The 85,314-nt window shown below is 32.0% G+C and carries 86 protein-coding genes (1 of these 86 cut by a window edge); 47 read left to right on the forward strand and 39 right to left on the reverse strand.

All coding sequences use genetic code 11. The annotated features are described in order from the left end of the window. On the forward strand, positions 1 to 223 hold the final stretch of the coding sequence (locus tag ACP15M_RS04440; protein ID WP_425075967.1) for a nuclear transport factor 2 family protein. The gene continues 227 nt to the left of window position 1, outside the view; 223 of the gene's 450 nt are visible here — the last part of the coding sequence; its start codon lies off the left edge, out of view; it ends in the stop codon at positions 221 to 223. A gap of 80 nt (positions 224 to 303) precedes the next feature. After that, positions 304 to 684 carry a hypothetical protein gene (locus ACP15M_RS04445; protein ID WP_425075968.1) on the forward strand — a complete coding sequence of 127 codons (381 nt, stop codon included), beginning with the start codon at positions 304 to 306 and terminating at the stop codon, positions 682 to 684. 105 nt (positions 685 to 789) lie between these two features. Here ACP15M_RS04445 and ACP15M_RS04450 read toward each other — a convergent pair whose 3' ends face one another. From ACP15M_RS04450 to ACP15M_RS04500, 11 genes are all read right to left on the reverse strand, one after another. Beyond that, positions 790 to 1,539: a GNAT family N-acetyltransferase gene (locus ACP15M_RS04450; RefSeq protein WP_425075969.1), complete on the reverse strand. Its 750-nt coding sequence runs from the start codon at positions 1,537 to 1,539 to the stop codon at positions 790 to 792. A gap of 2 nt (positions 1,540 to 1,541) precedes the next feature. Further along, a complete protein-coding gene (locus ACP15M_RS04455) occupies positions 1,542 to 2,498 on the reverse strand; it encodes an NAD(P)H-dependent oxidoreductase (RefSeq protein ID WP_425075970.1) in 957 nt (318 codons plus the stop codon). A 291-nt stretch (positions 2,499 to 2,789) separates the two neighbouring features. After that, entirely contained in the window at positions 2,790 to 3,191 is a 402-nt protein-coding gene (locus tag ACP15M_RS04460) for a DoxX family protein (protein ID WP_425075971.1), read from the reverse strand. An 11-nt stretch (positions 3,192 to 3,202) separates the two neighbouring features. Next, positions 3,203 to 3,823 (reverse strand): hypothetical protein, encoded by a 621-nt coding sequence (locus tag ACP15M_RS04465; RefSeq protein WP_425075972.1) that lies wholly within the window; start codon positions 3,821 to 3,823, stop codon positions 3,203 to 3,205. A gap of 75 nt (positions 3,824 to 3,898) precedes the next feature. Continuing rightward, complete coding sequence (locus tag ACP15M_RS04470; RefSeq protein ID WP_425075973.1) at positions 3,899 to 4,486, reverse strand: Crp/Fnr family transcriptional regulator; 588 nt, start codon at positions 4,484 to 4,486, stop codon at positions 3,899 to 3,901. A gap of 291 nt (positions 4,487 to 4,777) precedes the next feature. Next, positions 4,778 to 5,260 carry a hypothetical protein gene (locus tag ACP15M_RS04475; RefSeq protein ID WP_425075974.1) on the reverse strand — a complete coding sequence of 161 codons (483 nt, stop codon included), beginning with the start codon at positions 5,258 to 5,260 and terminating at the stop codon, positions 4,778 to 4,780. 372 nt (positions 5,261 to 5,632) lie between these two features. Next, a complete protein-coding gene (locus ACP15M_RS04480; RefSeq protein ID WP_425075975.1) occupies positions 5,633 to 6,127 on the reverse strand; it encodes a VOC family protein in 495 nt (164 codons plus the stop codon). 20 nt (positions 6,128 to 6,147) lie between these two features. Further along, positions 6,148 to 6,330 carry a hypothetical protein gene (locus ACP15M_RS04485; protein WP_425075976.1) on the reverse strand — a complete coding sequence of 61 codons (183 nt, stop codon included), beginning with the start codon at positions 6,328 to 6,330 and terminating at the stop codon, positions 6,148 to 6,150. 66 nt (positions 6,331 to 6,396) lie between these two features. Further along, positions 6,397 to 7,305: an NAD(P)/FAD-dependent oxidoreductase gene (locus ACP15M_RS04490; protein WP_425076062.1), complete on the reverse strand. Its 909-nt coding sequence runs from the start codon at positions 7,303 to 7,305 to the stop codon at positions 6,397 to 6,399. Positions 7,306 to 7,492: 187 nt separating this feature from the next. Then, the gene (locus tag ACP15M_RS04495; protein WP_425075977.1) at positions 7,493 to 8,401 is read right to left on the reverse strand and encodes a helix-turn-helix domain-containing protein; all 909 of its coding nucleotides are present in this window, start codon (positions 8,399 to 8,401) and stop codon (positions 7,493 to 7,495) included. A 194-nt stretch (positions 8,402 to 8,595) separates the two neighbouring features. Continuing rightward, positions 8,596 to 8,763: a hypothetical protein gene (locus ACP15M_RS04500; protein ID WP_425075978.1), complete on the reverse strand. Its 168-nt coding sequence runs from the start codon at positions 8,761 to 8,763 to the stop codon at positions 8,596 to 8,598. Between the two features lie 494 nt (positions 8,764 to 9,257). On the opposite strand from ACP15M_RS04500, the gene ACP15M_RS04505 reads away from it, so the two are divergent. From ACP15M_RS04505 to ACP15M_RS04555, 11 genes are all read left to right on the forward strand, one after another. Continuing rightward, the gene (locus ACP15M_RS04505) at positions 9,258 to 10,106 is read left to right on the forward strand and encodes an alpha/beta fold hydrolase (RefSeq protein ID WP_425075979.1); all 849 of its coding nucleotides are present in this window, start codon (positions 9,258 to 9,260) and stop codon (positions 10,104 to 10,106) included. After that, positions 10,106 to 10,597 carry an RNA polymerase sigma factor gene (locus ACP15M_RS04510; RefSeq protein WP_425075980.1) on the forward strand — a complete coding sequence of 164 codons (492 nt, stop codon included), beginning with the start codon at positions 10,106 to 10,108 and terminating at the stop codon, positions 10,595 to 10,597. The genes ACP15M_RS04505 and ACP15M_RS04510 overlap by 1 nt, the downstream gene beginning before the upstream one ends. Next, entirely contained in the window at positions 10,587 to 11,135 is a 549-nt protein-coding gene (locus tag ACP15M_RS04515) for a hypothetical protein (RefSeq protein WP_425075981.1), read from the forward strand. The genes ACP15M_RS04510 and ACP15M_RS04515 overlap by 11 nt, the downstream gene beginning before the upstream one ends. Before the next feature lie 194 nt (positions 11,136 to 11,329). Further along, a complete protein-coding gene (locus tag ACP15M_RS04520) occupies positions 11,330 to 12,181 on the forward strand; it encodes a helix-turn-helix domain-containing protein (protein WP_425075982.1) in 852 nt (283 codons plus the stop codon). Between the two features lie 91 nt (positions 12,182 to 12,272). After that, positions 12,273 to 12,668 carry a DUF5367 family protein gene (locus ACP15M_RS04525; RefSeq protein WP_425075983.1) on the forward strand — a complete coding sequence of 132 codons (396 nt, stop codon included), beginning with the start codon at positions 12,273 to 12,275 and terminating at the stop codon, positions 12,666 to 12,668. Continuing rightward, positions 12,665 to 13,150, forward strand: a complete 486-nt coding sequence (locus ACP15M_RS04530) for a DUF1772 domain-containing protein (protein WP_425075984.1) — start codon at positions 12,665 to 12,667, stop codon at positions 13,148 to 13,150. The genes ACP15M_RS04525 and ACP15M_RS04530 overlap by 4 nt, the downstream gene beginning before the upstream one ends. 11 nt (positions 13,151 to 13,161) lie before the next feature. Then, positions 13,162 to 13,998, forward strand: a complete 837-nt coding sequence (locus ACP15M_RS04535) for an SDR family oxidoreductase (RefSeq protein WP_425075985.1) — start codon at positions 13,162 to 13,164, stop codon at positions 13,996 to 13,998. Positions 13,999 to 14,272: 274 nt separating this feature from the next. Beyond that, the gene (locus tag ACP15M_RS04540; protein ID WP_425075986.1) at positions 14,273 to 14,743 is read left to right on the forward strand and encodes a RidA family protein; all 471 of its coding nucleotides are present in this window, start codon (positions 14,273 to 14,275) and stop codon (positions 14,741 to 14,743) included. A 163-nt stretch (positions 14,744 to 14,906) separates the two neighbouring features. Continuing rightward, on the forward strand, positions 14,907 to 15,362 hold the full coding sequence (locus tag ACP15M_RS04545; protein WP_425075987.1) for a DinB family protein: 456 nt from the start codon (positions 14,907 to 14,909) through the stop codon (positions 15,360 to 15,362). Between the two features lie 760 nt (positions 15,363 to 16,122). Next, the gene (locus ACP15M_RS04550) at positions 16,123 to 16,653 is read left to right on the forward strand and encodes an RNA polymerase sigma factor (protein ID WP_425075988.1); all 531 of its coding nucleotides are present in this window, start codon (positions 16,123 to 16,125) and stop codon (positions 16,651 to 16,653) included. A 1-nt stretch (position 16,654) separates the two neighbouring features. Beyond that, entirely contained in the window at positions 16,655 to 17,455 is an 801-nt protein-coding gene (locus tag ACP15M_RS04555) for an anti-sigma factor (RefSeq protein ID WP_425075989.1), read from the forward strand. A gap of 173 nt (positions 17,456 to 17,628) precedes the next feature. Here the strand turns inward: ACP15M_RS04555 and ACP15M_RS04560 are convergent, their stop codons facing one another. The 4 genes from ACP15M_RS04560 to ACP15M_RS04575 form a co-directional block, all read right to left on the reverse strand. Next, a complete protein-coding gene (locus ACP15M_RS04560; RefSeq protein ID WP_425075990.1) occupies positions 17,629 to 19,860 on the reverse strand; it encodes a TonB-dependent receptor in 2,232 nt (743 codons plus the stop codon). Between the two features lie 10 nt (positions 19,861 to 19,870). Beyond that, positions 19,871 to 21,169, reverse strand: a complete 1,299-nt coding sequence (locus ACP15M_RS04565) for a tetratricopeptide repeat protein (protein WP_425075991.1) — start codon at positions 21,167 to 21,169, stop codon at positions 19,871 to 19,873. Between the two features lie 74 nt (positions 21,170 to 21,243). Continuing rightward, complete coding sequence (locus ACP15M_RS04570; RefSeq protein ID WP_425075992.1) at positions 21,244 to 21,813, reverse strand: DUF4331 family protein; 570 nt, start codon at positions 21,811 to 21,813, stop codon at positions 21,244 to 21,246. Between the two features lie 25 nt (positions 21,814 to 21,838). Continuing rightward, positions 21,839 to 22,489, reverse strand: a complete 651-nt coding sequence (locus tag ACP15M_RS04575) for a DUF4331 family protein (protein ID WP_425075993.1) — start codon at positions 22,487 to 22,489, stop codon at positions 21,839 to 21,841. Positions 22,490 to 22,641: 152 nt separating this feature from the next. Here ACP15M_RS04575 and ACP15M_RS04580 point away from each other — a divergent pair, with 152 nt between their 5' ends. Further along, positions 22,642 to 23,826: an LETM1-related biofilm-associated protein gene (locus tag ACP15M_RS04580; protein WP_425075994.1), complete on the forward strand. Its 1,185-nt coding sequence runs from the start codon at positions 22,642 to 22,644 to the stop codon at positions 23,824 to 23,826. 14 nt (positions 23,827 to 23,840) lie between these two features. On the opposite strand, the gene ACP15M_RS04585 is transcribed toward ACP15M_RS04580, so the two are convergent. From ACP15M_RS04585 to ACP15M_RS04615, 7 genes are all read right to left on the reverse strand, one after another. Then, positions 23,841 to 24,596, reverse strand: a complete 756-nt coding sequence (locus tag ACP15M_RS04585) for a LytR/AlgR family response regulator transcription factor (protein ID WP_425075995.1) — start codon at positions 24,594 to 24,596, stop codon at positions 23,841 to 23,843. Between the two features lie 27 nt (positions 24,597 to 24,623). Continuing rightward, positions 24,624 to 24,947, reverse strand: a complete 324-nt coding sequence (locus tag ACP15M_RS04590) for a 2TM domain-containing protein (protein ID WP_425075996.1) — start codon at positions 24,945 to 24,947, stop codon at positions 24,624 to 24,626. Positions 24,948 to 24,968: 21 nt separating this feature from the next. Continuing rightward, the gene (locus tag ACP15M_RS04595) at positions 24,969 to 25,307 is read right to left on the reverse strand and encodes a 2TM domain-containing protein (RefSeq protein WP_425075997.1); all 339 of its coding nucleotides are present in this window, start codon (positions 25,305 to 25,307) and stop codon (positions 24,969 to 24,971) included. Positions 25,308 to 25,314: 7 nt separating this feature from the next. Beyond that, complete coding sequence (locus ACP15M_RS04600; protein WP_425075998.1) at positions 25,315 to 25,644, reverse strand: 2TM domain-containing protein; 330 nt, start codon at positions 25,642 to 25,644, stop codon at positions 25,315 to 25,317. Positions 25,645 to 25,646: 2 nt separating this feature from the next. Then, positions 25,647 to 26,996, reverse strand: coding sequence for a histidine kinase (locus tag ACP15M_RS04605; RefSeq protein ID WP_425075999.1), 1,350 nt, complete (start codon positions 26,994 to 26,996; stop codon positions 25,647 to 25,649). Between the two features lie 6 nt (positions 26,997 to 27,002). Beyond that, positions 27,003 to 27,626, reverse strand: coding sequence for a hypothetical protein (locus tag ACP15M_RS04610; protein ID WP_425076000.1), 624 nt, complete (start codon positions 27,624 to 27,626; stop codon positions 27,003 to 27,005). Positions 27,627 to 27,824: 198 nt separating this feature from the next. After that, complete coding sequence (locus ACP15M_RS04615) at positions 27,825 to 28,244, reverse strand: nucleoside-diphosphate kinase (RefSeq protein ID WP_425076001.1); 420 nt, start codon at positions 28,242 to 28,244, stop codon at positions 27,825 to 27,827. Positions 28,245 to 28,359: 115 nt separating this feature from the next. On the opposite strand from ACP15M_RS04615, the gene ACP15M_RS04620 reads away from it, so the two are divergent. From ACP15M_RS04620 to ACP15M_RS04630, 3 genes are read left to right on the forward strand one after another with little or no spacing between them, the layout of a single operon-like run. After that, positions 28,360 to 29,376, forward strand: a complete 1,017-nt coding sequence (locus ACP15M_RS04620) for a DHH family phosphoesterase (protein WP_425076002.1) — start codon at positions 28,360 to 28,362, stop codon at positions 29,374 to 29,376. Further along, positions 29,376 to 29,912 (forward strand): gliding motility-associated peptidyl-prolyl isomerase GldI, encoded by a 537-nt coding sequence (gldI, locus tag ACP15M_RS04625; protein ID WP_425076003.1) that lies wholly within the window; start codon positions 29,376 to 29,378, stop codon positions 29,910 to 29,912. The genes ACP15M_RS04620 and gldI overlap by 1 nt, the downstream gene beginning before the upstream one ends. An 8-nt stretch (positions 29,913 to 29,920) precedes the next feature. Continuing rightward, positions 29,921 to 31,144: a peptidylprolyl isomerase gene (locus ACP15M_RS04630; RefSeq protein WP_425076004.1), complete on the forward strand. Its 1,224-nt coding sequence runs from the start codon at positions 29,921 to 29,923 to the stop codon at positions 31,142 to 31,144. Positions 31,145 to 31,336: 192 nt separating this feature from the next. On the opposite strand, the gene ACP15M_RS04635 is transcribed toward ACP15M_RS04630, so the two are convergent. Next, complete coding sequence (locus ACP15M_RS04635) at positions 31,337 to 32,800, reverse strand: aminoacyl-histidine dipeptidase (RefSeq protein ID WP_425076005.1); 1,464 nt, start codon at positions 32,798 to 32,800, stop codon at positions 31,337 to 31,339. A gap of 52 nt (positions 32,801 to 32,852) precedes the next feature. Between ACP15M_RS04635 and ACP15M_RS04640 the strand changes: the two genes are divergently transcribed. From ACP15M_RS04640 to ACP15M_RS04650, 3 genes are all read left to right on the forward strand, one after another. Further along, a complete protein-coding gene (locus ACP15M_RS04640) occupies positions 32,853 to 33,917 on the forward strand; it encodes a DUF3810 domain-containing protein (RefSeq protein ID WP_425076006.1) in 1,065 nt (354 codons plus the stop codon). An 84-nt stretch (positions 33,918 to 34,001) separates the two neighbouring features. Further along, positions 34,002 to 36,977: an amidohydrolase family protein gene (locus ACP15M_RS04645; RefSeq protein WP_425076007.1), complete on the forward strand. Its 2,976-nt coding sequence runs from the start codon at positions 34,002 to 34,004 to the stop codon at positions 36,975 to 36,977. Between the two features lie 10 nt (positions 36,978 to 36,987). Continuing rightward, positions 36,988 to 38,295, forward strand: a complete 1,308-nt coding sequence (locus ACP15M_RS04650) for an amidohydrolase family protein (RefSeq protein ID WP_425076008.1) — start codon at positions 36,988 to 36,990, stop codon at positions 38,293 to 38,295. A 155-nt stretch (positions 38,296 to 38,450) separates the two neighbouring features. Here the strand turns inward: ACP15M_RS04650 and ACP15M_RS04655 are convergent, their stop codons facing one another. From ACP15M_RS04655 to ACP15M_RS04665, 3 genes are all read right to left on the reverse strand, one after another. Then, complete coding sequence (locus ACP15M_RS04655; RefSeq protein ID WP_425076009.1) at positions 38,451 to 39,254, reverse strand: DUF6503 family protein; 804 nt, start codon at positions 39,252 to 39,254, stop codon at positions 38,451 to 38,453. A gap of 102 nt (positions 39,255 to 39,356) precedes the next feature. Continuing rightward, entirely contained in the window at positions 39,357 to 40,832 is a 1,476-nt protein-coding gene (locus tag ACP15M_RS04660) for a T9SS type A sorting domain-containing protein (RefSeq protein ID WP_425076010.1), read from the reverse strand. Positions 40,833 to 40,997: 165 nt separating this feature from the next. Beyond that, positions 40,998 to 45,113, reverse strand: coding sequence for a T9SS type A sorting domain-containing protein (locus tag ACP15M_RS04665; protein ID WP_425076011.1), 4,116 nt, complete (start codon positions 45,111 to 45,113; stop codon positions 40,998 to 41,000). Between the two features lie 196 nt (positions 45,114 to 45,309). Between ACP15M_RS04665 and ACP15M_RS04670 the strand changes: the two genes are divergently transcribed. The 13 genes from ACP15M_RS04670 (at position 45,310) to ACP15M_RS04730 (ending at position 62,275) form a co-directional block, all read left to right on the forward strand. Further along, complete coding sequence (locus tag ACP15M_RS04670) at positions 45,310 to 46,110, forward strand: TrmH family RNA methyltransferase (protein ID WP_425076012.1); 801 nt, start codon at positions 45,310 to 45,312, stop codon at positions 46,108 to 46,110. A gap of 6 nt (positions 46,111 to 46,116) precedes the next feature. Further along, positions 46,117 to 47,349 carry a M48 family metallopeptidase gene (locus tag ACP15M_RS04675; RefSeq protein WP_425076013.1) on the forward strand — a complete coding sequence of 411 codons (1,233 nt, stop codon included), beginning with the start codon at positions 46,117 to 46,119 and terminating at the stop codon, positions 47,347 to 47,349. 72 nt (positions 47,350 to 47,421) lie between these two features. Beyond that, positions 47,422 to 49,626, forward strand: coding sequence for a RelA/SpoT family protein (locus ACP15M_RS04680; RefSeq protein ID WP_425076014.1), 2,205 nt, complete (start codon positions 47,422 to 47,424; stop codon positions 49,624 to 49,626). Positions 49,627 to 49,650: 24 nt separating this feature from the next. Continuing rightward, positions 49,651 to 50,106, forward strand: a complete 456-nt coding sequence (locus ACP15M_RS04685; protein ID WP_425076015.1) for a Fur family transcriptional regulator — start codon at positions 49,651 to 49,653, stop codon at positions 50,104 to 50,106. 7 nt (positions 50,107 to 50,113) lie between these two features. Continuing rightward, positions 50,114 to 51,385 (forward strand): adenylosuccinate synthase, encoded by a 1,272-nt coding sequence (locus ACP15M_RS04690; RefSeq protein ID WP_425076016.1) that lies wholly within the window; start codon positions 50,114 to 50,116, stop codon positions 51,383 to 51,385. Positions 51,386 to 51,468: 83 nt separating this feature from the next. After that, complete coding sequence (locus ACP15M_RS04695; protein WP_425076017.1) at positions 51,469 to 53,271, forward strand: OstA-like protein; 1,803 nt, start codon at positions 51,469 to 51,471, stop codon at positions 53,269 to 53,271. Then, on the forward strand, positions 53,271 to 54,467 hold the full coding sequence (locus ACP15M_RS04700; protein WP_425076018.1) for an aspartate aminotransferase family protein: 1,197 nt from the start codon (positions 53,271 to 53,273) through the stop codon (positions 54,465 to 54,467). The genes ACP15M_RS04695 and ACP15M_RS04700 overlap by 1 nt, the downstream gene beginning before the upstream one ends. 153 nt (positions 54,468 to 54,620) lie before the next feature. Continuing rightward, positions 54,621 to 56,024 carry a tetratricopeptide repeat protein gene (locus tag ACP15M_RS04705; protein ID WP_425076019.1) on the forward strand — a complete coding sequence of 468 codons (1,404 nt, stop codon included), beginning with the start codon at positions 54,621 to 54,623 and terminating at the stop codon, positions 56,022 to 56,024. A 93-nt stretch (positions 56,025 to 56,117) separates the two neighbouring features. Next, positions 56,118 to 57,086, forward strand: coding sequence for a DUF368 domain-containing protein (locus ACP15M_RS04710; protein ID WP_425076020.1), 969 nt, complete (start codon positions 56,118 to 56,120; stop codon positions 57,084 to 57,086). After that, positions 57,086 to 58,105, forward strand: a complete 1,020-nt coding sequence (locus ACP15M_RS04715; protein WP_425076021.1) for a DUF368 domain-containing protein — start codon at positions 57,086 to 57,088, stop codon at positions 58,103 to 58,105. Before ACP15M_RS04710 ends, ACP15M_RS04715 begins: the two co-directional genes overlap by 1 nt. Beyond that, a complete protein-coding gene (locus ACP15M_RS04720; protein WP_425076022.1) occupies positions 58,098 to 58,838 on the forward strand; it encodes a shikimate dehydrogenase family protein in 741 nt (246 codons plus the stop codon). The genes ACP15M_RS04715 and ACP15M_RS04720 overlap by 8 nt, the downstream gene beginning before the upstream one ends. Before the next feature lie 83 nt (positions 58,839 to 58,921). Next, positions 58,922 to 61,006 (forward strand): DUF349 domain-containing protein, encoded by a 2,085-nt coding sequence (locus ACP15M_RS04725; RefSeq protein WP_425076023.1) that lies wholly within the window; start codon positions 58,922 to 58,924, stop codon positions 61,004 to 61,006. A 30-nt stretch (positions 61,007 to 61,036) separates the two neighbouring features. Then, positions 61,037 to 62,275, forward strand: a complete 1,239-nt coding sequence (locus tag ACP15M_RS04730) for a DEAD/DEAH box helicase (protein ID WP_425076024.1) — start codon at positions 61,037 to 61,039, stop codon at positions 62,273 to 62,275. 6 nt (positions 62,276 to 62,281) lie between these two features. Here ACP15M_RS04730 and ACP15M_RS04735 read toward each other — a convergent pair whose 3' ends face one another. The 3 genes from ACP15M_RS04735 to ACP15M_RS04745 are packed head-to-tail and all read right to left on the reverse strand — an operon-like array spanning position 62,282 to position 64,464. Then, positions 62,282 to 63,439: a hypothetical protein gene (locus ACP15M_RS04735; protein WP_425076025.1), complete on the reverse strand. Its 1,158-nt coding sequence runs from the start codon at positions 63,437 to 63,439 to the stop codon at positions 62,282 to 62,284. Beyond that, positions 63,423 to 63,935 carry a hypothetical protein gene (locus ACP15M_RS04740; protein ID WP_425076026.1) on the reverse strand — a complete coding sequence of 171 codons (513 nt, stop codon included), beginning with the start codon at positions 63,933 to 63,935 and terminating at the stop codon, positions 63,423 to 63,425. The genes ACP15M_RS04735 and ACP15M_RS04740 overlap by 17 nt, the downstream gene beginning before the upstream one ends. After that, the gene (locus tag ACP15M_RS04745) at positions 63,919 to 64,464 is read right to left on the reverse strand and encodes an RNA polymerase sigma factor (RefSeq protein ID WP_425076027.1); all 546 of its coding nucleotides are present in this window, start codon (positions 64,462 to 64,464) and stop codon (positions 63,919 to 63,921) included. Before ACP15M_RS04745 ends, ACP15M_RS04740 begins: the two co-directional genes overlap by 17 nt. A 110-nt stretch (positions 64,465 to 64,574) precedes the next feature. Here ACP15M_RS04745 and ACP15M_RS04750 point away from each other — a divergent pair, with 110 nt between their 5' ends. Continuing rightward, positions 64,575 to 65,894 carry a hypothetical protein gene (locus ACP15M_RS04750; protein WP_425076028.1) on the forward strand — a complete coding sequence of 440 codons (1,320 nt, stop codon included), beginning with the start codon at positions 64,575 to 64,577 and terminating at the stop codon, positions 65,892 to 65,894. A gap of 2 nt (positions 65,895 to 65,896) precedes the next feature. Here ACP15M_RS04750 and ACP15M_RS04755 read toward each other — a convergent pair whose 3' ends face one another. Next, positions 65,897 to 66,298: a hypothetical protein gene (locus ACP15M_RS04755; RefSeq protein ID WP_425076029.1), complete on the reverse strand. Its 402-nt coding sequence runs from the start codon at positions 66,296 to 66,298 to the stop codon at positions 65,897 to 65,899. Beyond that, positions 66,279 to 66,866 carry an RNA polymerase sigma factor gene (locus ACP15M_RS04760; protein WP_425076030.1) on the reverse strand — a complete coding sequence of 196 codons (588 nt, stop codon included), beginning with the start codon at positions 66,864 to 66,866 and terminating at the stop codon, positions 66,279 to 66,281. The genes ACP15M_RS04755 and ACP15M_RS04760 overlap by 20 nt, the downstream gene beginning before the upstream one ends. Positions 66,867 to 67,006: 140 nt before the next feature. On the opposite strand from ACP15M_RS04760, the gene ACP15M_RS04765 reads away from it, so the two are divergent. The 4 genes from ACP15M_RS04765 to ACP15M_RS04780 all read left to right on the forward strand — a co-directional run bounded on the left by ACP15M_RS04765 (position 67,007) and on the right by ACP15M_RS04780 (position 70,672). Further along, a complete protein-coding gene (locus tag ACP15M_RS04765) occupies positions 67,007 to 67,348 on the forward strand; it encodes a DUF6249 domain-containing protein (RefSeq protein ID WP_425076031.1) in 342 nt (113 codons plus the stop codon). A 217-nt stretch (positions 67,349 to 67,565) separates the two neighbouring features. Further along, on the forward strand, positions 67,566 to 69,356 hold the full coding sequence (locus tag ACP15M_RS04770; protein WP_425076032.1) for a DUF885 domain-containing protein: 1,791 nt from the start codon (positions 67,566 to 67,568) through the stop codon (positions 69,354 to 69,356). Continuing rightward, the gene (locus tag ACP15M_RS04775) at positions 69,340 to 70,326 is read left to right on the forward strand and encodes a hypothetical protein (protein WP_425076033.1); all 987 of its coding nucleotides are present in this window, start codon (positions 69,340 to 69,342) and stop codon (positions 70,324 to 70,326) included. The genes ACP15M_RS04770 and ACP15M_RS04775 overlap by 17 nt, the downstream gene beginning before the upstream one ends. Further along, on the forward strand, positions 70,319 to 70,672 hold the full coding sequence (locus ACP15M_RS04780) for a DoxX family protein (protein ID WP_425076034.1): 354 nt from the start codon (positions 70,319 to 70,321) through the stop codon (positions 70,670 to 70,672). Before ACP15M_RS04775 ends, ACP15M_RS04780 begins: the two co-directional genes overlap by 8 nt. Before the next feature lie 75 nt (positions 70,673 to 70,747). Here ACP15M_RS04780 and ACP15M_RS04785 read toward each other — a convergent pair whose 3' ends face one another. Beyond that, entirely contained in the window at positions 70,748 to 71,428 is a 681-nt protein-coding gene (locus ACP15M_RS04785; RefSeq protein WP_425076035.1) for a M15 family metallopeptidase, read from the reverse strand. A gap of 33 nt (positions 71,429 to 71,461) precedes the next feature. On the opposite strand from ACP15M_RS04785, the gene ACP15M_RS04790 reads away from it, so the two are divergent. The 9 genes from ACP15M_RS04790 (at position 71,462) to ACP15M_RS04830 (ending at position 78,392) form a co-directional block, all read left to right on the forward strand. After that, on the forward strand, positions 71,462 to 72,067 hold the full coding sequence (locus ACP15M_RS04790; protein ID WP_425076063.1) for an alpha-ketoglutarate-dependent dioxygenase AlkB family protein: 606 nt from the start codon (positions 71,462 to 71,464) through the stop codon (positions 72,065 to 72,067). Between the two features lie 378 nt (positions 72,068 to 72,445). Further along, positions 72,446 to 73,372, forward strand: coding sequence for an alpha/beta hydrolase (locus tag ACP15M_RS04795; RefSeq protein ID WP_425076036.1), 927 nt, complete (start codon positions 72,446 to 72,448; stop codon positions 73,370 to 73,372). 255 nt (positions 73,373 to 73,627) lie between these two features. Beyond that, the gene (locus ACP15M_RS04800; RefSeq protein WP_425076037.1) at positions 73,628 to 74,488 is read left to right on the forward strand and encodes an SPFH domain-containing protein; all 861 of its coding nucleotides are present in this window, start codon (positions 73,628 to 73,630) and stop codon (positions 74,486 to 74,488) included. Between the two features lie 2 nt (positions 74,489 to 74,490). Further along, complete coding sequence (locus ACP15M_RS04805; protein ID WP_425076038.1) at positions 74,491 to 74,658, forward strand: DUF4177 domain-containing protein; 168 nt, start codon at positions 74,491 to 74,493, stop codon at positions 74,656 to 74,658. Continuing rightward, complete coding sequence (locus ACP15M_RS04810) at positions 74,658 to 75,164, forward strand: DUF1648 domain-containing protein (RefSeq protein ID WP_425076039.1); 507 nt, start codon at positions 74,658 to 74,660, stop codon at positions 75,162 to 75,164. The genes ACP15M_RS04805 and ACP15M_RS04810 overlap by 1 nt, the downstream gene beginning before the upstream one ends. Then, entirely contained in the window at positions 75,161 to 76,102 is a 942-nt protein-coding gene (locus tag ACP15M_RS04815; RefSeq protein ID WP_425076040.1) for an alpha/beta hydrolase family protein, read from the forward strand. Before ACP15M_RS04810 ends, ACP15M_RS04815 begins: the two co-directional genes overlap by 4 nt. Position 76,103: 1 nt before the next feature. Continuing rightward, on the forward strand, positions 76,104 to 76,283 hold the full coding sequence (locus ACP15M_RS04820; RefSeq protein ID WP_425076041.1) for an Arc family DNA binding domain-containing protein: 180 nt from the start codon (positions 76,104 to 76,106) through the stop codon (positions 76,281 to 76,283). A 57-nt stretch (positions 76,284 to 76,340) separates the two neighbouring features. Continuing rightward, positions 76,341 to 77,672, forward strand: coding sequence for a DUF819 domain-containing protein (locus tag ACP15M_RS04825; RefSeq protein WP_425076042.1), 1,332 nt, complete (start codon positions 76,341 to 76,343; stop codon positions 77,670 to 77,672). A 21-nt stretch (positions 77,673 to 77,693) separates the two neighbouring features. After that, complete coding sequence (locus ACP15M_RS04830; protein WP_425076043.1) at positions 77,694 to 78,392, forward strand: DUF4369 domain-containing protein; 699 nt, start codon at positions 77,694 to 77,696, stop codon at positions 78,390 to 78,392. 53 nt (positions 78,393 to 78,445) lie between these two features. On the opposite strand, the gene ACP15M_RS04835 is transcribed toward ACP15M_RS04830, so the two are convergent. From ACP15M_RS04835 to ACP15M_RS04865, 7 genes are all read right to left on the reverse strand, one after another. Beyond that, positions 78,446 to 78,712, reverse strand: a complete 267-nt coding sequence (locus ACP15M_RS04835) for a hypothetical protein (RefSeq protein ID WP_425076044.1) — start codon at positions 78,710 to 78,712, stop codon at positions 78,446 to 78,448. Positions 78,713 to 78,738: 26 nt separating this feature from the next. After that, a complete protein-coding gene (locus tag ACP15M_RS04840) occupies positions 78,739 to 79,710 on the reverse strand; it encodes a type I phosphomannose isomerase catalytic subunit (RefSeq protein ID WP_425076045.1) in 972 nt (323 codons plus the stop codon). Then, complete coding sequence (locus tag ACP15M_RS04845) at positions 79,710 to 80,117, reverse strand: 6-pyruvoyl trahydropterin synthase family protein (protein ID WP_425076046.1); 408 nt, start codon at positions 80,115 to 80,117, stop codon at positions 79,710 to 79,712. Before ACP15M_RS04845 ends, ACP15M_RS04840 begins: the two co-directional genes overlap by 1 nt. Then, positions 80,117 to 80,641, reverse strand: coding sequence for an isopentenyl-diphosphate Delta-isomerase (idi, locus tag ACP15M_RS04850; protein WP_425076047.1), 525 nt, complete (start codon positions 80,639 to 80,641; stop codon positions 80,117 to 80,119). The genes ACP15M_RS04845 and idi overlap by 1 nt, the downstream gene beginning before the upstream one ends. 96 nt (positions 80,642 to 80,737) lie before the next feature. Next, complete coding sequence (locus ACP15M_RS04855; protein WP_425076048.1) at positions 80,738 to 82,681, reverse strand: OmpA family protein; 1,944 nt, start codon at positions 82,679 to 82,681, stop codon at positions 80,738 to 80,740. Positions 82,682 to 82,691: 10 nt separating this feature from the next. Continuing rightward, on the reverse strand, positions 82,692 to 83,621 hold the full coding sequence (locus ACP15M_RS04860; protein WP_425076049.1) for a PorP/SprF family type IX secretion system membrane protein: 930 nt from the start codon (positions 83,619 to 83,621) through the stop codon (positions 82,692 to 82,694). Positions 83,622 to 83,650: 29 nt separating this feature from the next. Continuing rightward, the coding region (locus tag ACP15M_RS04865) for a gliding motility-associated C-terminal domain-containing protein (RefSeq protein ID WP_425076050.1) at positions 83,651 to 85,314 on the reverse strand (1,664 nt) is incomplete at its 5' end.

The raw sequence follows: 85,314 nt of genomic DNA on the forward strand, positions 1-85,314 counted from the left end.
AGCCAAAGAATTAGCGAAAGTACTTACTGGTGTTGAAATTAAGAAATTAGCTGTAAGTGGTAACTGGGTTGCTGTTAATTATGTATTTAAATCTTCTATAAAAGGCTTAGAAAAAACTTCTGGCACAGAATGGTTTAGGGTAAATAATGGAAAAATTCAAGAATCACACTTAAACTATGATGCTTCAGAGTGGAGAAAGGTTTTCGCTAAAATGAAAGAGTAAAAATTATTAATCAATAGCGGTTTAAGTGTAAAGTTTAAATCGCTATTGATAGTTAATAATTATCATTTGTTAAAAAACACATGAATAAATTACAAAATGCTTTAAAATTCAATGCTTTATTTTCAAGCACATCTGGCATACTAATGATTTTATTAAACCAGCAAATTGCAAAATTATTTGGAACTAATAATAATTCTGTTTTTTGGATTGTTGGATTAGCATTGATATTCTTTGCAATAACTATATGGCATGAAGTTAAAAAACAAAGAAAAATAGTAGTTATATGGATCATTATTCAAGATTTTATTTGGGTCTTAGGTAGTATAGTACTTATTATATTTAACCCTTTTCAACTGACAGAAGTTGGAAATTTAATAATAGGAATAATAGCTTTAGTTGTTTTATACATGGGAATAAATCAAATAATGGGATTGAAAAAGACTATTACCAATACCGTATAAAATTAATTACTTGTTATAGCTTACTCATAAAACCCTACGAACTTCTATTCGGTTTGTATTTGCTATTCGTAACAAAATCATACACAAACACGATGGCAGCACATTTTATTTTCTATCAGTCTTTTTCATATCTATTTCAAAATCTTCTAATGTATAAGTATTTAAATAACCTTTATTTAAAAACCCATACTTTCGGTAAATTGGTGCTCCAAATTTAGAAGCAACTAAATGAATATTACTACTCTTGTTTTCTATTGCTTTAAATAGCAAGTGCTGTGTCATTTCTTTACCAAGACCTAAACCTCTAAACTGTTTATTAGCACCAATCATGTGTAAGCCTGAATGTTTGCTTTTATCTAAAAATAGAATTCCGCAACTTACAAATTGGTCTTTGTACTTTCCTATGAATAATTGTGTGTTCACATCTTTTAGTAAACCCATTAAAGATATAGAATGTATATTATAACCAAAAGCTTCGGATGCAATATTTGAAAATATTCTAATACCTTGTTCATCTTCCACTTTGACTATATTAGAACTTTGTTCAAAAACCATATTTGATGATACTTTAAGAGACATACCTTCTACAACAGATGTTTTTTTGAATCCGTTTTTAATTAATAGTTGATTTAGTTCATTACTTGAGTCCAAAGCTATAGCATTAGGTAAATTATGTTTTAAAATATTATGCTTTAAATTAGAGGTGTTAGTGTTGTGAAGGTTAAAGATTTTTGAGGGCCAAGTGCCTTTGCTTGATAAGAGTGTGTTATATCCATCAACTTGATGAATATAACGACCTGCCTTACCTAAGTTAGTCCAAAATTCAAATTGATGTTCAATAGGTCTCGTTCTCATAGTTATGCATGTTCTATAGATAACGCTTCAATTAATGCAGCAGAATCTTCATAAAACCTATATTCTTTTATCATCTCATCTTCAATTATACATAGCTGAACCCAATTGCTATTGAACAATTTACCTGAACTTTTTACAAGATGCGAAAACTTACCCTTGGCAATGACCAAATTTCCATTAGCCTCTACAACTGTATCTACCGTAAAATCTTTAGTTTCAAAAAGGGATATAATATTATTTAAAAATTGTTTTGCCTCCTCACGAGTACGATATATCCCATGAAGCTGTTCGGTTGAACGTTCTTCTTCTTTAACACTAACTATATAACAGTTTGGATGGAAAACATGCAGTACTTCATCTAAGTTTCCATTTGTAAATGCTTCAAAATAAGATTCTACGACTTCTTTATTGCTTTTAACAGCTTTTGTATCGTTGTTAATAAAAGCATTAAATGCTTTATCGAGCTTTTCTATCTCTAAATCGTTTTTAATTCTTTTAATATTGACATCAAAATTGCTTTCGAAACTACCTAAAGAATAAGTTGATTTTAATTTACCACCCCATAGATGAACCAGATTAGCCAAGAGACCTAAATGTGTTTTTGCTCCTGTAGCTCCTGGTGATGTACTTAACAATAATACAGGCTTGTTATCGAAGAATTTTTGATTTATTATTGATAACCAGTCTATTGTGTTTTTTAAAAAAGCTGATGGCAAACCATTATGCTCTGGTGAAGCAACAATAAACCCTTCACTTTCTTGAAAAATTTTATATAATTCTAAAATGGTTTGAGGTATACCTCTAGATTGAATGTCTTGTGAATACATTGGTGCGTCAAACTTCTTTAAGTCAATAAACCGAATATCACAATTTGAATATCTCTCGATTACAGACTGTACTAATTTTTCGTTAATTGAATCTGGATTATTACTTCCAGAAAATGCTAAAATATTTTTCATGATGTTTATATGTTAATTATTCTATGCTGATAAATACTTTGGTGAGCACTTACCTTTACTTTAGTCCTAAATATTATGGTGTGATGCTGATATTTTTCTGAATTATACATTGCAATTTTCTCATTAAATAAATCCATATTATTCTAGGCACTCACATGTTAAGTGATGAATAAGGATGTTTATCATTGATATTCATGTGATTATCTCCAAGTCGAAAACTGATTCATAAAGTTATTTACACATTATGAATACAATGACTGCTTCGACAATATCAAGGACATAACTTATGATTTAATCCCACTTAGAATTAGTTGATAAAGCATACTTACCAGCTCCTGTAAAGCACATCACAATTCCAAACATGAAGTAAATGAAAATTAGCCCCAATGACCAACCGCCATACTCATTGATACTGAAAAAATAAGGCAGTTGAACCATCAAAATTGCTACTAAACAATTTATGGCAAATACCAACCCTGCAAGTTTAGTTCTAAAACCAATGATGATTAATAATGGCGCTACAATTTCACCAATATATACACCATAACTTAAAAATGTTGGAAAACCATAACTGTCTAACATGGTTTCAATTTGAGAAACACCGCTTATTATTTTCGAGATACCATAGACAAGCATTGTAGCTGATAATGTTATTCTTAATAAAAAAAGTCCTAAATCTTGTTTTGTTTTCATAATATGTATGTTTAAAAATTATACTTAAATGCAATTCCATAATTTTCCAGAGTCTTTTCAGCTTTTTTAAATTGATCAAAATTAAAAGCCATACTCAATTGAAAAGCCTCTTTTTTAAGTCCTATTCTAATTTGTTGAATTCCTCTGTCTAAATATTTCAAATTGGTATTAAATACTGTAAAAAGACTAGAGAATATTTCGATTGATTCTGTTATGGGTTTTGAGTAATAGAGACTTAATGATTGCTCTAACGTAAACCCATCTTGATAGGTACTACCTACTGCATATGCTGCTTTAAAATTAGAAAAGCTTAAAAGGTATTGGGTTGTTACAGATATAAAACTCCCTGGGTTTTTTACACCAAAAGCAACGTTAGTTTTGAAAGATTTATTAGGAGAATAAGACAACATATTTCTTATAAAAAAAATATTGTTGTCTTCGTTATTATATTCTGTATCAAAAAGCGTTACATTATTTATAGACCAACTTTCTGAAAAATTGTAATCTACAAAATGTTGGTATGAGACAGCTCTATTGCCTAAGGTTATTTCTGGAAAGAATTTAGTATTCTGTGCGTAAGAATAGAAAGTCCCTATTACTATAAGCTGTATTAACAAAATTGCTTTTTTCATGACCCTGTTTTGTTTTATGGGTCAAAGCTATAGATAGGACTAAAGAATAAACTTAAGGTATATTAAGAAAGTAAATCAAGAATGTTTTTTTCGTAAATAACTCAGAAATTCTGGTGTTATACCCAAATAAGAAGCAATGATATATTGAGGCACACGTTGTTCAATATTTCTATATGATTTAATAAATTCGGTATACCTTAAATAAGCATCATTGCTCATTCCATCAATAATGCGTTCTTGCGTGGTTATATAAGCATTTTGGATTTTTATTCGAAAAAAATGAGAGATTGCAGGAACATCAAAATAGAGTTTTTCTAATTTTAATCTAGGAAGTTGAACGAGAGTTGTTGTTTCTAATGCCTGAACATACATTCTGGACTTTTTTCTACTTAAATAGCTGTATAAATCATTTATCCACCATTGCTCAATTCCCAATTGCAACGTATGTTCTTGAGCATTTTCATCTAAATAATAGCTCCTCATACAGCCATTAACTATAAAATTCATTGAATTAGAAGTTTCTCCTGGTTGAATTAAAAACTCTTTTTTATTAAGCTCCTTAAATTCTATGATATTAGATATTTTTTTAATATCACTTTCACTTAAATCAACATCTTTATTTATATGGTCTATAAATAACTTTACATCCTTATTATTTGTCATTTATTCAGAATTGTTTAAACATTAAAACCTTTTCAAAGTAAATTACCTTTTTACAAATTTCTTCTGTAGTTAAAGTAAATTTAGATGTTATAGTTTAATAAGTTTCCATTTTGATTCTTTCTTTAAATAAAATGTCTTTATTTAGATGGAGTAAGCTTGCTCACAAGATGTTGTATATAATTAGTTGCGTTGGCTAGCACTAAGTTAATAAAAGAATGTGAGCCAGAGTAAAATACGTAAGATTTTCCGAGTAAGCTATAACTAGTAATTATATTGTTACCATAGTAGTTTTTAGTTATAATTCAGCCTAATAATTCTCTCTCCAATGACTAATTCATCTATTAACTCATCTTTATCAAATGAAGGTCTAAATTGAGCAACTATTTTTCTTTTCTTTTTAGCTTTTAACTTTTGCTGTAATTTATTTGTTCTAGCAGTTAATTTCATTGACATCACTACAAAGTCAATTTTATGAAGTTCTCCATTTGTGTCACGAATATAAATTTTATCAAAATCAATTTCTTGAGATTTAGAAGAATTGTTTCTAAATTCAAATACTATCGTTATAAATCGCCTCCCTTTTTTTGCAACAATATTATTTGCATAATAACCATTACCTCGGTCAATCATTCGTTGTTTTGTTAATCCGAATATTCTAAATTCTATATTTTCAGAATATTCATAAAATGCTTTTCTGTCGAGCTTTTGAGCAGTCACATTTAATGAGAACAGTAATAGAATCAGAAGTAATTTATTCAGTTTTAGTTTTTTCATATTTATTTGTCAAAATGACTTTTCGCTATTATTACCAACAAGGTCGTGTATGGCAGGTAGCTTATTTTTTTTAGAAATTTACACAAAACTTATTACTTTAAACAAAAGATTGGGATGAATTTAAGCCTTGTGTTGTACACATTGTTAATGCTAACTATAGCAATATTCATTTTTTCCTATTTTGCAACCTACAATCTAAGATTTTCATACCTACCTTGCTTCACCTACTTTTGAGTTTTTTGTTATGTCATAACTTAATTTTGAACTTAGTATATATTAAAGATAATAGATTTATGTATAATCTTTAGCTGGTTTAAGTGCAAACTTGAACCGTCATCATTTATAGACTTTATTTGTTATGCGTTTGCTTTTTTAATTTGGAGAATGAAGTCCGATTTTATTTCCTTCTGAATCGTGGAAAATAGCGAAAAATCCACTCTCGTCTGCATGTGGTGTTTTTGGAATAATAATTTTCCCACCATTATCTTCTACTTTATCAAGAATCGTTTGCAGGTTATCTCCACCATTCAAGTAAATTGTAACTCCGCTGGCGGAAGGTTCATAACCTTCACCTTTCATAATAACTCCTGTAACCACTTGGTCTTGGTATGGAAATAGACCCATTACCATTCCTGGAAATTCTAATTTTTCAATTTCAACTCCTAAAATTTCTTTGTAAAAATTAATGGCTCGTGAAATGTCTGTTGCCGGAATCTCAAATATTGAAATAAAACTGTTCATATTCTTATTATTTTTAATTGTTATCTCTTTAGTATTATTTGATTCGGAAGCAGAAACTCCTTTATTTTTACAGGATACAATGCCTAAAGTCAAGGCAAAAATTATAATAGGCATACTGACTTTCATTTTCTAACTGTAGTTTATGTTTATTCTTTCATTATTTCACAATTTAATTGTGATTTCTTCATCATTAATATTATCTGCTCCGTATCAAAATATTCTCCTTCTACTCGCAATACTGTATGTCCTTGCGGAAAAGGCAAACTTGTTTCGTCCATATCAAAATTGACTTTTAATTTGGGATATACCTGTTTAACAGATGTCACCATTTCCATAGCCTGACATTTTCTTTTAATATCTGTTATATACACTTCAACCATAACTGTCTTATTTCCTTAAAAATGTTCATTAGAAAGTTCCATATTTATAATAGCACCAACCATATTTCCTGAAGAAATTGCGTTGGCTACCGAACGTATTCTTGTACAGTTATCTCCACAGGCGAAAACATTTTCTATAGTTGTTTTGTTCATCATATCCACTTGAATATATCCTTGTTCATTAAGTTCGCATCCTAATGTTTCAGGTATGTCAGAGTGTTGTTCAAAAGGAATAGCAGCATAAGTTGCTTCAAAATGTGCCTTACTATTGTCCTTGAAAACTACATTTTTAATATGCCCATTATCATGTTCGATTTCAATAATCTCTTTTTCGATAATTGTTATATTATTTTTTCTAAGTTTTGATAATTGTTCAGGATTAAAGGTTGCTTTTCCATTTGTTAAGATTGTCAGATTTTCGGTAAGGTTTTTTGCCATTGGTGCCAGATGAAATGCTACATCACCATTAGCAATAATCCCAGTTTTTTTGTTCCTAATTTCATACCCATGACAATATGGACAATGAACTACAGAAATTCCCCAACAATCAGAAAAACCTTTAATTTTAGGCATTAAATCTTTAATTCCAGTTGCGAAAATTAATTTTGAAGCTTTGAAATTTTGATTTTTAGCGGTTTTTATTTCAAAACCATTCTTTGTCTTTATTCCAGATACAGCAAAATCATTCAGAAATTGTATGGTTTCATATCTCTCCACTTGTCGTTTTCCAATGGAGGCAATCTCATGAGGAGGAACTCCGTCCTGTGTTAAAAAATTGTGCGAATGTGGTGTTTGTCTGTTGCATGGTAATCCACTATCAATGATTAAAACACTACGCAACGAACGTCCAAGTGTCATTGCTGCAGATAAACCCGAATAGCTTCCACCAATAATAATTACGTCAAAATGTTGTGAGTCACTCATAGAATTGTATTGTAAGTTTTTTAAACTGAAAGGAAATGAAAATGCCGTTAAAGCCATACCACTTTGTTTAATAAATGTTCGTCTGTTGGTAGTATTCATTCCTTAGTTTATTCCGTTTTTCTGATAGCAAAATTAGAATGAATATTTTTTGATAGGTAGGACAACCCTAAAGTCGAATAGGATTTTTTTAAAATTGTTTAAATTCTTTCCGAAAAGCTTCTGGAGAATAACCTGTATGTTTTTTAAAAAAGCGAATAAAATAAGATGGATCATCATATCCTAGTGTAAAAGCAACCTCATTGATTTGGTTTGAGGTGGCCAATAAGCTTCTTTTCGCTTCCAAAATGATTTGTTCATTAATAAGCTTTGAGCAAGTTTCTCCCACCATTACTTTAGTTAATGCATTGAGTTGATAACTTGTTAAGTTCATCATCTTAGTATAATCTGTTACCTGTTTATGCGTGGTAAAATGTGTCTCTATTTGCTCCATAAGTTCCTCAAAACGTTCTTGATGGTACAAATTTTCAGAATCTATATTTGTTAAGTCATTATGACCATAGCGAATAATTTCAGCAAATAGAATATCTATATATGACTTAATAGAATGCTGATAATTAAATGCCTTTTCATTGTGTTCTAGAAGCATAGCATCGAGTATTTTTTCTAGTTTTTGAAAACGTTTCTTACTAAAAACATAATGATTGTTTCGTCCCAGTTTTCTAATTAGCATATTGCTTTGTTCTTTTGCCGAATTATAAAACTCGCGGTTGAACTGAATCAAGTAGCCTTGGGCTGGGGAAGTAAATTGTACTTGATGCACTTGACCTGGTTTTAAAAAGAAAAATGTATTTTCTGCAATCGGATATATATTAAAATCAATATTATGTGAACCTTTTCCTTTTTTGACAAACAATAGATAGTAGAAATTATGACGATGGGGTTTTGAGGGAGGCAAGTCCTGAAAATCTGCTATTGTAGATTTTCGGATAATAAATTTTTCTGAACGATCTTGGTCAATTTGAACTATTGGGATCTGTTTGTGCTTACTTTTCACTAGTATGCTTCTATTTGTTGTAATTACAGCCAACGTATTCATGTTATGACTAGTTGTGTTGGCTAGCACTAAGATAACAAACTATTACAAACCAGAGAAAATCCGTAGGATTTACAGAGTATACACAGACTAAGCAATTAGTTACCCACTGTGTTATAAAAACTTTTTTTATAAAAGTATGAAATACTTATAATAAATTCATGCTTTAACCTATATGCTATACTGTTAATTATAATTTAGTTGCAAGAACATCCGCAATAATATGTACCACCTTCAAACGATGTTGAACCATCATCCCAAACTACCATATAACGAATTGTCACAAATCCCCAAAAACATGTTTCTGTTTTAGGCCTTACAAATATGGCTTTTTTCTTCTCCTTCTTTATTAATGAAGAATTCAATTTAGTTGTTTGTAAATTTCCCTCATATTCTTTTACAATAGATTTTTCAGTTTTTAAATCAGTTATGGTAGAATTAATTGATAAATAATTTTGAGAAAATCCATAAATTCCAAATAAAATAGAAGTTAATAATTATTGTTATTAATGTTGCTAATGTGTTTGTATATGATTTATACAAATGAAAACGGCTAACTTTCAGTTGAAGCAAATTACTTTGTTAAAAGATAGTATTTTTTCCACAAAAAAAAAGTAATCATACAGGTATGTAACTAATTACGAGTTATAGCTTACACGTAAAATCCTACAAATTTTCAATTCGGTTTGTATTCGCTAAATTACACAACAAACCACGTAACTAAATTTAATCGAACATGTCGTGCAACATTTGAGAGCCATTATTGGAGAATAATTTGGCTTTGTTATATGTTAGTTTTAAAATAGAATGTAACATTTTTTAATTTCCCCATCTAAAGAGAAATCAAAACTTAAAAACAATGAAAAATGTTATTTTATTATTCGTCTCGTTTGTATTTTCTTTATCAATTTACGCAAAAAATGAAGGTCAGCCTGTCTATGTTGAAGTTACAGGAAAAGGTAAGCCTATTGTATTGATTCCAGGCTTTACAGTTCCTGGAGACATTTGGAATCCACTAGTAAGAGAACTGGAAAAGAATTATGAATGTCATATAGTAACTTTAGCTGGTTTTGGAGAAAAAGAACCGATAGAATTCCCTTGGCTACCTAAAATTAATGAGTCTCTAAAAAATTATATCTTAAAAAACGAATTACAAAATACTACCATAATTGGACACAGTTTGGGTGGAACAATTGCCACTTGGCTTGCAGCACAAAATGATTTAAAACTTTCAAAAATCATACTAATAGATTCGCTTCCTGCTTCAGGCGCATTGATAATTCCTAATTTCAACCCTGAAAACTTGATGTATGAAAGTCCATATAACAACCAACAACTAGCAATGGATGATGTAGCTTTTGAGCAAACTGCCATAGCAATGTCGAAAAGTATGAGTCTTAAAAAATCAGCTCAAGAAAAAATTAAAAACTGGATACTAGAATCTGACCGAAAAACATATGTTTATGGATATACAGATTACCTTAAATTGGATCTTAGAGAAAACCTAAAAAACATTTCGATTCCAGTTACTATAATTGCAGCATCAAAACCATATGGTGAAGAAATGGTTAAGCAAACTTATAAAAATCAATATGCAAATTTAAAAAATTACAATTTTATTATAGCAGAAGATAGTGCTCATTTTATAATGCTTGACAAACCTGATTGGTTTTTAAAACAAATACAAACGATATTATCATCTAAATAATGATTACAGAACAAGAATTTACTAACATCTATAATTTACAAGCTTCTAAAGTTCATAGGTTATGTTTAGGATATGCATCAGGAAATAATGAGCTGGCAAAAGAATGGCTTCAGGAGACTTTTATAAAGGTATGGAAGCATAGAAACTCATTTAAAGGGAAATCATCTATAGACACTTGGATTTATAGAATTGCAGTAAATGTTTGTTTAGGGGATTTACGTAAATCAAAAAAAAGCATCACTATTAATGAAGACTTGTTATCTAATAGCATCTATGATGCTAACAAAAACGATGATGAAAAAAATATCAAAAAAATGTATCAATGTATAGATCAACTAAACGAGCAAAACAAAGCATTGATATTATTAGAACTAGAAAGCATACCGCAAACTACTATTGCAGACACCGTTGGTTTAGCACACGGAACATTAAGAACACGTTTGAGTCGTATTCGAAAATCACTTTTAAAATGTATAACAAATGGAAAATGACAACTTAAATAAATTATGGGATAATCAAGCTAATGATATATCAAACCTTAATCCCAAAGACATAATCACAAAAGCAAAGAAACAACGCAACAGTCAATATATTAGTATTACTATTATGTCGTTAACAGTGGCTATACTCATAATCTATGCTTTTTATTATGCGTTCAATCAATGGAATACCTTTAATTTAGGTTTAATTTATATGATTTCGAGTCTTACACTACGAATTATATTGGAGTTTAATTCGTTATATCTCAAAGAAAAACGTCTCATTTCGATGACTCAAAAATCTTATCACGCCTATCTAAAAAAGTATTACAAAGCTCGACAAAAGTTAAATTATGTTATTACACCAATTTGCATTGCAGTTTACATCTTTGGATTTTATTTGCTACTACCTTACTTTAAGGAGTATTTTTCTAAAGGATTCTATAATTACATCTTAATTTCAGGTATTCTTTCTCTTATTTTTGTTATTGCTATTATTATTAACAGTATTATCAAAGAACAACGTTTTTTAAAACAATTGCATAAATGATAAAAATATTAAATTAAGTAAAAAAACATGTGATAACAACGTGTAAAGCTCATTGCTCTTTTTGTGATTACGAGGAAAACTCTAAGAGTTTTCCTCTGGCTCGCATTCTTTTATTAATTTAGTCCTTCACCAACGTAACTAACTATATACAACACATTAGTAATAATTACACTCGCTTGAGATAATTTATTAAAATGAATCGTGAAATAATAGATATAAATGATTATACAATTTTGTTGGAAGAGGCTTCTACCAATAATAATTTAATAGACTCATGTGTTTTTGACGAACCCGTAATAGCAATTGCCTTTTACGGTGCTGGTGATGTTAGACTTAAGGTAAAGTTTGACGGAAAAGTTAAAGAGTTTCATCACACCAAAGGTATGGTGCTTTCATTTTATGCAGATAATATGGTAGAGTTTGAACATCATGTTTCTAAACTAAAATCGTTACAATGTTTAGTAATTGCTACAACTATAAAAAACATAAACAAATTACCAAATGGTGAGGGGCAATTTTTAGAACAATTTTTATATCAATTAATTCACCCAAAAGATCATTATGTTGAAGGTCCTGTATTTAATATGAGCCCAGAGATGTTTCAATTAGTTGAACAATTCTTTAGTAATACTTACGAGGGTGAGATTAAAATGATGTTTTACAAAAGCCATATCACAGCGTTACTATCTCATTATTTTGGTCAATTGGCAAAACAGCAAAGCACAAAACTTAATACTTCGCAAATAGAAAAAATTAATCTTGCTCAAGAAATTTTATTATCCGATTTAGAAAATCCACCTTCCTTAACAGAATTAGCCAACAGAATTGGAATCAACACTAATAAACTTAAAATAGAATTTAAAGCACAGTTTGGCGTTCCTGTTTTTAAATACTTACAAAACGAACGCTTAAAAAAAGCCTACAGTTTAATTAAAAACGAACAAAAGTCAATTCAAGAAGCCGCTTGGGCTGTAGGCTACGATAGTTTAGGTTCTTTTTCTAATGCTTTTGAAAAAAAATTCGGATACAGACCTAGTCGAGTGTAAAATTCTTTTTGAATAAATCATAATTCCTTCGGAATAAGTCGCTAGAAGACAACTGCTATAGATTTGCATCATAATTAAAAAATCAAAGATTATGATTAGTAAAAATTTATTTAGCATTGTATGTGGCATGCTCATTTGGGTTTTAGGCGTTAGTTTTTACCTCTTATCATTTTATGTTTCTATTTTAGAAAATCTTGAACTACAATCTAATATTACTTTGGCTTTAGGTATCATACCTTGTGCATGTTTAGGAACATATTTGTTTTATACTAAAAGTTACATAAAACCATCTGCATTAGCATTTACATTCGTTATTGTAGCGACGCTTCTAGATGTAATAATCACAGTTCCAGTATTTATAATTCCAAATGGCGGAAGCTATTCTGGTTTTTTTGGAGACCCAATGTTTTACATCATTGTCATTGAGTTTTACTTCATTGTAAACTATTTCGGAAATCATTTAACCAATAAAAAAATCAAAGCATGAAAACTATTGTTTTTTTTATAACAGTTTTATTGAATGCGCTTTCCACAGGTTTCTTCTTCGCTTGGTCTGTTTCAGTCATATTGGGAACAAAAAAAGTAGGTCATTTAGCATATTTGGAAACAATGCAAAGCATTAATAGAGAAATTTTGAATTTGATGTTCCTTATTGTATTCTTTGGAAGTTTAATCACATTGGTGCTAACTACTTATTTACAGTCTAACAACAAAACTGTATTTGTGTTAGTGTTGGCATCAACAATCATATATCTAATAGGCACTTTTGGAGTTACAGTATTTGGAAATGTTCCCCTAAACAATGAACTAGAAGCACTTAATATTATCAATCTCAACTTAATAGAGCTAAAAGATTTTAGAACCTATTATGAAGATACTTGGAATCAGTTTCATGGTATAAGAACCATTTCAAGCATGGTTTCATTTAGTCTATTACTCATATCAATATTTATTCAAAAAACATTTTAAAACAATTCATTATGAAAACAAACATTTTAGTTATCGGAGGAACCGGAAAAACTGGTCGCCGAGTAGTCGAGCAATTACAAAACAAAGGAATTGAACCAAGGATTGGTTCTAGAAGTTCATCACCAAGCTTTGATTGGGATAATAAAGACACTTGGGTAGATGCCTTAAATGGTATTGAAAAAATGTATGTGACTTATTATCCAGACCTAGCAGTTCCAGGAGCTAAAGATGCTATAGAGAGTTTAACTCATTTAGCTATAGAATTAGGGGTAAAGAAAATGGTTTTACTTTCAGGAAAAGGTGAAACTGAAGCTGAAGCTTGTGAAAAAATTGTTATGGATTCTGGTATCAACTATACAATAGTTAGAGCTTCATGGTTTAACCAAAACTGGAGTGAAAGTTTCTTTTTAGAGCCAATTCTATCTGGAGAAGTTGCATTACCAATGTCTGATATTTTAATTCCATTTGTAGATGCAAATGATATTGCAGAAGTAGCGGCAACTGTATTACTAGATGACACTTATAATGGTGAAATTATTGAAGTAACTGGCCCAGAATTAATCACGTTTAAAGATATTGTGAATATCATTTCAAGGTCTAGCAACAGAAAATTAAACTTCTATGACATTACATTAGAACAGTATATTGATGGTATGAAACAAATGCAAATACCCAATGATGTTGTTTGGTTAATCGAGTATTTATTTAGTCATGTTTTAACCAACCCAAAAAATCAATTGGTAGTTAATGATATTGAACGAGTTCTAGACAGAAAAGCAAAAACATTTCTAGAATACGCACAAGAAACTGCTAAAACTGGCATTTGGAGTCAAGTTAAAGTTCAATAACCATTACTAACAACATGTATAAGTAATAGCTCATTATCTATTGTATCGAGAACGCCAATTACAAATAACTTTAGTATTTTTACTCAAAGCAACATAACATTAGGCTTAAGCTAGCGCCTAAAAGTTTAAGCCTAATAGAAAGGTGTTGTGATTAATTTGACACAAATGAATGGAATTTTGAGAGTCTCTCTTATTAATGCCTCGTAGACACTTAATATTAATTACAACAAAAACAATTAACTGAACTCAAATAAAATAACCTCATAAAACAGAAGTGAAAAATCTAAGCCCAAAAGAAAATTTAAAAAACCTCGGACTTGAGCTTCCTGAAATATCAACACCAGGTGGAAGTTATGTTTCGGTAAACATTAGAGAGAATATTGCTTACATCGCAATTCAATTTCCAATTTTAAATGAAGAATATCTCTATCAAGGTCGTTTAGGAAACGAAATATCGACTGAAGAAGGCTACCAAGCTATGCAATTATGTGCTTTAAATGTGTTGGCTCAAGTGGAAAATAAAATAGGATTTGATAGAGTTATCGGACTGAATCATATGGATGCTTATTTTCAATCTGGAACCGATTGGGACGACTCACCAATTGTCGTAAATGGAGCGTCAGATTTGTTTGTTAAAGTATTAGAGGAAAAAGGAAAACATTCAAGAGCCATCTTTGGAGTTGAAAAACTTCCGAGAAATTTTAGTGTTGGATTGACTGCTACATTTACAATTAAAAAAGAATAACAGCAGAACAAAAAAGGCTCACAACAATGTACAAAATTAATTACTAGCACTCGCCTACTTATGAAAATTATTACTGATTTTCTATTCGGTTTTTAGTTGCTGAATCACACAACAAAATCATACACAAACACGTTACCTCTCGTAAAAAACAATGCACAAATCGATGGAGTCAACATTTAAGACTTGGAAAACAAGTAGAAATCTATATTTGGAATATTTTAACAACTATACCTTGAAACAATTAAATAAAATCCCTGAAGGATTTAGTAATAATTTAATTTGGAATATTGGACATATAATAGTTGCTCAGCAAGCATTAATATACAAGTTATCGAACTTACAAGGGTATCTTTCAGAAGAATTATTTGAACTTTATAAACCAGGAACAAAACCAACCGAACAGACTTCTGAAAAAGAAGTTATCGAATTAAAAGGCCTTTTAATATCACTAATTGAAAAAACGGAAACTGATTTTTATAATGGTAAATTTACGACCTTTAATGAAAGAATGACGGGAACAGGATTTCACTTGAGTTCTCTAAAGGAAGCGTTCGAATTTAATAATTATCACGAAGGGTTGCATTTAGGCTTTATGACAAATATTCGAAAATTCATTTAAAAACATGTGTGGTAATAACATGTAAAGCTCATTGCTAATGCTCTATGGCATCAAAAAACAACTGTATATTACTAAGTGTTTAGGTTAACTAATTGAGATATGAGTATATTTATAAGTTATAATGGGAGTTGGCATTCATTGCATAATACACTAAAAACCATTCAAAATGAACAGATTAATAACTAATAGAAATTTGACAATTATAAATTTTGTAATTGTATTCTACTTTATTTTGATTTGGCTGATTAACTTTTATAAAATAGATTTTGTATTAATTGGAGTTTTTAGAGAAATATTGACAATACCATTTCTCATTGCACAAATTTTATTTTTAGTCATCGGAATAATTTTTTTAATAAAAAATCAAAGAAATATAATGACAATAATTAGTGTTTTATCATTAACTATTTCTGCGATTATTACAATAAAAAGTTTCTTTTAAATCGGATTGAGTAATTATAAAAAATAGAAATAAAAATTACAATCTAAAACAAACAACTAAATGGTAACAACGTATACAACTAATTGCTACTCGTCTACTCATGTTACATCTATACGATGGCTACTTATTTGCCAAATGAGCTTTCCTAAAATAGATTGATTAAAAATTAATCAAGTATCGTCAAACTAAAACATAGGAGTACAAACTCACAGATGAATATATATTGGCAAATTAAAATCATACCATAGTTACAAAAATCTACTGTTTAGTGTTCTTACGCTTTTATTTATATATTTACAAAACTTAATCATTTACTACATGCAACTAGAAACACTCATTTCTCAATTTCAAAAGAAAGACGAGAAAGCCTTTGAGCAATTATATAATATGTATAGTGATAGTATGCATGGAGTAATATATAATATCGTGAGAGATCGTGATATTGCTGAAGAGGTCATGCAAGATGTATTTGTAAAAGTTTGGCATAATGCAAGTCGTTATAATGCTAGCAAAGGTCGTTTTTTTACTTGGATACTTAACATTTCTAGAAATGCAGCTATAGATAAAACGCGTTCAAAATCTTTTAAAAACTCTGGTAAAAACCTCGACGCCCAATTTTTCGTAGATATTTTAGAAACTCATGAGAGTTTAAATGATAAAACTGATGCCATAGGTGTTAAAAACTTTGTAAGTAAACTTGCAAAAAAATGTATTGAAGTTATAGAGCTTCTTTACTTTAAAGGTTTTACACAAAAAGAGGCCTCTGAAACTTTAGAAATGCCTATCGGAACTATAAAAACACGAAACCGAAATTGTATTAAGGAATTGCGCCAAATGCTGCTGAAATAAAATGGATTTAAAAGCTTATATAGAATCAGGAATATTAGAACTGTATGTTACTGGACAGCTTTCTGAAAAAGAGAATCAAGAGGTTTATGAACTTATGCGTCAACATCCAGATATCTTACAAGAGGTTTTAGAAATTGAATCGGCTTTAATGAAACTTGGTGCTGCAATTTCTCCAGGTGTTAGTAATGCAACCATTACTATTATAAAGGAGCATTTAAATTTTAAAGACGAAAACCAAAAGGTGATTTCAATGCCTAAATCAAGAAACAAATGGTTTACATATACAGGTTGGGCTGCCGCATTAATTTTTGGAGCTGGATTGTTATGGACGATTAACCAAAACAATCAGTTAGAAGAACAATTAAGTGATGCCGATATTCAAAATAGATATTTGGAAACTCAAATTGAAGCCGCTCAAACCGATTTAGCTGCAAAAGAACAATTACTTACTGTATTGCGTGACCGAAACATTATTTCTGTGCCTCTAGGTGGTCAAGGCAACTTTACCGATGCCTATGCTAAAGTCTATTGGAATAAAGCAGACAACAACATTTATTTAGATGCTCAAGGACTTCCAGATGCTCCTAAAGGCAAAGTATGGCAAGTATGGTCCTTGACTTTAAACCCTTTAACTCCAACAAGTTTAGGTACTATTGATGATTTTAACAGCGATGATAATAAAATCTTTGAAATTGTCAATGCCAACCAAAGTGAAGCTTTTGGGATAACCTTAGAACCTGCTGGAGGTAGTGCATCACCAACAATGGAACAACTTTATACTCTAGGTGTAGTAACACCATAACATTAACAATACTCGTCTTATTTTAAGCTTTATATGGTCAGGTATTAGTAGGTTATAAAAAAAACACCTACTAAAAAAGTAGGTGTTTCCAACCAACAAAAAAACTCAAACATACCATGACCCTACATGGTAAACCCTTATCGTTTTGGTTTTTGTTAGCGCTTAACCATTTTTTAAAACTTATAACTTATACTACCTTTTATAAAAAACGGTACTCCTGGTGTAAAATGAATCTCTTCTACAGATTCTATTTCATTTTGCAATCTTGATTCTGTAGCAAATTGAGTTTCATTCCATGTAACGTCAAACAAATTTTCAATTGCTATCCCTAAGGTGATTTTATCAAATGTGTAATTTGCATTAAAATCTGTCACAAAATAACCTTCTGCTATAATACTATTATCTTCATTTGCTGGTCTATCATCAATGTATCTGTATCGCAATCCGCCAGAAAACCCATTTAAGTTAGATATAGACACTCCTCCAGCTAATGTGAAATCTGGAGCTAACGGAATAAAATCTGCACCATCTTCTGCTTCAAGACTTCTAGCTTTTGTATACGTTGCATCAGTATCTAGATAAAGCCAATCGTTAAGTTGATATCTTAATCCTAAATCTACACCCAAACGTTCTGTTTTTCCGCTAGGTTCAACAACACCAGCATCACCAACATATACAAACTCTTGCTCTAAAAACAAGTACCAAAACGCAGTATTAACCAACAGCTTTTTACTAGGTTTCCAAACATAACCAACATCTAATCCATAAGCCTTAGGCAAAATATCTTTACCATTATTATTTACAACAACTCTTGTATCATTAGAGTGAAATCCTATACCAGATTTGATATAGAGTTGTAAATTCTCTTTAGCATTGTAAAACATATTCAATTTTGGACTAGCAATTGTTTTTGTTTCAGATTGTGCTTGGTAAGTTGTTTGTAACTCATCTTCATATAAAAACTTGAAATAATCTACACGTATTGCTGGAGCAAGCGTAAACTTTCCAAATTCAAATTCGGCATTTATAAAAGCATCAATGTTTGTTTGATTAATGTTTCCTAATTGCATATTTTCAAGCGTGGTCTTTCTATTTAGAGTACGAGACAATTCAACATCATTGTTAATGTCGTGTCTAAACCCAATTCCAGTTTCTAAGCTCACAGGAATTTTTCCAAGATAAGTTGTTTTTAAAAATGAGGTTTGAGCTCCAAAAATGTGACGTTTTTCTTGTTGTTTGATTTGATCTCCATTAATAGGATCTTCAAGAAAAAAAGTAAAGTTTGAATACAATTCAAATTGGTAATTTGAGTAAAATGCATTTGCTTTTAATTGTAAGTCATCTGAAATATATTTACTAAACTCTACATTAAAATTAGTACGTTGGGTTTGTCCGCCTTCGGTGTCATCAATCGCACCAAATCTTGTGATATTTCCGTTGTCAACTTCACGTTGTGGAATTTGTCCTGAAGCATCCCATCGACTTACAAAATGAGATGCTGTAAGACTAAGTTTTTGATTGTTTTTTGAACGCACTGAATACTTCCCAAAAATGTTTAAGCGATTAAAATTTTGAGACGATTCAAAAGGACCATCTGTAGCAATATACTCGGTAGCGATATACGCATTTTGAAGGTCATTATGCTCCAAAAGATTAAACATACCAAGTGTTCGTAATGTATTAAAATCGCCTGCTTCAACACTAATTTTACTATCTTTTATATAATCTTTAGTAGAGAAATTTACATAAGCAGCTGTATTAAAATCACCTTCATTTGCATAATAAGTTCCTTTTCCGAAGTCTATATTGTCAATGGTTTCTGGAATCAAAAAATGCAAATCACTATATCCTTGTCCGTGAGCATGAGACACCATATTTACAGGCATACCATCTACAGAAATGGACACATCTGTACCATGATCGACATCAAACCCTCTCAAAAATAATTGTTCTGCCTTTCCACCTCCAGCATGCTGTCCAATAATTAAACCAGGCACTTTTCTTAATACCTCTTGTGATGAATTTACAGGACTCGTCTTTAAATCTAATTTACTAATTGTTTTTAACGGATTTAGAGTCTCCTCGATTACTAATTCTTCAAGCTGAAATGCTTTTTCTGAAAGCACAACCGTTACCGAAGATTTTATAGCTTTTGAATCTATTACTAGTACTTTAGTAGCAAAACCTAAAAGACCAACTTTAATTGAATCTCCAGCCTTAGAATTGTCTAAAACAAACACACCTGTTTCAGAAGAATGTGCATGTGTTTTAGAATTCAAATTATAAATATATGCTGCCTCTAAAGGCTGATTATTTAAATTGACAACCACACCTCTCAATGATTGACTAAAGGCATAAGAAGACAGCAATATTAAAAATATTGTTATGTATTTATATGTTATCATAATGCCTTTGTTACAGTTGGTTAATTTTAGTTTTCATTGTTGGTCCTAATTCATAAATACTGGCAAGCAATTCATCTTTTAAAGGTTTAACCTCGCTAGTTTTTCCAGCCGCTTTATAAATTTCAGCTATATGATATAAGGTGTCAGGCTCAAAGGTTTTATTAACCACATGAGTCTCAATAATACGTAGCGCTTCGGTTACGTTCCCGTTTTTAAAATAAGTCCAAGCCAAGAGGTCATAAGATTGAGGTGTAGGTCTATTATCTACTTCTTTTTGAGCTAGAGCAATCGCTTTATCTAAGTTGCTATGAGAGTCTATGTACAATAGCACGTTATGCGTATTGTACATATCTCCATAGGCTTTGTTTTGCATTGCAGTATCATACAATGAGAGTTGCTGCGTTGCGAATTCTTCTTTTTCAATGTATTGTGCGATTTCGGCTTTTAGCAAGTAGTAGTCTGGAGCAAAATAGGATGATGTAACTGAGTTTAAAATGCGTAATGCTTCTTCTGGATTATTTTCATGAGAATAAACAATCCAAGCAATTCCTTTTTTTGCATAAGCTTCATTAGGATTTAACTCTAAAGCTTTAAGGTAAAACTGGTATGATTTTTCAATCTCTCCTGCATGTCCATAAAAGTCAGCAATATTGGTATAAGACCATAGTTTTAAGGTGTTTAAATTTGAAGCTTCAGCAATATGCATGGCTTTTTCCATGTACTTGATTGCTGCAGATAAATTTCCTTTGTGATCGCTCCATTTTGATAATCGGATAAGATAATCGAAGTCTGAAAAATTTTCAAAGGTATTTAAATACACATGAGCTAAATCATCATTCCCTAATTCTAAATGCACATCAAAAAGCATTTTTCTAGTCTCTTGTAAGTCTTCACCTAATAATTCAGCCTTTGTTAATAATTTTAAAGCATCTTGAAAGCGATGTTGCGAAATAAAATTATAAGCCAAACGCTTTAAATAAGCGGGTTTATTATAATTGGTAACTGTGTTGAGTTGAACTAAGCAAGATTCTGCTTTTTTTAAATACTCAATAGTACCTGTAGTTGAAAAGAAATTGGTGTAAGTATTGGCTAATTGTGCTAGATAGGGATATTGATTTGTATTCTTTTCTAACTTTTTAGTCCAAAAAGCTTCATTTTTTTGGGCACGATCAAAAACATCGTTACTCGTAGTAAATAAATACACATTGTAATCATCTGCATGAGTTATTTGAGGTTTAGTTTTAGAATTACAGCTAACAACTAAAACCGCAAGAAGTAATAATTTTATTGGGTTGTATAGTGAGTTCATAATGGGTTTTTGTTTATGTTTGAGTAACTCTAAAATGGGATTAGTACGTCAATCCCATTTCAGAGGAAAAGCTTCTACCAGGGCGAAGCTAGGTATGGAAATGATGATAAAAACGGTTTGTCGTTAGCATCTACATTATCGTTTGTTAATCCAGGATTATCTGAACCTGCTGGACCACCAAAAATTAGCAAGAGCTCGGTAGAGATCACATCATCTGCTAAAGCACGACCTGTAAGTACGTTAGTACCATCAAAAAATGTGGTTGTACCTATTAAAGACACTGTAAGCACATCTGTAGCCAATGCAGTAGTAAATTGTTCTGCATTAAATCCGAGAGCATTAGTATACATAGGATCTGTATGTGCAGGATTTAAAGCTTCTAATTTGTTTTGAAACTTTGTTTGAAATGCAGCATTCTGCTCAGAAGGGATGGTCATATTAAATGTGCTCTTGTCAGCCATATCTACAAATACTGTATTAATAGCTGGTCGACCCATTTGGTCTTCTTGAACATAAGTTCCAGAAAAATCTGGAGGTGATGGCATCATATCATCTGATGAGCTATCATCGTCATTACTACAATTATAAGCTGCTAAAGACACTAGTATGGCAATAGCTGTTATTTTGATATTATTAAATTTCATAATTTGAGTGTTTTATGCGTTATACTTATTGTTTTCTTTTAGTTTCTACCCAAAGGTTGACACTATCTCCACTACCAACCATAGTTTTTGGTAGTTCTACTACTACAGACATGACATTGGTACCTTCAAACGTATCGGTTCCAGGGTTGTTAAAACTTGTAGCCATTCCGCCAATAATTTCACCATATCGAGCAAAATCCATAAAGAAAGGATCATCTCTCGGACCAGCAAAAAAGCGCATATCGTTATTAGTTTCAACAATCGCATTCGTTCCATACGATGTAATATCTACACTATTAGTCATTGCAGAAGTCACTATAGAACTATTTAAACCTGTTTGAGAAGGAGCTGTAGGTCCGAAGAAATACATTTTGCCATTTCTAGGGATCGCTTGAATAACGAGATCTTCAACAGCGTCGCCATTGTTATCAATATTGAATTCAAAAAGCACATTTTCATCAAATGCAGCTTGAGCTGTATTTGCAGGACTTATTAAGCCTTGTACATTAGCTACAAATACAATGTTATCTGTATCTTGTGCTTGAAATCCATAAATGTCTGTGATATCACTGGTACCACCTGCAATGGCTGGCGCATCAATATGATCTGCTGCAATTGCAAAAAAGCCTATAGTAGCAATCACTACGACTCCAATTAATAATTTTGTTTTTTTCATAATCTTGAGAAGTTTTGTTAATATTTTGTTTGTCTCTGCTAACACTTACGAAAAAATCAGAAATGCGGTTTTGTTAAAATTTTGTTAACAAAATAAAATTGTTAACAGAGCAGATAAAAAACTAACTTTGCATGTGATTTAAAAACTCAAGTATGAATCCGTCTACTGCTGGTTGGATAGAAAAATTTTGCTCGCAAATTTCAAAAAAAGGGATTCCTTTTAAAAACTACCACACCTTGTATAGTAGTTTAAAAGACTATGGATTTATATATGGTGTTAATGTTAACATTACCGAAAAAATAGATAGAACACTTAATTATTCTGAAGATGAATTAGCAAAACTAAATCTCATCACAGGACTGTATCATGTGTATCTTTTTCACAATGGAGAGGTTAATACAGATTCGTTTATTAAAACCTTACTCGATTTTTACAAATCGCTTGAAGTTTCAGATTTATCGTTATGGGATAAATTAGTTATAGGAAAAAGCCATACGTCTTTATTAGAACGCTTAATTCATGATCGAGTTCAAATTGACGACAATGTTATTACTCGAAATTTCAACAAATCTATAACCAATTCGTTATTATTTGTTGATGTGTTGACCTTTGATAGTTACTTAAAAAAACACATCGAACCAAAATCGTATGCAGCACATTTAGAAAGTATTATTGTCGGAACTTTATATCAATCGCTTAATTCTAAGACTAAGATTACAGATTATGACAAACAAATTATAGATGTTATTGAAGCTTCAACATCTTTATCAAATATAGATGTTGTTATTGAAGATCTCATTCATGATATTGATTACGATATTAATATTAACGAAAAAAAATACCTCATAGATTTGATGTGTTTGTCTATTTGGGATGATGAAATTCTAGAAACATCTGAATATCAATTTTTAATGCAATTGGCAAAACAATTAGAGATTGAAGCTAGTGATATTCAAGATGCTATTATAAGCGTTTTTAATTTTCATAAAGCACATCAAAAGGAAGTGCTTTTATTTCAGCAAAAAAATCCTATTTCTAACTTTTATGAAAACTCATCTCAATTAGTCACAAAGCTAATTAGACGCAATAGCAAACGTATTGTAAAAGAAGTACAACAGAGTAAAGAATTAATGCTTCTTATTACCAAATCTACACATTCTGATTTAAGTAAAGAAGAACAAAAAAAATTACAATCTCAATTGATAGATGTATTAAAAACCATACCAAGTTTGGCTATTTTTTTGTTGCCTGGAGGTGCTATTTTATTGCCAATATTTGCAAAACTTATTCCTAATTTATTGCCTTCGGCTTTTGACGATAATCGTATTGAAGAATAGTCTTAAAATACGCTTTAAACCAACCATTCTTTAAAGTCTTTTACACGCTCTCGTGCCACAATAATATCTTGTTCTTTAAAGGTGTTTAACTTGATTTGTAATCTTGAATTGGTATAGCTTACCATATCATCAATAGCGTTTATATTCACAACAAATTTGCGACTGATTCTAAAAAACTTATAAGGTTCAAGCTCATCTTCAAGTTGTTCTAAAGTGGTATCGAGCAAATAATTTCTTCCTTCAGAAGTAAACGCATAAGTACCTTTGTTTTCGCTATAAAAGCATTCAATATCATCAATATTAATTAGTTTTAAATGCTGACCAACTTTTACCGAAAAACGTTTCTTATACTCACGTTCAATAGGATTTACCAATAGTTTTTTTATATCGTTAAAATCTAAGGTAACCGATTGTTGTTGAGGAGTACGCTCTTTGTATTTTGAAACTGCTTTTTTTAAATCATCTTCATCAATAGGCTTTAATAAATAGTCAATACTATTTAATTTGAAGGCTTGTAAGGCATATTCGTCATAAGCTGTTGTAAAAATAACTGCAGATTTAATCTCTATAGCTTCAAAAATTTCGAACGATAAACCATCACTTAATTGAATATCTAAAAAGATAAGTTCTGGATGTTCATGATGTTGAAACCAATCGATAGATTCTTCAACAGAATGTAGCATTACTTCTGCTTCAATTTGCACTTCATTCAACATACGTTGCAGTCGTCTAGCTGAAGGTTTTTCGTCTTCTATTATGATTACTCTCATTGAATATAATTTGATTTTTTGATGATTTTATTCCCAAAATGCAGTTTCTGATTCTTCATTTTCCTCAAGAAATTGCTTTGTTTTTCTATCTTCCCAACTTTTATTAAAAAGAGAACTCCCTTTAAAAACACGCCAAGCATGAATGCAAATAAACGCGGTCCATAAAACTAAAATAGTTATATTTAAAGCTGTAATATTATCTGCGTAAGGACCAGCAACGATATATAAATTATACACCAAAAGGATCACAACAACACTATATAATGCTAAGTGCAGATAGAATACTTTAAGTTTCTGAACTTTCTCTTTAGCCTTTTCTCGTAGCACGTCTTCATCTTTATTTAATTTCATAACCTAACATTTTTAAAGAGATTATTCCCAACGCTGACGTTCTTTTTCCATGAACTTTTTTATTTTTCGCTCTTCCCAATTCTTGCCAAATAAAAAGTCTGCACCAAACACACCTAAAAAATGAAAAAAGAGTCCGATTCCCCAAAATAAAGCCGTTGCAAATGTTCCGAAACTAAAGAATTTACCTCCATTAGATACTATTAATATAATAATAAACAAATTCACAATCACATAAGAAGCCAAGTGCCAATAAAATCCTATTAGGCTCTTTACCTTTTTTTTAGCTCTTAAATAAGCTTCTTCTTTTTCCCAAGCTCTTTGTGCACTATTTTTTTCGTAAGATTCCATATTTTGTTCCATGATAATTTTATTGTTGACTAAAATATTGTTCATCTTTATCCATGTATTCTTTAAGTTTTTTTCTTTCCCAGTTTTTACCTAGAAGATAATCAAATCCAAACACACCAAACGCATGAAATAAAATTCCAATTCCCCAAAACAGCCATATCGCAATGGTTCCGAAGTCGAAAAAGGCATCTTGAAATGTTTCACCATTTCTAAGGTTATGGGTAATTTTAGCCACATTAAGAACAATATTTGCTATAAAATAAACAATAAGATGAATATAAAACCCTTTTATGCGCTCAACCTTCTTTTGGGCTAGGCTATATCGATATGCTTCAGTAAACTCTTCCATTTTTAATTCCAACGTTGTTGTTCTTCCTCCTCACGCATAAATTTTTCAATTTTACGTTTTTCCCATCCATTGCCTAATACACCATCATTGACATAAACTTTATAAGCATGAAAGGCTAATCCCATTCCCCAACCTAACATTGGAAACCAAAACCACTGAAAGGTATGAGGTGTGTAACGATACCAAATAAAGATTAAAAATGGAATCACTAAACAATACGATATTAAGCTGTAATAAAATTCTTTTAATTCTTCTACACGTTTACGTGCTCTTACATATCTGTCGTCAAAATTTGACTTTGGTTCTATACTTCTCATAATTGATACTTGTTTTGTTAGCATTGGAATTGCAACTGCAAAACGATTTGCTTGTTGATTGATTGATACTTTTTTATTTGATAATAAATTGTAGCGCTGTTTAATGTTTTCTAATCCAACGCCACTACTCTTTTTGACTATTTGCTTTGGCTGAAGGTTATTCTCTACAAACAACATTCCTTTAAATTCATAAATTTTGATGTGTAACGGCTTACTGCTTGTTACCATATTGTGCTTTACAGCATTCTCTAAAAGAAGTTGTAACGACAACGGAACAACTTTACTTTCAGGGTTTTGTGCCTTATCAGGAATTTCAAAAATGATGCTATCTTCAAAACGCATTTTTAAAAGCGACATGTAGGTTCTAGCAAAATCTAATTCCTCATCAACAGTTATTAAATCTTTATTTTTTTGCTCTAAAACGTAGCGATACACTTTTGACAAAGAGGTTGTGAATTTTTGAGCATTCTTAGGATTTTCTTCAATTAAGCTTGTAAGTACATTTAAACTATTAAATAAAAAATGTGGATCTAATTGATTTTTTAAGGCATCAAATCTCGCACTTGCAGCTCCTGCAATTACCTTTTGCTCTTTGATTTTATTTTTCTGATATCTGTTATAGAAAAATATGACATGAAATATAGAAACTATGGTTAAAGTAATCCATATTCCAAAAGAATATCCTTGCCAAGTTTCATTTCTAATAAATCTATCAAAAGGAACATCATATAACAATACAGATATGAAAGTTCGTAAAAAAAATAAAGCAATTAATGTAATTACAGTAGAACCAAAAATACCAATTAAGACGCGTTTAATCGTTTGTCCCTTTTTCCAATCACGACGTTCCATATAATCAAAGAATGCCATATTTGAATATCCGAGAACAAAAGCATACAATTGGTAAAATCCAAAATCGATTAAAAAATCAGAAACGGTTTCAAAATAAAATTCTCCTGTAATTGCATTTCCGATGAGGAATACAAGGCATCCAATGATAAACGTAATGATGATATTTTTAATTGATTTTGTCATACTATTTTACTCTTTACAAGATTTTACTACTTGCTCAGCTCGTTGTTTTCCCCAATTTGGATGTAGTTCGCTTTCTGGTTTAAAGTTAGCAAAAAGTTCTATAGATTTTTCAATCTCATCACAAAACGGTTTTGTGTCTTGACCAAAATATTTTGCGCTTCCCATTCCCCATTCTGCTTTACTAAAAACCACTCTTGGATTATCTGGAGCCAAAGCATAAACTTTATTATATAATTCTGTGATTTTACCAGAATACTTCATTCCGTAAGTCATGCCATCAAAAGCTACCCAATTGGTTAATACATGAGCTTGTAGTACCATTATTTCAGGATTCTCTTTGCTAATGGCTTTTGCTAAATCTAAATGCTGTTGTGCTTTATCTAATTGTGCCTTTAATTTAGTTTCATCTTTTTCACTCCAGCTTTTTAAACTGTTTATTTGTGCAATGTAATAGTGAGGTAACCATTGATTAAGTTCTGCATTAGAAATACGTTCAAATAGGTTTTCGGCTTCATCCATATTACCTTCTTGCCAAAGTGAAAATGCTTTTTGCATGCCCTTTTCAAAATTAGTTTGAGCTGGTAATACTCCTGTAATAAATACTAATGCGATAATGATTAAATTTTTCATGATTTTAAAATATTATAGTTTGTGTTAATGACAGGGCAAATATCAAACAGAAGTGTCTTTAAATAAAAAGGGAATTACTGAATTGTAATTTTTTATGGACGAATTGTCATCTAAAACAATAAACTCCTACTAAATGCAGTATAAAAAAAGCGCAACTCAATGAGTTGCGCTTTCTAAATATTTGAAGTTTTAAATGAATTAAAACATCTCTCTTCCTGAAAAATGAAAAGCACCTTCAATAGCAGCATTTTCATCGCTATCACTTCCGTGAACTGCATTCTCTCCAATTGAAGCAGCATATAACTTACGAATAGTACCTTCGGCAGCTTCAGCTGGATTTGTAGCACCAATTAAAGTTCTAAAATCTTCAACAGCATTATCTTTTTCTAAGATTGCAGCTACAATTGGTCCACGAGTCATATATTCTACCAACTCTCCAAAGAAAGGTCTTTCTTTATGAATTGCATAAAACTCTTGAGCATCTGCAGTTGTCATTTGTGTTAATTTCATCGCTACGATTCTAAAACCAGAAGCTGTGATTTTTTCTAAAATTGCACCAATATTCCCTTTTTCAACAGAATCTGGCTTAAGCATTGTAAATGTTCTATTTGTTGCCATTGTATTATTTTAAATTATTAGAGGTATTCTTCGTTTAAATTGCGCTGCAAAAGTAATATATTTCTTTAATTATTTCAGTATTATCCAATATTAAAAAATTGTATCTTCGCCATCTATGACTACAGAAGAAATTAATCGTATAAAAACGCTTTTAAGCTTACCTAAAGCCATTGTAATTATTCCGCATAAAAATCCAGATGGAGATGCCATAGGCTCTACTCTTGGCTTATTTCATTATTTAAAACAATACCATCATAACGTTGTTATAATTGCACCTAATGATTATCCTGATTTTTTAAAATGGATGCCTGAAGAATCTTCAATTCTTAAATATGAAAATGATAAGGCTTCATGCGATACACTTATTGAACATGCTGAAGTTATATTTACTTTAGATTTTAATTCTCTTGGACGCATTGGTGACATGGAAGACGTTGTTGCAACAGCGAAAGGCATTAAAGTTATGATTGACCATCATCAACAACCTGATGATTATGCAACTTATACATACTCTGATGTGTCTATGTCGTCGACGTGTGAAATGGTTTTTAATTTTATTGAAATGCTTGAGGATGTCGATAAAATTAATAGCGCTATTGCAACTTGTTTGTATACAGGTATTATGACTGATACTGGTTCGTTTCGATTTCCATCTACCACAAGTACAACTCATAAAATTATTGGTGAGTTAATTAAGAAAGGTGCTAACAATTCTGAAATACATAACAATATTTATGATACTAATAGTTATGATAGGCTGCAACTATTAGGAAGAGCTTTAAGCAACTTAAAAGTGATTCCAGAATATAGAACAGCTTACATTACCTTAACTCAAGAAGAGCTGAACACTTTTAACTTTAAAAAAGGTGATACTGAAGGTTTTGTAAATTACGGATTATCTCTTGAAGGCATTGTGTTTGCTGCCATTTTTATTGAAAGCCATCAAGATGAAATTATAAAAATCTCATTAAGAAGTAAAGGTGATTTTTCTGTAAACGAATTATCTCGAACGCATTTTAATGGTGGAGGACACACAAATGCTGCAGGAGGAAGAAGTACATTAAGTCTTAAAGATACCATTGATAAATTTATTAGTATCTTGCCTAATTATAAACAAGACCTAAATCTATAATGAAGCCTATTTTTATTCTACTCATACTAAGTGTTCTTTTTAGTTGTAAATCTCCAGATGCTAGGCGACCAGAATCAGTTCAATCGGGTTCTTTTATCAAAGCTTCTGCAGAAAGAAACATCAAACTCAATAAGAAAGAGCATGCTTTAATTCAAACCATTATTGATAACAATCCTGAGGAAGAATTTATCGCTTCTAAAAGCGGGTTTTGGTATTATTATAACACCAAAGTTACACAAGATACCATTACGCCTCAGTTTGGAGATATTGTAAACTTTAGATATGATGTTAAAGATTTGAATGAAAACACCATTTATTCAGAAGATGAAATCAATACTCAAAATTATGTGATGGATAAAGAAGAAATATTTACAGGACTACGTGAAGGCTTAAAACTTATGAAGCCAGGTGAAGTGGTCACTTTTTTATTTCCATCTCAAAAAGCCTATGGCTATTATGGCGATACCAATAGGATTGGTACAAATATTCCATTAATATGCAAAGTAACCTTAAATACAATTACACAAAACCAATGATTAAACTTATGAAATTGATTAGTAAAACCCTATTGTTTTCTGTGCTGTTCTTAACGCTAACTGCAGCCTCATGTAAAGAAGAGTATCCAGAATTAGAAGATGGTCTTTATGCTGAATTTGTTACCACTAAAGACACCATGATTGCCAAACTATTTTATGATAAAGTACCTGTAACTGTTGCCAATTTTGTGGCTTTAGCAGAGGGAACTCATCCTATGGCAGATGAAGAATTTAAAGGAAAACCATATTATGATGGATTGACATTTCATAGAGTTATGGATAATTTTATGATTCAAGGAGGTGATCATACAGCTACAGGATCTGGAACACCTGGTTATAGATTTACAGCCGATTTTAGTGCTGATTTAAAACATGACAGACCTGGTATTTTATCTATGGCAAATAGTGGTGGATTTAACACCAATGGAAGTCAGTTTTTTATTACTGAAGTCCCTTATCCTAGTCTTGATGCTTACAATCCTGATGGCACATTAAAACCTTGTGACCAACCTAGAGTGAGTTGTCATTCCGTTTTTGGAGAACTCGTTAAAGGTATTGAAGTACAAGACTCTATTTCTAACGTAAAAACAGGACCTGGTAACAAACCTGAGGTTGATGTCGTTATTACTAAACTGAATATTATTAGAAAAGGAGCAGCAGCTAAAGCATTTAATGCTGCACAAGTATTTGAAGAAGGCTTACCAAAAGTTGAAGCTGAAATTGAAGAAGTAAAAGCCGAAAGACAAAGGAAAGCTGAAGAAGAACTTAAAGAACGTGAAGCAAAAATTGAAGCTGCAGCGAAAATTACTAAGCCACTACTTGATGAGTACACCTCAAAAACGACAACTTTAGCTTCTGGATTAAAAAAGTATATCATTAAAGAAGGTACTGGAATTAAACCAAAAAGCGGTCAATCTGCTATGATTGCTTATGAAGGCTACTTTACCGATGGTAAACTATTTGACAGTAATCTTGAAGCTATTGCTGAAAAATATGGCATGTTTAATCAAAGACGTAAAGATGCTGGTGCTTATGGACCAATGAAAATGAAGATAAGTCCTGATGAACAAATGATTGCAGGTTTTAAAGAAGCCATTGCATCAATGAAAGTTGGAGAAAAAGCATTTTTCTATATACCATCACATTTAGCTTATGGCGAACGTGGAAGAGGTGGTATTGGTCCAAATACAGATTTAACATTTGTACTTGAAATGACAGCCATGGCTGAATAATAAACACTTAATCATAATAAAAAAAGCCTTTCAAATTGAAAGGCTTTTTTTTATACGTAAATCTAGTTGAAATCACCTAAACTTAAATTTATTGTCATTCTGAGCGACATATAATGAAACGAAGAATCTCAGAATACTGAAATAGATCCTTCAGTCGCTTTACTCCTTCTTAATGACGTGTAAATCTGTCATTTATTTCTTTGGAATACGCTTCAATATTTCTAGAACAAACTTCCAATATTTTTGTGCTGATGATATTTGAGCGCGCTCATCTGGAGAATGTGCACCTTTAATGTTTGGTCCAAAGCTAATCATATCCATTTCAGGATAATTGGTACCAAGTATACCACATTCAAGACCTGCATGACATGCCGCTACATGTGGTTCTTCGCCATTGTTTAGCTCCTTATAAAGAGGAACCATTACTTTTAAAATATCAGAATCCATATTAGGCTTCCAACCTGGATAATCACCACTAAGTTCTACTTCACAGCCTGTAAGTTCAAATGCTGCTCTTAAACCATTAGCTAAGTTCCATTTAGAAGTTTCTACCGAACTACGCGTTAAGCATCCTATTTTTATATGACCATCTTTAACAATAACACGAGCAATGTTATTAGACGTTTCAACTAAATCTGGAATATCAGGACTCATTCTGAATACACCATTTAACGCTGCATATATTGCTCTAGTTAGCCCTTCTTGAACACCTAAATCCATGATTTGTTTTGGAGTTTCTATTTTAGAAACTTCAATCACTAAATCTGGCTCCATGGTTTTATATTCAATTTTAATATCGTTTGCTAATGTTTTCATTTCGGCAATAAAAGCATCTTCGTGAATTGCATCAATAGCTACAATAGCATTACTTTCACGCGGAATTGCATTACGCAAACTACCTCCATCAATTTCAGAAATACGTAAGCCAAAATTTTCAAAGCCATCAAACAATAAACGATTCATCAATTTATTTGCATTAGCTAGACCTTCATGTATTTGCATTCCAGAGTGACCTCCTTGTAAGCCTTTAACAGCTATTTTATAACCTATTTTAAACTCAGGTGTTTCCTCTTGCTCATAAGTTCTAGTTGCAGTTACATCTACACCTCCAGCACAACCCACACCTATTTCATCATCTTCTTCAGTATCTAGGTTTAATAGAATATCTCCAGAAAGCACACCTCCTTTTAATCCCATAGCTCCTGTCATTCCAGTTTCTTCATCAATGGTGAATAAAGCTTCAATTGCTGGGTGTTGAATGTCTGTACTTTCTAAAATAGCCATTATTGTTGCAACACCTAGGCCATTATCTGCTCCTAAAGTGGTTCCTTTAGCTCTTACCCAATCTCCATCAACATACATTTCGATTCCTTGGGTATCAAAATCGAAAACAGTATCGTTATTTTTTTGATGAACCATGTCTAAGTGCGATTGCATGACTACGGTTTTTCGATCTTCCATTCCAGCAGTTGCTGGTTTCTTGATAATGACGTTTCCTACTTCGTCTTCAATAGTTTCTAAACCTAAAGTCGCTCCAAAATCTTTCATAAATTGAATGACGCGTTCTTCTTTTTTTGAAGGTCTAGGAACTGCGTTTAAATCGGCAAACTTATTCCAAAGTGCTTTGGGTTGTAGTGCTCTTATTTCTGTGCTCATGATATTCATTTTTTAGTTTCGCAAAGGTACATCTTTTTAGTATTTTTGAGTCATGCTGAAACACAAAAAAAGCCTTATTGCGTTCTCTATTATTCCTCAAGTTTTATTCTTAAAACTATTGGCTTATTATCCTGGATTTGTGGAATCTGTTTATAGTCATGGATTATACATTTATATTTCAAAAGCAATGCGCTATATGTTTGGTTGGTTACCCTTTTCGGTAGGTGATATATTATATACGCTTTTAAGTATTTATATTATTAGATGGTTGATTGTAAATAGAAAACGGGTAGTAAAAGACACTAAACATTGGGTTTTAGATGTGCTTTCAGCTATATCTATTGGTTATTTAGCGTTTCATGTGTTATGGGCTTTTAATTATTATAGACTACCACTACATGTTTCTTTAAAAATTGATAACGATTATACTACCGAAGAATTAGTGTTGTTAACAGAAGAATTAATCACTAAGGTTAATACAATTCATTTAAGCATAGTACCTCATGATACTTTAAAAGTAGATATACCATACACAACAACTGAGTTATTAAAGATGGTACCTGATGGTTATGATGAACTTTCTAAAACATTTCCATATTTAGCGTATCATCCTCGAAGTATAAAAAAATCGATTTATAGTTTACCATTAACTTATATGGGCTTTTCGGGTTATTTAAATCCGTTTACTAACGAAGCTCAAATTGATGGTTTGATACCTTCATATAAATATCCTACTACTGGAAGCCATGAAGTGGCACATCAATTAGGTTATGCTGCTGAGAATGAAGCTAATTTTATAGGTAGTATGGCAGCGATGCATCATACAGATGTGTATTTTAGATACTCTGGACATGCCTTTGCATTACGACATTGTTTAAATGAAATGTATAGAAGAGATCCTAAAAGGTATGATACAATGGCTGCAACAATACATAAAGGTGTTTTAAAAAACTATAAGGAAGTGAGAGACTTTTGGGATAACTACCAAAACCCAACTGAACCTTTATTTAAAAGTACCTATAATAATTTTTTAAAAGCGAACAATCAATCTGCAGGAATGGAAAGTTATAGTTATGTAGTAGCATTATTAGTTAACTATTATAAGATTGCTCGTTAAGCTTATTGGTTAAAAAGTGATTATTTCACAAAAACCAACACTTTAATCTTTATCTTTAGAACATAATTTTAATCAACAACTAACATGTTAAAAATTCCTTTAAGGCTCTTGCTCTTTTTATGTAGCTTTTCGTTATTAGCACAAGAGTATTTTCCTAAAAACGATGGTGTAAAAGCCGTTAACTCTAACTATACTGCATTTGTAAATGCGAAAATTTACATCACACCTAGTCAAGTTATTGATCAGGGAACACTGCTTATAAAAGATGGAAAAGTAGTTTCGTCTGGAGCATCGGTTTCGCTACCAAAAAATACAACCGTTGTAAATGTTGAAGGTAAAAGTATTTACCCTTCATTTATAGATATGTATTCAGATTTTGGAGTAGAAAAACCAAAACGTGCAAGTGGCAGTGGCAGAAGTCCGCAATACAATGCGACTCGAACTGGTTATTATTGGAATGACCATGTTATGCCAGAACATAACGCTATTTCGAAGTTTAAGTTTGATACTAAAAAAGCCAAAGCATTTTTAAATGCAGGATTTGGTGTTGTGAACACACACATTCAAGATGGTATTGTAAGAGGTACTGGAACTTTAGTAGCTCTAAACACTAAAGATGGTAATGATATGGCTGTTTTAGAACAACGCTCTGGTCAGTACTTTTCGTTTAGAAAAAGTGTCACATCTCGACAATCATATCCTGGATCTATAATGGGAAGTATGGCTTTATTACGCCAATTATATTTAGATGCCGATTGGTATGCAAAAGGACATAGTAAAACAAAAGACTTGTCTATTGAAGCCTTAAATAAAAACAAAGACTTAGTACAGATTTTTGCTGCTGGTAGTAGAGTAAATGCCTTACGAGCAGATAAAGTTGGAGATGCGTTTGGGATTCAATATGTGATTCTTGGAGGTGGTGACGAATATGAACGTATTAAAGATGTTAAAGCAACAAATGCTGCATATATTTTACCTATAAACTTTCAAGATGCTTATGATGTAGAGAATGTATATTTAACTAAGTCGTTATCATTAAGTGATATGCGAGCATGGAATCAAGAGCCTTCTAACCCAAAAATTCTTGCAGAGAACAATATTACTTTTGCATTTACTACGCACGATTTAAAATCGCCAAAAGCATTTAAAGCAAAGCTTATGAAAGCCATCTCTTATGGTTTACCAAAAGAGAAAGCGCTTGAAGCCTTAACCACCACTCCTGCGAAACTATTAGGAAAAGCTTCGGAAATTGGAAGTCTTAAAACAGGCGCTTATGCCAACTTTTTAATTACTTCTGGAGATATTTTTGACAAGAAAACAATTCTATATGAAAACTGGGTTCAAGGTACACAAACTGTTATCAATACGATGAACACTAAAGATGTAAGAGGTGATTATGAGTTTGTTTTAGCTGGAGAGTCTTACAAAATGAATTTAAAAGGAGAACTCAATAAACTTAAGTCTGAGATTACTAGTAATGATAAACAAAGAGGGTCTAAAGTTAGTTATACCGATAATTGGTTATCTGTTGCTATGACCACAAAAGATTCGACAAAACAAGAGTTTATACGATTGGTAGCTCATGTTACCGATGGAAAAAGTTTAAATGGAAAGGCCTTATTTCCTGATGGTAATGAGATGACTTTTTACGCTAAGAAGTTAGACTTAAAAACTGAAGATAAATCAACTAAAAAAGGAGATGCTTCAGAAGTTAAAGCAACTGTTGCTGTTACCTACCCTAATATGGCTTATGGTTTTAAAGAATTACCTAAGCAAGAAACCTTATTATTTAAGAATGCAACTGTTTGGACTAATGAAGCTGAAGGCATTATGGAGCAAACCGATGTATTGGTTAAACATGGAAAGATTGCAAAAATAGGAAAAGACCTTTCTGCTTCTGGAGCACGAATTATTGATGCTACAGGAAAGCATTTAACCTGTGGAATCATAGATGAACATTCACATATTGCAGCATCATCGATAAATGAAGGCGGACAAAACTCATCGGCAGAAGTAAGTATTGAAGATGTTATAGATGATGAAGACATTGATATTTATAGAAACTTAGCAGGTGGAGTAACTACAATTCAGATTTTACATGGATCGGCAAATCCAATAGGAGGACGATCGGCAATTATAAAGCTAAAATGGGGAGAGGATGCAGATGATTTAATATATAAGGATAGTCCGAAGTTTATCAAATTCGCCTTAGGAGAAAATGTTAAGCAATCTAACTGGTCTAGTTTTGAACGTTTCCCGCAAACACGTATGGGAGTAGAACAACTGTACATTGATTATTTTAATAGAGCAAAGGCTTATGACGCTTTAAAGAAAAGTGGTAAACCATATCGAAAAGATATAGAGATGGATGTTCTTGCAGAGATCTTAAACAAAGAACGCTTTATATCTTGTCACTCATACGTTCAAAGTGAGATTAATATGTTGATGAAGGTTGCCGAACAATTTGACTTTAACATCAATACCTTTACTCATATCTTAGAAGGTTATAAAGTTGCAGATAAAATGGTTGCACATGGTGTTGGAGGGTCGACCTTTAGTGATTGGTGGGCTTATAAATATGAGGTTAATGACGCAATACCATATAATGCAGCGATTATGCATAATGCTGGTGTTGTGGTTGCCATAAATAGTGATGATGGCGAAATGTCACGACGTTTAAATCAAGAGGCTGCAAAATCGGTTAAGTATGGAGGTGTATCTGAAGAAGATGCGTGGAAGTTTGTGACTTTGAATCCTGCAAAGTTACTTCATATTGATGATAAAGTAGGAAGCATTAAAGTTGGAAAGGATGCCGATTTGGTATTATGGTCTGACCATCCGCTTTCAGTTTATGCAAAAGCAGAAAAGACTCTTATAGAAGGGGTTACTTATTTTGATATTACACGAGATGCACAGATGCGTACAGAGATTAAGAAAGAGAAAGCTGCTTTGGTAAACCAAATGTTATTAGCAAAACATAAAGGCTTAAAAACACAACCTATAAAGAAGAAAGAAAAAGATCAGATGCATTGTGATTATATAGACCATGAATCTCACTAAACTAAAACACATGAAACATACACATATATATATTGCTCTGTTATTATTAACATTTGGATTTACAAATGCGCAACAGACACCAGGAAAACAAGACAGCGAACCTATTGCCATAAAAGGTGCAACAGCTCATATTGGTAATGGAGAGATTATAAAGAATAGTTTAATCATTATAGAAAACGGGAAATTAATTACTGTAGTAGATGCTCGAGTAGTAAAGTTAAAATTAGGTGATATGAAAGTTATTGATGCTAGTGGAAAGCATGTATATCCTGGTTTTATAATACCTAACACCACTTTAGGTTTGGTTGAAATTGATGCTGTAAGAGCTACAGATGATGACTCTGAATTAGGCTCATGGAATCCTCATATTAGAAGTTTAATTGCGTATAATACGGAATCTAAGGTTGTAGAATCGATGCGACCTAATGGTGTATTATTAGCTCAAGTTACACCTCGTGGCGGACGTATTTCTGGCACGTCGTCGATTGTTCAATTAGATGCTTGGAACTGGGAAGATGCCGTTGTTAAAGAAGATGATGGCATACATATGAATTGGCCTAATAGTTTTAGTCGCGGACGTTGGTGGTTGGGAGAAGACCCTTCGATGAAAGTTAATAAAAACTACACGAAACAAGTTAAAGAGATTACTGATTTTTTTAATGCCACAAAGACTTATGCAAAAGATAGTAATGTCGCAATTAATTTACCTTATGAAGCAACTAAAGGCTTATTTGATGGAAGCAAAACATTATTTATTCATGTTGATGATGAGAAAGGGATTATTGATGCTGTTAATTTTTCAAAAGAAAATGGTGTTACAAACTTAACTATTGTTGGTGGTTACCATGCTTATAAGGTTGCAGATTTACTAAAACAGAATAATGTTTCGGTGTTGTTACAGCGCGTACACTCTAGACCAGGACAAACCGATGATGATTATGATTTGCCTTTTAAAATGGCAAAATTATTAGTTGATAAAGGCGTTGTTGTAGCTCTTGAAGGCAGTGGGCAAATGGAACGAATGAATGCTCGTAACTTACCTTTTTATGCTGGCACTACTGTTGCTTATGGGTTAACTAAGTCGCAAGCCTTACAACTTATTACTTTAAATACGGCTAAAATATTAGGTGTTGATGATGCTTATGGCTCGTTAGAGGAAGGCAAAAGTGCTACCTTATTTATAAGTGAAGGTGATGCGTTAGATATGAGAACTAATCTAATCTCTCATGCTTTTATAGATGGACGATTAATTAGTTTGGAAAGTCATCAAACTAAATTATGGAAGCGTTATTCTGAAAAGTTTAAAAAGGAAGATTAAATTCTGAATCCCTCAAATAAAGTAGGTTAGCAATAAATTGATATGGTCATTTTGAGCGAAATGAGGAATCTTATTGATATAAATTAATAGTTTATAACATGTAAAAAAGATTCTTCATTTCATTCAGAATGACATTGTCTTGCTTTTAAAACTAATTATTGAACTAATTCTGCGTCTTTAGGTTTTTCAAAGACCGCATCGTCCATTTTAAGTTGGGTAGCCATGACTTGCGAAAATTCTACATCATTACGTTTAGTGGTTGGCTGATTGTTTTCGTAATTATACCACGTTAAGGTTTTTGGTAAGGTAAGGTTATTTATATTTTGCCAATTGCTATATTTTATGAAGTGAAATTCTTTTGCTTTTTCTTTAGTAAAATAGGTTACTGTATAACCTAACCAAGTCATTTGATTGGTTTGAGAATCGTAATATAAAATGTATTCATCATCAGGCGACTCTCCTACTCCACTTTCATAAGATATTTTAATACCTGGATATGTTTTACCTTCAAAGTTTAGTGGTTCAACATCTTTATACGTTATACCATCGTCGGCTAGTACAAAAGGCATGGCATAGAAATAGAACATTAAATTGTAGTAAAACTTAGGGTTTCCCTTATAAACTGAACCATTTTTATTTAGCAACCAAACCTCTTTACCATCGTAACCAATGGTATGCTTAGGCATTTCGATTTTTGATTTTCTGTTTTTTAAATCTGTTATGGTCACTTCGTCTCCATTATCTTTAGCCATTGTAAATTTTAGTGTTTGCATTTGTTGCCAAACCTCTAACCCTCCGTGTGCATCGAACACTTTTGAAATATTTTCTGGGTACATACTGGTTGTAACATCTAATTCGGTTTCGGAATAGTTTATAGATTGAACTGGATGCTCTTTTTTATCGTTTTTACATGATGTAAAAACAAGTATTATTACTACTGCTAAAAATTTAAATTTCATAATATGGGTTGTTTTGGTTTGTAGCTTAGACGAAGGTAAAAAGAATTGTTTACAAAAAAGCCTCAGAGCTATTCTGAGGCCTTTTGCTATTATCAATTTTCCTTATTCAATAATTAGTTTTTTAACCATTTCTTTAGTAGAAGTATTGAGTTTTACAAAATACAGTCCGCTTTGCAAGTTTGAAACGTTTAGCTCAAGGTTTTGCTCGTTAGATATTGGGCGTTCTATAACTAATTTGCCTTGTATATCGTAAACCCTAAGGTTTGCATTTGAAATGTTGTTGAGTTTTATATTTAAAACGTCATTTGCAGGATTTGGAAACAGACTGAAATTTGATACTATATAATCTGTTACACTTAAAGCCACATCAGCATCTAAATAATCTGGTACGTTATTCATATTTGTATCATCATCCGTTGGGTCTCCATTATTATTATAATCTTCATCAATTGTTAATACTAAATCGCCATCATCATCATTATCGAGATAGTTTTCTATGGTATCTAAATCTGTATCAATAAATGAATGTAGAGCCATTCGACCATTAGGATTCGTAATTTCATCAATAGTATCAACATTATCACCATCATCATCATCATCTAAATAATTAGGAATACCGTCTAAATCTGTATCATCATCATCTAAATTACCATTACTATTTAGGTCTTCATCTGCATCAATAACGCCATCACTATCAGTATCTACACAAGAAACTTCTGTTACAATAATGTCTGTTAAACTACTACAAAAAGTTAGCTCATCTAACAATTCAAGAGTATAAGTTCCAGCTTGATTTACATTGAGAGTTGGATTTGTTTCTCCAGAAATTAAAACGCCTTGATAAAACCAAGATATTGAAAAGTTGTTAGCATCAACACCTGAGTCTATAATTAATGACTCACCACTACATAAAATGTAATCGCTTGTGACTATGCTTATAGGTACTGGATTTACAATAAGATCAAAACTGGTTATAGCAAAACAACCATACACGTCGTTTTCTAATCTTGCATAAATAGTTTGATAATAGGCATTGATATTTATATACATTGTAGGATCAGCGATAGCATTTGAATCAAATAATGCATCAGATTCACTATTAAAATAACTAATGCTATTTCCTATTTCTCCATTTAATATTTGTAAATCATTTATTGTTAAATCAAAAATTGCAAAACCATCGTTACTTACATCATCACATATAACTATATTTGATGCAACTCCAGGAGCAGGATTTGGTAAAACTCTTAACGTTAAAGTTGTAGTATCTGAATAACCTGTGATATAATCTTCGATTCTCACATAAATTGTTTGTGGATTAGTAGAATTAACATATGAGCTTTCTAAAGCACCAAAACCATCACCAGCTTCCTGTTCCGTTAGATGATAACTAACATGGAATTCTACTTCGCTTTGAGTACCTAGCACCTCACTATCTTTCGAATACAGATCAAAAAGTGTAAATCCATCAGATAATTCATCATCACAAAGCTCTAATGGTGTTGGTTGATTTGCTACTTGGGCATTTATATTCATTAAACAGAATACAGAACATAAAAATAGTAATTGTTTTAACATAAGTTTCTTTTTATTAATGTTTAAAAATGGTAAAAAAAGCCTCAGAATTATTCTGAGGCTTTGGTCTATATAATTGGTTCTCGATACGATTTTTCGAAACTCAAAATCACTCGAACTGACGTAAACGCTAATGATTGCTTTTGAGTTTCGTTGTTTTAATAGACTTTAGTCAATGATTAACTTCTTAACCATTTCTTTAGTAGAAGTATTGAGTTTTACAAAATACAGTCCGCTTTGCAAGTTTGAAACGTTTAGCGAAAGGTTTTGCTCGTTAGATATTGGGCGTTCTATAACCAATTTGCCTTGTATATCGTAAACCCTAAGGTTTGCATTTGAAATGTTGTTGAGCTTTATATTTAAAACGTCATTTGCAGGATTTGGATGCATGTCAAATCCGTTATAATCAAATTCAGAAACTGAAAGTGCTTCGTCAACAAATTCTGTTTCAAAACGATTGGTGATTACTGGTGCATTGAAATCGAAATAGATTGCCGCAGTATTTGGAATGATATCTCCTAAAGCATATCCTGCTTTTGGCTTTACTCTAAAATATATAAATCCGTTACTACCTTCGGCATCATCTTGCTCTGCTGGTAAATTAATGTCTTCAAAATACCATTCGAGGTTATTTTCGGTTCTTGTCACTACATAATCGTGACTTGAGCGTAGCATTTGAAAGGTGGTTTCATCTAACTGATTGTCTAAAACATCTTCTATTCTTACAAACTCTGCTGCTGCTGTTCCTAAGTTTTGGAAACGCACTGTATAATACAACCATTCATCTGACGTTGAAAAATCATCAAATAACACTTTTGGGCCATGAGATTCCATTTTATCATTTGGATCCCAAGAACCTATAACAACTTCTGATAAGGTAGAATAATTATTTCCTGGAACTAAATCGTTAGCATCTGTAACATAAGTTGCTGTATTGGTAACAATATCATCTAAATCAACTGTAGCTGGACAGGTTAATGAAATATCGATATACTCAACATCTCCAGGTTGTAAGTTTACAAAATCAACTGTAAATCCTGTAGCTGTATTGGTAATAGTATAATTTGGATTTACACTAGTTACATTATTGTAAACCAATTGTGAATCTGCAACAAACTCTACAGTACCAGATGTAATTGTGGTAAAGCCTAAGTTTTCTAATACCAAGAAATTTTCATGAGAAAAGCCAGGTCTTGGAGGTGTCCAATAATTAATAAGATATACAGCAAGGTCTTCGCAAGATTGTTCTTCAACGACAGGGAAATCTACTGTAACTGTATTACCTTCGGTTACACTAATATTACTAAATGTAGCTGATGTAACTTCATAACATCCAGCAGATTCATCGTATAAATTAAATGTGATTTCGTACACATCTGTGTCATTTTCACTTATAATTTGGAAATTTCCAGTAGATGAATTTACGGTATTTAGCATTCCATCTCCATTTACTTCGTAAGTAAAGTAACCGTTAGAGAAATTAAATTCGTTAGCATCAAAAACACCATTTGCATTGTCGTCAATAAATGCATTGACATCAATAATCCCTACTGAAGACGTACAGAAGACATCAAAATCAAATTGTTCTGTACAACAAGCATTTCCATTAGCACAACTTACTGAACCATCTGTATTAAATCTTACTGTTAAAGAATCTCCTAAAGATGTGTAAGTCAAACCAGCAAAATCGCCATTATTACCATATTCTAAATCTGGGTTTAAAATAGTACCATCAGAATCTATGATATAAACTTCGTCATAAGTAACTTCAGTACCTCCAGCATTAAAGTAAAGTGTTAATGGTAATCCGTCAGAGCTTTGAAAACTAAACTCAGTTGTATCATTATTATCATAACAATAAGTTGTATTTACAGTTCCATCTTCACACACAACTATTTGATTAGGGTTTGCTCGCGTTGTAAAACTTTTCTCAATACAGTCTTCGGCATTTCCATTATTATTATAAGGAGTGATTGTAATGTAATAGGTGACTTCATACTCAAAAGTATCTGTTTCATAACTTAGTACATTACCAACATCTAAGTTATCTAATACTTCTGTTCCGCCAGGAGTAATACCAATTGACAACTTATAACCTACTACTACACCAGAAGCGTTACTCCATGTTATATTTGTGTTTTCATTGACATCAACTTCTCCATTTTCAGGCGTTAACATCATAACATTGCACGAAGGAAGTGCATTTGGATCTGCACAACTAACTTCATAATTTATTGGTGTGTAGTTTTGACTTTGACAAGATACACTTACGTCTGAAGCTACCATTATAGTTATAGTACTACCAGATGATGTAAACATTAAACCAGAAACATCACCTTGATTACCATAAGGAGAATTAGCATTAAGATTTGTACCATTTGAGTCTAACACAACTAGCTCATCAAAATTATTTTCAACCTGTCCAGCATTAAATACGACTTGTAAAGGAGTTGTTCCATCTGCACTTTCATAGATATATTGTTGTTGACTACTATTATCGTAACAGAATGAATTGGTTACTGGTTGCGCACAATCAACAATTGCAGGACAAGATCCGTCACTAGTAACGCTAAAATCTGTTATAGAAAAACATTCATTTGTTGAATTTTGTACTCTAACAAAAATTGTTTCGGTAGTTAATGACACCATATAATTAGTTGCATCAACAATAGGATTGGTATTAGAATTAGCTGAACTATAATCTTCAAAGAAATTAATTACAAACTGATTGGCATCTAATCCGTTTAAAATTTCAGGTATTGTTGATGTTAAATCGAAACTAGCTATAGGCTCACAATTTGCCATATTTTCAGGTTGAGAAATTACAGGTATAATACCTCCTTCAATGACTTCAACACTAGCAGTTGACACACAACCTGAAATTAAATCTGTAACAGTTACAGAATACACTCCAGCCATATTAACTACAATTTCTGGACTCGTTTCTCCTGTACTCCATAGATAATCATAATAAGCTCCATTATTATTATTTATAACTGGATATAATACAACATCATTACCTCCACAAATTGTATAAGGTCCATTAAAATCTATTTGTGGATTTAGATAATAATTAATAAAAATCACTACAACAGTATAACTTCCCGATTGGTTTTCAACACGAACATATACTTCAGAATTACTATTAACAGCATAGGCTTGCGGATTAGTAATAGGATTTACTTCTGCAATAGCATTTGTTTCGGACATGTAATATGTTATTGTAAAATCTGATGAATTTTGACCATTAAGTATTTCTGCTTCGTGAATCGTTAAATCATAGTCTGTAGGAGTATTAGAATCTTCACTACAAACAAAAGCTTCGACGGATGATGCAGACACACAATCGGTATCGACAACCAAATCTAAAGTAGTGATGTCATAGCAATCTCCTGTATTTTGACTCACTCTAACATAAAGCGTTTGAGCAAAAGGAATTGTATTTGTAAATATTGGATCTAATACATTGAAAAAGCCATCTGCTTCTGCTTGGTTTAAGTGATACGTTACTAATAGCGTTGGATTTTGGTTTCCTCCTAAAATTTCATTTGTTTTAGTATCAAGATTAAACACTTCAATCCCATCATCATCTGTATCACAAACTACATAAGGCGTTGGATTGTTAGCAACATTAAATGGACCAACATTTAATATTAATGCTGGAGAGTTATTTACGAAGAAACATCCTGATAACAAATCTGTAGCACGAATATAAATGTCTTGAGTATAAGGTGTTGTATTGGTGTAAAAATTTTCGTTAGTTATCGCATTAACTTCGTTTAGAGCATCTTCATAAGTTTCGTAATAAGTAAGAACTACATTGCTATTTCCATTCATGAATTCTTGTTCTAATTGTGTTAAATCAAAAGTTGCATAGCCACCACCTGTATCACATTGCTGCATAGGGAATGTCCAAGTATATGATGGTGAAGGTCCAGCTATTAAAAAAAACTGAGAAAAGTATACCGTTACAGTTCCTCCATCACTATGCTCAACTCTGGTTCTAATTTCCTGTGGATTTGTAATATTTGTATATGGTGAACTCAATGCATTAGTACCATTATTTGCATCTGTAGCAGTTTCATGATAAGTAATAACATATTGATCAGGATTATCAAGTCCGTCAAGGATTATAGCGTCGTTGATATGTAAATCAAATTCAGCAAATCCACTACCATCTATATCACACAACAGTATATCATTTGGAGTGTTAGGTGTATTTTGAGACCATAGTAGTGCTGTAAAAGAACAGAAAACGGTAAGAAATAGTAATAATTTTTTCATGAGCGGTTGATTTTAATTAAGCTGTTAAGGATTTGAAAACCAGATAAAGATAATTAAATCTAAAGATTTTCATTTATAAAACAGATAAAAACCAAAAATTCCTACCTTGAAATATAAATCCTACATTGTTATTAAAAATTGCTCCTAATTAAAGTGTACTTTTGTAATCTTAATTAATCATTGATGATTCAGATTTATGTCTTTTAAGTCTATAACAAGCACACAGAATTCTTACATTAAACAAATTGTTCAGCTTAAAGAAAAATCACGCGAACGCAAAAAAACTGGATTATTTCTAATTGAAGGTCAGCGCGAATTAGCCTTAGCATTAAAAGGTGATTATGAAATTGATACATTATTATTTTATCCTGAATTAATTTCTGAAGAGCAACTCGAACAATTTATACCTTTTAGCAATTCGGTTATTGAAATCTCTAAAGAGGTATTTCAAAAATTAGCACATAGAAGTACCACTGAAGGGATTATTGCTGTAGCAAAGTCTAAATTACATGAAATAGAACACTTAAGATTTGATAAAGCAAATCCGTTAATTTTAGTTGCCGAAGCACCAGAAAAACCTGGAAATATTGGAGCCTTGTTACGAACAGCAGATGCTGCTAATGTTGATGCTGTTATTATTGCAAATCCTAAAACCGATTTATACAATCCTAATATTATTAGATCTAGCGTTGGTGGTGTATTCACCACTCAAATTGCCACTGGAAGTACTTCTGAAATCATTGCGTACTTGAAGCAAAATAGCATCAACATTTACTGTGCAGCTTTACAAGCTTCAGTAGAATATCACACACAAGATTACACAAAGTCAACAGCAATTGTTGTTGGTACTGAAGCTGATGGTTTAACTAGCGAATGGCTAGAAGCCTCTACACAAAATATCATTATACCAATGCAAGGCGAAATTGATAGTATGAACGTTTCTGTTGCAGCTGGAATTCTTATTTTTGAAACCAAAAGACAGCGAGATTTTAAATAAAAACACATGACCTCAACCACGTTATTTTACATCATTATAGCCATTATTATTATCAATTTTATTGTTGATAAAATACTAGATGCATTAAATGCTAAACATTATAATGATGCCATTCCTGAAGAGCTTCACGATGTTTATGACGAAACTGAGTATAAAAAATCGCAAGCATATAAAAAGACCAATTATAAGTTTGGAATATTTAGCTCATTATTTTCAATAGTACTAACACTTGGCTTTTTATGTCTTGACGGTTTTGAATATGTTGATAATATTGCTAGAAATTATTCAGAAAACCCGATTGTAATAGCATTGCTTTTCTTCGGAATTATTATGATTGGTAGTGATCTAATTTCTACACCTTTTTCAGTATATAAAACCTTTGTGATTGAAGAAAAATTTGGCTTCAATAAAACGACTGTCAAAACTTTTATTCTAGACAAAATTAAAGGCTTACTAATGACTGCTATTTTAGGTGGTGGAATTTTAGCACTTATCATCTGGTTTTACCAACAAACCCAAGAACAATTTTGGTTATTTGCTTGGGGAATGATTACTGTGTTTACCATCTTTATGAATTTGTTTTACGCCAGACTTATTGTTCCTCTATTTAATAAGCAAACGCCTTTAGAAGATGGTACTTTACGTGAAAAGATTTCGGAGTATGCACAATCTGTAGGATTTAGCTTAAGTAAAATTTTTGTTATTGATGGCTCTAAACGAAGCACCAAAGCTAATGCATACTTTTCAGGTTTTGGAAGCGAAAAACGAATCACTTTATATGATACTTTAATAAACGATTTAGAAGAAGAAGAAATTGTAGCTGTATTAGCTCACGAAGTTGGTCACTACAAACGTAAACATATTATCTTCAACTTAGTAACATCGATATTACTGACTGGTTTTATGCTATTTATTTTGTCTGTATTTATATCAAATCCAATGCTATCAAACGCTTTAGGTGTTGAGATTCCAAGTTTTCATGTTGGTTTAATTGCCTTCGGAATGCTGTACTCTCCTATTTCAGAAATTTTAGGATTAGTCATGAATTACATCTCTCGAAAATTTGAATACCAAGCCGATGATTATGCAAAAACTACTTACAGAGCCGAACCTTTAATTTCATCATTAAAGAAACTTTCTAAAAACAGTTTGAGTAACCTCACTCCTCACCCTTCTTATGTTTGGATGCATTATTCGCATCCTACACTTTTGGAACGTGTTAGAAATTTGAAAACGTAATTTATTGGTTTTCTTTAAAACAATTTGCATTAACTCGTTGCACAATACATTTCTTATTGCTACTTTAGTTTTATGGCAAAAGTAGACATCGAAAAAGAAAATGCAGAAATAGCAAAAGCCTATAAAGACCTTTTAAAGGTAAGCTATCAAACCCTTTCAACTACTGATAAGAAATTAATTCGTCAGGCGTTTGAAGTGGCAGTTGATGCACATAAAGATCAACGTCGAAAATCAGGTGAAGCTTATATTTTTCATCCAATTGCAGTTGCACGAATTGTAGCTAGTGAAATTGGTTTAGATGCCACTTGTATTGCTGCAGCATTGCTTCATGATGTTGTTGAAGATAGTCCAGATTACACCTTGGCTGACATTTCTCAAATGTTTGGCGAGACCATTGCTCGTATTGTTGATGGACTCACAAAAATATCGTCTTTAAACAAAGATAAAGACGTATCGACACAAGCGGAAAACTTCCGTAAGATGTTACTCACCTTAAATGATGATGTACGTGTTATCATTATCAAAATCGCAGACCGACTTCATAATATGCAAACTATGGATTCGATGCGAGCAGATAAACAAGAAAAAATTGCTTCTGAAACCTTATACATTTATGCGCCTTTAGCACATAGAATCGGACTTTATAATATTAAAACCGAACTTGAAGATTTAGGACTCAAGTACACCGAACCTGATGTGTATAATGATATTCTTGAAAAAATTAAGGAAAGTAAAGAAGAACAAGACAATTACATTAAAGAATTTTCAGATGTTATTGTAAACTCTTTAAATAATGAAGGTTTAAATTACGACATCAAAGGTCGACCAAAATCGATTTACTCCATTAGAAGAAAAATGGTTAAACAAGGCGTTTCCTTTGATGAAGTATACGATAAATTTGCCGTTAGAATCATTTATAAATCTGATACTAACAACGAAAAATTTATCGCTTGGAAAATCTATTCCATCGTAACAGATCATTTTACTCCAAATCCTATTCGTTTACGAGATTGGATATCGTCTCCTAAATCTACAGGTTACGAAGCACTTCACATTACAGTTATGGGACCAAAAGGTCGTTGGGTTGAAGTACAAATACGCAGTGAGCGTATGAATGAAATCGCCGAAAAAGGCTATGCAGCACATTACAAATACAAACAAGGTAGTGGTGAAGATGCTCTTGACACATGGATTGACAAACTGCAAGAAGCATTAGAAAGCAATGAAATGAATGCTGTAGATTTTGTGGAGCAATTTAAACTCAACCTTTACTCAAAAGAAATTTATGTATTTACACCAAATGGCGACTTAAAATCTTTACCCAAAGGTGCTACACCTCTAGATTTTGCATTTAGTGTACATACAGAAATTGGCATGAAAACTCGAGGTGCTAAAGTAAATGGAAAACTAGTGCCTTTGAGCCATGAACTCAACAGTGGTGATCAAGTAGAAATTTTAACTTCCGAAAATATTAAACCAAACAGTAATTGGTTAGATTATGCGACTACTGCAAGAGCTAGAAGTAAAATTAAATCGTCTTTAAAAGACGAGAAAAAAGAAGTTGCTAATGAAGGTAAAGAAATTTTAAGACGTAAATTAAAACAACTCAAAGTTAGCTTAGATGAGAAATCGGTTAACGAAATGGTGAATTACTTTAAACTTAAAACAAGTCTCGATTTGTTTTACAGAGTTGGCATTGGCACTATAGACAACAAAATGCTTAAAGAATATGTGGCTTCAAGAAGCAACATGTTTATGTCGTATATAAAAAGTAAAATTCGCAAACCAGTTGTTGCTCCAGATCTCAACAAAGAAGAAATCACAGCCAAATACGACCAGCTTGTTTTTGGTAAGGAAGAAGAAAAACTCGATTATAAATTATCTTCGTGTTGCAACCCTATTCCTGGTGATCAAGTTTTCGGGTTTTTAACCATAAATGAAGGCATTAAAGTTCATAAAAAAAACTGCCCTAATGCATTGAGCTTACAATCTAATTATGCCTATCGAATCATGAAAGCCAAATGGATTGATTCGTCACAGCAAGAATTTGCAGCTCAAATCACTCTTTCTGGAATAGACAACTTAGGTTTGGTAAACAACATCACCAAAGAAATATCTTCAAACATGCATGTTAACATGAAAAGTATCAGTTTTGATACAGATGGAGGCATCTTTTCAGGAAAAATAAATGTTGTAGTTACTAACAACACAATGTTAAAAAAACTTATGGATAACCTTAAAAAAATTAATGGAATAGATAAGGTGACACGAGTATAATTGTGTAAATTTGCAGCACAAATTATGAGTACAAATACAGAACAGAGTAATCAAGAAATTGTAAAGAACGTTTTTACAAAATTTCTAGAAGAAAAAGGGCACAGAAAAACACCTGAGCGCTATGCTATTCTTCAAGAAATTTATGATAGTGAAGAACATTTTGATATTGAATCTTTATACATCAAAATGAAAAACAAAAACTATCGCGTAAGTCGAGCTACACTTTACAATACCATTGAAATTCTTATGGAATGTGCCTTGGTACGCAAACATCAGTTTGGTCAAAATCAAGCACATTATGAAAAATCATACTTCGATAAACAACATGATCATGTTATCTTAACAGATACAGGTGAAGTGATCGAATTTTGCGACCCTAGAATACAGTCGATTAAAAAAACGATTGAAGAGGTTTTTGATATTTCAATTACGAATCACTCACTCTACTTTTACGGAACAAAAAACAAACCAACTAACTAAATATACAATGGCAGTAGATTTACTACTAGGACTACAATGGGGCGACGAAGGCAAAGGAAAAATTGTTGATGTACTCACCTCCAAATATAATATCATTGCTCGTTTTCAAGGTGGTCCAAATGCAGGTCACACACTAGAATTTGATGGTATTAAGCATGTTTTAAGAACTATTCCTTCTGGTATTTTTCATGACGACTCTGTTAATGTTATCGGAAATGGTGTGGTAATCGATCCAGTAGTATTTGTGCAAGAGTTAGATGGTTTAGACCAGTTCAATTTAGATTATAAATCAAAACTAATCATCTCAAGAAAAGCTCATGTCATTTTACCAACACATCGTTTGTTAGATGCAGCGTCTGAAACTTCAAAAGGCAAAGCTAAAATTGGCTCTACTTTAAAAGGGATTGGACCAACGTATATGGATAAAACCGGACGTAATGGCATTAGAATTGGTGATCTTGAACTTGATAATTGGAAAGAAAAATATAGAGCTTTAGCCAATAAGCATGAAGCTATGATTGGATTCTACAATGTAGATATTCAATACGATTTAAAAGAAATGGAAGCTGAATTCTTTGCAGCTGTTGAGCGCTTAAAAGAATTACAATTTATCGATAGCGAAGAGTATTTAAATCAGGCCTTAAAAAACGGTAAACCTATTTTAGCCGAAGGCGCTCAAGGCTCTTTATTAGATATCGACTTTGGAACTTATCCATTCGTAACTTCATCAAACACAACAGCTTCTGGTGCTTGTACTGGTTTGGGTGTTGCTCCTAATAAAATAGGAGAAGTCTTCGGAATCTTTAAAGCGTATACAACACGTGTTGGTTCTGGACCATTTCCTACTGAATTATTTGACAAAACAGGTGAAGACATGGCTAAGATTGGCCATGAGTTTGGTGCTGTTACTGGCAGACCTCGTCGTTGTGGTTGGTTAGATTTAGTAGCTTTAAAATACGCTTGTCAAGTAAATGGTGTGACTCAATTAAGCATGATGAAAGGTGATGTTCTTTCAGGTTTCAAAACACTCAAAGTATGTACAGCTTACAAATACAAAGGTGAAACAATTTCGCATTTACCATTTAATATTGAAGCTGAAAACGTTACACCAATTTATACCGAATTTAAAGGCTGGAAAGAAGACTTAACTAAAATGAGAGACGTTTCTCAATTTCCAAAAGAACTCAATGACTATATTGAGTTTCTTGAAAAAGAATTAGAAATTCCTATTACAATTGTTTCAGTTGGTCCAGATAGAACTCAAACGATTAATAGATAATCATTATTGGCATCTATTAAAAATCTGTTAAGGCATACGATTCCGAAGAGATAATAGTTATTTTTGGAGCAAAACATAATACCTTGAAGCTAGTTTTCAGATATATACTTTTACTTATCTGTTGTTTTTCAACAGGACTCTCCTATTCTCAGCAACCTAAAAAAATCAAAATTGAATATTCGGGTTTTACGGTTAAAGACTCACTTAAAGGAGATAATATAACCACGTTTGTTAGAAGTGATCAAGCTCAAATTCATATTGTTCATGAAGGCATAGACATGTGGTGTGACAAAGCCATTTATTATCAAGACGAAGATTTTATAGAGGCTTTTAGTGATGTCGTAATTAAACAAGGTGACTCTGTAAACATGACCTCCAAATACGTAGAGTATAGTGGCATTACAAAAATGGCTTTTGCTGCTGGAGACGTGGTACTTACTGAACCTCAATCTGTTTTAACAACAGACACACTGTATTTTGATAGAACCAAGCAGGAAGCCTATTACAGAACAACAGGAAAAGTAGTTAGAGATTCTTCAGGAACAATCACTAGCCAAGTTGGACGCTATTACATGAACAACAAAAAGTATCGATTTCTTAAAGATGTTGTTTTGGTTAATCCTGAATACACACTTGATACAAATCAATTAGATTTTTATTCAGATTCTGGACATTCCTATATGTATGGACCTTCAACCATTGTTGGAGATTCTAGTAAAATTTATTGTGAACGCGGTTTTTATGATACGAATAATGACATTGGTTATTTTATTAAAAACTCTAAGATCAATTACAACAACAGAGAAGTTATTGGTGATAGTTTATATTTTGATAGAAACCGAAGCTTTGCTTCTGCCACCAATAATATAGTTGTTACAGACACCATAAACAATAGCATTATTAAAGGTCATTATGCTGAAGTATTTCGAGCAAAAGATTCAGTATTTATCACAAAACGTGCTTTAGCAATGACAGTACAAGAAACCGATTCTATCTACATTCATGCAGATACTCTAATGATTACTGGCAAACCAGAACATCGCATTACTCGAGCCTATTACAATGCCAAGATGTACAAAAGCGATATGAGTGGAAAAGCAGATTCGATTCATGCAGATCACAAAACAGGATTGACACAGCTGATTAATCTCGACCGCTTTTCGTCAACTGATGCTTATGCTATAAAACGAAGACCTATTCTTTGGAATTTAGGCAATCAAATGACTGGTGACTCTATTCATTTAATTTCTAATGTTGAAAAAGAAGAATTAGATTCTTTAAAAGTTTTTAATAATGCATTTTTGATTAGTAAAGACACTATTGGAGATGGATTCAATCAGATTAAAGGTCAGAAACTAATCGGCTTATTCGAAAACAATGAACTGTATAATGTTGATATCATTAAGAATGCTGAAATCATCTTTTATTCCAGAAATGACAACGATTCACTAATTGGCATCAACAAATCAAAATCGGCTAAAATCAACATGAAGTTTGAAGAAGGCTATAAAATTGTTACACTCTTTAATCAAGTTGATGGTGAGATTTATCCAGAATCACAATTTCCAGAAAACGCCAGGAAGTTTAGAGGTTTTGATTGGAGAGGTAATGAACGTCCAAATAGTATTGAAGACTTATTTAGTGATGATCCTCCTTTAAAACTTCCTATTATTAAAGGGCTTGATGAATTTGTACCTGAAGAAGAGTTTTTTGATGAAGCTATGTTTGAACGTATGGATTCTGCTAGAGAAAAAGATAAAGACGAGATTAATAAAGCAGAGCGAAGTTTACCAAAATCGGCAAAACAATTAAAAGCAAAACGCGATATTACTAAGCAAAACAAACTTCTTAAACCGTTTTCTAAAAAGGAAAAAAAAGAAAACTAATGCAAGATGATTTTTTTAAATATCAAGCACAAACGACACCTCATCCTTTGGCAATGTCTATTTCTCATGCTGAAGGTTCATACATTTACGACACCAATAACAAAGCACATTTAGATTTTGTTGCAGGTGTTTCGGCATGTAGCTTAGGCCATAAACATCCAAAAGTTGTAAAAGCCATAAAAGATCAGTTAGATAAATATCTTCATGTGATGGTCTATGGTGAATACATACAAGAACCAGCTGTTGAGCTAGCAAAACTATTAGCGAAACATTTACCGAAACCTTTAGAAACAACCTACCTTACAAACTCTGGCACTGAAGCCATTGAAGGCGCTCTTAAATTAGCAAAACGCACCACTGGAAGAAGTGAGATTATCTCAGCACATCATGCGTATCATGGCAATACCATGGGCTCTTTAAGTGTTATGGGATTTGAAGAACGCAAATCTGCATTTAGACCTCTAATACCTAACACACGCTTTATTGAATTTAATAATGAAACACAACTAAATCAAATAACAACTAAAACGGCTGCTGTTATTTTAGAAACCATTCAAGGTGGAGCAGGTTTTATTGAGCCATCAAACAATTATTTAGAGAAGGTTCGTAAGCAATGTGACAAAGTTGGTGCTTTATTAATTCTTGATGAAATTCAACCAGGATTTGGTCGTACAGGAAAACTATTTGGTTTTGAGCACTATAATTGTATTCCAGATATTTTAGTCACAGGTAAAGGTCTTGGAGGCGGAATGCCTATTGGTGCCTTTACTGCTTCAAAAGCTGTGATGGATTTACTACAAGATAATCCAAAGTTAGGTCATATTACAACCTTTGGAGGTCATCCTGTTATCGCTGCCGCAGCTTTAGCAACTGTAAGAGAAATTACCGAATCTAATTTAATGTCTAAAGCACTTGAAAAAGAACAATTGATTCGCAAACATTTGGTTCATCCTCTCATTTCAGAAATTCGTGGCAAAGGATTAATGTTAGCTGCAATGACACCTTCGGCAGACATTACCAATGATGTTATTTTAAAATCAAAAGACAAAGGACTTATACTATTTTGGTTACTTTTTGAACCAAAAGCGATAAGAATTACACCTCCATTAACCATTTCTGAAGACGAAATTGTGAAAGGTTGTCAGATAATAACACAAATTTTAGACGAAATTTACTCTAAATCTCAAACTAAGTAATTTAGCTTAAATAACTAAAAATCAGTGTTTGACATCGTTTTACATGACCTTAAACTGTAACTGTTAATTACTTTGTTGAAAACATTGGCACTAAAAATGATGTTTTTGAACTGATAACAGTAATTTTAAATAACGATTAATCCAAATTTGCATATGGAGTTTAGTCAACCTGACGACAACAACAATTTTTCGCTTACACGCTTTGAATCTATGCTTAAAACTAATAATGTTTTATTCTTTGATTCAAACGAATTTGAAAATATCATTCATCATTATCTTGAAAGTGGTAAAATGGCTTTAGCAAAAAAAGCTATTAAGTTAGGTCTTGAGCAACATCCAACATCTGTAAATCTCAAATTGTTTTTAACCGAAATTTACATCTTAGAAAACAAGTTTACTGAAGCTGATGAGGTGTTAAATGAAATTCATATTATTGAGCCTTCAAACGAAGAAATTTACATTCAAAAAGCAAGTGTGTTTTCTAAACAAGATTTACACGAAAAAGCTATTGATACTCTAAAAATTGCCTTAACTCTTAATCAAGGTGATGAAGGCTTAACCGATTTATTTGCGTTGATTGGAATGGAATATTTATTCTTAGATCAATTTGAAAATGCTCGAGAGTATTTTTCAAAATGTCTTGCAATCGACCTCGAAGATTATTCGGCTTTATACAATATAATCTATTGTTATGATTTTCTAGATCAGAACAATGAAGCCATCGACTTTCTAAACATTTATCTTGACAAAAATCCGTATTGCGAAGTCGCTTGGCATCAATTAGGTCGCCAATATTTCACAGTTAAAGATTACGACAAAGCTTTAGCTGCTTTTGAGTTTGCCATTATTTCTGATGACAGCTTTGTTGGTGCATATCTCGAAAAAGGAAAGGTTTTAGAAAAGAAAAAGTTATATCTTGAAGCTATAGATAACTATAAAATCACTTTAGCTTTAGACGAACCAACCTCATTTGCCTTATTGAGAATTGGACATTGTCATGAAAAATTAGGTCAAGACGATTTAGCGGTTCAGTATTTTTATAAAACGGTTCACGAAGATCCTTTATTAGACAAAGGATGGATTGCCATTACCAAGTTTTACAATAAAAAACGCAACTATCAAAAAGCCCTATTTTATATTAATAAAGCCATTAATATTGATAGCGAAAATGTTATCTATTGGAAACTATATGCTCAAATCAACCATAGGCTTAATTTTTTAGAAGAAGCCGAACGTGGCTACAAAAAAACTTTAGATTTAGGAAACTACGAACTACAAACTTGGTTATCTAGAACAGACATTCTTATTGCTTTAGGCGAACATGAAGCCTCAATTTTAAACTTAATTCAAGCTGCAGAATTCTATCCCGAAACTGCCGAAATAGAGTTCCGTTTAGCTGGTTTACACTTTATATTACATGAAAGCAGAAAAGGACAATACCATCTAAAAAATGCACTTCTATTAAATCATGAATTTGAGTTTATTCTTGAAGAATTATTTCCAAATGTATTGCTAAAACCTTCAGTGCAACAAATGCTTTTAGATTTAAAAAAGTAACTAACTTATTTTGTTTTAATTACAAAATCAATTCATTTTTAGCTTGAAATTAATCATTCCTATTTCATACCTTTACTGCTCGTATTTAGAAAAATGATTAGACAATTTAAAGACTACTTACTCATTACCTTAAAAGGTATAGCTATGGGAGCAGCAGATGTAGTTCCTGGAGTTTCTGGAGGCACTATTGCTTTTATTTCTGGTATTTATGAAGAATTAATCGAAAGTATTGACAACCTTAATCTTGGCGTTCTTAAAGTTTGGAAAAAAGAAGGTTTTAAAACGGCTTGGACATCTATTAACGGAAGCTTTCTCCTAGCTCTTTTTTCTGGAATTGCTGTTAGCATTCTCTCTCTTGCTAAACTTATAAAATGGTTACTTCACAACGAACCTATATTACTTTGGTCTTTCTTTTTCGGACTTGTATTAGCAAGCATTCTCTATATTGGGAAGCAAATTAAATCTTGGTCGCCTAATATTATTATGGCCATTATAATGACCTCTATCCTATCCTATTTTATAACTTTAGCCGAACCTTTTGCGACTCCTGACAGTCCTTTATATTTACTGTTTTGTGGCTTCATTGCTATTATCGCAATGATCTTACCTGGTGTTTCTGGTGCTTTTATTTTACTTATTCTAGGCGCATACGAAACTGCAATCAATACTATTAATGATTTACGTGATGGATTATTCACAGGTAACATGACGCTTTTTAAAGATGCTCTCATTAATTTTTTATTGCTTGCAGTTGGAGCTATAGTTGGTTTAAAGGTCTTTTCGAAAGTACTGAACTGGATGTTCAAACATCATAAAAATTTAACCTTAGCCATTTTAACAGGATTTATGATTGGCTCTCTTAACAAAATATGGCCTTGGAAAAAGGTTTTAAAAACTCGTATTAATTCTGAAGGAATTGAAGTCACAGCTCTAGACGAAAGCATTCTGCCATCATCATACGATGGTGATCCAAATATTTTGTTCGCCATAGTGTTTATTGTCATCGGATTTGCAACCATATTAATCCTTGAAAGCTTAGGCAATAAAAAAGCAAAAGCGTAATGGAAGCAACTAGAACCTTTAAAGATCGTTTGTTTCTGGTCATTAAAGGACTAGGCATGGGAGCTGCCAATAAAGTACCTGGTGTTTCAGGAGGTGTTGTGGCTTTTGTAGCTGGATTTTACGAAGAATTTATTTATTCCTTACAACGTGTTAATAAAACGGCTTTTAAATTCTTGTTTAAAGGACGATTTAAAAGCTTTTACAGATACATAAACGGTAGGTTTTTAGTGCTTCTTTTTACAGGAATGATTATCAGCTATTTTAGTGTTTCTAAAATTCTAGACTACCTCCTTCAAAATTACGAATTGTATGTGTGGAGTTTATTCTTCGGAATGATCATTGGTTCTATTTATTATATCAATAAAGATTTTAAGAATTGGAACTACAAAAGCATTACTGCTTTAATTATAGGAATCATCCTTGGTGTTAGTATTAGTTTTTTAGATCCAGCCAAAGAAAATGACAATCTTATATTTGTGTTTTTTTGCGGAGTCATTAGCGTTTCAGGCATGACACTTCCTGGATTTTCGGGCTCTTTTATTTTAATTCTATTAGGCAATTACGTCTTGTTATTGGTAGATTCTGTAAATGCGCTTTACGATACATTTTCAGAAATTCTCACAGGTGATTTTAGCTTTTTACAAAATGAGATTAGACTGCGTCTTTTAAAAGTATTGGCTGTGTTTACCTTAGGCTCTGTTGCAGGACTGGTGACATTTTCTCACTTATTAAATTACGTTCTTAAACACTATAAAAGCATCACAATTGCTTCAATTATTGGGTTTATAATTGGCTCTTTAGGAGTCGTTTGGCCTTGGAAAAAAACCATTTTTAAAACACAAGAAAGTGGTGCATTTATATTAGATTCTAGAGGCGAAAAAATCATAGCTAATTACGAACGCTTTATACCAGAATTACACAGCGAAACTTATTTCGCATTTGGATATATTATATTAGGAATTCTTATCGTTCTTGCTCTTGAATGGTATGGTCAACGCACAAACAAAATACATGTATAGATTAGGCTTATTAGGAAAACACATTGATTATTCATTCTCAAAACACTATTTTAAATCAAAATTTGAAACCGAACAATTACCATTTACTTATGAGAATTTTGACCTCGACAACATCTCGTTGTTCCCTAAGCTCCTAAATGATAATCCTGATATTTTCGGACTTAATGTCACCATTCCTTACAAAGAAGAGATTATCCCTTATCTAGATAAACTAGATAAAAAAGCAAAAAAAATTGGAGCTGTAAACACCATTACGATTAGCTCAAAAGGACAATTAAAAGGCTACAATACAGATTGCTATGGTTTTAAAAAATCAATAAAACCTTTGCTTAAAAAGCATCATAAAAAAGCACTAATTTTAGGTACAGGAGGAGCTTCAAAGGCCATCGCTTATACATTAAAAAAGTTGAATATTAAATTCGACTATGTATCGAGAACTTCAAAACCTGGTGTAAAATTCACTTATGAGGATTTAACAATTGAAGATATTGAATCGTACAAAATCATTATCAACTGTTCGCCAGTTGGAACCTATCCTAAAGTGAATAGCTGTCCAAACATTCCATATGATGGTGTGACAAACAAACATATATTGTACGATTTAATTTACAATCCTGAACAAACAAAGTTTCTTAAGTTAGGAGAATTACAAGGCGCAGACACTATAAATGGACTTAAAATGTTAGAATTTCAAGCAGAAAAAGCATGGCGAATTTGGAATTCTATCAAATAACCTTTCTAAATAATGCTTCTTTTTTGTAAATCAGCCACCTATTAGTATCTTAGCTCTCTACTAATATATAAAAACATTGAAAAATGTCTGAGAATGATAACCTGCAAAATGCAGATGGAAAGATAAACACAAATCCTACTGAAACTCCTCAAACTCCAGAGGATTCTAAAGTTTCTGAAACGCCAACTGCAAAACAACAAGATTCAGTAGAAGAAACCATTGAAACAGCTTCAGACGCTAATCTCAAACAAGAAGATTCTAGTATTGAAACTGAAACAACTTCCGAAGAAAAAAAAGAAGAAAAAGCTACTGAAGAATCAACTAATGTAGTTGAAACTGCTTCTGAAACAACTGCTGAAACACCAGAAAAGATTGATGCTCATGTTGAAGAAATTGAAGAAGCAAATGCCGAAGACGCTGAAGATGAAACCAATGCCGAACGTCATGAGGTAGAAAGCAAAGACTACCATGCAATGTCTATGGAGCAACTCGTTATAGAGTTTGAGTCGCTTGTAAAGGACAGAAAAATACAAACTATAAAATCTCAAGTTGATGAGATCAAATCTGAATTTAATTCAAAATTTGAAGCACTTATCGACGAAAAGAAAGAAGAATTTCTAGCTGAAGGCGGAAATGAAATAGATTTTTATTACGCTTCACCTACTAAAAAACGCTTTAATGAGGTTTTTAAAACCTATAGAAATAATCTTAACGCTTATTATAAAGATCTTGAGTCTAATTTAAAGCAAAATCTAGAAAACCGACTTGCAATTATTGAAGAAATTAAAGGTTTAATCAACGTTGAAGAGAATATCAATACAACTTACAAACACTTTAAAGACCTTCAAGAGCAATGGCGAAATGCTGGTCCAATTCCAAGAGATCGCTATAATAACGCATGGAATTCTTATCATCATCATGTTGAAGTTTTTTACGACTTTTTACACTTAAATCGCGACTTACGCGACATGGATTTTAAGCACAATCTCGATCAAAAAACTAAAATTATTGAACGTGCTGAAGAATTAGCCAAAGACGATAATATCAATCGTTCATTTAGAGAATTACAAGTGCTTCATAAACTCTGGAAAGAAGAATTAGGTCCTGTTGCCAGAGAGCACAGAGAAGAGATTTGGGAGCGTTTTAGTAATGCAACCAAAACAATACATGACAAACGTCAAGCCTACTATGCCGATTTAGACAAAGCCTATGAAGCCAACTTAGTAAAAAAAGAAGAAATCATAGCTCAAATCGATGAGATTGCTCAAAATCAAGCAAATAGTCATCAAGAATGGCAAAAACGAATTAAAGCTATTGAAGCTTTACGTCAAGATTTCTTTAATGCTGGTAAAGTTCCTATAAAAGTAAATGATGCTACTTGGACAAAGTTTAAAACTGCAGTAAGAACTTTTAACAGAAGTAAAAATGCATTTTACAAGTCTCTTAAAAAAGATCAGTACGACAACCTTCATAAAAAACAAGAACTTATAAAAATTGCAGAAGATAATAAGGATAACGAAGATTTTAACGCTACAACGCCTTTGATGAAAAAGATACAGTCTGATTGGAAAAAAATTGGACATGTACCAAGAAAGGATAGCGATAAAATCTGGAAGCAATTTAAAAAAGCCTGCAACCATTATTTTGACAGAATGCATGCTGAAAGAAATGCTGCTAGTGAAGAAGAAACAGCTGCTTTTGAAGAAAAATCGACTTTACTTGAAACCGTAAAAACTATCGAACTTACAGGAAAACCAAAAGACGATATTGAAACTATTAAAACTCAAATTAGTGCATGGAAAGCTATTGGACATGTTCCTAATAACAAGCGTTTTATTGAAGGAAAATTCAATAAAGTTATAGACGGTCTATTTAGCAAGTTAGATATGGACAAGGCGAAATTAGAAATGATTAAGTTTGAAAACAAACTTGAAACCTTATCTAAACCTAACGACACAAGGCTTTTAGACAATGAGCAAAACTACATTAGAAAGAAAATTAGTGAGATTAAAGGCGATATCAATCAGTTAGAAAATAACATGCAGTTCTTTTCAAATGTAGATGAATCTAATCCGTTGGTTAAAGACGTTATTAAAAACATAAAAAAGCATAAAGATGCGCTTCAAACTTGGGAAAACAAGCTTAGAAAAGTAAAGAGCATGTACTAATTTTAGCTTACAACTCAACAAACAAAATATATGTCTTTTAAAGCGCTTCATCTTAATAAATCTATTATAAAAGCCATTGATGAAGCAGGTTATACTGAACCTACTTTAATTCAAGAAAAAACCATTCCTTTTATTCTAGAAGGAAAAGATGTGATTGCTTCTGCACAAACCGGAACTGGTAAAACAGCTGCATTTGCATTACCAATTCTTGAATTACTTTTTAATGAACAAGATGCGCCAAAAAAAGGAAAAAAAGTAAGAGCTCTAATTGTAAGTCCAACACGAGAGCTTGCTGTTCAAATTGGAAAAAATTTTAAACTCTTTTCTAAATACTCCAATTTAAGAACGACTGTTATTTTTGGAGGCACAGGAATTGAGCCACAAATAGATGTCTTAAAAAAAGGCGTTGATGTTGTTGTTGCAACTCCAGGACGTTTATTAGATTTACACAAGCAAGATGTTTTAAATCTCGATTATATTGACATTTTAGTTTTAGATGAAGCCGATTTAATGTTGGATATGGGATTTATTGATGACGTTAAAAAAATTGAACGTCTATGCCCAGAAACTAAACAAAACTTGTTGTTTTCGGCAACCATGCCTTTTAAAGTAGAACAGCTAGCTAATTCTATTTTAAAAACTCCAAAGCGCATTGAAGTTACTCCAACATCTTCTGCAGCTAACAATGTAAGTCAGGTATTATATTATGTTCCTAAACGCAATAAAATTGAACTCTGCTTACATTTATTACGAAACACGATTAAAGGCAAACGAATTTTAATTTTTAGGCGCACAAAATTTGGAGTAGACAAGCTAGAAAAGACCTTAACTAATAATGGTTATCTAGTAGAGCGACTTCATGGCGATCGAACGCAAAGCGAACGCCAAACAGCACTCAATACATTTAAAAGCGCAAAAGTTAATATTCTCATTGCTACAGATGTTGCTGCTCGTGGTATTGATATTAATAAATTAGATGCAGTAATTAATTTTGATTTGCCTAACATTCCAGAAACATATGTGCATCGTATTGGAAGAACTGGACGTGCTGGACAATTTGGACACTCTTATTCGTTATGTTCGGCAGATGAAAAAAGTTATGTTAAAAACATTCAGCAATTAATTAACGTTCAAATACCAGTAGAAGATAACCATCCTTATCCTTTAGATCCTAAAGCCAAACCAATTGTTCATAAAAAGAAAGGCAGCAAATACAAAAAAGGACGTAAAGGCCAAGGTTCTAAAAAGAAAAAAAAGCGTTGGTATTAGCTAGGATTAATCTTCAATATCAATAAAATCTTTTCCAAACCTTACGATGCCATGTTTAGTGTCAATTTTTATCTTATTCGTTGCAGTATCTTTACCAATAACCATCATTTTTGAAGACTCATTTGTACGACTAGGAGGAATTTCTGTTACCAAATTATTTATGTAATGAACTGTATTGTGACCAAAAGTTTCAATTTGGAACTCCATATCTTCAGGAAAAAAGAGATTCACTTCAGAATATTCGGTATGCATTTTAAAATTTTCAAAATCACGAATAAAATTATGCAACCAAAACTTACTATTAAAGTCAACAATTTCAACACTTTGTCCTATAAGACCTATTCTAAAATCTGTGAATTCTCCATCAATTTTTAGCTGGTTTAGTTCTGCTACTAATACTTTTTCAACATGATTAAATTTATAGTTTCCGCCTGTTAAAGTATTAGCATTAAATTCACCATTTACCACATTAAAACTATTAAGTTGATTTGATAATTCTTTAAAATACAATCTAGTATTTCTTGCCTTAACCTTTATTTGGCTTTTTAAATCTATCGTAGATGTAATTCTTGAATTTAGAGCCACAGCGCTAAAATTTAGATGTGTTGGCATTTTTATAACAAAAGAAGTTTTAAAACTTTTTATATTTTTAGCCTTTACTTTTTTCGTCTTCTTTTTTCCATCAAACTGTCTAATATTTTTTAAGTACTCTTTCAACACTTTCCCTTCAGAAGTATTGTTTATACCATAAAAATACTGCTTCGATTTTCTAAAATGCCTGTTAGAGATATCACCAAACTTAACTAAATCGCCTTCAAAGGTAATTCCGAATAACGTTTCAACTGTATAAACAGTTCCTCCATGAGCATTTTTACTATCGCAAATGAGTTTTAAAACATCCTTTTCTAAAACTGTGGAAACTGTGATACTATCTATTATGTTTTGAAGTTCTTTTTTTGAATAATTATTAAATTCAATAGAATAGTTAATATGAATTTGCTCATCTTCTGAAGCTTCAATCATGACACTAGAACTCTCTACATTTAAACTTAATGTGTTAATGTTAGTCGCATCGAAGCTATTTTTATAAACATCAAATTTTTGAGCATTTAGAACCGTTGAAACAAAAATGGGTACTATTAAAAATTTAAATTGTGCTTTCATTTTTAGTGATTTTAGTATTTAAAATATGAATATGTTGCTGAATATCTTTAAGAAGCTTTAGCCTAGTTTTAAGGTTATCTATGAGTGCTTCAATGGTTAAAAGATCATTTGGATTTTTAGTGAATTGCGAAGAAATATCTTGATAATCTTTATCCAACTCATTTAGTTTTTTTTGATATCTAGCAACCAAAATTTTATCATCTGTTAGAGAAATAAAGTTGTTCCATTCGTTTTCTATATGCTCTAAATATTCGGCTTCTACTGTTTTAATCTGAGCAACAATAGGCAACTCAGTTTCCTTTTGTGGCAAGCTAAAATACACTCCTGCTCCAGCTGTTAAAGCTATTAAAAACAAAGCTGCCACACGCAACCAAGACACTTTACTAGGTTTAAATTGTTTTTGGAGTTTCTTTTTAAATTCAACTCTATGGTTACTTGGTAAAGACTTATAATGCTTGTCTTCTTCTTTAAACAAATCTCTAATATCTTGTTTCATGATATTTATCTTTTAAAAGCTCTTGTAGCTTTAGTTTTGCTCGTCTTAAATGTGTTCGAGAGGTTTTTATAGGTATACTTAAAATCTTTGAAATTTCTTCATGGTCATAACCTTCGAGTAAATACAGATTAAGCACTACTTTATATTTTGTATTAAGTTTTTCGATGTTTTTAATGATGTCTTCTTTCGTAATAACCTCATCAAAAAACCAATCTGAATCATCTAAAAGCTTTACATTTTCTATAGCAACATCAGAAAATTCAATTTTATGCGTCTTTAAAACATCTAAGCACGTATTTATAATGATGCGCTTTAGCCAAGTACCAAATGCAAAATTTGGTTGATAGGTTTTAATACGAGTAAATGCTTTTAAAAACCCTTCTTGCATTGCATCTTTAGCATCCTCATCATTTAAATATCTACAAGCAACATGATACATCGCATCACAGTATAAATCATAAATCTGCATCATTGCTCTTTCATCTTGCTTTTGGCATCTTGAAATTAAAATTTGATGTGTTTTGGACATTTAAATTTGGTTAGCTTTCATTAGTAATAACGAAAGAAAATCGATAGGGTTTCAAAATTCTTGACTTTTTTTTCAAAAAGTGATTATCTTTAATCACAAATCCAACCAAAATGAGTTCAGATTATAACAATCCTGCTTTCAAAAAATTATTGCAACGACTACAAGAAGAGAGCTGGCAGTTAGAGTTAATTATTTCGGGTTTTGCCATTTTTGGATTATTTACTGCTATAGAGCCTATTAATGAAGCCGCTTCACTTGCGCAATCTAAACAGCAAATTGTTAAGTTTCTTATTTTAATTATCACGTTCGTATCATGTAGCATACTTCTTTTTAACTTACTACTTCACGTTGTACTTAGAGGCTTATGGATTGGCACTTTAGGCTTGCGTTATGTTTCTGGAGATATTGACTATGACGCTTTAAATTACAGTGAAAAGTTTACCAAATATTTAAAGAAAAAAGTGGGCTCGTTTGATAAATATGTAGCCACTCTAGAAAACTATTGTAGTGTTATTTTTGCCATTTCTTTTTTGCTGATTTTTTATGTCTTAGCATTAACCTTTACCATTCTTTGCATTACACTTATTGGAAAGTATATTATAGATAATGATAGCTTACCCGAAACCTTAAGAACTATTATAGGTATTATTTTAATTGTATTTCTGTCTTTTGGAATGATTTTTACATTTATCGATTTTATCACTCAAGGTTGGCTAAAAAAGAAAAAATGGACCTCTAAAATTTACTTTCCAATCTATTGGGTATTTAGTTTTATTACACTATCCTTTTTATACAGACCATTAGTGTATAATTTTCTAGATAACAAATTTGGAAAACGCCTAAGCTTTATTTTATTGCCAGTATACTTTATTATTTTAATGTTTAGCTCTTTTAATTACAAAGCTTCAAACTATTTTAGAGAAGCAGATTATTCTTCTGAAATTACTGCCAACAGAAGTAATTATTTAGATTTAGTTTCTGAAGATAATGGATTAATAGACGAATTTGCTATTTCTTCAAAAGTGATTACCCAACCTTATATTAATGTCTTTATGGAATTTACAGATAACATTGAAGACCATATTTTTAGTTTTAATCCTGACCTAAAACCCGAAAAAGATAAGCGTGGCTTAAATACTTCATTAATTATTATAAATCAGTTTAGTAATTCTGAAATACGAAAGCGACGTTTAGATTATATGCGTACTTTAAATCAAATCTATTCGGTTAGAATTGATTCTGTAGATTATGATTCAGAGTTTATTCTTTCTGAAGATCAAAAAGAAAATCTTGGCTTCGAAACCTTTGTCAAAACCAAACATTTAGACGAAGGAAAACATATTTTAAAAATCTTACGTAAACGTATCAAAAAAGAAGATACTGTTCGATATGCTGTTTGCAAAATTCCGTTTTGGTATTTTAAAGAGTAGTCTTATTTAAAACGTTGGTTTAACTGATGCTTTAATAATGGTATTTGTATACAAAACATAATTGCAAATAATACAGCAACATAAACTGTAGTTTGAGACACTTCTAAGGAAGGTATCCAATTTGAAAAAGAAATATAATGCTCTAAGTTTAATTGTTGCAACCATAAACTTTTAGATTGAGCACCAAAAAGAATATAAGCAACTCCAGAGGTAGCCAGAAGTGTAATGACTAACCAAACCGATTTAGAAATTAAAGGTTTGTAAGTGGTTATTGATGAGTTAGAAATAGCCTCTACTTGTGACATAACACTTTGGGTAAAGTCTAATGAAGGACGTTCGAGTGCTGATTTCCCAATCACTTTACGTGATAAGTCGTCTAAATATTTATCTGCGTTCTCTTTCATAATAATCCAATATTTCTGGTTCTAATTGTGACTTTAAAATGGTAGCCAACTTTTTTCTGCATCTAAACAGTTTTACTTTTATGGTATTTGCTGAAATACCAACAATTTTAGAAATTTCATCTAACGATAAATCATCAAAATAATATAAAGTTAGCAAAAAACCATCTTCACTAGGAAGCAAATCAATTGACTTTTTTATAGAAGCTTCCCTTTCTTGAATTTCCATGGCATCTAAAGCATTATCAATGGTAATAACTTGATGTGCTGTAAACTCATTTATTTCTACATTATTCAAATGCTTTTTATTCTTTTTTATGCGATCTAAAGAACTGTTATAAGCTACTCTATAAATCCACGTTGAAAATTTCGAATCACCTTTAAAGCGATCTAAAGATTTATACGCTTTTATAAAAGTATCTTGAGCAACTTCTTCGGCTTCTTCTCTATTTTTCAGCATTCGCAATGCTAAAGTAAACACCAAGTCCTTATAACGATCTACCAAAACAGTAAATGCATTGGTATCGCCTTCAACAATTTGATTGATGAGTATTTTGTCGTTGGTGGTCATTTTTTATTTAAGACGACATTAGTATCAATATGGTTACATACTGTTCAAAAATCTTTTTTTTGAAAAAACTGTAACCTAAATTAAAAACCTGTCGTCATAAGCTCAGAACATATAAATTTAATCAATTAAAAAACAACATTATGGAAGTAATAATCATGGGAATCATATTCGGATCTATCTTTGGCGTATTCTATCTTTATTTTTCAACCAGAAATAAAGAACGACTAGCGCTTATTGAAAAAGGCGCAGATGCCTCCATTTTTATGAAAGGAAAACAGCATACTGCTCCAATTTGGAAAGTTCTCATTCTTAATTTAGCCTTGCTATTAATGGGTATTGGTATTGGTGTATTTATTGCAACTCTATTGTATAATTACACAACCCTCGACGATGAAGCCATCTATCCTGCAACGATTTTCTTTATGGCTGGACTAGGTTTATTTTTAGGATTTAACATGACTAAAAATCTGGATAAAGAATAACATTGTCATCAATCAAAGCTTTAGACACATCTAAAGCACAAATGTCATTTCGAGTGTAGCGAGAAATCTAAGAGATTCCTCCATTTCAGTCGGAATGACATTTTTTTTATGCATAAAATCAACAAATCTTCAAAGTAGCCAATCCTCATAATTTATGCTTTATTTAAAGGTTTTATTGTGTACCTTTAGCTTTTAAATCTGAAAACAAACACTAAAAATGAAAAAACTAATAGTTCTTATTGTAATCACGTTTAGCTTTTTGGCATGTGTAGACGATAAAAAAACTACTGAAACTGAAATTACTACTGTGGCAACAAACACTGAATTTGAAACCGTTTTAAAAGCCTATCATGAAGATGGCTTAAAACTTAATCCTCTTAATGCTACTGCTGCTGGAGATCATCAATACAATGATATATTGCCAAATTTTTTATCAGATGATTATACCAATCAAACAAAAGAGTACTATAAAAACTACAAAACGAAGATCAATTCGTTTGACAATAACGAACTCACTAAAAGCCAACAATTAAGCAAGCAAATTTTAAATTGGGAATGCGACATTAACTTAGAAGGCTTTAAATATAACGAAGATTACACACCTATTAATCAAATGTGGACACTTCAATTATCTATTGGACAATTAGCTAGTGGAGCAAGTTCACAACCCTTTAAAACAGTAGAAGATTATAGTAATTGGTTAAAACGTTTAGATGGTTACTTACAATGGATGAATTCGGCTGAAGAGAAAATGAAAAAAGGAATTGATGCTGGTCACGTACTACCAAAATCCTTGATTGAAAAAGTGCTTCCGCAGTTAGAAGCCTTAACCACAACTAATATGGATGAACATTTATTTTACAATCCAGTAAAGAATCTTCCAGATAGTTTTTCAAAAGAAGACAAAACCAAAGTTACCGAAGCGTATATTCTTAAAATTAAAAAGAGCATTGTTCCTGCTTATAAAAAATTACACGATTTTATGAGTACAACCTACTTAAAAGCTGGTCGAACTACTAGTGGTGTTTCAGACATTCCTAACGGAAAAGATTATTACCAACATCAAATTAAAAAGTACACCACAACTAACATGACTGCAGACGAAATTCATGAGTTAGGCTTAAAAGAAGTGGCTCGTATTTTGTCTGAAATGGAAACTGTTAAAAATCAAGTTGGATATGAAGGTGATATCATCTCATTTTTTGATTTTGTTAGAATCAATAAAGAATTAATGCCTTTTAAATCGGCTGAAAGCGTTATTGATAATTTCAATAAAATTCATGAACGTATGAAGCCTCAAATCGAAAAACTATTCGATTTAAAACCTAAAACTCCATTTGAAGTTCGACGTACTGAAGCTTTTCGTGAAGCTTCTGCTAGTGCTGAGTATAATCCAGGTGCTTTAGATGGTTCACGACCAGGTATTTTTTATACACCAATTCCTGATGCTACAAAATACAATGTGTTTGCCGATGAAGCCTTATTTTTACACGAAGCTATTCCTGGACATCACTATCAAATCTCATTGCAACAAGAAAACAAAGATTTACCAGATTTTAGAAAAACACTTTGGTATAGCTCTTATGGTGAAGGTTGGGCTTTATATTGCGAATCACTAGGAAAAGAATTAGGCTTATACACAGATCCTTATCAATACTTTGGCATGTTAAGTATGGAAATGCATCGTGCCATTCGTTTGGTAGTTGATACAGGAATACATACTAAAGGTTGGTCTCGTGAACAAGCCATTAAATATTCGTTACAAAATGAAGCTGAAAGCGAAGCTAGTATCACTTCAGAAATTGAACGTTATATGGCTAATCCTGGACAAGCATTATCTTACAAAATTGGTCAACTAAAAATATTAGAATTACGTGCTAAAGCAGAAAAAGAATTAGGTGACAAATTTAATGTCGCTAAATTTCATAACCAAGTGTTAGAATCTGGATGCATGCCTTTAGCTTTATTAGAAACTAAAATAGATAATTGGATTGCTTCAATTAAATAAATATTTATTACTAGTATTCATATGTTTCACTGCTAATAGCTTTGCTCAAACTAAAGTTGTTAGTAGTGAAACAAAGTATCCTGTGTCTTATGCTACCATATCTTTTGGTAATGGACAAGGTATTTTTGCAGATGACGAAGGTGATTTTATTTTTACAAAAAAGTTATATCCAGATGTCGATTCGCTATTTATTTCTGCCTTAGGTTTTAAAGACAAAGCGATTGCTGCCATAGATCTAACTAAATCAATTTTTTTAGAAACCGAAACCAATACTTTAGACGAAGTTGTAATTAAAACCACTATAAATCGAAAGTTTAAAAAAGAAACACTAAAACCATATTTAGACAACGATTACTACAAGTGTTGGTTACCAACCATTGAAAGTGAGATTGCTGTATTTTTTCCAAATGAAGATGATAAGCTCAAAAAAATCACTTCAGTAATATTTCCTATTACTTTAGAATCTCGTGATTGGAAAAAAAGAAAACGAAGCAATGCTAACAAAAGACCTTTTTCAACCTTGTTTAAGGTAAAATTTTATGCTAGCGACAACGGAGTTCCAGGAGAGCCACTTGTGTATAGCAATATTGTTTTTAGAGCTACTGAAAAAAATGGAGATGAATTTAAACTCGATGTTTCAGAGCATGATATTATCTTTCCAGAAAACGGTTTCTTTGTATCACTACAAGTATTAGGTTATACAGATGCTAATGGAAAATTATTACCTAACAAAAAGTATAAAGAAATTAAAGGAAAATCTGGAACGGTTAAAATACCTACCAATTTTAGACCTCTACTTCCATTTACAAATGAAATAAATGATTATCGAACCTATATTAAGCGCGTGTTTATAAATGGAAATAATTGGGTACAATTTAAAAAAGGAAATGGCATAGAATCGAGTTTATTACGCTCCAACCTCAACAATTATGGTGTTGGAATTTCTTTTAATAGTTATAAAGATGAATAGTAACTGGCAATTTTATGTAATGCCTCTTATGTATGTTATTGCAGGCATAATGCATTTTGTAAAACCAAAAGCATACATGAGAATCATGCCTCGTTATTTACCTAACCATAAACTACTAGTCTATGCTAGTGGTATTGCAGAAATTATTTTAGGTGTAGCACTATGTATTCCTAGATTTAAAGTGTTAGCGGTCTATGGTATTATAGTTATGCTGACTGTGTTTTTATTGGTGCATTTTTATATGTTATCGAGTGATAAAGCGAGTGCAGGCATTCCAAAATGGATTCTGATTTTGAGGATTCCTCTTCAATTTGGATTGATGTATTGGGCTTGGTGGTATTTGTAATTTCTCAAAATTAGGAAAGGAAGAATCTGTTTAAAGTATTTACCAAAAACACTAACACATCATATTGTGCTACTTCTATTCAATTTCAAAATCAAAATAGGTTTTTGGAAAAGGCTCCCAACGTAAGGTAAAATGCCACCATTCTTTAGCATAGTTTCTAAAATTATGCTTCAGCATAACTGCTTGTAATAATTGTCGGTTAGCTTTTTGTGCTTCAGTTAAATCTTCATGATCTATCCAAGATTCCTTTCCGAAGAAATCATAAGGACTTCCCATATCTAAAGGTTCATTTGTAATACCATCAATAATAGTCAAATCAACAGTACTGCCTCTGCTATGACCAGAACGTGTGGCAATATATTCTTCTCTAAACAGAAATCGCTTCTCGACATCTGGATAAAATTGCTGCTTGTTAATGGTATCGTTTAAATCTTTTGCCCAACGCATAAAGTGATTTACAGCACGTTGTGGTCTATAACCATCATACACTTTTAAACATAAATTCTGTTGCTGCAATTCATGTTGAACTTCTTTTAATGCTAGAGCAGTTTCTTTGGTAAGAATTAATTTGTTTGCTGAATATCCATCAATCGTATCACCAACAAAATTATTTGATGAGTAATACCGTAACTCAACATTTAAATCTGGAATAATCGTTTTAGTATCAACAAATCCTTCAGGAAGGCCTTTAGATTTTTGAAATCCGAAAGCTAAGCATAAAAGTAAGAGTGATACGACTGTTATTTTGAGTTTCATACGATATAAGCTAATTTAGATAAAATTTAAATGATGGACTTATTTTCTGAAGAAAAAATAGTTTTAAAATTACCAGATGCCGAATTAGTATACTTACCTAAGTTCATAACTCTAGAAAAAGCTAATTTTTATTTTGAACATTTAAAGTCTAATACCAATTGGCAACAAGATTACATTACAGTCTTTGGAAAAACATATAAACAACCAAGATTAACAGCGCTTTATGCTAACAATAACATAAACTACTCTTATTCTAATATTAGCATGAAACCTAGTCCGTTTACTTCAGAATTATTAGATCTTAAACAAAAAATTGAACAAGAAGCACAGCATAAATTTACAACAGTACTTTTAAATTTATACAGAAATGGAAATGACAGTAATGGTTGGCATGCAGATAATGAAAAAAAGTTAGGAATAAATCCAATAATTGCGTCGTTAAGTTTAGGCGCAATTAGAACATTTCATTTTAAGCATAGACATTTAAAAACTGAGCGTCATAAAATAGAATTACAACATGGTAGTCTTTTAATCATGAAAGGAACTATGCAACATTATTGGCTGCATCAAATTTCAAAAACAAAAAAGGATATTGGTGAACGAATCAATTTAACCTTTAGAACTATAAAAAGTATATAAAAAGAAAAAACCGAGATCCCTCAATCTCGGTTTTCCTAATTTGCGTTTTATTTACGTGGTAGATTTAGGGTCACTAACTCTTCACATAAGCAAATATTAATTAATTAATCCATTGAACTAAAAACTAAATTTTAGTACACTTCAAATATAGAACTCTATTTCAATATACAAGTTAAAATACATATTTTATCGATGAAATACACTAAAATTTAACATTTAAAGATGAAATCATGCATTTCAACGATGAAATACACACGTAGCAGTTTTAAAAAAATTTGATTTCCTTCTTAAATTTTAAATAAAATTGTACTTATCTCGTTTTTAAAATAGAATTTCTTTTTATGTATTTTTGATACATTATTTAATCTTGTTTTAATAATGAAACTTATATTCAACTACGTACTAATTTTTTCTTCGTTTATCTGTTTTAGTCAAGATATTAAATATACAGTTCAAGATTTATCAATTAATCGATTTATAGATGGTACACTTTTAACACCACAAAATGGAACTAAGCCGACATTAGTTATAATCATAGCAGATTCTGGTCCAACCGACAGAAATGGCAACCAAAATTTTCAGAACAATAATGCTTTAAAGAAACTAGCCGAAGAACTTTCAAATCAACATATTGCTACGTTTAGGTATGACAAACGTATTGTTAAGCAAATTAGAAAAGGAAATGTAGATGCTCATATATCTTTTGATGATTTTATAACAGATGCCAACACTGTAATTGAGTATTTCAAAACTCAAAATAACTATTCAAAGATTGTTGTTATTGGTCATGGTCAAGGTAGTTTAGTTGGTTTGGCTGCTTCAAAAGTTAATGTTGATCAGTTTATTTCAATTGCAGGCTCTGGAAAAACTATTGACGAAGTTATTATAGACCAAATCACACAAATGGATCCAGCACTTGAAAAAAGTACTAAACAAGCATTTGAAAGCCTTAAAAAAGGTAAAATCGTAAAAGACTATCCTCAAGCTCTAGGTTCAATTTTTAGTGAAGATGTACAACCTTTTATGATGAGCTGGATAAAATATAATCCGCAAGACCTTATTAAAGACTTAACCATACCTACTCTTATAATTAACGGAACAAAAGATTTACAAGTACCAATTACTGAAGCTCAACTTCTAAAAGAAGCTGCATCTCATGCCGAATTAAAAATAATAGACAACATGAATCATGTCCTTTTTATTATTGAAGGCAAAGAACTAGAAAACTCAAAGTCGTATAACGAATCTTTTAGACCAATATCTGTTGATCTTATTAATGAAATTGTAGGTTTTATTACAAACTAGCAATATCCTAACACAAAATTAAAACTAAAAAAGCATCTCAAGTTTGAGATGCTTTTTTACTAACTAACCAACCAAATGAAAATGTTTACTCCATTAGTTGAGGCAATCACTCCTCGCTTAATATCATCATAAGCATTTACATTAGTTATATAGCAAATGGTGTGCCAAACTCAGTTTGCAACTATAAAATATTTGATGTAAATTTGATATCAAAATAATATCATATTGAATTATTTAATTTAAACCAATACAAAAATGAAAGAAGAAAAAATAATTGTACCTGCTAATGGTTACCTTATGCTATTTGTATTTCTAGTTTTATTTTTTGGAAGTATAATAACAATGATAGCTCTAGAGAACCCATTATTCTTGATTGCTATAGTGATTGCTGTATTAATTGCACCTGGATTTATCATGGTACAACCAAATGGATCTAGAGTTTTACTACTTTTTGGAAAATATGTAGGAACCGTAAAAAAGAATGGCTTTTATTGGGTAAACCCTTTTTATACTAAGAAAAAAATATCTTTAAGAGCAAGTAATTTTGACAGTGAGCGTTTAAAAGTGAATGACAAACTTGGTAATCCTGTTATGATAAGTACTATTTTAGTTTGGCGAGTTCAAAACACTTACAAAGCTGCTTTTGATGTTGACAATTATGAAAATTTTGTTCGCGTACAAACAGATGCTGCTGTTAGAAAATTAGCAAGCATGTATCCTTATGACAATTTTGCAGATGAAGGCGTAGATGAAGACATCACTTTACGTTCAAGTGTAAATGAAGTTAGTAATGCATTAGAAAAAGAAATAGACGAACGTCTATCAATTGCAGGAATTGAAGTCCTTGAAGCTCGTATTGGCTATCTAGCTTATGCGCAAGAAATTGCCAATGCCATGCTTAAGCGTCAACAAGCGACTGCCATTGTAGCTGCACGACACAAAATTGTTGAAGGTGCAGTAAGTATGGTTGAAATGGCCATAGAAGAGTTGAACAAAAAAGAGGTTGTTGATCTTGATGAAGAGCGCAAAGCAGCAATGGTAAGTAATTTAATGGTTGTGTTATGTGGTGATAAAGATGCTTCACCAGTAGTCAATACAGGAACTTTAAGTCATTAATTATGAAAGAATATAAAGTAATTTCACCATCACTAGGTTGGAAAAATAAGTTTGAAAAACTTGAAGACATTTTAAACAAATATGCAAAAGAAGGTTGGACTTTAAGTACTATTACACCTCATCAACATGGCATCTCATATATTGTTTTTGAGCGTAACAAAAACAGATAATGATGAAAACTGGTAGACCAAAAATCAACGTTCCGTTAGAAGGTTTAGATATTATACTTGACCTTTTATCAGCAACTATATTAATTTTATTGATTGTGTATGCAATTATATCGTACTCCGAATTACCAGATACAATTCCTTCTCATTTTAATGCTAAAGGTGAAGTTGATGCTTATAGTAACAAAAGCATTCTATGGTTGCTTCCTGGACTTGGTGTGATTCTATTTTTTGGATTGTATGTTTTAAACAAGTATCCTCACATTCACAATTACATGGTTAATATCACAGAAGAAAATGCCCTAAAAAACTATAGATTGAGTACAAGAATTGTTCGTTTCACAAACCTATTTGTAATGGTTATCTTCGGAATAGTTATGCATAGCATAATTGAATCAGCGAAAAACAATAATAGCAATATGAATAATTGGATCCTTCCTTTTATTATTGGATTTAGTATCTTATTACCAATTGCTATTTTAATTTATCAGAAAAAAATAAACAAATGAAAAAATTCAAACTATTCATAGCAGTATTAGTCATTTCAAACTATGTATTTTCTCAAGAAACGTTCACTTCGGAAGACATTTTAGTTATGAACGATAGCATTCAGCTACCAGGAACTCTTACATATAATACCAATGTAAAACAACAGCCACTACTTATTTTTGTTCCTGGCTCAGGAAATCCAGATCGTAATGGCAATCAACCTCAATATGGCGTTAATGGCAATTACATAAAACAATTTGCAGAAGCTATGACTAATAAAGGTGTAGCCTTTTTTAGATTTGATAAACGAAACGTAACAGCTTCAAATATTAAACACATTTTAAAAAGTTACGAATTTAATGATCTCGTCGAAGATGTTTCAGCAGTTATTAATACGTTTAAAAACGACAAACGCTTCAGTAGTATAAATGTGATTGGTCATAGTCAAGGTTCGCTAGTCGCGATGATGGCAGTAAATAATAGTGATATTGACAAATATATTTCATTAGCTGGACTAGGTGAATCTGTAGATAAGACCTTAATTAGACAATACAATGCTCAAAATCCAGAATTAGCAAAAACAGTTGCAGCACATATTGATGAGTTAAAAAGCACAGGAACCATAAAAGAAATTAATCCTATGCTTATGGCAGTATTTGCTAAACCAAATCATCAATTTTTAAGCAGCTATTTAAAACTAGATCCAACCTTAGAAATTAAAAAATTAAACATTCCTATTCTCATAATTAATGGCACTAAAGACATACAGGTTGAAGAAATAGATGCAGAAAACCTTCATAAAGCGAATCCTAAATCTAAATTAGTTATCATTGATAAGATGAATCATGTGTTAAAAATAATTGAAAAAGATGACGATAATATGGCTTCGTATATGTCTCCAGATTTTAAACTTTCTGAAGAATTAGTAGACCTTGTTGAAACATTTATAAAACAATAACATGTCGAAAAAGAAAGCATTTGCATTACGAATTAATGAAGATATGCTCAAGGCTATTGAAAAATGGGCTGCTGATGAGTTCAGAAGCACCAATGGCCAGATTGAGTGGATGCTTATGCAATACCTTAAAGAAAAAAACAGACAACCAAAGTCAAAAAAAGCAAAAGACAACGACTCCTAGTGAGTCGTTTTTTAATGCGCTTTTATTTTGGTACTTTGCGCCTTTAAAATTTAATTTATGGATACTACACAATTAACTGAAGTAAAGCCACTTTTTACCGAAGACACTATAGTTTTTGGGTTACTAATGCTAACATTAGGCTTCGTTTTCTATACCTCTACAAGTAAAAACAGCTCTTGGAAAAAATTCTACAAATATGTTCCAGCTTTATTGATGGCATATATGCTACCTGCAGCTTTGACCACATTTGGCATCATTGCTCCAGAATGGGGATTTGAAAACGAACAAGGAACTTTGGTTGAAGTTACTGGAAAATCGCAAGCATATTATATTGCAAGTAGATTTATGCTACCTGCAGCCTTGGTGTTAATGACTATTAGTATTGACTTAAAAGCCGTTTTTAATTTAGGCTGGAAAGCTTTAGCCATGTTTGGCACAGGAACTTTAGGAATTATTATTGGTGGTCCAATTGCAGTGTTTTTAATAGCCTTAATATCTCCTGAAACTGTAGGTGGTGCTGGTCCAGATGCGGTTTGGAGAGGTTTATCTACACTAGCTGGAAGTTGGATTGGTGGTGGTGCCAATCAAGCAGCAATGTTAGAAATTTATGAGTACAATACTGCAAATTATGCAGGTATGGTAATTGTTGATATTGTCGTTGCCAATATCTGGATGGCTATTCTTTTATTAGGTATTGGTAAACAAAAGAAAATTGACAAATGGCTAAAAGCCGATACTAGTTCAATAGAAGTTTTAAAAGAAAAGGTTTCGAGCTATGCTTCAAGTATTTCTAGAAATCCAACCTTAGCTGACTTCATGGTAATATTAGGAATAGCCTTTACTGTAGTTGGTTTATCTCATTTTGGAGCAAATGAAATTTCAGAATTTTTAAAAGCTAATGTTGATGCAGTAAGTGATAAAAAATCAGCTTGGTCTTCATTTGGATCTCAATTCTTTTGGATGATTTCTATAGCTACTATTTTAGGAATTATTTTATCATTTACTAAAGTAAAAGTATATGAAGGTGCAGGTGCTAGTAAAATAGGAAGTGTATTTATTTATATTCTCGTCGCTTCTATTGGCATGAAAATGGATCTTACTAAAATTGTCGATAATCCAGGGTTAATTGTAGTTGGTCTTGTGTGGATGGCAATTCATGTTGGTTTACTGTTTTTAGTAGCCAAACTTATTAGAGCTCCTTATTTCTTTTTAGCCGTTGGAAGTAAAGCGAACATTGGAGGTGCTGCATCTGCACCAGTTGTTGCTGCTGCGTTTCATCCTTCCTTAGCAACAGTAGGTGTTTTACTAGCTGTGTTTGGTTACGTTGTTGGAACTTATGGCGCAATGCTTACTGCTGAATTAATGAGACTAGTTGCTCCAATCACTTAATTAATAATTTTAAAATTTAATATGTCAAAAATCTCCAAACTTTTAAGTCTAATCGTATTAATCCTACTTAATACGTCTTGTAAAAAAGAATCGGATTCGAATTTTACACTTAAAGGCTATGTCAAAGGTTTAAAAAAAGGCACTGTATATCTTCAAAAGCAACAAGATTCTCTCCTTGTTACTCTAGATTCTCTTGAAATTAAAGGCGATCCTAATTTTGAATTATTTACCAATTTAGAGGAGCCTGAAGTACTTTACTTAAAGCTTGATAAAAATGCTTCCGAAGAAGAAATGATTGTATTTTTTGCAGATACTGGTGTTACTCAAATAAGTTCTTCTAGAAAGTTATTCAATTATAATGCAAAAATTAAAGGCTCAAAACAACAAGATGTATTAGAAGAGTATTTGACAACACTAACCAAGTTAAATAATAGAAATTTAGAGCTAATGCAATCTAATTTTGAATCTAAAGACAGTATTTCATTTAGTGAGCAACAAGAAAATTTCTTAAAACGAAAATATGCTTATACTATAAACTTTGCTCTCAATAATAACAATAGCGAAGTTGCACCTTATTTAGCTGTATACGAAATACCAAATACAACAGTTCGTTATTTAGATACGATATACAATAGTTTAAGCTCTCCTATAAAAGCTTCAAAGTATGGAAAGCTACTTAAAGAAACAATTGAGTTGAGAACATCAACAGAAAGTAATTGAATAAAAAAACCTCCAATTAAATTGGAGGTTTTTTTATGAATTAAGGTTGCAATCTATAAGGCGTTTAATTTTTCAATTAAAGCTTTACCTTTTTCTTCAAGTTCATTGTTAATTGCCTTAAAGTGTGCCTTTTTATTTTCGGCACTTCTATCGTTAACCTTAGCTATTAAATCGTCAAATGTTGCAATAGCTTCATCAATAATAGCTTCACTCTTTTTTGTGTCTTTATCAGTATTTGAGTATTCCCAAATGTAAACTGCTTCAATAATATCTCCTAAAACAAAATTGATATCTTTTTTTAGGTCTCTAATATTTGCCATAATAATTAAATTTAATTGCTACAAAATTACACATAAACTTCTAAAAGTTTTGCATTCTTAGCTGTTATTTTATAGGTTTCTATTGCAGCAGGAATTAAAATCGTTTCTCCTTGTTTTATGAATTCGGAAGCTGTTTCTGTTACAATCAACGCTTCTCCTTCAACACACATGTATATATGAAAAGAGTTTTTGTTATTGAGTTTTAAAATGGACTCAGTAACATGAAGAAAATTTGTTGTAAAATATGGACACTTAACCATTTCATTAGACGTATTCTCATCTGTTTTATAGTCAACTCTAAAATCATCATCCATATCAAAATTGAATGCATCTATCGCTAAATCGTTATGCAATTCACGTTCGTTTCCTTCATCATCTACACGATCCCAATCGTAAACTCGATACGTAATATCGCTAGTTTGCTGAATTTCTGCAAGCAGCACTCCAGCTCCAATAGCATGTACTCGTCCGACTTCAATAAAGTAAGTGTCTCCAGCTTTGACCTTATCAAAGTTTAAGATGTTAGTTAATGTTTTATCTTCTAAATGCTTCAGATAAGTCTCTTTATTCATCTTTTGATTGAAACCAACTATTAAATTGGCATCATCATCAGCTTGCATCACATACCACATTTCGGTTTTACCAAAGGAATTATGACGCTTGGCTGCTAATTCATCATTAGGATGCAATTGAATAGACAAGTCTTGTTTAGCATCAATAAATTTTATCAATAACGGAAAGGTATTTCCGAAGGTTTTATAATTGTTATCACCTAACAAATCTGACTTATAAGTTTCTAATAGATCTTTAAGTGATTGCCCTTTTAAAACTCCATTTGCAACCACAGACGTATCACCTTCTACATCACTAATTTCCCAACTTTCACCAACGTTATGAAGATTGATGTTTTTGTTTAATAAAGTATTGAGTTTGTTTCCTCCCCAAATTTTTTCTTTTAAAATGGGTTTGAATTTTATGGGATATAAATCGTGTTTCATTATCCTGAATAGGTTACAAAATTACGTGGTGTTTCGTACAATGTGATTTTTAAGTCAAAATCTGAATTTAACTTTGGTTTAATTTTATTGTAAATCACGACAACAATATTTTCGGCAGTAGGATTAAGGTCTTTAAATTCTGGAACATCTAGGTTTAGATTTTTGTGGTCGAAAGCCTCTTCTACTTCAGATTTAATAATGTCTTTTAACACTTTCATATCGATCACATAACCAGTTTCTTTATCTATTTCTCCTGTAACACTAACGATGAGTTCGTAGTTATGGCCATGATAATTTGGATTGTTACATTTTCCGAAGATCTCATCATTTTTTTCAAAACTCCAATCCTTTCTGTACAAGCGATGCGCTGCATTAAAATGTGCCTTTCTATGTACAGTAACTCTCATTAGTTAGTGATGTTTATGTGTTCGTAAAATTTATCAAAAATAATTTTAAACCATTCAGTATACAATTCAGGATGCAATTCAATATCAACTTTTACAGCTTCTAAAGGCATCCATTTCCAACTTTCAACTTCTTCTGGATTAATTTGAGGTGCTCCATTGAAATTACCAACCATAACATGATCGTATTCATGTTCGGTTAATCCATTATCAAAAGGCGCTTTGTAAATAAAAGATGTGGTTTCTTTTAAATCGGTTACAAATCCCATTTCTTCTTGTAAACGACGCTTACCAGCTTCAATGTTCGATTCTCCTTCACGCTGATGACTGCAACAGGTATTGGTCCATAAGAGTGGAGAATGATACTTATGACTTGCTCTTTGCTGCAACATCAACTCATGGTCGTCATTAAATACAAACACAGAAAATGCACGATGCAAAACCGCTTTTTCATGCGCTTCCATTTTAGGCATCGTACCAATTTGTTCGTCGTTTTCGTTGACAAGGATTACGCGTTCTTCACTCATAGCTAACAAAAATAACAACTAAATTTCTAAAAATGGACTAGAAATAAAAAAGCTGCCTTAAAAAGACAGCTTTTAACGTTTATTTAATAGGTGCGTTTACATTTTTACAATGATAAATTCACTACGTCTATTTAATTGATGTTGCTCTTCTGTACAATCTGAATCGTTTGTAGGTTCACATCCACAATCGTTAACCAACTGAGATTCTCCATAACCTTTAGCTGTTAATCGTTCGGCAGCAATACCTTTTGAAATTAAATAATCTCTTGTAGATTGTGCTCTATTTTCTGATAATCTTTCATTATATGCAGCTCTAGCTCTACAATCTGTATGGCTTCTAATATCGACAACCATATCAGGATATTGATTCATAACAGCAAGCACTTTTTGCAATTCAACTTCAGCATCATAACGAATATCATATTTATCGAAATCGAAATAGATGATTGGAATTCCTAAGGTTTCAGCTAAATCGGTTCCTTCAGTAATGCCTTTAACATCTTTTTCTAAAGTTGGATTTATAACAAGCTCTTGAGGTTTTTTAGGAGTTGTAAAACGTTCTTCTACAGTTTCGTAATCTTCAGCTTCAATACGAATTAAATATTCTTTTTCGCATTCTAGTTCTTCAAATTTATAAGCACCATCTGCACCTACAATTTGAGAATTAAGCGCAGTTCCTTCTGCATCTAACAAAGTTACTTTTGCTCCAACAATAGGTGTTTCGGTTTCTTGGTCTTTTACAATGCCTTCAACAATTTGCTCACAGTCTGGAATGATAAAACTATAGATATCGTCGTCACCTTTTCCGCCATCTCTATTAGAGGTAAAGAAGCCTTCTTTTGTACCTATATTTTCATAATAAGCGAAATCATCCATCGGACTATTAATTGGTCGTCCGACATTCTCTAAAATGAGTTGTTGATTAGATTCTCTACGCTTTTCAAACTCTCTAATTACAAAAACATCCAATCCACCTAAACCACTAAATCCGTTAGACGAAAAGTAAAGATCACCTTCAGAATTTATAAATGGAAAGGTTTCGTGACCTTCTGTATTTACAGAAGCACCTAAGTTAACAGGATCTCCTAAAGTTCCGTCAGAATTAATATCGACTTCAAAAATATCAGATTTACCTAGAGTTCCTTCCATATCTGAAGCAAAATACATTTTAGTTCCAGTAAGATTAATTGTTGGATGCGCAACACTATACTCATCGCTATTAAAATGAACAGACTCAATATTTGCCCATTCATCATCTTCTAAAGTCGCTCTAAAAAGCTTTAATCTATTAGTACCATCTTCGCTTTTCTTATACTTTTTATTGTAGTAATTGTTACGTGTAAAGTACATTACTTGATCGTCTGGAGTAAAAGCCGCAGACGATTCGTGAAATTTAGTATTTACCTTATCATTATACGCATCTGCTCCAGAATATGAACCATCTTCTTGTTTTGTTGCTGAAAATAAATCTAGGAAAGGTTGTTCGTTCCATTTGTATTTTTTTCCGCCTCCTCTTGCTGAAGCAAATACTAACTGGTCTTGGTATTGCGTTGTTCCGAAATCTGACAGTTCAGTATTGATATCCATATTTTTAACTTCAAAATCACGACTTGCTTCATCAATCATAGATAAATAATCTACGGTTGAAGCAAAAGCTCTTCCTCTAAGGTCACTACGATCTGCTTCATGAAATTTTTTCATCCATTTATCAGATTCGGCGTAGTTTTCAACAGCTTTCAAAGCTTGAGCATATCTAAAGTAATATTCAGGATCGACATTGTCGTTCATTGCCATTAATTCGCCATACCACTTTGATGCTTCTTCCATTTGGTTATTAAAGTAGAATGAGTCTGCCAGTTTTTGTAGCAAGTCGACTGTTTTATAACCATTTTCAGCAACTTTGAGCAGTATCTCGCTTGTTTTTACATAAGCCAAGTTATCAAACTCTTTGTTGGCTTGTCTTACTTTTCCTCGTTGTGCATAGCCAGTTGTTATTAAAAGGCTAAGAGCTAATATAGATAGTATTCTTTTTGTTTTCATAATCATTTTTTTAGAAGAATCTAGGTGATAATATTCTACCTAATTTTTGCATTTCAAAACGTAACATGATTTCGTGTGAACCACTATTATAGTTATTCAAATTAGTAGTTGTTGCATCGTAGGCGTAACCAACATATAAGCCATCAGTCACCTGAAAACCTGCAAGTCCGCTAATAGAATCATCCCAACGCCAAGCAAGACCTAAAGTAAACTTTTTATTAAATAAAAAGTTTGCAGACACATCAGCTATTAAAGGTGCTCCAGAGACTGCCTTTACCAAAGCTGCTGGTTTAAATTTAGTATTTTCGCTTAAATCAAACACATAACCTGCTATTAAATAATAATTCATTCGTTCTTTAGCTACAGACTCTTGAAAATCATCATAGTGATCTGTTGTTAAGAAATTAGGCACAGATAATCCAACATACCATTTTCTATTGTGTAAATAAATACCAGCTCCAATGGTTGGTGAGAATAAGCTTATGTTTTCTCTGAAAGCATTATCATTTTGATTTTGATAACGTCCTTTACTCCAATCGGTGTCTAATAGATGTGCTCCACCTTTTACACCAAAAGATAACTTAGTTAATGATTCATTCAATTGAATCGTATATGAAAAGTTCGCATCGATATACGTTTCGTTAGCTGGACCAAGTGCATCATTAACAACAGACAAACCTAAGCCTATCTTGTCATTTCTGAGTGGCGCATGAATTCCTAATGTTTGTGTTTTTGGAGCTCCATCAATACCAACCCATTGAGTACGATATAAACCCGTTACGCTTAGCACTTCACGTTGCCCAGCATAAGCAGGATTAACACTCATTGTGTTATACATATACTGTGTATACTGAGGGTCTTGCTGCGCAAAACTTGTATTAATCATTAGCACAAACACTAATAGAATTAATCCTTTAAATAATGATGATTTTTGTATCATTTTAATATTGTTTTAATCTTGCCTTAATTTTATCTTGTTATGTATAACCATCCTACTCGAGGCTCTGAACCATCACCTAAGTCGATGACATAGTAATATGTACCAACTGGTAATTCATCAGGTTCATTGATTACAGCTCTTCCGTTAGAAGTTCCATTCCAATCGTTTCTATATCCTTTTTTCGAGTAAACTATATTTCCCCAACGGTTATAAACTTCTAATTTACTATTAGGAAATGTTTCGATACAATCAATAACGAATGTTTCGTTTACACCATCTCCATTTGGAGAGAACTCATTGTATATAGTTAAACATATTGGATCTACTGAAACAGAAGATTCATTGTTATTGATATTTATATCATTACCTCCATTAAAATCTGAAATAATAGCAGTATTCAAATAATCACCAAAACCAAGTACTTCTACTGTTATCACAAGAACCTGCACTTGACCAGGATTTAACTGCCCAACAGTCCATTCGCCAGTAATATCAGAATATGTAGTTCCTCCAGTACTCATATAGCTATCAAATTCATATCCACTTGGCAAAACATCTTCAACAATTACACCAGTAGCAGTTACAAAGCCTTCATTAGCCACTGTAATAGTAAAGGTTACATTATCACCAATGAGTGGTTCCAAAACATCTACTTCTTTAAGTACAGATAATTCAAAATCTGAATCTGTTTCAGTAATCGTTGGGTCATCAGGATCACCATTACCATCTAGATCGTCATCTGTAGGATCTGTAGGATCATCACTCTGATCACTAATTGTTGTACCTGTTGGACTATCAGCTTGAGCTACAGCAATATTTTGAACACCTCCTGCATCAACATCATCTTGAGTAATTGTATAACTAGCAATGTAAGTAGCAATTTCACCAACGAATAGTACTCCTTCAATATTATCTGAATTTAAAGGGTCGAATGTTGGTTGAACATCTAGAGTTAATGGATTATCATTTAAATCTGTTAAATCATCACTAGTAATCATCACATTATTCAATGCTAAATTGCCAGTATTTGTTATTGTAATAGTGTAATTTATAACATCTCCAACACCAATCACACTATCTCCATTATCACTAACAGATGCTGTTTTAATAACATCAATTAATGGTAAAGGACATTCTGTAACTGTTACGGTTGCAGCATCTGATACTGAAGCACATGCGCCATTACCTGCAACTGTATAAATATATATTCCTGCATCAACAATTGGGAAACTTACAGCATTACCTAATCCATCAGTCCAAAGACCACCAGTATTAGGTGTTCCTCCTAATTCAGCAAATATTTCTGTTTCTGTTAAGTCCTCACCAACACAAATTTCAATACTACCATTTGTTCCTGCGTCAGGTAAATCATCAACTGTTATCGTAGCACTTACGCCTGTTAAATCTAAATCACAGTTTGTGTTGGCTACATTGCTAACATCTATGCTTGTTGTTGTCGTAATTCCTAAAACTGCAACCTCTAATGTTCCATCAGCTGGTAGTGTTGCTGTTACTGAAGCTCCTCCATCTAGACTATAAGTCACAATATCTCCTGCATCACCTGTGATGACAAACTCACCATCTTCGCCTGAACACACACTTGAATCTGTAGCTGATACTACCACTGCGTTTGGTGATGCGTCAACTGTTATCGTAGCACTTACGCCTGTTAAATCTAAATCACAGTTTGTGT

The sequence above is a fragment of the Psychroserpens sp. S379A genome (assembly GCF_049800755.1).
In the GTDB taxonomy this organism is placed as follows: Bacteria; Bacteroidota; Bacteroidia; order Flavobacteriales; family Flavobacteriaceae; genus Psychroserpens.

Excerpts from the sequence above, each read along its gene's own strand:
- ACP15M_RS04800 (WP_425076037.1), top strand. The coding sequence starts at position 73,628 with ATGAAAGAAGAAAAAATAATTGTACCTGCTAATGGTTACCTTATGCTA.
- ACP15M_RS04725 (WP_425076023.1), top strand. The coding sequence starts at position 58,922 with ATGTCTGAGAATGATAACCTGCAAAATGCAGATGGAAAGATAAACACA.
- ACP15M_RS04530 (WP_425075984.1), top strand. The coding sequence starts at position 12,665 with ATGAAAACTATTGTTTTTTTTATAACAGTTTTATTGAATGCGCTTTCC.
- ACP15M_RS04595 (WP_425075997.1), bottom strand. The coding sequence starts at position 25,307 with ATGGAACAAAATATGGAATCTTACGAAAAAAATAGTGCACAAAGAGCT.
- ACP15M_RS04710 (WP_425076020.1), top strand. The coding sequence starts at position 56,118 with ATGATTAGACAATTTAAAGACTACTTACTCATTACCTTAAAAGGTATA.
- ACP15M_RS04840 (WP_425076045.1), bottom strand. The coding sequence starts at position 79,710 with ATGAAACACGATTTATATCCCATAAAATTCAAACCCATTTTAAAAGAA.
- ACP15M_RS04750 (WP_425076028.1), top strand. The coding sequence starts at position 64,575 with ATGAGTTCAGATTATAACAATCCTGCTTTCAAAAAATTATTGCAACGA.
- ACP15M_RS04490 (WP_425076062.1), bottom strand. The coding sequence starts at position 7,305 with ATGAGTGACTCACAACATTTTGACGTAATTATTATTGGTGGAAGCTAT.
- ACP15M_RS04460 (WP_425075971.1), bottom strand. The coding sequence starts at position 3,191 with ATGAAAACAAAACAAGATTTAGGACTTTTTTTATTAAGAATAACATTA.
- ACP15M_RS04735 (WP_425076025.1), bottom strand. The coding sequence starts at position 63,439 with ATGAAAGCACAATTTAAATTTTTAATAGTACCCATTTTTGTTTCAACG.
- ACP15M_RS04555 (WP_425075989.1), top strand. The coding sequence starts at position 16,655 with ATGGATTTAAAAGCTTATATAGAATCAGGAATATTAGAACTGTATGTT.
- ACP15M_RS04815 (WP_425076040.1), top strand. The coding sequence starts at position 75,161 with ATGAAAAAATTCAAACTATTCATAGCAGTATTAGTCATTTCAAACTAT.
- ACP15M_RS04545 (WP_425075987.1), top strand. The coding sequence starts at position 14,907 with ATGGAGTCAACATTTAAGACTTGGAAAACAAGTAGAAATCTATATTTG.
- ACP15M_RS04605 (WP_425075999.1), bottom strand. The coding sequence starts at position 26,996 with ATGACAAAATCAATTAAAAATATCATCATTACGTTTATCATTGGATGC.
- ACP15M_RS04830 (WP_425076043.1), top strand. The coding sequence starts at position 77,694 with ATGTCAAAAATCTCCAAACTTTTAAGTCTAATCGTATTAATCCTACTT.
- ACP15M_RS04480 (WP_425075975.1), bottom strand. The coding sequence starts at position 6,127 with ATGAAAGTCAGTATGCCTATTATAATTTTTGCCTTGACTTTAGGCATT.
- ACP15M_RS04610 (WP_425076000.1), bottom strand. The coding sequence starts at position 27,626 with ATGAAAAATTTAATCATTATCGCATTAGTATTTATTACAGGAGTATTA.
- ACP15M_RS04615 (WP_425076001.1), bottom strand. The coding sequence starts at position 28,244 with ATGGCAACAAATAGAACATTTACAATGCTTAAGCCAGATTCTGTTGAA.
- ACP15M_RS04825 (WP_425076042.1), top strand. The coding sequence starts at position 76,341 with ATGGATACTACACAATTAACTGAAGTAAAGCCACTTTTTACCGAAGAC.
- ACP15M_RS04580 (WP_425075994.1), top strand. The coding sequence starts at position 22,642 with ATGAATCCGTCTACTGCTGGTTGGATAGAAAAATTTTGCTCGCAAATT.
- ACP15M_RS04670 (WP_425076012.1), top strand. The coding sequence starts at position 45,310 with ATGTCTTTTAAGTCTATAACAAGCACACAGAATTCTTACATTAAACAA.
- ACP15M_RS04485 (WP_425075976.1), bottom strand. The coding sequence starts at position 6,330 with ATGGTGACATCTGTTAAACAGGTATATCCCAAATTAAAAGTCAATTTT.
- ACP15M_RS04645 (WP_425076007.1), top strand. The coding sequence starts at position 34,002 with ATGTTAAAAATTCCTTTAAGGCTCTTGCTCTTTTTATGTAGCTTTTCG.
- ACP15M_RS04860 (WP_425076049.1), bottom strand. The coding sequence starts at position 83,621 with ATGATACAAAAATCATCATTATTTAAAGGATTAATTCTATTAGTGTTT.
- ACP15M_RS04720 (WP_425076022.1), top strand. The coding sequence starts at position 58,098 with ATGTATAGATTAGGCTTATTAGGAAAACACATTGATTATTCATTCTCA.
- ACP15M_RS04650 (WP_425076008.1), top strand. The coding sequence starts at position 36,988 with ATGAAACATACACATATATATATTGCTCTGTTATTATTAACATTTGGA.
- ACP15M_RS04685 (WP_425076015.1), top strand. The coding sequence starts at position 49,651 with ATGAGTACAAATACAGAACAGAGTAATCAAGAAATTGTAAAGAACGTT.
- ACP15M_RS04585 (WP_425075995.1), bottom strand. The coding sequence starts at position 24,596 with ATGAGAGTAATCATAATAGAAGACGAAAAACCTTCAGCTAGACGACTG.
- ACP15M_RS04835 (WP_425076044.1), bottom strand. The coding sequence starts at position 78,712 with ATGGCAAATATTAGAGACCTAAAAAAAGATATCAATTTTGTTTTAGGA.
- ACP15M_RS04810 (WP_425076039.1), top strand. The coding sequence starts at position 74,658 with ATGATGAAAACTGGTAGACCAAAAATCAACGTTCCGTTAGAAGGTTTA.
- ACP15M_RS04465 (WP_425075972.1), bottom strand. The coding sequence starts at position 3,823 with ATGAAAAAAGCAATTTTGTTAATACAGCTTATAGTAATAGGGACTTTC.
- ACP15M_RS04575 (WP_425075993.1), bottom strand. The coding sequence starts at position 22,489 with ATGAAAAAAACAAAATTATTAATTGGAGTCGTAGTGATTGCTACTATA.
- ACP15M_RS04475 (WP_425075974.1), bottom strand. The coding sequence starts at position 5,260 with ATGAAAAAACTAAAACTGAATAAATTACTTCTGATTCTATTACTGTTC.
- ACP15M_RS04600 (WP_425075998.1), bottom strand. The coding sequence starts at position 25,644 with ATGGAAGAGTTTACTGAAGCATATCGATATAGCCTAGCCCAAAAGAAG.
- ACP15M_RS04820 (WP_425076041.1), top strand. The coding sequence starts at position 76,104 with ATGTCGAAAAAGAAAGCATTTGCATTACGAATTAATGAAGATATGCTC.
- ACP15M_RS04455 (WP_425075970.1), bottom strand. The coding sequence starts at position 2,498 with ATGAAAAATATTTTAGCATTTTCTGGAAGTAATAATCCAGATTCAATT.
- ACP15M_RS04675 (WP_425076013.1), top strand. The coding sequence starts at position 46,117 with ATGACCTCAACCACGTTATTTTACATCATTATAGCCATTATTATTATC.
- ACP15M_RS04855 (WP_425076048.1), bottom strand. The coding sequence starts at position 82,681 with ATGAAAACAAAAAGAATACTATCTATATTAGCTCTTAGCCTTTTAATA.
- ACP15M_RS04570 (WP_425075992.1), bottom strand. The coding sequence starts at position 21,813 with ATGAAATTTAATAATATCAAAATAACAGCTATTGCCATACTAGTGTCT.
- ACP15M_RS04845 (WP_425076046.1), bottom strand. The coding sequence starts at position 80,117 with ATGAGAGTTACTGTACATAGAAAGGCACATTTTAATGCAGCGCATCGC.
- ACP15M_RS04680 (WP_425076014.1), top strand. The coding sequence starts at position 47,422 with ATGGCAAAAGTAGACATCGAAAAAGAAAATGCAGAAATAGCAAAAGCC.
- ACP15M_RS04590 (WP_425075996.1), bottom strand. The coding sequence starts at position 24,947 with ATGAAATTAAATAAAGATGAAGACGTGCTACGAGAAAAGGCTAAAGAG.
- ACP15M_RS04715 (WP_425076021.1), top strand. The coding sequence starts at position 57,086 with ATGGAAGCAACTAGAACCTTTAAAGATCGTTTGTTTCTGGTCATTAAA.
- ACP15M_RS04790 (WP_425076063.1), top strand. The coding sequence starts at position 71,462 with ATGGACTTATTTTCTGAAGAAAAAATAGTTTTAAAATTACCAGATGCC.
- ACP15M_RS04635 (WP_425076005.1), bottom strand. The coding sequence starts at position 32,800 with ATGAGCACAGAAATAAGAGCACTACAACCCAAAGCACTTTGGAATAAG.
- ACP15M_RS04525 (WP_425075983.1), top strand. The coding sequence starts at position 12,273 with ATGATTAGTAAAAATTTATTTAGCATTGTATGTGGCATGCTCATTTGG.
- ACP15M_RS04760 (WP_425076030.1), bottom strand. The coding sequence starts at position 66,866 with ATGACCACCAACGACAAAATACTCATCAATCAAATTGTTGAAGGCGAT.
- ACP15M_RS04770 (WP_425076032.1), top strand. The coding sequence starts at position 67,566 with ATGAAAAAACTAATAGTTCTTATTGTAATCACGTTTAGCTTTTTGGCA.
- ACP15M_RS04495 (WP_425075977.1), bottom strand. The coding sequence starts at position 8,401 with ATGAATACGTTGGCTGTAATTACAACAAATAGAAGCATACTAGTGAAA.
- idi (WP_425076047.1), bottom strand. The coding sequence starts at position 80,641 with ATGAGTGAAGAACGCGTAATCCTTGTCAACGAAAACGACGAACAAATT.
- ACP15M_RS04785 (WP_425076035.1), bottom strand. The coding sequence starts at position 71,428 with ATGAAACTCAAAATAACAGTCGTATCACTCTTACTTTTATGCTTAGCT.
- ACP15M_RS04445 (WP_425075968.1), top strand. The coding sequence starts at position 304 with ATGAATAAATTACAAAATGCTTTAAAATTCAATGCTTTATTTTCAAGC.
- ACP15M_RS04520 (WP_425075982.1), top strand. The coding sequence starts at position 11,330 with ATGAATCGTGAAATAATAGATATAAATGATTATACAATTTTGTTGGAA.
- ACP15M_RS04620 (WP_425076002.1), top strand. The coding sequence starts at position 28,360 with ATGACTACAGAAGAAATTAATCGTATAAAAACGCTTTTAAGCTTACCT.
- ACP15M_RS04795 (WP_425076036.1), top strand. The coding sequence starts at position 72,446 with ATGAAACTTATATTCAACTACGTACTAATTTTTTCTTCGTTTATCTGT.
- ACP15M_RS04470 (WP_425075973.1), bottom strand. The coding sequence starts at position 4,486 with ATGACAAATAATAAGGATGTAAAGTTATTTATAGACCATATAAATAAA.
- ACP15M_RS04630 (WP_425076004.1), top strand. The coding sequence starts at position 29,921 with ATGAAATTGATTAGTAAAACCCTATTGTTTTCTGTGCTGTTCTTAACG.
- ACP15M_RS04755 (WP_425076029.1), bottom strand. The coding sequence starts at position 66,298 with ATGAAAGAGAACGCAGATAAATATTTAGACGACTTATCACGTAAAGTG.
- ACP15M_RS04640 (WP_425076006.1), top strand. The coding sequence starts at position 32,853 with ATGCTGAAACACAAAAAAAGCCTTATTGCGTTCTCTATTATTCCTCAA.
- ACP15M_RS04730 (WP_425076024.1), top strand. The coding sequence starts at position 61,037 with ATGTCTTTTAAAGCGCTTCATCTTAATAAATCTATTATAAAAGCCATT.
- ACP15M_RS04560 (WP_425075990.1), bottom strand. The coding sequence starts at position 19,860 with ATGATAACATATAAATACATAACAATATTTTTAATATTGCTGTCTTCT.
- ACP15M_RS04510 (WP_425075980.1), top strand. The coding sequence starts at position 10,106 with ATGATTACAGAACAAGAATTTACTAACATCTATAATTTACAAGCTTCT.
- ACP15M_RS04550 (WP_425075988.1), top strand. The coding sequence starts at position 16,123 with ATGCAACTAGAAACACTCATTTCTCAATTTCAAAAGAAAGACGAGAAA.
- ACP15M_RS04565 (WP_425075991.1), bottom strand. The coding sequence starts at position 21,169 with ATGAACTCACTATACAACCCAATAAAATTATTACTTCTTGCGGTTTTA.
- ACP15M_RS04505 (WP_425075979.1), top strand. The coding sequence starts at position 9,258 with ATGAAAAATGTTATTTTATTATTCGTCTCGTTTGTATTTTCTTTATCA.
- ACP15M_RS04780 (WP_425076034.1), top strand. The coding sequence starts at position 70,319 with ATGAATAGTAACTGGCAATTTTATGTAATGCCTCTTATGTATGTTATT.
- ACP15M_RS04535 (WP_425075985.1), top strand. The coding sequence starts at position 13,162 with ATGAAAACAAACATTTTAGTTATCGGAGGAACCGGAAAAACTGGTCGC.
- ACP15M_RS04705 (WP_425076019.1), top strand. The coding sequence starts at position 54,621 with ATGGAGTTTAGTCAACCTGACGACAACAACAATTTTTCGCTTACACGC.
- ACP15M_RS04450 (WP_425075969.1), bottom strand. The coding sequence starts at position 1,539 with ATGAGAACGAGACCTATTGAACATCAATTTGAATTTTGGACTAACTTA.
- ACP15M_RS04740 (WP_425076026.1), bottom strand. The coding sequence starts at position 63,935 with ATGAAACAAGATATTAGAGATTTGTTTAAAGAAGAAGACAAGCATTAT.
- ACP15M_RS04515 (WP_425075981.1), top strand. The coding sequence starts at position 10,587 with ATGGAAAATGACAACTTAAATAAATTATGGGATAATCAAGCTAATGAT.
- ACP15M_RS04700 (WP_425076018.1), top strand. The coding sequence starts at position 53,271 with ATGCAAGATGATTTTTTTAAATATCAAGCACAAACGACACCTCATCCT.
- ACP15M_RS04745 (WP_425076027.1), bottom strand. The coding sequence starts at position 64,464 with ATGTCCAAAACACATCAAATTTTAATTTCAAGATGCCAAAAGCAAGAT.
- ACP15M_RS04690 (WP_425076016.1), top strand. The coding sequence starts at position 50,114 with ATGGCAGTAGATTTACTACTAGGACTACAATGGGGCGACGAAGGCAAA.
- ACP15M_RS04660 (WP_425076010.1), bottom strand. The coding sequence starts at position 40,832 with ATGTTAAAACAATTACTATTTTTATGTTCTGTATTCTGTTTAATGAAT.
- ACP15M_RS04655 (WP_425076009.1), bottom strand. The coding sequence starts at position 39,254 with ATGAAATTTAAATTTTTAGCAGTAGTAATAATACTTGTTTTTACATCA.
- ACP15M_RS04665 (WP_425076011.1), bottom strand. The coding sequence starts at position 45,113 with ATGAAAAAATTATTACTATTTCTTACCGTTTTCTGTTCTTTTACAGCA.
- ACP15M_RS04805 (WP_425076038.1), top strand. The coding sequence starts at position 74,491 with ATGAAAGAATATAAAGTAATTTCACCATCACTAGGTTGGAAAAATAAG.
- ACP15M_RS04765 (WP_425076031.1), top strand. The coding sequence starts at position 67,007 with ATGGAAGTAATAATCATGGGAATCATATTCGGATCTATCTTTGGCGTA.
- gldI (WP_425076003.1), top strand. The coding sequence starts at position 29,376 with ATGAAGCCTATTTTTATTCTACTCATACTAAGTGTTCTTTTTAGTTGT.